The organism is Rhizobium sp. CB3060 (assembly GCF_025200735.1).
In the GTDB taxonomy this organism is placed as follows: Bacteria; Pseudomonadota; Alphaproteobacteria; order Rhizobiales; family Rhizobiaceae; genus Rhizobium.
Map to the genome: position 1 here is coordinate 2,901,876 of NZ_CP104158.1, position 110,625 is coordinate 3,012,500.

91 protein-coding genes, 2 tRNA genes, 2 rRNA genes and 1 pseudogene (2 of these 96 running past the window's edge) are annotated in these 110,625 nt (G+C 60.7%); 33 read left to right on the forward strand and 63 right to left on the reverse strand.

The features are described from left to right. Positions 1-139: the 5' portion of a hypothetical protein gene (locus N2601_RS14050; RefSeq protein WP_245463896.1), read on the reverse strand. Its footprint begins 131 nt before the window's first position; only the first 139 of its 270 coding nucleotides appear in the window; it begins with the start codon at positions 137-139; its stop codon lies off the left edge, out of view. Positions 140-293: 154 nt separating this feature from the next. Here N2601_RS14050 and N2601_RS14055 point away from each other — a divergent pair. Then, a tRNA-Thr gene (locus N2601_RS14055) sits at positions 294-368 on the forward strand. Between the two features lie 135 nt (positions 369-503). Then, positions 504-1,430: a DUF2971 domain-containing protein gene (locus N2601_RS14060; protein ID WP_158704494.1), complete on the forward strand. Its 927-nt coding sequence runs from the start codon at positions 504-506 to the stop codon at positions 1,428-1,430. 53 nt (positions 1,431-1,483) lie between these two features. On the opposite strand, the gene N2601_RS14065 is transcribed toward N2601_RS14060, so the two are convergent. Then, positions 1,484-1,828, reverse strand: coding sequence for a CAP-Gly domain protein (locus N2601_RS14065; RefSeq protein WP_104824394.1), 345 nt, complete (start codon positions 1,826-1,828; stop codon positions 1,484-1,486). A 268-nt stretch (positions 1,829-2,096) separates the two neighbouring features. After that, entirely contained in the window at positions 2,097-2,567 is a 471-nt protein-coding gene (locus tag N2601_RS14070; RefSeq protein WP_104824395.1) for a cupin domain-containing protein, read from the reverse strand. A gap of 251 nt (positions 2,568-2,818) precedes the next feature. Between N2601_RS14070 and N2601_RS14075 the strand changes: the two genes are divergently transcribed. From N2601_RS14075 to N2601_RS14090, 4 genes are all read left to right on the forward strand, one after another. Further along, a complete protein-coding gene (locus N2601_RS14075) occupies positions 2,819-4,012 on the forward strand; it encodes a four-carbon acid sugar kinase family protein (RefSeq protein ID WP_104824396.1) in 1,194 nt (397 codons plus the stop codon). Continuing rightward, positions 4,009-5,025 (forward strand): 4-hydroxythreonine-4-phosphate dehydrogenase PdxA, encoded by a 1,017-nt coding sequence (gene pdxA, locus N2601_RS14080; protein ID WP_104824397.1) that lies wholly within the window; start codon positions 4,009-4,011, stop codon positions 5,023-5,025. The genes N2601_RS14075 and pdxA overlap by 4 nt, the downstream gene beginning before the upstream one ends. Before the next feature lie 206 nt (positions 5,026-5,231). Continuing rightward, a complete protein-coding gene (locus N2601_RS14085) occupies positions 5,232-5,705 on the forward strand; it encodes a VOC family protein (RefSeq protein ID WP_104824398.1) in 474 nt (157 codons plus the stop codon). A gap of 410 nt (positions 5,706-6,115) precedes the next feature. Next, a complete protein-coding gene (locus N2601_RS14090) occupies positions 6,116-6,871 on the forward strand; it encodes a metallophosphoesterase family protein (protein WP_260303155.1) in 756 nt (251 codons plus the stop codon). Between the two features lie 57 nt (positions 6,872-6,928). On the opposite strand, the gene N2601_RS14095 is transcribed toward N2601_RS14090, so the two are convergent. From N2601_RS14095 to N2601_RS14115, 5 genes are all read right to left on the reverse strand, one after another. Beyond that, positions 6,929-10,078 carry an efflux RND transporter permease subunit gene (locus N2601_RS14095; protein WP_199773489.1) on the reverse strand — a complete coding sequence of 1,050 codons (3,150 nt, stop codon included), beginning with the start codon at positions 10,076-10,078 and terminating at the stop codon, positions 6,929-6,931. Between the two features lie 20 nt (positions 10,079-10,098). After that, entirely contained in the window at positions 10,099-11,247 is a 1,149-nt protein-coding gene (locus tag N2601_RS14100) for an efflux RND transporter periplasmic adaptor subunit (protein ID WP_104824400.1), read from the reverse strand. 73 nt (positions 11,248-11,320) lie between these two features. Beyond that, complete coding sequence (locus N2601_RS14105; RefSeq protein WP_104824401.1) at positions 11,321-11,929, reverse strand: TetR family transcriptional regulator; 609 nt, start codon at positions 11,927-11,929, stop codon at positions 11,321-11,323. Positions 11,930-12,061: 132 nt separating this feature from the next. Further along, positions 12,062-12,541, reverse strand: a complete 480-nt coding sequence (locus tag N2601_RS14110; RefSeq protein ID WP_260303156.1) for a hypothetical protein — start codon at positions 12,539-12,541, stop codon at positions 12,062-12,064. Positions 12,542-12,691: 150 nt separating this feature from the next. Continuing rightward, positions 12,692-13,264 (reverse strand): TetR/AcrR family transcriptional regulator, encoded by a 573-nt coding sequence (locus N2601_RS14115; protein ID WP_104825221.1) that lies wholly within the window; start codon positions 13,262-13,264, stop codon positions 12,692-12,694. Positions 13,265-13,389: 125 nt separating this feature from the next. On the opposite strand from N2601_RS14115, the gene N2601_RS14120 reads away from it, so the two are divergent. Further along, positions 13,390-13,740 carry a DoxX family protein gene (locus tag N2601_RS14120; protein WP_104824403.1) on the forward strand — a complete coding sequence of 117 codons (351 nt, stop codon included), beginning with the start codon at positions 13,390-13,392 and terminating at the stop codon, positions 13,738-13,740. A 256-nt stretch (positions 13,741-13,996) separates the two neighbouring features. On the opposite strand, the gene N2601_RS14125 is transcribed toward N2601_RS14120, so the two are convergent. The 4 genes from N2601_RS14125 to N2601_RS14140 form a co-directional block, all read right to left on the reverse strand. Continuing rightward, a complete protein-coding gene (locus tag N2601_RS14125; protein WP_104824404.1) occupies positions 13,997-14,428 on the reverse strand; it encodes an OsmC family protein in 432 nt (143 codons plus the stop codon). 218 nt (positions 14,429-14,646) lie between these two features. Next, a complete protein-coding gene (gene araH / locus N2601_RS14130; protein ID WP_104824405.1) occupies positions 14,647-15,600 on the reverse strand; it encodes an L-arabinose ABC transporter permease AraH in 954 nt (317 codons plus the stop codon). Between the two features lie 17 nt (positions 15,601-15,617). Beyond that, positions 15,618-17,123 carry an L-arabinose ABC transporter ATP-binding protein AraG gene (araG, locus tag N2601_RS14135; RefSeq protein WP_104824406.1) on the reverse strand — a complete coding sequence of 502 codons (1,506 nt, stop codon included), beginning with the start codon at positions 17,121-17,123 and terminating at the stop codon, positions 15,618-15,620. A gap of 69 nt (positions 17,124-17,192) precedes the next feature. After that, complete coding sequence (locus N2601_RS14140) at positions 17,193-18,176, reverse strand: arabinose ABC transporter substrate-binding protein (protein WP_104824407.1); 984 nt, start codon at positions 18,174-18,176, stop codon at positions 17,193-17,195. A 223-nt stretch (positions 18,177-18,399) separates the two neighbouring features. Here N2601_RS14140 and N2601_RS14145 point away from each other — a divergent pair, with 223 nt between their 5' ends. After that, entirely contained in the window at positions 18,400-19,167 is a 768-nt protein-coding gene (locus N2601_RS14145; RefSeq protein WP_245463898.1) for a FadR/GntR family transcriptional regulator, read from the forward strand. A gap of 63 nt (positions 19,168-19,230) precedes the next feature. Then, positions 19,231-20,379, forward strand: a complete 1,149-nt coding sequence (gene dgoD / locus N2601_RS14150; RefSeq protein ID WP_104824409.1) for a galactonate dehydratase — start codon at positions 19,231-19,233, stop codon at positions 20,377-20,379. A gap of 51 nt (positions 20,380-20,430) precedes the next feature. On the opposite strand, the gene N2601_RS14155 is transcribed toward dgoD, so the two are convergent. From N2601_RS14155 to N2601_RS14225, 15 genes are all read right to left on the reverse strand, one after another. Further along, positions 20,431-22,086 carry a GMC family oxidoreductase gene (locus N2601_RS14155; protein ID WP_104824410.1) on the reverse strand — a complete coding sequence of 552 codons (1,656 nt, stop codon included), beginning with the start codon at positions 22,084-22,086 and terminating at the stop codon, positions 20,431-20,433. A gap of 75 nt (positions 22,087-22,161) precedes the next feature. After that, positions 22,162-22,929 (reverse strand): 3-ketoacyl-ACP reductase, encoded by a 768-nt coding sequence (locus N2601_RS14160; protein WP_104824411.1) that lies wholly within the window; start codon positions 22,927-22,929, stop codon positions 22,162-22,164. Further along, the gene (locus N2601_RS14165; protein ID WP_445944961.1) at positions 22,926-24,431 is read right to left on the reverse strand and encodes an FAD-dependent oxidoreductase; all 1,506 of its coding nucleotides are present in this window, start codon (positions 24,429-24,431) and stop codon (positions 22,926-22,928) included. Before N2601_RS14165 ends, N2601_RS14160 begins: the two co-directional genes overlap by 4 nt. 8 nt (positions 24,432-24,439) lie before the next feature. Then, positions 24,440-25,558, reverse strand: coding sequence for an ABC transporter ATP-binding protein (locus tag N2601_RS14170; RefSeq protein ID WP_104824413.1), 1,119 nt, complete (start codon positions 25,556-25,558; stop codon positions 24,440-24,442). Between the two features lie 4 nt (positions 25,559-25,562). Beyond that, entirely contained in the window at positions 25,563-26,444 is an 882-nt protein-coding gene (locus tag N2601_RS14175; RefSeq protein ID WP_104824414.1) for a carbohydrate ABC transporter permease, read from the reverse strand. Continuing rightward, the gene (locus N2601_RS14180; protein ID WP_104824415.1) at positions 26,441-27,322 is read right to left on the reverse strand and encodes a carbohydrate ABC transporter permease; all 882 of its coding nucleotides are present in this window, start codon (positions 27,320-27,322) and stop codon (positions 26,441-26,443) included. Before N2601_RS14180 ends, N2601_RS14175 begins: the two co-directional genes overlap by 4 nt. A 126-nt stretch (positions 27,323-27,448) precedes the next feature. Beyond that, on the reverse strand, positions 27,449-28,699 hold the full coding sequence (locus N2601_RS14185) for an ABC transporter substrate-binding protein (RefSeq protein WP_260303157.1): 1,251 nt from the start codon (positions 28,697-28,699) through the stop codon (positions 27,449-27,451). Between the two features lie 117 nt (positions 28,700-28,816). Continuing rightward, entirely contained in the window at positions 28,817-30,325 is a 1,509-nt protein-coding gene (locus tag N2601_RS14190; RefSeq protein ID WP_260303158.1) for an aldehyde dehydrogenase family protein, read from the reverse strand. After that, entirely contained in the window at positions 30,325-31,098 is a 774-nt protein-coding gene (locus tag N2601_RS14195) for an enoyl-CoA hydratase/isomerase family protein (RefSeq protein ID WP_104824418.1), read from the reverse strand. Before N2601_RS14195 ends, N2601_RS14190 begins: the two co-directional genes overlap by 1 nt. Then, the gene (locus N2601_RS14200) at positions 31,091-32,704 is read right to left on the reverse strand and encodes an acyl CoA:acetate/3-ketoacid CoA transferase (RefSeq protein ID WP_260303159.1); all 1,614 of its coding nucleotides are present in this window, start codon (positions 32,702-32,704) and stop codon (positions 31,091-31,093) included. Before N2601_RS14200 ends, N2601_RS14195 begins: the two co-directional genes overlap by 8 nt. Before the next feature lie 8 nt (positions 32,705-32,712). Continuing rightward, complete coding sequence (locus N2601_RS14205) at positions 32,713-33,720, reverse strand: Gfo/Idh/MocA family protein (protein ID WP_260303160.1); 1,008 nt, start codon at positions 33,718-33,720, stop codon at positions 32,713-32,715. Next, a complete protein-coding gene (locus N2601_RS14210) occupies positions 33,717-34,760 on the reverse strand; it encodes a LacI family DNA-binding transcriptional regulator (protein ID WP_260303161.1) in 1,044 nt (347 codons plus the stop codon). The genes N2601_RS14205 and N2601_RS14210 overlap by 4 nt, the downstream gene beginning before the upstream one ends. A gap of 478 nt (positions 34,761-35,238) precedes the next feature. Then, positions 35,239-35,955, reverse strand: a complete 717-nt coding sequence (locus tag N2601_RS14215) for a Bax inhibitor-1/YccA family protein (RefSeq protein ID WP_104824422.1) — start codon at positions 35,953-35,955, stop codon at positions 35,239-35,241. Between the two features lie 22 nt (positions 35,956-35,977). After that, positions 35,978-36,748 carry an anti-sigma factor family protein gene (locus tag N2601_RS14220; RefSeq protein WP_260303162.1) on the reverse strand — a complete coding sequence of 257 codons (771 nt, stop codon included), beginning with the start codon at positions 36,746-36,748 and terminating at the stop codon, positions 35,978-35,980. Further along, positions 36,735-37,268, reverse strand: coding sequence for a sigma-70 family RNA polymerase sigma factor (locus N2601_RS14225; RefSeq protein WP_260303163.1), 534 nt, complete (start codon positions 37,266-37,268; stop codon positions 36,735-36,737). The genes N2601_RS14220 and N2601_RS14225 overlap by 14 nt, the downstream gene beginning before the upstream one ends. Before the next feature lie 122 nt (positions 37,269-37,390). Between N2601_RS14225 and N2601_RS14230 the strand changes: the two genes are divergently transcribed. Continuing rightward, positions 37,391-37,807 (forward strand): NUDIX hydrolase, encoded by a 417-nt coding sequence (locus tag N2601_RS14230; RefSeq protein ID WP_260303164.1) that lies wholly within the window; start codon positions 37,391-37,393, stop codon positions 37,805-37,807. Between the two features lie 7 nt (positions 37,808-37,814). Here N2601_RS14230 and msrA read toward each other — a convergent pair whose 3' ends face one another. Together msrA and N2601_RS14240 are read right to left on the reverse strand one after the other, a co-directional pair. Continuing rightward, a complete protein-coding gene (gene msrA / locus N2601_RS14235; protein WP_260303165.1) occupies positions 37,815-38,567 on the reverse strand; it encodes a peptide-methionine (S)-S-oxide reductase MsrA in 753 nt (250 codons plus the stop codon). Between the two features lie 156 nt (positions 38,568-38,723). Beyond that, positions 38,724-39,218: a GNAT family N-acetyltransferase gene (locus N2601_RS14240; RefSeq protein ID WP_260303166.1), complete on the reverse strand. Its 495-nt coding sequence runs from the start codon at positions 39,216-39,218 to the stop codon at positions 38,724-38,726. A gap of 90 nt (positions 39,219-39,308) precedes the next feature. On the opposite strand from N2601_RS14240, the gene N2601_RS14245 reads away from it, so the two are divergent. Continuing rightward, on the forward strand, positions 39,309-40,229 hold the full coding sequence (locus N2601_RS14245) for a LysR family transcriptional regulator (RefSeq protein WP_104825224.1): 921 nt from the start codon (positions 39,309-39,311) through the stop codon (positions 40,227-40,229). 36 nt (positions 40,230-40,265) lie between these two features. Here N2601_RS14245 and N2601_RS14250 read toward each other — a convergent pair whose 3' ends face one another. Then, complete coding sequence (locus N2601_RS14250; RefSeq protein WP_104824426.1) at positions 40,266-40,475, reverse strand: SlyX family protein; 210 nt, start codon at positions 40,473-40,475, stop codon at positions 40,266-40,268. Between the two features lie 237 nt (positions 40,476-40,712). Between N2601_RS14250 and N2601_RS14255 the strand changes: the two genes are divergently transcribed. The 5 genes from N2601_RS14255 (at position 40,713) to N2601_RS14275 (ending at position 45,862) form a co-directional block, all read left to right on the forward strand. Beyond that, positions 40,713-41,549, forward strand: a complete 837-nt coding sequence (locus tag N2601_RS14255; RefSeq protein WP_104824427.1) for a metallophosphoesterase family protein — start codon at positions 40,713-40,715, stop codon at positions 41,547-41,549. Beyond that, positions 41,546-42,709 (forward strand): ABC transporter ATP-binding protein, encoded by a 1,164-nt coding sequence (locus N2601_RS14260; RefSeq protein ID WP_104824428.1) that lies wholly within the window; start codon positions 41,546-41,548, stop codon positions 42,707-42,709. Before N2601_RS14255 ends, N2601_RS14260 begins: the two co-directional genes overlap by 4 nt. Beyond that, positions 42,702-43,625: a carbohydrate ABC transporter permease gene (locus N2601_RS14265; protein WP_445944962.1), complete on the forward strand. Its 924-nt coding sequence runs from the start codon at positions 42,702-42,704 to the stop codon at positions 43,623-43,625. Before N2601_RS14260 ends, N2601_RS14265 begins: the two co-directional genes overlap by 8 nt. Beyond that, complete coding sequence (locus N2601_RS14270) at positions 43,622-44,458, forward strand: carbohydrate ABC transporter permease (protein ID WP_104824430.1); 837 nt, start codon at positions 43,622-43,624, stop codon at positions 44,456-44,458. Before N2601_RS14265 ends, N2601_RS14270 begins: the two co-directional genes overlap by 4 nt. A 138-nt stretch (positions 44,459-44,596) precedes the next feature. After that, positions 44,597-45,862, forward strand: a complete 1,266-nt coding sequence (locus tag N2601_RS14275) for an ABC transporter substrate-binding protein (protein WP_104824431.1) — start codon at positions 44,597-44,599, stop codon at positions 45,860-45,862. A 67-nt stretch (positions 45,863-45,929) separates the two neighbouring features. On the opposite strand, the gene N2601_RS14280 is transcribed toward N2601_RS14275, so the two are convergent. Both N2601_RS14280 and N2601_RS14285 read right to left on the reverse strand, forming a co-directional pair. After that, a complete protein-coding gene (locus N2601_RS14280) occupies positions 45,930-46,913 on the reverse strand; it encodes a substrate-binding domain-containing protein (RefSeq protein ID WP_104825225.1) in 984 nt (327 codons plus the stop codon). A 115-nt stretch (positions 46,914-47,028) separates the two neighbouring features. Next, on the reverse strand, positions 47,029-47,931 hold the full coding sequence (locus N2601_RS14285) for a LysR family transcriptional regulator (protein ID WP_104824432.1): 903 nt from the start codon (positions 47,929-47,931) through the stop codon (positions 47,029-47,031). Between the two features lie 136 nt (positions 47,932-48,067). On the opposite strand from N2601_RS14285, the gene N2601_RS14290 reads away from it, so the two are divergent. From N2601_RS14290 to N2601_RS14315, 6 genes and pseudogenes are all read left to right on the forward strand, one after another. Next, the gene (locus tag N2601_RS14290) at positions 48,068-49,240 is read left to right on the forward strand and encodes an HlyD family secretion protein (RefSeq protein ID WP_260303167.1); all 1,173 of its coding nucleotides are present in this window, start codon (positions 48,068-48,070) and stop codon (positions 49,238-49,240) included. A 108-nt stretch (positions 49,241-49,348) separates the two neighbouring features. Continuing rightward, positions 49,349-50,965 (forward strand): MDR family MFS transporter, encoded by a 1,617-nt coding sequence (locus N2601_RS14295; protein WP_104824433.1) that lies wholly within the window; start codon positions 49,349-49,351, stop codon positions 50,963-50,965. A gap of 99 nt (positions 50,966-51,064) precedes the next feature. After that, a complete protein-coding gene (locus N2601_RS14300) occupies positions 51,065-52,357 on the forward strand; it encodes an adenylate/guanylate cyclase domain-containing protein (protein WP_104824434.1) in 1,293 nt (430 codons plus the stop codon). 109 nt (positions 52,358-52,466) lie between these two features. Further along, positions 52,467-52,613 (forward strand): annotated as a pseudogene (locus tag N2601_RS14305) (SDR family NAD(P)-dependent oxidoreductase); the annotation flags it as partial. Positions 52,614-52,901: 288 nt separating this feature from the next. After that, on the forward strand, positions 52,902-53,756 hold the full coding sequence (locus N2601_RS14310; protein WP_245463900.1) for a helix-turn-helix domain-containing protein: 855 nt from the start codon (positions 52,902-52,904) through the stop codon (positions 53,754-53,756). 153 nt (positions 53,757-53,909) lie between these two features. Further along, on the forward strand, positions 53,910-54,830 hold the full coding sequence (locus N2601_RS14315; protein ID WP_104824436.1) for a 3-hydroxyacyl-CoA dehydrogenase: 921 nt from the start codon (positions 53,910-53,912) through the stop codon (positions 54,828-54,830). A gap of 120 nt (positions 54,831-54,950) precedes the next feature. Here the strand turns inward: N2601_RS14315 and N2601_RS14320 are convergent, their stop codons facing one another. From N2601_RS14320 to N2601_RS14330, 3 genes are all read right to left on the reverse strand, one after another. Further along, a complete protein-coding gene (locus N2601_RS14320; protein WP_104824437.1) occupies positions 54,951-56,537 on the reverse strand; it encodes an aldehyde dehydrogenase (NADP(+)) in 1,587 nt (528 codons plus the stop codon). Between the two features lie 159 nt (positions 56,538-56,696). Beyond that, on the reverse strand, positions 56,697-57,473 hold the full coding sequence (locus N2601_RS14325; protein ID WP_104824438.1) for an SDR family oxidoreductase: 777 nt from the start codon (positions 57,471-57,473) through the stop codon (positions 56,697-56,699). A gap of 27 nt (positions 57,474-57,500) precedes the next feature. Beyond that, positions 57,501-58,454, reverse strand: coding sequence for an aldose 1-epimerase (locus N2601_RS14330; RefSeq protein ID WP_311319433.1), 954 nt, complete (start codon positions 58,452-58,454; stop codon positions 57,501-57,503). A gap of 140 nt (positions 58,455-58,594) precedes the next feature. On the opposite strand from N2601_RS14330, the gene N2601_RS14335 reads away from it, so the two are divergent. Continuing rightward, positions 58,595-59,320 carry a FadR/GntR family transcriptional regulator gene (locus N2601_RS14335; RefSeq protein WP_104825227.1) on the forward strand — a complete coding sequence of 242 codons (726 nt, stop codon included), beginning with the start codon at positions 58,595-58,597 and terminating at the stop codon, positions 59,318-59,320. Between the two features lie 69 nt (positions 59,321-59,389). Beyond that, positions 59,390-60,904, forward strand: coding sequence for a mechanosensitive ion channel family protein (locus N2601_RS14340; RefSeq protein ID WP_104824439.1), 1,515 nt, complete (start codon positions 59,390-59,392; stop codon positions 60,902-60,904). A 98-nt stretch (positions 60,905-61,002) separates the two neighbouring features. On the opposite strand, the gene N2601_RS14345 is transcribed toward N2601_RS14340, so the two are convergent. Further along, complete coding sequence (locus N2601_RS14345; protein ID WP_104824440.1) at positions 61,003-62,526, reverse strand: S10 family peptidase; 1,524 nt, start codon at positions 62,524-62,526, stop codon at positions 61,003-61,005. 213 nt (positions 62,527-62,739) lie between these two features. Between N2601_RS14345 and N2601_RS14350 the strand changes: the two genes are divergently transcribed. Further along, entirely contained in the window at positions 62,740-63,471 is a 732-nt protein-coding gene (locus tag N2601_RS14350; RefSeq protein ID WP_104824441.1) for a dienelactone hydrolase family protein, read from the forward strand. 92 nt (positions 63,472-63,563) lie between these two features. Here the strand turns inward: N2601_RS14350 and N2601_RS14355 are convergent, their stop codons facing one another. Together N2601_RS14355 and N2601_RS14360 are read right to left on the reverse strand one after the other, a co-directional pair. Then, positions 63,564-64,250: an isochorismatase family protein gene (locus tag N2601_RS14355; RefSeq protein WP_104824442.1), complete on the reverse strand. Its 687-nt coding sequence runs from the start codon at positions 64,248-64,250 to the stop codon at positions 63,564-63,566. Between the two features lie 152 nt (positions 64,251-64,402). Beyond that, on the reverse strand, positions 64,403-64,885 hold the full coding sequence (locus N2601_RS14360) for a MarR family winged helix-turn-helix transcriptional regulator (RefSeq protein ID WP_104824443.1): 483 nt from the start codon (positions 64,883-64,885) through the stop codon (positions 64,403-64,405). Between the two features lie 76 nt (positions 64,886-64,961). Between N2601_RS14360 and N2601_RS14365 the strand changes: the two genes are divergently transcribed. Continuing rightward, the gene (locus N2601_RS14365; protein ID WP_104824444.1) at positions 64,962-65,822 is read left to right on the forward strand and encodes a haloalkane dehalogenase; all 861 of its coding nucleotides are present in this window, start codon (positions 64,962-64,964) and stop codon (positions 65,820-65,822) included. Between the two features lie 45 nt (positions 65,823-65,867). On the opposite strand, the gene N2601_RS14370 is transcribed toward N2601_RS14365, so the two are convergent. Further along, positions 65,868-66,908 carry an MBL fold metallo-hydrolase gene (locus N2601_RS14370; protein WP_104825228.1) on the reverse strand — a complete coding sequence of 347 codons (1,041 nt, stop codon included), beginning with the start codon at positions 66,906-66,908 and terminating at the stop codon, positions 65,868-65,870. A 643-nt stretch (positions 66,909-67,551) separates the two neighbouring features. Here N2601_RS14370 and N2601_RS14375 point away from each other — a divergent pair. The 5 genes from N2601_RS14375 (at position 67,552) to N2601_RS14395 (ending at position 74,217) form a co-directional block, all read left to right on the forward strand. Next, entirely contained in the window at positions 67,552-67,743 is a 192-nt protein-coding gene (locus N2601_RS14375) for a hypothetical protein (protein WP_104824445.1), read from the forward strand. Between the two features lie 121 nt (positions 67,744-67,864). Further along, positions 67,865-68,995 carry a calcium:proton antiporter gene (locus N2601_RS14380; protein WP_104824446.1) on the forward strand — a complete coding sequence of 377 codons (1,131 nt, stop codon included), beginning with the start codon at positions 67,865-67,867 and terminating at the stop codon, positions 68,993-68,995. Positions 68,996-69,027: 32 nt separating this feature from the next. Beyond that, a complete protein-coding gene (locus N2601_RS14385; RefSeq protein ID WP_104824447.1) occupies positions 69,028-69,585 on the forward strand; it encodes a DedA family protein in 558 nt (185 codons plus the stop codon). 170 nt (positions 69,586-69,755) lie between these two features. Then, a complete protein-coding gene (locus N2601_RS14390) occupies positions 69,756-71,018 on the forward strand; it encodes an efflux RND transporter periplasmic adaptor subunit (protein WP_104824448.1) in 1,263 nt (420 codons plus the stop codon). Positions 71,019-71,058: 40 nt separating this feature from the next. Next, positions 71,059-74,217, forward strand: coding sequence for an efflux RND transporter permease subunit (locus N2601_RS14395; RefSeq protein WP_104824449.1), 3,159 nt, complete (start codon positions 71,059-71,061; stop codon positions 74,215-74,217). Positions 74,218-74,416: 199 nt separating this feature from the next. Here the strand turns inward: N2601_RS14395 and N2601_RS14400 are convergent, their stop codons facing one another. The 20 genes from N2601_RS14400 to N2601_RS14490 all read right to left on the reverse strand — a co-directional run bounded on the left by N2601_RS14400 (position 74,417) and on the right by N2601_RS14490 (position 104,586). Beyond that, entirely contained in the window at positions 74,417-74,746 is a 330-nt protein-coding gene (locus N2601_RS14400; RefSeq protein ID WP_104824450.1) for a hypothetical protein, read from the reverse strand. After that, on the reverse strand, positions 74,743-75,531 hold the full coding sequence (locus tag N2601_RS14405; RefSeq protein WP_104824451.1) for a DUF2092 domain-containing protein: 789 nt from the start codon (positions 75,529-75,531) through the stop codon (positions 74,743-74,745). The genes N2601_RS14400 and N2601_RS14405 overlap by 4 nt, the downstream gene beginning before the upstream one ends. Positions 75,532-75,765: 234 nt before the next feature. Continuing rightward, positions 75,766-76,572: a cysteine rich repeat-containing protein gene (locus tag N2601_RS14410; protein ID WP_245463901.1), complete on the reverse strand. Its 807-nt coding sequence runs from the start codon at positions 76,570-76,572 to the stop codon at positions 75,766-75,768. A gap of 399 nt (positions 76,573-76,971) precedes the next feature. Continuing rightward, positions 76,972-77,796 carry a hypothetical protein gene (locus tag N2601_RS14415; protein ID WP_104824452.1) on the reverse strand — a complete coding sequence of 275 codons (825 nt, stop codon included), beginning with the start codon at positions 77,794-77,796 and terminating at the stop codon, positions 76,972-76,974. A 1,223-nt stretch (positions 77,797-79,019) separates the two neighbouring features. Then, on the reverse strand, positions 79,020-80,345 hold the full coding sequence (locus N2601_RS14420; protein ID WP_199773491.1) for an ATP-binding protein: 1,326 nt from the start codon (positions 80,343-80,345) through the stop codon (positions 79,020-79,022). Positions 80,346-80,371: 26 nt separating this feature from the next. Continuing rightward, entirely contained in the window at positions 80,372-83,722 is a 3,351-nt protein-coding gene (locus N2601_RS14425; protein ID WP_199773492.1) for an eCIS core domain-containing protein, read from the reverse strand. Between the two features lie 14 nt (positions 83,723-83,736). Further along, positions 83,737-85,233 (reverse strand): contractile injection system tape measure protein, encoded by a 1,497-nt coding sequence (locus tag N2601_RS14430; protein ID WP_104824454.1) that lies wholly within the window; start codon positions 85,231-85,233, stop codon positions 83,737-83,739. After that, positions 85,233-89,666 (reverse strand): hypothetical protein, encoded by a 4,434-nt coding sequence (locus tag N2601_RS14435; RefSeq protein ID WP_104824455.1) that lies wholly within the window; start codon positions 89,664-89,666, stop codon positions 85,233-85,235. The genes N2601_RS14430 and N2601_RS14435 overlap by 1 nt, the downstream gene beginning before the upstream one ends. A 22-nt stretch (positions 89,667-89,688) precedes the next feature. After that, entirely contained in the window at positions 89,689-93,402 is a 3,714-nt protein-coding gene (locus tag N2601_RS14440) for a hypothetical protein (RefSeq protein ID WP_104824456.1), read from the reverse strand. Continuing rightward, positions 93,399-97,091 carry a hypothetical protein gene (locus N2601_RS14445; protein ID WP_260303168.1) on the reverse strand — a complete coding sequence of 1,231 codons (3,693 nt, stop codon included), beginning with the start codon at positions 97,089-97,091 and terminating at the stop codon, positions 93,399-93,401. The genes N2601_RS14440 and N2601_RS14445 overlap by 4 nt, the downstream gene beginning before the upstream one ends. Continuing rightward, positions 97,091-97,534, reverse strand: coding sequence for a GPW/gp25 family protein (locus N2601_RS14450; protein WP_104824457.1), 444 nt, complete (start codon positions 97,532-97,534; stop codon positions 97,091-97,093). The genes N2601_RS14445 and N2601_RS14450 overlap by 1 nt, the downstream gene beginning before the upstream one ends. A 4-nt stretch (positions 97,535-97,538) precedes the next feature. After that, positions 97,539-97,805, reverse strand: a complete 267-nt coding sequence (locus N2601_RS14455) for a PAAR domain-containing protein (protein WP_104824458.1) — start codon at positions 97,803-97,805, stop codon at positions 97,539-97,541. 49 nt (positions 97,806-97,854) lie between these two features. After that, a complete protein-coding gene (gene vgrG, locus N2601_RS14460) occupies positions 97,855-99,621 on the reverse strand; it encodes a type VI secretion system tip protein VgrG (protein ID WP_104824459.1) in 1,767 nt (588 codons plus the stop codon). Then, on the reverse strand, positions 99,618-100,328 hold the full coding sequence (locus N2601_RS14465; protein WP_104824460.1) for a LysM peptidoglycan-binding domain-containing protein: 711 nt from the start codon (positions 100,326-100,328) through the stop codon (positions 99,618-99,620). The genes vgrG and N2601_RS14465 overlap by 4 nt, the downstream gene beginning before the upstream one ends. After that, positions 100,328-100,549: a DUF5908 family protein gene (locus N2601_RS34230; protein WP_445944963.1), complete on the reverse strand. Its 222-nt coding sequence runs from the start codon at positions 100,547-100,549 to the stop codon at positions 100,328-100,330. The genes N2601_RS14465 and N2601_RS34230 overlap by 1 nt, the downstream gene beginning before the upstream one ends. 18 nt (positions 100,550-100,567) lie before the next feature. Continuing rightward, positions 100,568-101,014, reverse strand: a complete 447-nt coding sequence (locus N2601_RS14470; RefSeq protein ID WP_104824461.1) for a phage tail protein — start codon at positions 101,012-101,014, stop codon at positions 100,568-100,570. Positions 101,015-101,019: 5 nt separating this feature from the next. Beyond that, the gene (locus N2601_RS14475; RefSeq protein ID WP_104824462.1) at positions 101,020-101,457 is read right to left on the reverse strand and encodes a phage tail protein; all 438 of its coding nucleotides are present in this window, start codon (positions 101,455-101,457) and stop codon (positions 101,020-101,022) included. A gap of 20 nt (positions 101,458-101,477) precedes the next feature. Continuing rightward, positions 101,478-102,908, reverse strand: coding sequence for a phage tail sheath family protein (locus N2601_RS14480; RefSeq protein ID WP_104824463.1), 1,431 nt, complete (start codon positions 102,906-102,908; stop codon positions 101,478-101,480). A gap of 32 nt (positions 102,909-102,940) precedes the next feature. Continuing rightward, on the reverse strand, positions 102,941-103,951 hold the full coding sequence (locus N2601_RS14485) for a hypothetical protein (protein WP_104824464.1): 1,011 nt from the start codon (positions 103,949-103,951) through the stop codon (positions 102,941-102,943). After that, positions 103,948-104,586 carry a DUF4255 domain-containing protein gene (locus N2601_RS14490; protein WP_104824465.1) on the reverse strand — a complete coding sequence of 213 codons (639 nt, stop codon included), beginning with the start codon at positions 104,584-104,586 and terminating at the stop codon, positions 103,948-103,950. Before N2601_RS14490 ends, N2601_RS14485 begins: the two co-directional genes overlap by 4 nt. A 573-nt stretch (positions 104,587-105,159) precedes the next feature. Here N2601_RS14490 and N2601_RS14495 point away from each other — a divergent pair. After that, on the forward strand, positions 105,160-105,438 hold the full coding sequence (locus N2601_RS14495) for a hypothetical protein (RefSeq protein ID WP_104824466.1): 279 nt from the start codon (positions 105,160-105,162) through the stop codon (positions 105,436-105,438). 296 nt (positions 105,439-105,734) lie between these two features. Beyond that, positions 105,735-106,574, forward strand: a complete 840-nt coding sequence (locus N2601_RS14500; RefSeq protein ID WP_104824467.1) for an AfsR/SARP family transcriptional regulator — start codon at positions 105,735-105,737, stop codon at positions 106,572-106,574. A gap of 158 nt (positions 106,575-106,732) precedes the next feature. Here N2601_RS14500 and N2601_RS34235 read toward each other — a convergent pair whose 3' ends face one another. The 4 genes from N2601_RS34235 to N2601_RS14520 form a co-directional block, all read right to left on the reverse strand. After that, positions 106,733-107,002 (reverse strand): hypothetical protein, encoded by a 270-nt coding sequence (locus N2601_RS34235; protein ID WP_158704498.1) that lies wholly within the window; start codon positions 107,000-107,002, stop codon positions 106,733-106,735. 656 nt (positions 107,003-107,658) lie between these two features. Further along, positions 107,659-107,735, reverse strand: a tRNA-Met gene (locus N2601_RS14510). Positions 107,736-108,025: 290 nt separating this feature from the next. Continuing rightward, positions 108,026-108,140 (reverse strand): 5S ribosomal RNA (gene rrf, locus N2601_RS14515). Positions 108,141-108,258: 118 nt separating this feature from the next. Further along, positions 108,259-110,625 (reverse strand): 23S ribosomal RNA (locus tag N2601_RS14520); it runs 526 nt beyond the window's last position.

Here is a 110,625-nt window from a genome sequence, read left to right on the forward strand (position 1 = left end):
GCAGCTTCTGCGCCGCCCGCTCACGCCGCCGCTCCGCCTCGAGGTTAAGCTTCGCGCCTGCGCCTTCCTTCCCCCCGCCGGCCGTCAAACCGCCTTGCGAGAGCTGCTCATCACCGCTTTTCGTCTTATCCGCACCCATGACCTTCCCATAGCCGAAATCCCCCGGCTTCAAAAGACCGACATAATTTTTCCAGCGATCTTTCACCGAACTTGAAATTTGCGGCTTGCACTTACCTCTCACCTATGGCAATAGCCGCCTCGCCCAATACGGCGCACACAACGCGCCACGGTTTGCTGCTATAGCTCAGGGGTAGAGCACTCCCTTGGTAAGGGAGAGGCCGAGAGTTCAAATCTCTCTAGCAGCACCAGTTTTTTCTAGGAAGATGCTCACTCTATTTGGGGACGTGGCTGACCAGATTACTGGTGATCTACATAATTGGAGTCAAGCCCTCCAGGAAGTAAGCGGTCGCACCCTCTCTTAAATTCTTAGGTTGACGCTGGAGATGAACTACGAAAAAGTTTTGGTAATCTCTAAAAACTGGACCAATGACCGTTTGTACTTTTACAAGTACATGACGGCGACCACCGCAAAGATCGTACTCAGGAACCGGACGCTGCGTTGGTCTGCTCCTGCGCTTTTTAATGATCCCTTTGACATTCAGTTCAACATGCAGATTACGGCAGACCTCGCGTCCGTAAAACCGTTGGCTTTAGAACGTCTATGGGATGTCTACCAAGGCCGATTGGAGCCTGATCCCCAAAACCCGGTTGGCAGGCTCTTTAAATTGCTTCGCGATCCTCGCGTGAAATTGAGCAAGGATGAACTGTTTCGTGAGTTCGGTCCCGCCTTTGAGGAGGGTTTTGAGAGAATGCTAAAGGCGTTACCAACGGTGAACGCCAAAGCCGCGAAGCTTCTAGAGGACCTAAAAATCCTTTGCCTGACGGTCAGACCAGACAATAGCCTGATGTGGGCGCACTACGCGGACTCTCATAAGGGCGTGATACTCAGGTTCAGATCAATACCCGCGTTTGACAGTCCATATGGTGCGGCACGGCCTATTGAATATGTCGATCAGGTACCGCCCTTGGTTAGCGAAATCCAACTTGCAGATATTTTCGCAGGCGTGGGAACGCTAGATCGAGCTGGGATACTTGATCGCGCGGTCTACACGAAGTCAACCGAATGGGCTTACGAGGAGGAGTGGCGCTTAAACAGCGGCGGGGGAAGACGTCCGGGAGAACTTTTTGAGGATGTTCCGTTCGGCCGCAATGAACTTGATGGTCTAATATTTGGTCTTCGTACGTCCGCAGACGATAGGGCAGAACTTACCGCCCTATCGTCCAACTACCCCAATGTGGAATTGCTGGTTGCGAGCAGGTCTGAAAATGCGTTTGGGTTGGTCATTCGCGCACCAGAGGACCTTGGGTAGCCCCAACCCGAAATGAACAGGTTTCGAACTCACTGTTGGATTGCAAGCCCCCCTCAAACCTTCTCCCTCTTCTTAACCCTCCCCTTCTCCACCGGCGCATCCGGCGTCGGCGCCAGCAGTTTCCGGAGCGAGGCAATCTTGTCCTTCACCAGCGGGCGGAAGCGGGTGGCGCGGTAGGGCATGTCGGCGGCGCCGTAGCCTTCGGGGCCGTCGTCGTTGCCGCGATGGATCTCTTCGAGCTTCACGCCGATGAAGGTGCCGTCGACATAATGGGTGTATTCGCCGACCCAGCGGATCGTGTAGATCGTTCCCTTGCGGATCAACTGGTCGATGCTGACATGCTTGAACGTGTCATTGATGCAGACGACCTTCTGGCCCACATGGAAATCGTAGCTCACTCTGCTCTCCTTGGATCGACAGGGACCACCGTGCCCTATCGCCGGGACGCCAGCATAGCCGCATATCAGCGTGAGAGTAAACGTGGCGAATGCCGCAACCCGGATCTGCGGCGCCGCAAACAGCGATGGAGCGAACGTCGACAAGCCTCGGTGAAGGCCGAAGATTGCGCCGTTCATTGCCTAATGGCTACCGGCGCGCGGACCGATTCGTTGGTGTGACATCCGCCCTACTCCGCGATAGGGCAGCAACCTTCAAGCTTCCAACCAGCTATTGCGACTTTTGAGGATCGTCCGCCGGATTGATATATTTGATCCCCCAGGGGCCATTGGTAGTGATCTGGAGGACAGTCTCCTCGTTGAAGTAAACGAAATGCGCCGTGCCGGGCGGCAACGCGAAGAAACTGCCCGCAGGCAGTGGCTTGGTGGCGCTCCGATCGGCGGTCTTGCCCATTCCAAAATTGATCGTCCCCGATATTATCGTGACAACCTCATCGCCAGGATGCGTGTGCGGTGGGATCGCATAGCCGGCTGGCACTTTGAGCCGCAGGGCAAATAAGCCTTTCTTCATGGGATCGCCGAACAAGACCGCCGCTTGTGCTCCGGCAGGAAGCACTTTGGGGGCTGGGCCCCACTTGACTTCATTGGGAACCACCAGTGTGTGTGCCTGCTCTGCCCAGGCAAAGGAAGCGATTCCGCAAAATCCGATCCAGCCGATTGCAAGTATCGACGCGATTTTCATGACAACCTCCCTGTGTCGCCGGGCCTTCCGCCTCGGCTGCACGCTGGGGCAGGCTCGCGAACAGTTCAGAATAAATCCGCCTACCATTCCGAGCAAGGTTTCCCCGGGTCATCCAATCGGATTACGGGCCCTTTCGACTTGACAACTCCCCCACAATTTAAAGACTGCACCCACCCAAATCGGCACACTGGAACGTCATTTCCATGCTTATCTCCACCGCATCCCGAGCCCTTCGGAGGCAATGATCGCTCATGCCCACCCTCCGCCTCATCGCTGACGATCTGACCGGCGCGCTCGACACGGCTGTGGAATTCGTCGGCGTCTATGGGCCGATCGAGGTGCAGCGCGAAGATGCGCTTCCGGCAAGCCTGCCGGATTGCCTTGCGATCGACAGCGGCACGCGCGAGAAATCGGCGGCCGAAGCGGCGGCCATCGTCGGCGGCATCGCGCCGCTGCTGGAGGGCGCCGATCTTGCCTTCAAGAAGGTGGATAGCCTGTTTCGCGGCCCTTGGGCGGCGGAACTGGCGGCCTGCTTTCGGCTCGGCCACTGGCGGCATTGCATTCTGGCGCCGGCCTTTCCGCATCACGGGCGGCACACGCGCGGCGGGCGGCAGGTGCTGTTTGCCGGGAAGGACGCCTGGCGCGATATCAGCGGCGATCTCGTCGCTCATTTGAGAGCGGAGGGGTTGCCGGCCTTCAACACGGCGCTCAGTCACCACCAGGTCGATGCCGGAGACCCCATTCCGGACGGCATCCATGTTTTCGACGCCCATTCGGATGACGACCTCGACGCCGTCATCGCATGGGTATCATCTGAGCTACAGGGACCGGTCCTTTGGAGCGGCACCGGTGGGCTGGCGCGCGCCCTGGCGCGCAATATCGATTTGGCAACGCATCACCGCCCTCCTCCCGAAAAGGACGCGAGCGAAGAGCGGCCCGCGCCCACTGTCCCCGTTTCGCGCAGGCTGCAAAGACCGGTGCTCGGCCTGTTCGGCTCCGATCAGCCGATCACGCTGGCGCAACTCCAGGCCTGCGGCCCCAATTGGCTGAAGCTCGCGGAAGGCGCCAGCGCCGATGCGGTCGACAGACAAATCCAGCAAAGCGGCGTCGCCATGGTCAGTCTCGATCTGCCGACCGGGCTCGAACGCGACGATGCGGCAAGGCGGATTGAGGCCACTTTCGGCGGCATAGCCAACGCATTGCCGGCGCCGGCCGCATTGATTGTCGCCGGCGGCGAAACCTTGCGGAACCTTTGCGCGGCGCTCGACGTCACCGCCCTCAGCATCACCGGCCAGGCCGCACCCGGCCTGCCCCGCTCCACGATTGTCGGCGGCCCTTGGCAGGGAACCACGGTCATCTCCAAGTCCGGCGCATTCGGAGGCCCCACCCTATGGCGCGATCTCTTGAGTGAAAACGCGCTGATTGCCGGAGGAGAAGAACCATGAGGCGGCACCTGGCAATCACCATGGGCGACCCCGCCGGCATCGGCCCGGAAATTATCGTCAAGGCCGCAGCCCGGTTGAAAGGCAGGCTCGATGAAGGTAAGCTTAAACTTACAATAATGGGCAGCGGCCCGGCCCTGCGGCTCGCCGAACGGCAGCTCGGCCTCGATATAGAGATTCCGGAAGCCCGGATGGAAGACGACTGGCCGAACCTCTGCTTCATTCAGGCCGATATGGAGGGCGAACCGATTCTGCCGGGCCGGCTCTCTGCCGATGGCGGCCGCATGGCTTTCAAGGCGATCGAGAAGGGCGTTCAGCTCGCCATGACCGGCAAGGTCGGCGGCATCGTCACTGCACCGCTCAACAAGGAAGCGCTGAACAAGGCCGGCTTCCATTATGCCGGCCATACCGAGCTGCTCGCCGAACTCACCGGCGCCCGCGGCTCAGTGATGATGCTGGCCCATGGCAATATGCGCGTCAGCCACGTCACCACCCATGTCGCGCTGGAGGATGTGCCGAAGCGCGTGACGCCCGAGCGGCTGCGCCTTGTCATCGACCTGACCGACAAGGCACTCAAGCAGCTAGGCATCGCCAAGCCGAAAATTGCCGTGGCGGCGCTCAATCCACATGCCGGCGAAGGCGGCCTCTTCGGCCGGCAGGATATCGACATTTCCGCGCCGACGATCGCAAAGGCTGTCGAAGATGGGCTGGATATCGTCGGCCCGGTCCCCGGCGATACCGTCTTCGTCAAGCTGCGCGCCGGCCAATATGACGCCGTCGTCGCCATGTATCACGATCAGGGGCATATCCCCGTTAAGCTGCTGGGCTTCGAGATCGACCCGGCGACGGGGAAATGGATGGACCTCTCCGGCGTCAACATCACCCTCGGCTTGCCGATCGTCCGCACCTCCGTCGACCACGGCACGGCCTTCGACATCGCCGGCAAGGGGATCGCCAATGAGCGCAGCCTGATCGAAGCGATCGAGTTTGCGGAGCGGTTGGCAGCCAATCGATGAGATTGTCAGGCACGCTCTCCGATGCCGCAACGTCGTGCCTGTGCCCCTCACTCTAGCCCTATCCCCGCAAGCGGGGCGAGGGGATGACAATCAGCTAGCCTCTCGCTGGAAATTAAAGTCCCTCATAAAAATCTTTCCTCCCTTGTCGGCATTTCCCCTTTCCATCCGTCCTCTGGTCAACCCAACCCGAAAGAGGAGAAACGCCGTTGTCCAAGATTGCTCCATGCCTGTGGTTCGAGCGCGAGGCCGAGGAAGCCGCGACATTCTATGTCTCGCTATTTCCGGATTCACGCATCGATCACGTGCAGAAGAACCTAGTCGATACGCCGGCCGGCAAGGCCGACAGCGTGCTGGTCGTCGACTTTACGCTGGCGGGACAGCGCTTCATGGCGCTGAACGGTGGCATACGCTTCGAATATACCCATGCGATCTCGCTGGCGGTGGATTGCAAGGATCAGGCAGAGGTCGACTGGCTGTGGGACGGTCTTGCCGACGGCGGCGAAATCGAGCAATGCGGCTGGCTGAAGGACCGCTATGGCGTCTCCTGGCAGATCGTGCCGAGCGTGCTCAGTAAACTTCTGTCCGATCCCGATCCCGTCAAGGCCGCGCGCGTCATGCAGGCATTGATGCAAATGGTGAAGCTCGATATTGCCGGCCTGCAGAAGGCCTATGAGGGCTAGTCGGCAAAGTCTCCAACTTGGAGTTCCCGGTCGCCGCCCATGGCTGCGCCCGGGAGAAATCGGCTGCCGTCAGGCGTTCGATGGCGTGCAACTGGATGCAGTTCGGCACCGCTATGGCGCCATCGGCGAACAAACATTCATCCGTCGCAAAACGCTCCAACGCCAAGAATCGCGTTGGTCGCGCCAGGGCATGACTACTCGTATCGCCTTGTTTTTCTTAACCTTGACGTAAGTCCTGCCCTCCGGCGCGTCTTGCACCTGGCCATCCATTGGACTAGCGTTGCGCTACCGCCCTAAAATGGCGGGATTCTTGAAATATTTTCAAAAGATTATGCCGTCGTGTTTGGTGTAGGCGGATGTCCATGACCGGACTAATCGATCAACTTTTCGGCAGGAGAGCGGCGAAGTCCATGGAACCGCGATCCCGCATTGATCTGACAGCGGAAGGCTACACCGCCATCTATGCGCTGAGCGACATTCATGGCTGCTACGACGCGTTGATCGAAGCGGAAAGGCATATCGTTGCGGATGCCGTCACGATCCCCGGCCGGAAACTCCTAATGTTCCTCGGCGATTATGTCGATCGTGGTCCGCGATCGAACGACGTGCTGCAGCATCTGTGCGAGCCGCCACCTGTGGGCTTTGACCGCTATATCCTTTGCGGCAATCACGACGATGTCTTCCTGAAATTCCTGGACGATCCGCGCGCCAACAGCCATTGGCTCGAGTTCGGCGCCGTACAGACACTCGCCTCCTATGGCGTCGACGTGGAATATCTGCTGCTCGAAGAAGGCAGGAGCATCGAAGAACTCTGCGAAACCGTTCTTCAGGCCATGCCGCCGGCGCATGTCGAATTGCTGCGCTCCCTGCCGATCGCCATCATCATCGGTCCCCTCCTTTTCGTCCATGCCGGCATCCGGCCTGCCATACCGCTGGAACAGCAGACCGACGAAGACCTGATCTGGATCCGCGACCCCTTCCTCTCCGAAGGTCCGCAATTGCCGGTGCTGGTGGTGCATGGCCATACGCCGACCGCGCGGCCCGACTTTGGCAATCATCGCATTGGCATCGACACGGCCGCCGCCATGGGCGGAAGCCTGACGGTGCTCAAGATCGCGGCGGGCGAATGCTCGATCCTCACACAGACCTTCGAGCCACGCCGCTGAAAATAAAAAAGGGCCCCGGCACAAGCCGGGGCCCCTTTCACGCTCTGCCCGCGCTTTTTATTCCGCTGCCATAGCTGGTGGTAGATGATGTACGGCGTCGTTGCTCTCCTGCTCTTCGACGGGCTGCTGTCCTTTCTTCTTCGGCTCGCGGCCGAAAAAGAGCGCATAGCCCGCCGGCAGCACGAAGATGGTCAGCACTGTGGCAACCAGGATGCCGCCCATCATGGCGTAGGCAAGTGGACCCCAGAAAACGCCGCGCGAGATCGGGATCAGCGCCAGAACCGCCGTCAACGCCGTCAGCATGATCGGCCGGAAACGGCGGACGGCCGAGCCAATGATCGCTTCCTTCCGGTCCATGCCCGCCGCGATGTCCTGATCGATCTGGTCGACGAGGATGATCGAATTGCGGATGATGATACCAAGCAGCGCGATGACGCCAAGGATCGCCACGAAGCCGAAGGGCGCGCCGCTGATCAGCAGGGCACCGGCTGCACCGATGATGCCGAGCGGACCGGTGGAGAGCACCAGCATCGCCTTGCCGAAGTGCTGGAGCTGCGCCATCAGCAGCACGACGATGATGACCAGCATGATCGGTGCCTTGGCGGCGATCGAGGCCTGGCTTTCGGCGCTGTCTTCGGCACCGCCCTGAATCTCGATCTTGTAGCCCGCCGGCAGGCTGTTTCTGAGATCGGCCATGTCGTTGTAGAGTTTGGCCGTCACGTCGTTCGACTGAACATTGTCGGGAAGCGTCGCCCTAACCGTGATCGTCGGCAGGCGGTCGCGGCGCCACTCGATGCTCTGCTCCATGACGGGCACGACCTTTGCGACCTGCGACAACGGCACGAAACCGCCGGAGTCGGTCGGGATATAGATGGAATTGACCGAAGTCAGCAGATGGCGGCTTGCCTCTGGCTCCCGTGCAACGATGCCGACGGTCTCCTCGCCCTCACGATAATTGTCGAGGGTGACGCCGGACATCGAGGCCTGCAGCATCTGGCGGATACGCTGCGAGGTGACGCCGAGTGCACGGGCGCGGTCCTGATCGATCACCAGCTTCATGGCCGGCACCGGCTCCAGCCAGTCGTCATGGATAGCGCCGAGCAGCGGGTTCTGCGCGAAGCGCGCTTTTACATCATCGGCGATATGGCGAACCTCCTGCCGGTCCGGACCCATGACACGCAACTGCACCGGCCAGCCGGTCGGCGGACCGAGGAACAGGCGGTCCACCTTGGCGCGGACCGAGGGGAAGTCGGCGGCAAGCATGCTGCGCAGCTTGACGATCAATCGCTCGCGCGCCGGCTCGTCCTTGGCCATGACCAGCAACTGGGCATAGTTCGGGTTGGTGAGCTGCTGATCGAGCGGCAGGAAGAAGCGCGGGGCACCTTCGCCGACATAGGTGGCGATGAACCGCTTGTCGGGATCATCGGCCATGCGGGCCTGCAACCTCTGCGCCTGGCGTTCGACTTCCTTGATGCTGGTGCCTTCCGGCAGCCAGAGATCGACCAGAATTTCCGGACGCGAAGACTGCGGGAAGAAGTTCTGCGGAATGAACTGGAACGACCACAAGCTGCCGACGAAAGCGGCGAGCGTCAGAAGCAGCACGATGACGCGATGGCGCACGGCCCAGCTCACCGACGACCGCAGGCGGCGGTAGAAGCGCGTATCGAAGACGTCGTGATGCTCGCCGGCATGATGCCGCTGCTTCAGGATCATATAGCCGAGCCAGGGCGTGAAGTAGACCGCCACGAACCAGGAAATCACCAGCGCGATACCGACGACATAGAAGAGCGTGCGAACGTATTCACCGGCCGTCGACGCGGCGAAGCCGACTGGGATGAAGCCCGCCGTGGTGATCAGCGTACCCGTCAGCATCGGAAAGGCGGTCGAGGAATAGGCAAAGCTTGCCGCATCGAGCTTGACCAGCCCCTCCTCCAGCTTGCGTTCCATCAATTCGACCACGATCATCGCGTCGTCGACGAGGAGACCGAGCGCGATGATGAGGGCGCCGAGCGAGATACGCTGCAGGTCGATGCCGAGCTCGTACATGAGCGCGAAGGTCGCAGCCAGCACCAGCGGAATGGCGATGGCGATCACCAGGCCGGAGCGCCAGCCGATCGACAGGAAGGAGACGATCAGCACGATCACCAGCGCTTCGCCGAGCGCATGCATGAACTCGCTGATGGCGTCCGTCACCACTTCCGGCTGGTTGGAGATCTGGTCGACCTGCACGCCGACCGGCAGCGATGCCTCGAAACGCTTGTAGGTCTCTTCCACCGCCTTGCCGACGTCGGTCACCTTGTTGCCATTGGCCATGACGACGCCGAGCTGGACGCTCTCGTGACCGTTATAGAGGAACTTGGCCGTGTAAGGATCCTGTAGCCCGGCGCTGACCGTCGCTATATCGCCGAGACGCGTCACCTGGCCGCCGGCGGTCAGCCGGAGATTCTTGATATCCTCGATCTTGTTGACGTCCCCCTCGACCGAGATGCGAACCGAGCGCGTGCTGGTATCGACGGTGCCGGCCGGATCGACATTGTTCTGGCCGACGATCGCGTTCTGCAGGGCGGTCAGCGTCAGGCCGCGCTCGGCCAGCACCTTGGAGGAGACATCGATATAGATCTGCTCGGGCTGATCGCCGATGATCACAGCCTTCTCGACGCCGGGCGTCTCGAGCAGCATATCACGGGCTTGGATCGCGAATTTCTTCAACTCAGGATAGCTGTAGCCGGCACCGCTGATCGAATGCAGGGTGATGAAGGTATCGCCGAACTCATCGTTGAAATAGGGGCCGAGCAGGCCGGAGGGCAGCGTGTTGGCGATATCGCCGACCTTCTTGCGCACCTGATAGAAGGCGTCCTTCACCTGTTCGGTGTTCGTGTCGCCCTTGATCTGGACGGTGGTGATGGCAAAGCCGGCGCGGGTATAGGATTTGACCCAATCGAGATGCGGGGTTTCCTGCAGCTTGCGCTCGATCTTGTTGACCACCTGGTCTTCCATGTCCTGCAGCGAGGCGCCAGGCCAGATGGTCTGCACGACCATGACGCGGAAGGTGAAATCCGGATCTTCCTTCTGGCCCATGTGCGTGAGCCCAAGCGCGCCGGCGATGATGATCAGCGCGAACAGGAAGCGCGCGATGCTCGGATGGCCGATCGCCCAACGCGACAGGTTGAAGCGCTTCTTTTCGTCGGAGGTGCTGTTGATAATCATTGTCCCGCCCCTCGATCCTTTCAGCGCACGATATCGGCAGCCGCGGCGCTGCCATGTGTCTCAGCCGAAGCCTGCTGCCCGGTCGGCACCTTGACCTTCATGTTCTCGCTCATGAATTGCGTGCCGGCGGCAACGACGACGTCACCGGCCTTGAGGCCATCGGCGACACGCACGCCATCATCGGCAAAGTCGGCAACCTTGACGCTGCGGGAGTGCACGGTGCCGGCACTGCGGTCGACCAACCAGACGATCTGCTGACCGTCCTTCTCCGCAAGCGCGCTCAGCGGAATGGAGACGAAAGGCCGGGTATTGTCGGCCAGCGCCTCGATGGTCGCGGTCATGCCGAGCAGCACGCGCGGATCGTTGGGCAGGCTGACGCGGACCGCAAAGGTACGCGACTGCGCGTCGGCGCTTCCGGATACCTCACGCACCTTGCCGTCCAGCACCAGCGCGTCATCGGACCAGAAGCGCGCCTTGACGTCCTTACCGACCTTGAATTGCGCAATATCCATTTCCGGGACAGCGATCTGCGCTTCCTTCTCACCGTCGACGGCAACGGTGATGACGGGCGTGCCGGAGCCGACCACCTGACCGACATCGGCATTGATGGTCGTCACGATGCCGTTCATGTCCGAAGTCAGATCGGTATAGGCGACCTGGTTCTTCGCTTCCGCCAAGGCCGACACGGCTGAATCCCGCGTCGATACGGCCTGGTCATAGGAAAGCTCGGCCTGTTCGAGCTGCGATTTCGGCGAAACGTTCTTGTCGAAGAGCTGCTGCGCGCGATTGCGGGCGAGCTCCGTGGTCTGCACCTGCTTCTCGGCCGCATCGAGATCGGCCTGGGAGCGGCGCACGGCTAAAGCGTAATCGGTGGAGTCGATGCGGGCGAGCACGTCGCCGGGCTTGACCTTCTCGCCGATATCCACCTTGCGCTCGACGATCTTGCCGTTGACCCGGAAGCCGAGGTTCATATCCGTCCGCGCCTTGACCGCACCGGAATAGTCGAGCTTGCGCGTCGTATCCGCCTGGGCGATCTCGACCACTTTCACCGGCCGGATCACCTCCGCAGTCTCTTCTTTCTTCTCGTTGCAGCCCGAAAGCGTGAGCGCAACGGCAGCAAAGACGGCAGCGCCGGCAGCGGATCGTATGTTGGTCGTCAGCGAAACCATGTCGCTCTCCTTGATCAAACGGCTTTAGTCAAATGCAATGCAAAGGCGCGTGGATCATCCAATGCGCGTACTACTATTTCTTTAGCGCTCTGATAGCAAATTCGATAAGATCGTCCGGTTCCGCCCGGTTCGTCTTCGCAAGACATTGCGCGACCATTTGCGGGTGGCACAAAATGATTGTCGCCGCGCCGAAGCATTTCGAGGCGGCGACTGGATCCTGTTCGAAAAACTCGCCGGCGGCGATGCCTTCGGCAATGATTTCAGCCATGAGGTCATGGATCCGGTCAATGTGCTTTTCGATGACATGCCAATCGCGCTCGATGGCGACGACGACCATCTCATGCACCTTCTGTTCGTCGAGCATCGTCTCGAGCGTCAACTTGTATTGGGCATGGACATAAGTGCGCAGCCGCTCGGAAGCGCTGATCGGCATGTGACGGATGTCGTAGGCCATCTTGTAGCTCAGCGCGAGCATGCGGCCGCACAGGGCCTGGTGGATTTCCGTCTTGGACGCGAAGAACCGATAGATATTCGCGGTCGACATACCGAGATCACGGGCGATATCGGCAACCGTCGTCTTGCTGTAGCCGTAGTGGCGAAACAGTTTTTCGGCGGAATCGAGAATCCGCGTTACGTTCTCCTGACGTGCAAGATCGGCGCTAACCGCAGAAGGATCGAGCATTGGGTTGCTTCCGATTTACGAGTGACGATTTTTAATTTTCGTCACTCGTAAATCATCAAGGCTCAAATGTCAAGAAGCCGCTCCGCGAAACGAGGCGGTTGAGACGCTGTCGATGGAGTCAGATTGCGATAATTAGATACGCAGAAGCGACGGCTGGAAACGGCGGACGCTGAGGAAGCCGACGATCAGGAACGCGAGCAGCAATACGGTCTGTACGGCGAGGATCGGCGGCTCGTTCCCCATGGGTGCCAGCGTATTGAGCAATGGAATTTTCTGGAAGGACTGAACGATCAGCACAACACAATTGAGATAGAGCATCAGCAGGCTGCCGACGATGAAAACAAGCCGCCAGATACCGGCCATCCGCTGCCTGTAGCGGGCGATTGCCGTCGGAATGAAAAGCAGAACGGTGATGATGCCGAATACGATGCCGGGCGTAATGCCGTTGAAAGGAAAGAGGAATCCGGTCAAACTCGTGAGCAGAATGGTGACCATGTAGACAAACGTGGAGCGCTCATGGCGCTTCACGGAAATCAATCCCTCTGCGACGACGATGCCGGCAGCGATGGCGATCAGGCTGATAATGACGTGAATCAACGTGAGTCCGGACATTCTGCAATCCCCTTTTCGCAATGCATTTTCCGTGAAAAGGATAGTCCGGGCCCTGGATGCGGGATTGTACATTTACGGCGGAATATGAGCGCACTATCCCGCATTTTCCAAGCCTCTTATGCGGGATCAGATTAATCGCAGGGCCCGCTCTCAGAGTTGACTTGTCACCATCTGCATGATGAGCGTGATACGTTGAGCCCGGAAAGCGGGTCTTATCCTGCCGTGACGTTCAAGCTCCGCCAGACCGTGAAGTGCCGCCCAAAAAGTTTCGGTAGCCGTATCCACATCCCGGGAGAACGGCGCGATCACCGTCGCCATGGCTCCGAAACCATCGCGAAGTTGAGCTGGCGTGTCGGATCTGGCGAAGCGGAGGCCAGTCGGCAGAACGAACATCGCCTCGTACATCGCAGGGCGAGCGAAAGCGAAATCGAGATAGGCGACTGCGATGTCTTCCACTCGCTCCTTTGATGTGGATGATGGCCGGATCGCGGCGCCGAGCATCGCAGCCAATTCGCCGAAGCCTTCGAGCGCGACCGCTCCGACGATCTGGTCGCGATTTTCAAAATGCGAATAGAGAACTGGCTGACTGTATTCTATCTCCTCGGCGAGGCGCCGGATCGTGACGGAAGCCCAGCCGTCGCGTTCCGCGATCGTCCTCGCAGCGACGACGATCCTCCGTTCACGTTCGGCCCGTTCTCGAGTCTTGCGTTCGCTGATACCCACCCGTGCCTCAATCTTCATGCGCGCGATTTTCCTGATGCAAAACTATCAAAAGGAACATTGATTGACAAACTAGCAGTGCTAGATTAAATGACGTCGCTATACAGAAGAGATCAACGGGTGTTCCAATGAACATTTTCACAGGCGCAACATCGCTCGATACAATCCTCGTCTGGCTGGCCGCCGGGGCGTTTCTCGTCGGCGCTATCGTCAATGCGAGTGGACATCCGAAAATCCGCGCGGGTTTCGTGCGACTTGGATTTCCTTTCTGGTGGTGCTGGGTCACAGCCGCCTTCGAGCTTGCAACGGCGGTGCTCTTGATAACAGCTGGCACCCGATATATCGGGGCGGCGTTGGGCGCTTGCATTATGCTCGCCGCGATCGCTGCCATTGTCCGTATCCGGAACTATCGAGAGCTCCCGCCACCTTTCGTGTTCCTGTTGCTGCTGGCACTGGCAAGTGTCAGCGGTCAAGTCTGAATATCTCGCTGCAACGAAACCTGACGATGCAAACAGGATGGGATCGTACATCGCGCCGATGGCGCAAAGCGATGCCGACGCAGCCCAGGGCGAAATGTCGATCGGCGACCTGCAAACTGCTCGCGCTCACGGCGAGTACGTAGCATGAGTTGCGCTGCGGTTCGCATCGGCTCATGCCGTCCGATGCCGTGCCCTAACGCCTGGCATGTAAAAAGCGCCGCACCATCGGCACGGCGCTCTCCATCGAAAGGACTGCTCAGGCGGCGTGCACTTCCAGAGAGATCGGAACGGAAGCAAGCGCCTTGGAAACCGGGCAACCGGCCTTGGCCTTGTTGGCGAGTTCGGTGAATGTGGCTTCGTCGGCGCCGGGGACTTTGCCGGTCAGCGTCAGGTGAATGGCGGTGATGGCAAAGCCGCCTTCGACGCTTTCAAGCGTGACCTTGGCGGTCGTTTCCATGCTTTCGGCGGTGAAACCGGCTTCATTGAGGATCAGCGACAGAGCCATGGTGAAGCAGCCGGCATGGGCCGCACCGATCAGCTCTTCCGGATTAGTGCCGGGAACGCCTTCGAAGCGGCTGGCAAAACCGTAGGGATAGTGATTGAGCGCACCGCTCTGGGTCGAAATCTGACCCTTGCCGTCCTTCAGACCGCCGGACCACTGGGCCGAACCTGTACGATTGATCTGCATGCCGTCCTCCTAGTCGTTGATTGAACGCCGGGAAAGAGCCCCTTGCCCTCCCCGCAATGGCCGTAGGAGGCAGCACCAGAGCGACCTGCGTTCGCTGGAACGCATAGTCGCTTGAAAGCGGGATGCTCTGGGCTGCCTCAATCGACAATATAATGCTCTATCCGCCGAAGACGACAGCGCTGTAACAATTAACCTCTGGGGCTCTGGTCAACCCTTGGCTATCCCCTCGCACGTCCCGCCGCGGCCGAGCGAATATTGTCCAGCGTCACCGCGATCAGCAGGATCGAGCCAAGGACGAGATATTGATAGAAGGCCGGAATATTGAGGAGATTCATGACGTTCTGGGCAATGCCCATGATCAGCACGCCGACGATGACGCCGCTCATCGAGGCCCGGCCGCCCGCGAGCGAGACGCCGCCGAGCACGCAGGCCGAGATGACCAGCAGCTCCAAGCCGATCGCCGCATTCGGCTGCCCGGAGGTGATGCGCGAGGACAGGAGGATGCCGGCGATGGCGCAGATGAAGCCCTGCAGCGTGAAGATCCAGATCCGCATCGTGGCGACGTTCACGCCCGCCAGCCGCGAGGCCTCCGGATTGCCGCCGATCGCCAGCGTATTCTTGCCGAAGGTGGTGCGATTCAGCACGAAGCCGAATAGGAGGAACAGGATCACCATGATCCAGATCGGCGTCGGAATGCCAAGAAAGGTCGAGAGTGCCAGTTGATAGAAATTCGGGTCGTTGATGCCGACCGCGCGGCCGTCCGAGGCGATCAGCGCCAGACCACGGACGATCTGCATAGTGGCAAGCGTCGCGATCAGCGCATTGATGCGCAGCTTGGCGATGAGCGCACCGTTGACGAGACCGACGATCGCGCCGCAGACGAGCGCCGCCAGCAGGCCGAGAATGATGGAGCCTGTGACGTTCGAGGCCATGACCGCGATCATGCCGCAGAAGGCGACGGTCGAGCCGACGGAAAGATCGAAATCGCGTGAGGCCAGGCAAAACATCATGGTGCAGGCAACGATGCCGATCGTGACAACCGATTGCAGCAGGCCGATCATGTTGCGCTCGGTCAGGAAATTCGGAACCGTCAGCGACACGATGACGAAGGCCACCGCGAAGATGACGACGAGGCCCTGTTCGCCGAGAAGGATTTTTTTCAAGGAAGACATCGTCACGATTTCCCTAGTCAGAATGTGCTTGCGGCGTTTTTGTCCGGCAATGCGGCGGTGAGGATCTGGTGCTCGTTGAAATTCGCCCGCGTCACATAGGCAGCGACCTTGCCGCCGCACATCACCATGATCCGGTCTGAAATGCCCATGACCTCCGGCAGTTCGCTGGAGATGACGACGATCGCCATGCCGCCGGCTGCCAATTCATAAAGGATTTCATAGATTTCCGATTTTGCTCCGACATCGATGCCGCGCGTCGGCTCATCGATGACCAGCACCTTGACGCCCTGTTCGGACAGCCAGCGGCCGAGAATAACCTTCTGCTGATTGCCGCCGGAAAGATTGATGATGTCCTGCTTGCGCGACGGCGTGCGCACGCGCAGCCTGGCGATGAACTGATCGGCAAGGGCCGCTTCCTTGCGCGGGCTCAATAGGCCCAACGGCGAAAAATGCCGCCGCGAGGAAATGGCGATATTCTCCTGGATCGAACGGCCCTGGATGATCCCATCGAGCTTGCGGTCCTCCGGGCAGAGCACCATGCCGGCATGGATCGCTGCCTTGGGATTGTTCGGAGCGACCGTGACGCCATCGATAGTGACCGTGCCCTGGTGACGATGATCGGCACCAAACAACAGCCGGGCCATCTCACTGCGGCCGGCGCCGATCAGGCCAAAGAAGCCAAGGATTTCGCCCCTGCGGACGGAGAAATTGATCGGCGTCGGAAGTCTCGACCCTGAGAGCCCTTTGACCTCCAGCCGGACAGGCCCGAGCTGCCGCCCGCGCCAGCCCCAGATATTGCTGATCTCGCGGCCGACCATTTCGGCAATGATCTGCTCGCGCGTTACTTTCCTGATGTCAGGATGGTGTGCCGCGAGCTTACCGTCGCGCAACACCGTCAGGCCATCGCAGAGCCGGAATATCTCGTCCAGCCGATGCGAGACGTAGAGGATGACGGTGCCGTTCGATTTCAGCCGCTCGATCAGCGAAAACAGAATCTCGCTCTCGCGCGACGACAGCGACGACGTCGGCTCGTCCAGTGCGATGACACGGGCATCGACCATGACGGCCTTGGCGATTTCCACCATCTGCCGCGCGCCGATCGACAGCGACGACACCTTGGCGGCCGGATCGACATCGATGCCGATCTCCTGGAGCTTGGCGCGCACGGTATCGACGAGCGTCTTGCTATTGATGATGCCGGCTTTCGCCGGAAAGCGGCCGAGCCACAGGTTTTCGGCGACCGTCAGTTCCGGCACCAGTTGCAATTCCTGATGGATGACGGTGACGCCGGCGTGAAAAGCATCCCGCACCGAATGATAGTGCTGCTCCTGGCCGTCGATGGATATCGTACCCGCATCCGCCGCCTGATCGCCGGAAAGAATGCGGATCAGCGTCGACTTTCCGGCGCCGTTTTCGCCCATCAGCCCATGCACGGCGCCTTTGACGACCGGAAAGGTGATGTTCGACAGCGCCTGAACGCCGGGATAGCTCTTCGAAATACCGTTGAATTCGAGAAAGGCCATGTTTCTCTCGCTGGTAAAAGAGCCCGGCGGCAAAACTGCCACCGGGCCGCGATCATCCGGAGAGGACGATCATTCGATACCGAGATCCTTGCGGACCTTCTGATAATCGCCGCGCAGCGCCAGCGAACCGGAGGTCAGCGTCAGCTTCGGCGGTTCCTTGCTGTTGGCGATCCAGTCGTACATATCGATCGCGGTTTCGTAGCCGTGACGCTTCGGCGATATGATGACGGTGCCGAAGAAGCCCGTCGGCTGCGGCTTCTTGAATTCGTTGATTGCCGAATCCGCGCCGCCGATGCCAACACCGACGACGTTGGCGGCGGGAATGCCGACCGATTCCGTCGCGCGGACAGCGCCGAGCACGGCTTCGTCGTTGAGGCCGAAGGCCACCCAGTATTTCACGTCGGCATGCTTGTTGAGCACGGTGGTCGCAGCATTGAGCGCTGCTTCCGTGTCGGTTTTGGCCTGTGGCGCGTCATAGATGTTCGCGGCCGGGAAACCGGCACCCTTCAGCACCGAAATAGCGCCTTCGACGCGGTCGACAGCGGTCGGAAGCTGGTCGTAGGAAACGCGGATCGCGCCGACATTCTTCATGTCCCAGCCGCGCTTCTTGATTTCATCGACAATCGCCTGGCCGACGCTCTCGCCGATCTTGGTGGCGGAAATGCCCATATGCGGCACGTCTTCCAGCGGCTTGCCGTCGGCGCCGACCAGACGGTCGTCAACCGTCATCAGCTTGAGCTGGTTGGCCGCCGCCTTGGCGACGATGCCAGGGCCGAGCTTCACATCGGGCGTGCAGATGATGAAGCCCTCCGCACCCTGGGCGCCGAGATTGTCGATCGCAGCCTGAACCTTTTCGCCATCCTGCGCGCCGATCTTGACGAGCGTGAAGCCCTTCTCCTTGGCGGCGATGTCGGCGAACTTCCATTCGTCCTGAAACCAGGGTTCTTCCGGTTGCTTGACCACGAAGCCGATTTTCACGTCTGCCGCCAAGGCGGAGGTGGCTGCGATGACCGCAACCGTACCAGCCAGAATAGCTGCTTTGAAAAAGCGCATGACTCTCTCCCAAAATTCGAAATGAAGCACACTGCCCTCCCTGGCAGTGCTTCTTGAATTATGATAAATCATCATACCAGTCAATTGCCAATGTATGATGATTATAATAGTGTGACTTTTGGCAAGGATGGCCCGCCAAACGCGCCGACGCTTATCGCCATGCGGAATAAATTCCGCTAAGCAGAGGCTCGGCCGCGCGGGAGAACGGCTGCGGAGAAGGCAATTGGATTCGTTTGAACAGCAAGAGCAAAGGCTGAACGGAGCGGCGGAGCGCCGTCCGCGCGTGCGCAAGAACGTCACGGCGGCGATCGCCGAGGACATCTGTTCCGAACGCTATCCTTCCGGCTCGCCCCTGCCGCGCGAAAACGATCTCTGCGATCTCTACGGCGTCAGCCGCACCGTCATCCGTGAATCCCTGAAGATCCTCGAATCGAAAGGGCTCGTGCGCGGCAAGCCGCGCATTGGCACCACCGTCTGCGATAAGGACGACTGGAATATCCTTGATCAGGACGTGCTAGAGTGGATGGGTCCTTATATCGCCGAATTCGATATTCTCGGCTGCATTCTCGAGGCGCGGCGTACCATCGAGCCGGTGGCCGCCGAATATGCCGCCGAGCGCGCCACCGCCCAGGAGATAGCCGATCTCGAAAAAGCCTGGCGGCAGATGCGCGATTCCGGCGATGATCCCGAACGCTTCACCGAAGCCGACGTGATGTTCCATACGGTGCTTTTGAGCGCCAGCCACAACCAGGTGTTCCGCCGCCTGTCGAGCGCCATCCATGCCGGGCTGAAATATGCATTGCATGCTTCGAATGTCGCGGTGGACAGCCGTGATGAGGCGATCGCCGTCCATGGCGATCTGGTGGAGGCGCTGCGCCTGCGCAACCGCACCTCTGCGCGCGACTGCGCCCATCGCATGCTCGATCTTGCCACCCGCGACCTTGCCGCCGCCGAAAAAGCGATCGGGCGGGTGGAGAAAAACAAGACCTGAAATCCCGAAATCCGCGGCCTGGCGCCGCTGATATGATCCAAAAGCCGAAACGGAAGCGTTCCCATGAAAATCACCAAATTGACCACCTATATCGTGCCGCCGCGCTGGATGTTCCTGAAGATCGAAACAGACGAGGGCATCACGGGCTGGGGCGAGCCAGTGGTCGAAGGCCGGGCTTTGACCGTCCAGGCCGCCGTGCACGAACTGGAAGACTATCTGATCGGCAAGGACCCCTTCCTGATCGAAGATCACTGGAACGTCATGTACCGCGCCGGCTTCTATCGCGGCGGCGCCATCCACATGTCGGCGCTTGCCGGCATCGACCAGGCGCTCTGGGACATCAAGGGCAAGGCGCTTGGCCAGCCGATCCATTCGCTGCTGGGTGGCCAGGTGCGCGACAAGATCAAGGTCTATTCCTGGATCGGCGGCGACCGCCCTTCCGACGTCGCCAACAACGCCAAGGACGTCGTCGCCCGCGGTTTCAAGGCGATCAAGCTCAACGGCTGCGAGGAAATGCAGATCGTCGACACCTACGACAAGGTGGAGAAGGCTGTTGAGACCATCGCCACCATTCGTGAGGCGATCGGCCCCTATATCGGCATCGGCGTCGATTTCCACGGCCGCGTCCATCGCCCGATGGCCAAGGTTCTCGCCAAGGAACTCGAGCCCTACAAACTGCTCTTCATTGAAGAACCCGTGCTCTCCGAAAATCGTGAAGCCCTGAAGGAAATCGCCAATCATTGCTCGACGCCAATCGCGCTCGGCGAGCGGCTCTATTCGCGCTGGGACTTCAAGTCGGTCCTGTCGGACGGCTATGTCGACATCCTGCAGCCTGACCTTTCCCATGCCGGCGGCATCACCGAATGCCGCAAGATCGCGGCGATGGCCGAAGCCTATGACGTGGCGCTGGCACCGCATTGCCCGCTCGGCCCGATCGCGCTTGCCGCCTGCCTGCAGGTCGACGCCGTCAGCTACAATGCCTTCATCCAGGAACAGAGCCTCGGCATCCACTACAACAAGGGCAACGACATCCTCGACTACATCTCCAATAAGGAAGTCTTCCACTATGCCGACGGCTTCGTCAGCATCCCGCAAGGCCCCGGCCTCGGCATCGAAGTGGACGAAGCCTACGTCATCGAGCGCGCCAAGGAAGGCCATCGCTGGCGCAACCCGGTTTGGCGCCATGAAGACGGCAGCGTAGCCGAGTGGTAAGAGCTCTCCTCCCGTAAACGAAACGCCCCGAACTTCGGGGCGTTTTGCTTTTTAACGAACATCCGCCCGCGCGCGCGGCCGCGTGTCATTGCGCTCCCAGGAGAAAATCGCCGGCGGTAGCGGATCCCGATCGCGGATGATATCCGCGCCTTTCTCGCCGATCATGATCGTCGGGCCGTTGGTGTTGCAGGAGGGCACGCGCGGCATGATGGAGCTGTCGCAGACGCGCAGGCCCTCGAGCCCTCGCACCTTCAGCTCGAGATCGACGACCGCCATGGCGTCCGTGCCCATCTTGCAGGTGCCGACGGGATGATGGTCGGTCTTGGCGTTGGCGCAGCCATAGTCGAACAATTGCGCCTCCGTTGTCAGATTGCCACCCGGCAGCCGCTCAGCCAGCACAAAGGGCTTCAGCGCATCCTGGCTCATGATGTCGCGGGCGATCCGTAGGCCTTCGAGCGACATCTTCATATCGTGCGGATCGCTCCAATAGTTCGGATCGATCAGCGGCGCGGCGGATGGGTCGGATGAAGAGAGCCGCACCGTGCCGCGCGAGCGCGGGTGCAGATAGGCGGAATTTAAAGTTACGCCGGCATTCTTCAGCCGTGCGACGCCCGCCTCGATGCCGGAGCCGAGGCCGAGATGGAACTGGATATCCGGCGAGCGGGCATCGGGATCAGCATACCAGAAGCCGCCGGTCTCGAAGAGCGACGAGGCGACGGGACCGGAGCGGAACAGCAGATATTGCAGCCCGGCCCAGAGCGTACGATGCAGCTTGGCGACATTGTCGTAGGTGTGGTCGCCGGTGCATTCCGAGATGACGAAAAGATCAAGATGGTCCTGCAGATTGCCGCCGACACCCGGCAGGTCGTGCGTGACCGGCACACCGACCGAGGTCAGATGGTCGGCCGGGCCGATCCCGGATTGCAAGAGCAGCTTCGGCGAGCCGATGGCGCCGGAGGAGATCAGCACTTCCCGGTCCGCCCGAATGATCTCGACACCCTTGTCTGTCACCACCTCGACGCCGACGGCGCGGCGGCCTTCGAGAATGATGCGCGCCACCCGCGCACCGGTACGGATGGTCAGGTTCTTTCGATCTTTGATCGGCGATAGGTAGGCCAGCGAAGCCGACGAGCGGCGGCGGTTGCGCTGCGTCAACTGATAGAAGCCGACACCCGCCTGCTGTCTGCCGTTGAAATCGTGATTATAGGGGATGCCGAGTTCCTGACCGGCGCGGATATAGGCATCGCAGATCGGCAGCGCCGATACCGGCATGGAAACGCCGAGCGGGCCGCCATAGGAATGATAGTCATCGGCAAAGCGCTGATTGTCCTCGGCGCGTTTGAAGTAAGGCAGCACGCTGCGATAGTCCCAGCCCTCGCAGCCATCCTCGCGTGCCCAGAGATCGTAGTCGACAGCGTTGCCGCGCGTGTAAAGCTGCGCATTGATCGAGGAGCCGCCGCCGATCACCTTCGCCTGCGTATAGCGCAGCACGCGGCCCTTCATATGCCTCTGCGGCACCGTCTTCCAGCCCCAGCTCGCCACCCCCTTGGTCATCTTGGCGAAGCCGGCCGGCATGTGGAACAACGGATTCCAATCACCGCCGCCAGCCTCCAGCAACAGGACTTTCACCATGGGGTCCTCGCTCAGACGGTTGGCGAGTACGCAGCCCGCCGGTCCGGCGCCGGTGATGATGTAGTCGTAGCTCATTCCAGTCCTCAAATTTATCATGTTCCCGGCACGAGATCGCATTTCCCTCCTCCCGATGGGGCAAGGGTAAATCCTTCACAGTCGCCCGATCCCCAGCCCACCATCCGCAGGGATCACCGATCCCGTGGCAAAACCGAAGCCCCCTTTGGCCAGCGCCGCAACGATGCTGCCGACATCGCCCGTCTCGCCCCAGCGCTTCATCGGCACCAGGCCGCCATCGATCAATGCGTCGTATTTCTCCGAAACTTGCGCCGTCATGTCGGTGCGGATGATGCCGGGCCGCACCTCGAAGACGGCAATGCCGGTCTCCGCCAGCCGCAGCGCCAACCCCTGCGAGAAGGCCGAGAGACCGGCCTTGCTGATGCAATAATCTAGCCTCTCAGGCGAACTCAGCGCTGCCGAGACCGAGGTGATGTTGATCACCGAACGCGGCAGCGACGTCTTCGCCGCGAGCATCGAACGAACGATCGCCTGGGTAAAAAACACCGTGCCGCGCAGATTGACGTCGATGATCCGGTCGAAATTTTCTGGCGCCAAATCAAGGAAATCGCCGCGCACGACGGGGCCAATGCCGGCATTATTGACCAGGCAATCGATCTCGCCCAAAGCCGCCCGGATCGCCTCGACGGTTCCCATGTGTCCCGAGAGAGCGGCAAGATCAGACTGCAGATAGATTGCCCGCCCGCCATTCCCCTTCAATTCCGCAAGTTCCGCCAACGGCGGCTCTACCTCGACACCGGTGATCGCCAGATCGAAACCGCTTCTCGCCAGCGCCCGCGCAATACCGAAACCGATCCCCTTGCGGCCTCCGGTGACGACGGCGATCGGACGCCTTGCCTTCATGACCGCAGCTCCTCCCGCACGATATGGTCGGCCACGCGCAGCGCTTGCGCGGCCACGGTCAGCGCCGGATTCACCGCCGCCGAAGTCGGCAGGAAGCTGGCGTCGACCACGAAAAGATTGGGGTGATCGAAGGCGCGGCAGAAGACATCGAGCGGCGCGCTCGAGCCGTCATTGCCGATCTTGACCGTGCCGCATTGATGCGACGGTGTGCGCTTGTCGAAGGGACGTGACAGCACGATCGGGAAGCCGGCCTTACGCAGCACGCTCTTCAGCTTCTTCACCAGATCGAGATGCGCCTGCCAATTGGTGCGCACCCACTGCAGCACGATGCGGTCGCCGTCGACCGTGATCCGGCTTTCCGGCGACGGAAGATCCTCGCTCATGGCATAGAAATCGATGGCATGGGCGGAAAGCCTGTTCAGAAGCCATTCCGGCACAGTCGGCATATTCGCCTTGAGGATCGTGCCGGAAACGCGTCCCAAAAGCTGAACATTGCCGAGCGGCGGCCCGCCTTCGCCATCCGAGAGATAGAAGTCGTTGAAGCCGAAAGTCTTCTGATAGACCGAATCATTCCGATACCAGGGCGAAATCGCCAGCACGGCAGAGGAATTATGGTTCATGAAATTGCGGCCGACCTGATCGGAGCGATTGGCAAGCCCGCGCGGATTCGCATCGTCAGCCGATCTCAGCAGCAGCACCGCCGACTGCACCGCCCCGGCCGCAAGGATGACCAGCTTCGGTCGTACGACATGCGCCTCTCCATAGGCGGAATAATGCACCGCGGCGATCATCCGCCCATCGCCGGCAGCCTGGAGCCGCGTGACGCGCGCGCCGGTCTTCAGCTTGACGTTCGGATATTGCAGAGCCTTGGCAAGCGCCACCGTCTCGGCATCCATCTTGCCGTCGGCACTATGCGGATGCGCATCCCAGGGCGTACGGCCCTTGACAAGCCACTTGTCGATATCGACGCCCAACGGCAGCGAATGCGGATGCATGCCACTGTCCTTCAGTCGCTTGCGGACACTGGCGATTGCCGGCTCGTCGGGTACCGGTGGAAATGGATAGGGTTGCGAATGCGGCGGTTCCCAGGGATCGTCGCCGAGGCTGCCGCGCACCTGATAGAGCTGCTCCGCCTCGCTATACCAGGGCTCCAGCTCCTCATACGGAAAGGGCCAGGCCGGCGACACGCCGTCCAGATGCCGCATCTCCTCAAAATCCTCGCGTCGGTAGCGGATCAGCACCGCGCCGTAGAATTTCGAATTGCCGCCGACATTGTAGTAGTTGCCGGGATTGAACCCCTTGCCGTCTTTCTCGTACCAGGTCTCCTTCGGGCGGAAATGGCCGCGCAGGAAGATCGCCCGCTGGTCGCGGGTTTCCGGTCGGTCCTCCAGCCGTTCGCCGGTCTCCAGGATCAATATGTTGGCGCCCGAGGCGGCAAGGCCGGAAGCGACAGTGGAGCCACCGATCCCCGAACCGATGATGACGATATCCGGTTCTGCCATGCTGCCGCTCACGCTATCCGAACCTGGCTCTGCGGATCGAAGAACACCGCCTTGTCGAGATTGAAGGCAAGCCGTGTCGTCTGCCCGGGGGCAATGCGGGCATCGGCGCGCAGCCGCGCCACGACGGATTTGCCGCCGAGGCGGACGATCGCAAACGTATCCGAACCGGCCGGCTCGACCACCTCGATCAGGCAGTCTCCTTCGGCGAGCGAATGGGCATTGCGGTCCGCACCGTCGAGGTCGGTCAGCGCCTCCGGCCGAATGCCGAAGATCACGTCCTTGCCGGCATGGGCGCCGAGTCCGGCGCCGCTCCCGTTGACAGGCAGCTTCAGGGGGGCCGCGCCATTCGGTCGGTCGAGCGAGACCTGCAATCCCGTCGGCCCGCTCTCCACCGTCGCGGTCAGCAGGTTCATGGCGGGCGAGCCCATGAAGTCCGCAACGAAGGTATTGGCAGGGTGATTGTAGATTTCCGCCGGCGTTCCGAATTGCTGCAGAACACCGTCCTTAAGGACGGCGATCTTCGTGGCCAGCGTCATTGCCTCGATCTGATCATGGGTGACGTAGACGATCGTCGTCTTCATGCGCTGATGCAGGCGCTTGATCTCGGTGCGCATGTCGACGCGCAGCTTGGCATCGAGGTTGGAGAGCGGCTCGTCGAACAGGAAGACCTGCGGATCGCGCACCAACGCCCGGCCCATGGCGACGCGCTGGCGCTGGCCGCCGGAAAGCTGGCTCGGCTTGCGGTCGAGCAGATGGCCGATCTGCAGCATGTCGGCCACTTGCTTGATCGCCTTGTCGCGTTCCTCCTTCGGAACTTTGCGGATTTCCATGCCGAAGGCGATGTTGCCGGCAACCGTCATGTTCGGATAGAGCGCATAGGACTGGAACACCATGGCGATATCACGTTGCGACGGCGCCAGGCCGTTGACCGAGCGGCCGGCAATGGCAATGTCGCCCGAGGTGATCGGCTCCAGCCCGGCAATGGTGTTGAGCAGGGTGGACTTGCCGCAGCCGGACGGGCCGACGAGCACGAGAAATCCGCCCTTTTCGATTTCGATATTGATGTCCTTCAGGATTTCGAGCGATCCATAGGACTTGCGCAGATTGGTGATTTTCAGGAAGGACATGGTCTTATCCCTTGACGGCGCCGGACATCAGGCCGCGGACGAAAAATCGGCCGGAGACGATGTAGACGATGAGGGTTGGCAGGGCAGCGAGGATCGCGCCGGCGAAGTGGACATTGTATTCCTTGACGCCCGTCGACGAGCTGACGAGGTTGTTGAGCGCGACCGTCATCGGCGTCGAACTGACGCCCGAAAAGGACGCGCCGAACAGGAAGTCGTTCCAGATATTGGTGAACTGCCAGATGACCGAGACGACGATGATCGGCCCCGAAGACGGCAGCAGGATGCGCCGGAAAATCTGGAAGAAGCTCGCCCCGTCGATCTGCGCGGCGCGGACCAGCTCGGTCGGAAAGGCCTCGTAATAATTGCGGAAATAAAGCGTGGTGAAGCCGAGGCCGTAGACTATGTGGACGAGGATCAGCCCCCATATGGTCCCGGCGATGCCGAAGAAACCGAGGATGCGCGCCATCGGGATCAGCACGATCTGGAACGGGATGAAGCAGGAGAGCAGCAGCATACCGAAGAAGATTTCCGCGCCGCGGAAACGCCACTTCGTCAGCACATAGCCGTTCAGCGCGCCGACCATGGTGGAGATGGCGACGGCAGGAACGACCATCAGGATCGAGTTGATAAAAAAGGGCCTGAGCCCCGTCGGCTGCACGCCGATCTGCGCCGTCGACCAGGCCGATATCCAGGGCTCGATCGTCCAGGTCTTCGGCAGGTTCAGCATGCCGCCCTGGCGAATCTCTTCAAGCGGCTTGAAGGAATTGACCAGCATCACATAGAGCGGCAGCAGGTAATAGACGGCAAACAGGATCAGCGCCGCATAGATCAGCCCACGGGTCAGCTTGCCGTGCGAGATGGCGTTTTGCGGATTGGGGTTGCTCATGCGCGTTTCCCTCCGCCGATTTCCGAATAGAGATAGGGGATGATGATGGCAAAGATCATCGCCAGCATGATGATCGCCGACGAGGCGCCGATGCCCATCAGATTGCGGGTGAAAGTGTAGGAATACATGAAGGTAGCCGGCAGTTCGGTCGCCTGCCCCGGCCCGCCGCCAGTCAGCGCCACGATCAGGTCATAGGCCTTGATCGCGAGGTGGGCGAGCACGACGAAGGCCGAGAGGAACACAGGCCGCATCAATGGAATGATGATGCGGCGATAGGTGGTGACCGCCGACGCGCCGTCGATCTGCGCCGCCTTGATGATCTCGTTGTCGACGCCGCGAAGGCCGGCAAGGAACATCGCCATGACGAAGCCCGAAGACTGCCAGACGGCGGCGATGACGACGCAATAGATCGCCATTTTCGAATCCTTGATCCAGGTGAAGGAAAAACTCTCCCAGCCCCAGAGATGCATGGTGTTCTCAAGGCCGATGCCAGGATCGAGAAACCATTTCCACGCCGTTCCCGTGACGATGAAGGACAGCGCCATCGGATAGAGATAGATCGGCCTCAGCAGCCCTTCGGCACGGATTTTCTGGTCGAGCAGGATAGCAAGGGCGAGGCCGAGCGCCGAGCAGATGGCGATATAGAGGGAAGCGAAGATGCCGAGATTGGTGATCGCACGCCACCAGTGCGGCAACGCCCAAAGCCTATCATAGTTGGTGAAACCAATAAGGTTATAGGAAGGCAGCATCTTGCTGTCGGTCAGCGACAGATAGCCGGTATAGGCGATAAAGCCATATACGAAGATCAGAATGACGACGAAGCTCGGGGCCAGCACCAGCTTGGGCAATAGCACCTGCATTCGACTGCGACTGTTCATGGTCGAACACCTAGTTTGATTATCTGCGTACGGAGCAAGTGAAGCCCTCGCCCGAACCCTCTCCCCGCGAGCGGGGAGAGGGTGGCCGACAGGCCGGATGAGGGGCACTCCTTGCTCCGAACTACCTTACTTCGCCGCCGCAACCGCCGAGACGAGTTCCTTGACCGCGTCATCCGACGACAGATCGCCGTTGAATTCGCGGGTTACGACGTCGTAGATCGCGTTCTTGACCGCCGCCGGATTGGCGTGGCCATGGGCCATGGAGCCCATCAGCGTGCCGTTCTTGTTGGCTTCGGCCAGATCCTTGATCGCCTTCTTGCCGCAATCATCGAAGGCGGTATCCGGAACGTCGGTGCGGGCCGGAACCGAGCCCTTGACGACATTAAAAGCCGACTGGAAGGTCGGGCTTTCGATCGAGGACGCCATTTGCATCTGCGCCGGGATCTTGTCGGCGGAGACCTTGAACATCGCGAATTGGTCGGAGTTGAAGGTCACCGAGCCCTGCGTTCCCGGGAAGCGGATGCAGACGAAATCCTTACCCGGCACCTTCTTCGCCTTCAGGAATTCGCCCTTGGCCCAGTCGCCCATGAACTGCAGGCCGGCCTTGCCTTCGATGACCATGCCGGAGGCAAGATTCCAGTCGCGGCCGGAGAAGTTGTCATCGACATAGGAGCGCAACTTCGTCATGCGGTCGAAGGCTTCCTTCATCTTCGGGCTGCCGAGCGTATCGGGATCGAGATCGATGAAGGCCTTCTTGTAGAAGTCGTTGCCAAACGAGAGCACGACGGCGTCGAAGATCGTCGCATCCTGCCACGGCTGGCCGCCATGGGCGATCGGCGTGATGCCTTGCTTCTTGAAATTGTCGAGCAGCGCGATCAGCTCGTCCCAGTTCGCCGGCACCTTGCCGCCGGCCTTGTCCAGCGCTTCCTTGTTGATCCACACCCAGTTGGTGGAGTGGACGTTTACGGGAGCGGCGATCCAATGGCCGTCATATTTGGAGAATTTCTGCAGGGCGGTGGGGACCACCTTGTCCCAGCCTTCCTTATTGGCGACCGCATCGAGATTGCCGAGCGAACCTTCCTTGGCCCAGTCGAGAATGTCGAAGCCGAGCATCTGCACGGCGGTCGGCGGGTTGCCACCCGTGACGCGGGCGCGCAGAACGGTCATGGCCTCGCTGCCGCCACCGCCGGCAACCGGCATGTCGACCCAGCCTATGCCCTTCGATTCCAGATCCTTCTTCAGGACTTCCAGCGCCGACGCCTCGCCGCCCGAGGTCCACCAATGCAGGACTTCAACGCTTTCAGTCGCATGCACTACGGTCACGGTGCCCGTCATAAGAAGGGCGGCCGCAGCCACAGATGTCATCAATTTACGCATATTTTCCTCCCGGTTTTAACAGTTGCGCAGCAAGACCTCCTCCCGCTGCCTCCTCCCTGTTCCGCGCTCTTCGCGAGGAACAAATCCACCACGGCCTCCCAGCCATGGGCATTCATCTCACCTCGGCATCCACCAGCCGGTGCGCCGGCCGATATGCATGTTGAGCGTTTTTGTCTCGGTATAATCTTCCACCGCATGCCGGCCGAGCTCGCGCCCAAGTCCCGATTGGCGATAGCCGCCGAAGGGCAGTTCCGCCGCACCATCCATGAAGGTGTTCATCCAGATCGTGCCGGCCCGCACCCGTCGCCCGATCGTCAGGCACGTGTCGAAATCGCGGCTCCAGACGCCGGCGGAAAGGCCGTAATCGATGGAATTGGCGATGCGGATCGCATCTTCGGTCGTCTCGAACGTCAGCACGGAAAGGACAGGCCCGAATACCTCCTCCTTCGCCACCGCCATCTCCGGTTTAACGTCTGCGAGAATGGTCGGCGCCATGTACTGGCCGAAGCCGAAATCGATCTGGCTGCCGCCATGCGCCACGGTCGCGCCGCTCTTTGCCGCGCCGGAAACATAGCCCTGGATCTTCTGCAAATGTTGCGGCGTGATGATCGCGCCCACTTGCGTGGAAGGGTCGAGCGGATCGCCGACCCTCACCTTTTCCGACAGGCTGGCGATACGCGCCGTGACATCCTTGGCAATATCGCGATGGATGATCAGTCGCGAGCCGGCATTGCAGCATTCGCCGGCGTTGAAATAGGCGCCGAACACCGCGGCATCGACGAACTCATCGAGATTCGCGTCGGGAAAGACGATCTGCGGGTTCTTGCCGCCGAGTTCGAGCGAAACCTTCTTCAGCGTCTGCGCCGCACTCGCCATGGTCAGCCGCCCAACGCCGGTCGAACCGGTGAAGGAGATCATGTCGACATCCGGATGGCTGGTCATCGGCGCACCGACATCGGCGCCCGTGCCAACGAGGATATTAACGACGCCGGCCGGCACGCCGGCTTCCATCAGGATTTCGCCGAGCACCAGAGTCGAGCCAGACGTCAACTCGGACGGTTTGACCACCGCCGTGCAGCCGGCGGCAAGCGCAAATGGTAACTTCTGACTTACGATAAGGAACGGGAAATTCCAGGGCGTGATGATCGAGATGACCCCGATCGCTTCACGCAACACGACGCCCATCGTGCCATCGCCAAGCGTGTTGTAGCTCTCGCCGTGCAGGTCGCGTGCAAGGGCGGCCGCATAGCGCCAGATATCGGCGGAACCGGCAATCTCGCCGCGCACCTGCGTGATCGGCTTGCCGGCCTCGATCGCGTCGAGATAGGCGAGCTCCTCGGCCCGCGCCGAGATCATATCGGCAGCCTTCAGCAGGATATTGGAGCGTTCCGCCGCCGTCATGCGCGGCCAGGGACCGTGGTCGAATGCCTTGCGCGCGGCCGCGATAGCCAGATGCGCATCGTCCTTGGTCGCGGATTTATAGCGGCTGACGGTGACGCCATGGCTCGGCGCCACGCGCTCGATCGTGCCGGTCTCGATGCCTTCGACCCATTTGCCGTCGATCAGCATCTTGAATTCGCGCACTTTTACATCGGGAAGCGCCTGTGGCTTCACAAGAACCGTCATCACCATTCCCCCTTGAACTCGGCGGCGCGTTTGCCGGCAAAGGCCGCAACGCCCTCCTTGAGGTCACCGGTTTTGGCGACCAGGATCGATCCCAACGCCTCGACGGCGGACCCATTGTCCTCGCCATTAGCCGACGCGATCATCAGCTTCGCGATCTCCAGTGCCGCCGGTCCGCGCGTGGCAATCCGCGCTGCGTAATCCCTGGCGGCGGCAAGCACCGTTCCCGTTTCGACAACGGCGTCCACAAGACCGTAGGCGCGGGCTTCCTCGGCGGAAAACATCTCTCCGCCCAGCACCATACGCCGCACGATCTGCGCGCCAAACCGTTTGGTAAGCCGCTGCGTACCGGACCAGCCCGGAACCATACCAAGGCTGGTTTCCGGCAGGCCGATCCTGATCTGGCTTTCCGCAATGCGGATATCGGCCGCAGCCGCCAGTTCCAGCCCGCCGCCGAGCGCATGACCATTCAATGCGGCGATCACCGGCATGCGGAGCGTCGCCAGCCGCTCGAAAACACGATGGCCGAAGCGCACCCAGGCATGGCCGAACTCGTTGGCCGCCATACCGCCCCAGGCCTTGATATCGCCGCCGGCCGAAAAGGCCTTGCCTTCGCCGATAAGGATCGCGACGCGGACGGAACTATCCGCCTCCACATCGTCGCAGGCAGCGGCCAGCGCCTTCAGCATGTCGATGTCGAAGGCGTTGAGCTTTTCCGGCCGCGAGACGGTAATCGTCGCGACGGAACCTTCTACAGAAACCTTGACCTCACCCATGGCGCGCTCCTTCCAGAACACGCTTGGCCTTGGCGGGCAGCGTCAGACCGATAGGCGCGTCTTGGAACAAAGCTGCATCCATCACCTTCAGCCGGTCGGAGACGAGCAGCGGGAATTCCGACTGATCGAGAATATGCGCCTCCAAATCGACGCCGGGCGCGATCTCCGTCAGCAACAAACCGTCCGGCGTCAGCTTCATCACGCAGCGCTCGGTGACATAGGTGATATCCTGCCCCTGTGTGATGCCGCGGGGGCCGGAGAAGGTAACGTGCTCGACCGCGTTCACCAGCTTCTTCAGCTTGCCTTCCTTCTCGATGACAAGCCGGCCATCCTCAACACCAAGCTTCGCGCCAGCATTGAACATGCCGGAGAAGACGATCTTCTTCGCCCGCGCGGTGATATCGACGAAGCCGCCGGCGCCGGCCGTCACATGCGGCCGGAAGCTGAGGCGGGAGACATTGACTGAACCGTCGCGGCCGATCTCCAGGAAGGAGAGAAGCGAAGCGTCGAAACCGGCGCCCTGGAAATAGGTGAACTGATAGGGCGACGGCATGAAGGCGTCGGCGTTCGACGCGCAGCCGAAAGCGAAATCGAGTAGCGGCACTCCCCCCACAGCCCCTTGCTCGATCACCCAGGTGACCGCGCCATGCAGCCCCTCTTCCATCAGGATACGCGGCACATTGGCCGAAATGCCGAAACCGAGATTGACGGCGCTGCCGGATTGCAGCTCCTGCGCTACCCGCCGGGCAATGACCTTCTGGATATTGAATTCCGGCACCCGGAAGCTGTCGAGCGGCCGAAAGATTTCGCCCGAGATCGCCGGATCGTAAAGCGTCTGCGTCGTCTGTTTCTGATCCGGATCGACGACGATATAGTCGACCAGAACACCGGGGATGCGCACGTCATGCGGTTTCAGCGAGCCTTCCTTGGCAAGGCGCTTGACCTGGGCAATGACGATTCCCCCATTGTTGCGGGCGGCGAGCGCCTGGTCGAGACCGCCGAGATAGGCGCCCTCATGCTCATAGGTGAGATTGCCGCGCTCGTCGGCAGTCGTCGCCCGGATGATTGCCACCTGCGGCGCGATCGCCTTGAAATAAAGCCAGTCTTCCCCTTCGAACAGGATACGCTTCACCACCGGCTCGGCCCCGGCGGCCGCATTCATAGCGCAGCCCTCGCGGTTCGGGTCGACGAACGTATCGAGACCGACCTTGGTCAACACGCCGGGACGCTTGGCGGCGGCCTCGCGATGCATGTCGAAGAGGATGCCGGACGGAATATTATAAGCCGCGACATCGTTGTTGCCGATCATCTGCCAGATCAGCGGCGGTTCGGAACTCGACGGGCCGGACGGATAGGAGCCGCCGATGATCGTCTTCAGCAGACCTTTCCTGGCAATATGATCGACGCCCTTGATGCCGCTCATATCACCGGCGGCGATCGGATGCAGCGTCGTCAGGTCACGCGGATGGCCGGTCGCGTCGAAACGCTCGCCGATCGCCTTCAGCATCAGGTCCGGGCAGCCGAGACCGCTTGAGGAAGAGACGGAGACGATGGCGCCATCGGGGATCAGGGCAGCCGCCTCGGCGGGGGTGATATGCTTGTTCATCGCGACGCTCAAAGTCCTGGATCAATCTTGGCGGCTTCGCGGGTGGCAGCCGATTTGACGACGGCGAGACCCGTTGCCAGCGACCACACACCGTCCTCGCCGGTCGCCGACGGCTTTCCCCTGCCCTCGATCGCGCCATGAAAGGCGGCAAGCGCCGTCTCATAGAGATTGTGGTGATGGAGCGGCAGCTCGTTTTGGCCATCGCGGTCGCGCAGGTAGACATGACCGACAGGCTGCTGCGTCATGACATTGCGGCCGATCAGCGAGCCGTCGGTGCCGTGCACCTCGAAGCCGGTCTCGGCATATTTTGTGGTAAAACCGTCGTGGAACTGCGCAATGACGCCGGACCTGAACCGCAGAGCCCCCATGACGGCATCCTCAAGCCCCGCCTTGCCCATGCCACCGCTCTGGCCAAGGGCGATCGCTTCCACCGGATCGTCGTTCAGCACAAAGCGCAGCGTATCGGCATCGTGTACGGTGATATCGAGAATGACGCCGCCGCCCGCCTGCGGCTTGTCCACCCGCCAACCCTGCAGATGCGGCGGCAGATAGACGGCGTGAAAAACGCGGGCGCTCAGCGGCTTGCCGATCTTGCCGGCGGCGATTGCATCCCGCATCGCGCGGAGGCTGGCGGCATTGCGCAGATGATGGTTGGTGCCCATGATCACGCCAGCGCCCTTCGCGGTCTGCACCATGAGGCGCGCGTCTTCCAGCGTCAGCGCCAGCGGCTTTTCACAGAGCACATGCTTGCCGGCCTTGACTGCCGCCAGGGTCTGGTCGCGATGCAATTCGTTGGTCGTCGAGATGTAGACGGCATCGACATCGGGATCTGTGACGAGATCGGCGACATCCGTCACCGATTTGGCAATACCATTCTCAGCCGCATAGGCGCGGCCGCGCTCCGCGTCCCTGCTCATCACCGAGACGACGTCGCCGCCGGTTGCGCGTATTGCGCCGATCATCCATTCGCGGGCGATTGTGCTTGCACCGATCAAGCCCCATTTTACATTGGTCATGACACGGCCCTCCTTGCCGCTGGGTCCAGCCCGGTTCCGCAGCTTTGACGCACCACCAGCCGAACGGCGCTGACGATCGCCTCCGCCTCCACCTTGCCGGAATTGATCTGCTTCAAGAGCAACTGTGCGGCGCGCCGGCCCATGCCCTGCGGATCGACGGAAACCGTCGTCAGCGCCGGCACTGCACTTTCGGCCTCGATCACGTCATCGAAGCCGACCACCGCAAAATCGACGCCCGGCTCCAGCCGCCGCGCCCTCAGACCGTCGCAGACGCCGAAGGCGACCGCATCGTTGAAACACACCGCCGCCGTCGGCTTATGGGCCAGCAGCATGGCGCGGCCGACCGCTTCGACCCCGCCGGCGCGCGACGGCGCGGTCGCAACGACGAGATCGTCGTCAAATGCGATCTCCGCCTTGGCGAGCGCATCACGATAGCCGTCGAGCCGTTCGGCAAAGACGGCGGTGTCGGCAAAGCCGCCCATGAAGGCGATGCGGCGGTGGCCGAGACCGGCCAGATGCTCGACCGCCGCCGATGCGCCGGCAAAATTGTCCGACACCAGTGACGAGACCTTTGCGCCGGGAATATTGCGCACGACGATCACCACCGGAATGCCGGCATTGGTCAGCGATTTGAAGTCGGCCGCTTCCGTGCCGCGCGCGGGCGAGACGATCAGGCCGGAAATGCCGTGCTCGCGCATCGAAGCGACGACCTCCCGCTGCCGGTCTATGCTCTCGCCGGTATTGGACAGGAACTGCACATAGCCGGCCGACTGCACGACCATATCGACGCCAACGGCGAGCTCCGCAAAGAAGCTGTTGGTGAGGTCGTTGACGACAATGCCGACGATCTTCGACTTCGATTGCCGCAGATTGGCGGCACCGCGATTGTAGACGTATCCGAGCTCGCGGATCACCGCATTCACCTTGGCCCGCGTCGCCTCGTTGACCAGCGGGCTGCCCTGCAGAACGAGCGACACAGTCGATTTCGACACGCCGGCGGCGTGCGCAATATCGATGACCGTGACACGTGCCTTGCTCATGAAGCTCCACCAAATCCCTTGCTCTTTGTTGTGGGATAATTATTTGGAACGTTCCAAATTTTGTCAATGGGTAAATGGAAAGGTTTGACGAGAATGCTTAGAAGGCTGCGCGAAAACGCACAATTCGCGGACGTTTTCGGGAGAAAAATAAATCACGCGCCGAAGCCTCGTCTCCGAGAATATCCTCACAGAAACTTGGAACGATCTAAATTATTGCGCTTCGACCGGGCAGCGGAAAGAGAAAACGCCCGGCAACCGAACAGGTTACCGGGCGTCCAATGGAAACGAAAATATGCGAGCTGGACGAGCGCGCCGCTTCCCGATCCCCAAAAAAAGTGCGCCCGCGGTATCGGCGCAGATACCGCAGGCGCGTTATGCGTCCCTTGAAACCCCCAGGGAGACGCAATCCTGAAGCATGATCCCGAAAAGTGTGAAACGGTTTTCGGACAAGATCATGCTTGAGCAAAAAAGTTCGAAATCACTCCCGCTCGCCGGTGAAATTCAGCAGGAGCTGGAAGATGTTGACGAAGTTCAGGTAGAGCGACAGCGCACCGAAGACGGCGAGCTTCTGTGACGATTCCTGATCGTAGTTCTCGGCATATTGTTCCTTGATATTCTGCGTATCCCAAGCGGTCAGGCCGACGAAGACGACGATACCGATGACCGAGATCGCGAACTGCAGCGCGCTCGAACCCAGGAAGATGTTCACGACGCTGGCGATGATCACACCGAAGAGGCCCATCATCAGGAACGAGCCGATGTTGGAAAGATCACGCTTGGTCGTATAGCCATAGAGGCTGGTCGCGCCGAACATGGTCGCGGCGATGAAGAAGGTCCGCGCAATGCTGGTGCCGGTGAACACCAGGAAGATCGAAGCGAGCGACAGGCCCATGACGGCGCAGAAGGCCCAGAACATCGTCTGCGCCGTGCTAGCCGACATCGATTGGATGCGGAACGAGAAGAACAGCACGAAGGCGAGCGGCGCCAGCATGACGACCCACTTCAGCGGCGTCTGGAAGATTGGCACATAGAGCGCCGGCGTCGTGCCGACGATCAGCGCGACGATGCCGGTCACCACAAGGCCGATACCCATGTAGTTGTAGACGCGCAGCATATGCTTGCGCAGACCTTCGTCGAAGAGCGCCTGCGAGCCGGCGGCGGCTCCATAGCCGTATCGCGGATTGGTCGGGTTCATGGTCGTTCTCCTTTGATTCAAACTAGTACAGACTGCGGGCCAGCTTTGCGGCCTCGCCATCGAGCTCGGCCGCCTTGCCGTTGCCGATCAGCGCGTAAGCGACCTCACCGATCTGCCAATAGGCAGCCTGGACGTCGTCACGCTTCACATGGCTCACCTTCTGGACGGCGAAATTGCCGGGACGGACGGCAAACAGCGACAATTGACCGCCTTCGCCGGCATTGATTGTCATTTCAACGCTCGGACCGAAATCGGAGGGATAGATTTGCGCATCGGTGACGCGCCAACCCTGCGGCAGCTCCGGCAGGACGATTGCTGTCGATGCGCGGATTTCGTCCGGATTATAGGCCGCATGCGGCGGCTGCGACGTCATCGCTTCGCGCAGGGCCGTCGCCCGGTAGGCTTGCACCGCACCATCGACGAAAGCGGGCGCCGGAACGGAAGCGTTGACTTCGCTCGCGCTGAAAGCGCCGAAGGATGTATGCGCGACCCAGCCGGCCGCCATCAGCATCACGACGGCGGCAACTCGCTGGAACGAGCTCAGAACCCGGCCATAAGCCAGCCCGCGCTCCAGCCGCCGTGCGGCTTCGCGCGTTTCCGCCTTTGCTGCCAGTCCTTCGCCCGCGAGCGCCATGCGCAGCTCGCCGCGAATGCTCATATCGGCCATGACCTTGGCGGCGATCGCGGGATGTTCCGAAAGATAGGATTCCACCTCGACACGGCGCGCGACGGTCAGCTCACCGTCGACATAAGCATCGAGATCAGCGTCGATGACGGGATCAATTGTCTTCATTGCCGCCTCCGATAAGTCGAAGATGCGAAACCGCGGGTGTATTCTCGAAATTCCTCAGGCTGGCGCGGGCGCGGGCGATGCGCGACATCAGCGTGCCGACGGGAATGCCGAGCGCAGATGCCGCCTCCTGATAGGAAAGATCTTCGATCGCCACGAGATGCAGCGCTTCGCGCTGCTCTTCCGGCAGGTTGAAGAAGGCGTTACGCACCTGTTTCAGGCGCACGGCATGATCCTGCGAGGCCGGAAGTGCCTGGTCGAATTCAACAGCCGCCTCTTCATGGCGGCGATTGAGCGAGCGCGTCTGGCGCAAGCGGTCGATATGGGCATTGTGCAGGATCGAGAGCAGCCAGGTGCGCAGGTTCGCGCCGCGCCTGAAGGACGACTTTCGCTCATACGCCCTGACCAGGGCATCATGCACCAGGTCTTCCGCCTCATCCGCATTGCGGACCAGCGAACGGGCGTAGCGTCTCAGCGAACCGAGCTGCCCCAAAACATCGAATGTGCGTCCTTTGCGTTCCATACCCCAATATACGGAAGCCGAGACCATCTTATTCCACGGGCGGACAAATATTTTTTCCAAGCGGCTGCGGCAGCCGGCATTGTTGGATATATCGGGGCGCGGAAACAACAGAGGACGACTTGATGAAGAGCATCCGCATTGCAGCCGCCTTGATCCTGCGAGGCAACGGCGACACCTTACTGGTCCGCAAGCGGGGAACGTCAGCCTTCATGCAGCCGGGCGGCAAAATCGAAGCCAGTGAAACCGCCGCGGCCGCACTTATCCGCGAACTGAATGAGGAAATCGGCCTGCGATTGACTGCGACACAGCTAAGTCCTTTCGGCAGCTTCGAAGCTGAGGCCGCCAACGAGCCGGATCATCACGTGATGGCCGAGGTGTATCGCCTCGATATCGGCGATGATCGCATTCAGCCCGCCGCCGAGATCGAAGAAATACGGTGGATATCTCCAGCCAATCCGGGCGATATCCCTTTGGCACCCCTCACGGAACACCACATCCTGCCCGCTCACCGGCATCTGCTTTCCGCCGGCATGGACTAGAACCGGGTTAATTCCCCGACGCGTTCGCTTCGACCAAAACCGGATCGGCGCGATAGTCTTTCGGGAAAATGCGCTGCAGATTCTTGATCTTCGGCAGGTCGTTGATGACGATATAGGGATAGTTGGGATGGGTCGTCAGGAAGTCCTGATGATAATCCTCGGCGGCATAGAATTGCCGTGCCGGCTCGATCTTGGTGACAATGGCCCCTTCGAAAACCTTGGCGTGATTGAGCTGGTCGATATAGGCCTTGGCGACGTTGGCCTGCTCGGCATTGGTGGGGAAGATCGCCGAACGATACTGCGTGCCGCTGTCCGGCCCCTGATAGTTGAGCTCCGTCGGATCATGGGCGACAGAGAAGTAGATTTGCAGCAGATGCCCGTAACTGATCTTGTGCGGATCGAAAACGATGCGCACGGATTCGGCATGTCCGGTATCGCCGGTGCCCACCATCTCATAGTGAGCCGCGTCCTTGTTGCCGCCGGTATAACCCGACGTGGCGCTGATGACGCCGTTGACATGCTGGAACACGCCCTGCACGCCCCAGAAACAACCGCCCGCAAGAACCGCGGTCTCCGTGCCGGCGGAGCCCGGCTTTTCGTCCAGGGCCGGCGCCGGAATGACGCGAGCGTCTTCGGCCGAGGCGCTGGTAACGAATTGCAACGCAACGCCCGCAAGCAAGATCGCACCGGCGGCAAAGGCGGCCGGACGGGCAACACGCGGCAGAAGCCTGCGGATCATATCTTTCGATGCACCGTTCATGATGATCTCCTCTCGGCAGCGATTATAAAATCTCTCGTCGCTAGGGGATACGGGAGGATAGGGCATTTTGTTACACACGGGCGCGTGAAACACCGAAACGTGATGGCGCGTCACGGCCGGAATGGCAGACAAACGAATTGGAAGTCGGGAATGATCTCAGAGATCCATCATCATCTCGTGCCACGCCTTCCCGCCATGGTCGGATGCGGATGGCTTTATGTAGCGATATCCCATCTTCTCGTAGAGCGCGACGTGGTGGTCCCTGCACATGAGATGGATCGTCTTCTTGCCCATCTCGGTCATCCGGCGGATGAACTCGGTCATCAGGAGCTTGGAATAGCCTTTGCCTTGCTCGGCGGGATCGACGACGACCGACATGATGACGACGTTTGGCGCAGCCGGATCGTGACCAATCAGTTCCTTGAATTCCTCGTCCGACATCACGACGTCAAATGCGCATCCGCTGTTGATGAAACCGACAATCCGGCCCTCCGCCTCAAGGATCAGAAAGCCCTCCGGATACTCCGCTATGCGCGTTGCGATCTTTTCCAACGTCGCTGCCTCATCGCCCTCATAGGCGGAGGTCTCGATGTTGAAACAATAAGCTGCATCGCCCGGTACGGGTTGGCGGAAGGTGAGCTGCATGATCATGGATATCTCTTCAAGGTTCGTATTTCCAAGCCGATATAGCGCATTCCGGAAATGATTGTGCTGCATTGATTTCAGCTTAAAATGCACAGTATGCATTCGATCCTACGCCGCCTTGATCTCAACCTACTTGTTGTCTTCGATGCCATATACCGGCACCGAAGCATCCTCGCCGCCTCGAATGAACTGGGGATGAGCCCATCGGCCTGCAGCCATGCCATCGCGCGGCTACGCGATGCTCTCTCCGACGAGCTGTTCGTTCGCTACGGCAATGCCATGCAACCAACTGCGCAGGCGATGGAGATCTCGGCTGGTGTTGAAGAGGCGCTTCGAATCCTTGGAGACCAACTGGCCGCTGCGCAGCCCTTCCAGCCGGCGACCAGTCGCCTCGCCTTCACCTTCGCCGCGACAGATTTCACCGCGTTCGCAGTGCTGCCATCCTTGATCTCTCGCTTGGAGAAGGAAGCTCCTCACCTCCGGATCAAGGTCATCCATTCCGGGCACGAACAATCGCTCGATGATTTGGCAGCTGGGAAAGTGCACTTCGCCCTCGGTTTTACGGAGGGCTCTGCCGCCACCTATGAAGGCGTCGAGGGGTTCAACTGCTTCTCCGACGAGTATATCGTTGCTGCGCGGCAGAACCACCCTCGGATCAGCGACACTCTCACCTTGGACCAGTATCTGCGCGAGCGGCATGTCGCCGTGCTTCCGTGGAGCGACGCGGGAAGCGTCGTCAGCGGGTCGCTATCCAAAGCAGGTTATCGTCGGGACGTGGCGGTCGAGCTTCCGAGTGTGATGGCTGCTCCATTCGTCGTAGCCACGTCGGATTTTCTAATCACGATACCAAGGCGAGCGGCGGAGGGACTGGCAAAGGCAGTTCCTCTTTCGCTGTATCCTGCGCCATTCAAACTTCCGATGTACACGCTTCGGGTCTTCTATCATTCCCGGCATGCCAGTGCACCGGCGCATCGCTGGATGCAGGATCAGTTACGACAAGCCTTCTCCAGCGCCTGAAAATGACGGATGACATTGGCCTGCCGATGGAACCGCTCAATAATGCGGCGGCTTGGTGATGGCCGGCGCATCCAGCGTCTGTTCTTCCAGCGTCAGGAAGCGCTCAGTCAGCCGGTCGAGCTTCTGCCGCGTCTGCTCGATCACTTTCCACTGCTCCGCCACCTGATCGGACAGTTCCTCGATTGTCTTGGCCTGATGGGCCACCTGTTCTTCGAGCGCGGTGATGCGGCTTTGTTCGTCTGACATTTCTGTTCCCCTTCGGCAGCGATCTATAGCACTCGGATCGCGAGCGTATAGAGTCTCAATGCGGCATAGGACAGGCATAGGCGCCTTTTGACGATGATGTGACAAAACTGAAAAACAGGTGAAAAGACCCGTTACCTAACTGACATCAGGGCCTTCTAAACAGGACGGCAGGAAGCGCCGGTTCTGAAGGAACTCCCTTGGCAAGCGCTCTCTTTCTAAGATTTTCGGAGAAGCGCCTTGAAGATCATTCAGATCACCGACACGCATTTGAGCCCCAACAAGCCGCATTTCAACGGCAATTGGGAGCCGCTGGCGAAATGGATCGAGGCGTGCGGCGCCGATCTCATCATCCATACCGGCGACCTCAGCGTCGACGGCGCCGACAAGGATGAAGATCTTATCTTTTCCATGGACATGATGCGGCAAGTCTCCGTGCCGATGCTTATCGTGCCCGGCAACCACGATGTCGGTCACCTGCCGGGCTCCTATCAGCCTGTCAATCCGGAGCGGCTCGCGCGCTGGCGTCGGCTCGTCGGCCCGGATTATTGGGCGGAAGACGTCTATAATTGGCGGCTGATCGGCCTCAACAGCCTGCTTATGGGCTTCGAGGATGCCGAAGAGCAGAAGCAGTTCGACTGGCTGCAGGACATGCTCGAAAGCCGTGGCGACCGCCGCGTTGCCCTCTTCGCGCACAAGCCGCTGTTCGTCGATGCGCCAGATGAGGGTGATACCGGCTATTGGAGCGTGCGCCCGGCGCAGCGCCGCCGGCTTTATGATCTAATCGCGGCCCATGATGTCGCCCTCTTCGGCAGCGGCCATCTGCATTGGAGCTGGGAAGGCCGCTTCAACGACACGAATCTCGTCTGGGCACCGCCCGGCGCCTTCATCCTCGACAAGATGGAACGCGAAATGCCCGGCGAACGGCTGATCGGCGCTGCGATCCATCAGCTTGGCGAGACGGTATCCACCGAGCTCGTCGCCGTGCCCGGCATGACCGCCTACTTCCTCGATGACGTCGTCATGGAAGTCTATCCGCAGGCGGCACCCAAGGCACAGAAGGAGCCGACCGAATGAGCGCCCTCTCGCTTGCCGGCATCACCAAATCTTTCGGCGGCAACGCCATCCTGAAGGGCGTCAGCCTTAAGGTCGAGCCGGGCGAGTTCATCGCCCTCGTCGGCCCGTCCGGCTGCGGCAAGAGCACGCTGCTGCGCATTCTTGCGGGGCTCGATCACGCCGACAGCGGCGAAATCATCCTTGGCGGCAGCGACGTTTCCGGCGTTGCGGCGGCGGATCGCAACATCGCCATGGTCTTTCAGTCCTACGCGCTCTATCCGCACCTGACCGCCTCGGAAAACATCGCCGTGCCGCTCGCCATGCGCCGCCTGTCGCGCGTCCAGCGCCTGCCCTTCATCGGCACGCTGATCCCCGGTCAAAAGAATATCCGCTCCGGCATCATCCGCGATGTCCGCGAGATGGCGACGTCCCTGAAGATCGACCATCTGCTCGACCGCAAGCCCGGCCAGATGTCCGGCGGCCAGCGCCAGCGCGTGGCGCTCGCCCGCGCCATGGTGCGCCGCCCCGCGGTCTTCCTGATGGATGAGCCACTTTCCAATCTCGACGCCAACCTGCGCGTCCATGCCCGCGGTGAAATCGTCGACCTGCATCGCCGCGCCGGCGTGCCGACCGTCTATGTCACCCACGACCAGGCCGAGGCGCTCTCCATGGCCGATCGCGTCGCCGTGATGATCGGCGGTCAATTGCTGCAATTGGCAGCGCCGCAGACGATCTACGACGATCCGGCCCATGTCGAAGTTGCCCGCTTCGTCGGCCAGCCGCGTATCAATCTCCTGCCGGCGCGGGTCGAAAACGGCACCGTCGCCTTCGGCGGCATCCGGCTGGCGCTGGAAGACGGCAGCGTTGCCGGCAACAATGTCACGCTCGGCATTCGGCCGGAATTCGTGCGCCTCAGCCAGGGCCGTCAGGATGCGCTCGCCGCTCACATTGAGCGCATGGAATTCCTCGGCTCCGAGGTGATCCTCTATGCCAAGCTCGACGCCATCGGCGAAACCATGGTCGTCAAGCTTGCCCCGGCCGAAGTTGCCGGTCTTTCCGCCGGCGTGCCGGTTGCACTGAGCCTGTCGGCGGAACAGGCAACGGTCTTCGCCGAAGATGGCCGCCGTCTGCGCGCGAGACCCTTGACTGTCGACGCTAGCCGGGAGAAGGCCCATGGCTAGCATCGCCGCCACGTCCCTGCCGATGCAGTCGGTGGCGGCACGCGAGCGCAGCGAAGCCCGCACGGCCCTGCTGCTGGCGCTGCCCGCCATCATCCTGATCGTGCTCTTCATTCTCCTGCCGATCGTCGCCGTCGTCTTCCTCGGCTTCACCGATTTCCAGCTTGGCGACAAAAGCTTCCGCTTCGTCGCCTTCGAGAATTTCGCACATCTTCTCAGGGATCGCACATTCCAGAAATCCCTATGGAACACGGCGGTCTATACGGCGATCGTCGCGCCCTTCTCGATCGTTCTCGGCCTCGGCGTGGCACTGTTGATCGAGAGCGAAGGCATCGGCCGCAGCTTCTTCCGAACGGCCTATTTCCTGCCCGTCGCCTCGCTGATCGTCGCGATGGCAACCGTCTGGCAATATCTCTTCCATCCGACCATCGGCCCGATCAATGCGCTTCTTGCCGAAATCGGCCTGCGCGGCCCGAATTGGCTCGGCTCGTCGGCAACGGCGCTCTACAGCCTGTCGATCATCGGCGTCTGGCAGTCGGTCGGTTTCAACATGGTGCTGTTCCTCGCCGGCCTCACCGCCATTCCGCGCGAGCTCTACGCCGCCGCCGAAGTCGACGGCGCGAAATCGGCGTGGGATCGCTTCTGGCTCGTCACCTGGCCGATGCTCGGACCGACGACACTGTTCGTCACTACGATCAGCATCATCAACGCCGTCAAGGTCTTCGATACCGTCAAGACGCTGACCGATGGCGGCCCGAACCATGCCTCGGAAGTGCTGCTCTTCACCATCTACCAGGAAGGCTTCGTCTATCTCCGGGTCGGTTACGCCTCCGCGATGACGACCGTCTTTCTCGCCATCCTCGTGGTGCTGACCTTCCTGCAATATCGCGTCCAAGACCGGCAGGTGCATTACACATGACCTCGACAGGCTTCACTCCCGGCCGCATCCTGCGCCTCGCCGTGCTGATCTTCGGCTCGCTCGTCTTCCTCGCGCCCTACATCTTCATGATCTCGACCGCCGGCAAGGCACAGGACGATATCTTCACCTCCGCTCTGAAGCTCATTCCAACGCATTTCTTCTACGTCGAGAACATCACGCATGCGCTGGCCAAGGTGCCGATGGGCACGCTGCTGCTCAACGGCGTCCTCGTCTGCGGCCTGATCTTCTTCTTTCAGGTGCTGATCGCCATTCCCTGCGCTTACGCCATGGCGAAGCTGAAATTTCCGGCCGCACGCTCGATGATGGTATTGGTCATGCTTGGCCTGCTGATCCCGATCCATGCAACGGCGCTGCCGCTCTATGTCGGCTTCAACAGCCTGTCGCTGCTGAACAGCTATACCGCTCTCGTCGCGCCCTTCTCGATCTCGGTCTTCGCGATCTTCATGTTCCTGCAGTTCTTCCGGGCCATGCCCGACGACCTGATCCATGCCGCTCGCCTCGACGGCATGTCGGAACTCGGCATCGTCGCCCGCGTCATCGTGCCGAATGCCTGGCCGGCCGTCACCGCCTTCGCGATCTTCTCGGTCGTCGCACACTGGAACGACCTCTACTGGCCGCTGATCGTCGTCAGCAAGCAGGACTACGCCACGCCGCCGCTGGGCCTCATGTATTTCCGCGCCGCCGAGGCAGGCGACGATTACGGCGCGCTGATGGCCGCCACGCTGATTATCACCCTTCCCCTCGTCGGCGCATTCCTGCTCGCGCAGAAACGCTTCGTCGAGGGCATCACCATGACCGGTCTCAAAGGCTGACTGGTTCCCTAGAGCGGATGATTTTAGATCGCATCGATCTAAAATCTGAATCCGCTCTAGAATCAAAGAAGTAGAGCATGATGTCGTCCGAAAACCGCTTACACTTTTCGGCATCATGCTCGAACAGGAGAACGAGCGATGAAGCATATCACCCAGATTCTCGCCGCCGCGGCCATTTCGATGGTCGTGACGGTCCCGGCCTATGCCGAGACGACCTTGACGGTTCATTACCCCATGCCCGGCTTCTTCAAGAACGTGATGGACACGATCTCGAAGAAGTTCATGGAGGAAAACCCCGACATCAAGATCCAGTTCGCTGCTCCTTCGGCCACCTATGAAGAAGGGATTCAGACCATCCTGCGCCAGGCCGGCACGAGCGAGATGCCCGATGTCACCTTCATCGGCCTCAACCGCCTGCGCATGATGGACGAGCGCAAGGTCGCCGTCGATCTCGGCCCCCTCGTCAAGAAAGAGGGCAACATGGCCGAACAGGGCTTCTCGGACACGATCCTGAAGCTCGCCCAGGTCAAGGGCAAGCAGGTCGGCCTCGCCTTCGCAACGTCGAACCCGATCATGTACTACAACGCCGACCTGGTGAAGGCTGCCGGTGGCAATCCGGACAACCCGCCGAAGACCTGGGATGAAGTCATCGCGCTTGCCGGCAAGATCAAGGCGCTCGGCAACGGCGTCGACGGCATGGACTTCCGCTGGCAGGGCGACGACTGGATGTTCTCCGCCCTCCTCTTCGGCGCCGGCGGCAAGATGCTGAGCGACGACGAAACCAAGGTTGCCTTCAATGGTCCGGAAGGACAGAAGGCCGTCGATCTGATCGCGCGCTTCGTCAAGGAAGGCGGCATGCCGGTCTTCACCAAGCCTGCCGGCGAACAAGCCTTCGCTGCCGGCAAGGTCGGCTTCGAATTCCAGACGACCGGTGCTCTCGTCAACACCATCAAGAATGTCGGCGCCAAGTTCGACCTGCGCACCGCCAAGATCCCACTGATCGACCCGGTCAACGGCCGCCTGCCGACCGGCGGCAACGCCGTCGTCATCCTGACCCATGACCCCGTCAAGGAAGAAGCTGCCTGGAAGTTCGCCAAGTTCGCGGCCGGCCCCTATGGCGCCTCGGTCGTCGTTCCCGGCACCGGCTATGTTCCGAACAACGAACTCGCCGCCAAGTCGCCAGATTACCTTGGCGACTTCTACAAGAAGAACCCGCTGTTCCAGGCAGGCCTCAGCCAGATGTCGGTCATGATCCCCTGGTATGCCTTCCCGGGCGCCAACGGCGTCAAGGTCACGCAGACGATCGTCGACAACCTGTCGCGCATCGTCGACGACTCGGCCACGTCGAAGGAAGCGCTTGATGACGCTGCTTCCGATGTCGAAGGCATGCTGCCGCGTAGCTGAATTTCGATCTGATCGCAAAAGCCGCGCCGCTTCTCTTCGGAGAGGCGGCGTTTTTATTTGCGGCATGCTACGGAATGGCGTTGAGATCGCGGACCGTTCCACCGGGTCGTAACCGATAAGCCACGGTCAGGTGGCGCGGCGGCGCGGCATTCTCCGCCATGTCGAGCAGCAAAGAGGCTGCTGCGGCTCCCATCGTTCCGTCCGGAATTTCGACCGTCGTCAGGGAAACCTCTCCTAGAAAGCCGAGGGAAATTCCGTCGAAGCCAGCGACCGACACATCGCGCGGGATGGAAAGGCCTTGGCGTCGAAGTGCACCCATGACACCGAGCGCCAGAAGATCGTTCGACGCGATGATTGCCGTCGGGCCAAACCGCGAAACCGCATCCGAAAGATCGAGCTGTTCCAGGCTGTTCACGAAGGAAATCTCCAGGGCATCCAGGGGCTGCTGCCGCGCCGCCTCCATCGCCCTGACATAGCCGAGATAGCGCAGCCTCGCCCGATCCGATGCCGAAAAATGGCCTGATATGAACAGGATGCGGCGGTGCCCCTTGTGCAGGAGGTGCTCGGTCAGGTCCCGGCCCGCACCGAAATTATCGGTCGCAACGGCGGCGGTAAAGCGGGCGGTCGGCGGATTGCCGAGCAGCACGGTCGGCGGCAGGGCGGATGACAGGACGAGGCTGCGTTCGGGATCGCAGAGCGTGAGGATGAGACCGGTCGGCTGCTGCTGGAGAAGCGATGCGACGGCATCGGCTTCTTGTGCCGGATCATAATTCGATTGCGCGATCAGCACGCTATGCCCGGCATGCAAAGCCCTGTTCTGGATGCTCGAAAGCGATGCCGCAAAGACGGGATTGGTGATGCTGGGGATGAGCACGCCGATCGCCGGCCGGCCATTGCCGCTGCGGCTGCCGGGGCGATAGCCAAGCTCCGCCGCCGCGCGCCGCACGCGCCGGACCATTTCGTCGCTGACCGGGCCGTTGCGATTCATCACCCGGCTGGCGGTCGCAACCGAACAACCGGCGCGAAAAGCGACTTGCTGGAGCGTCGACATGATCTCACGCACCTCCGGCTTCACCTCCGGCAGCATCGAGAATAGCATCGGCCTACGGGAGTAGCCGGCTATTATCCGAGGTCCGTGACAGTTATTTGAAGGATTTTTATCTCCCTCAGCTCATCCATTTCCGATGTTCGACAAAGCGCTCCGCGACGAGATCGATGAAGATCCGCGTTTTTGTCGGCAGGTAAGTGCGGTTTGGATAGATGGCGTTGATTGAGAATTCCGCCGGCTTGTAGTCCGGCAGCATCCGCACCAGCGCGCCGGAGGCCAGATCGTCCATGATGAGAAAGCTGGGTGCCAGGAATACCCCCTGTCCGTTCAGCGCCATATAGCGCAGGGTCTCGGCACTGGTGGTCACGATATTGCCGCCGACCTTCACATCAACCTGTTTCTCGGTCTCGGTGAAAAAACGCCAGTCGTCGCCATAGGGGTAATAGGAGTAGCGCAGGCAATTGTGGCTCGCGAGATCGGCGGGTTCCGTCACGGCGGGATGCGTCCGGGGATAATCCGGTGAGCAGACCAGCACATGCCGCCAGGGCGTCAATCGCCGTGCCACCAGGCTGGAATCGGGCGGCATCGTCGTGCGGATGGCAAGGTCATAGCCCTCCTCGATCAGGTCGATCATCCGCTCGCCGATGCTCAGGTCGACCGTCACGGAAGGGTATAGGCTCAGATACTCGCTGATGACGGGGGACAGGAAGCGGGTAATATGCGTGCTGGTATAGAGTTTCAGCGTGCCGCGCGGCGTCGAGGTTGCGGCACCCGCGGCACTGTCGGCCTCCTCCAGATCGGCGAGAATCTGGCTCGACCGCTCGTAATAGAGCTTGCCGGTTTCGGTGAGACTGACTTTGCGCGTCGTGCGGTTCAGCAGCCGGACGCCGAGCCGATCCTCCAATGATTGTATATGGTTGCCGACCATGGTGACCGACATGTTAAGGCGCCGCGCGGCTGCCGAAAACCCACCGCATTCCACCACGCGACCAAACACCTGGAGGCTCGTCAGCCTGTCCATATCGACCCTCGATTATCCGCTCTGAGTTGATGATCCTTCCCGATTTAAGCACATTATCACGCGACGCGTCAGGGCGCATTCTCCAGCCATCGAAACACCGGCCTTCGCACAGAGGTCGAGATCATGGAGAGAAACAATGGTTGAGTTGCCTCGCAAGGAGCAGTTCCAGACCGTCCTGGAAGCAGATGTCAAAACCCCCGCCGTCGCCGAGGCGCCGGCCACTGGAACTCCCGCAGCTGAAACTCCGAAGTCCAAATCGGGCGGCAAGATAGTCAAGCGCACGATCATCGCCGCCGCATTGCTGGCCGGCGCCGCCTTCACCGGCGACTATGGCTATCATTACTGGACGACGGGCCGCTTCATCGAATCGACCGACGACGCCTATGTGAAGGCCGACTACACCACCATCGCTCCGAAGATTTCCGGGTATATCGCCGAGGTGCTGGTCAACGACAACGATCACGTCAAGGCCGGCCAGGTGCTGGCGCGCGTCGACAACCGCGACTATCGCGCAGCGCTGACCCAGGCTCAGGCCGACGTCAAGGCCGCCGGGGCCGCCATCACCAATCTCGACGCGCAGATCGCCCTGCAGCAATCCGTCATCGACCAGGCCAAGGCTACCATCGTTGCCTCCCAGGCTTCATTGACCTTCGCCGAAGCCGATGCCCAGCGCTCGCAAAACCTGATCCGCAACGGCGCGGGTACGACCCAGCGCGCCGAGCAGAGCCAGTCTGCCCGAGACCAGGCCGCAGCCAACCTTCAGCGCGACCAGGCCGCCCTCGTCGCCGAGCAGAAGAAGATTGCGGTGCTTCAGACCCAGCATGATCAGGCCGTCGCCCAGCGCGATCGAAGCGCCGCAGCCGCCCATCAGGCCGAGCTCAATCTTTCCTATACCGAGATCGTCGCTCCCGTGGACGGCACCGTCGGCGCCCGCACGCTGCGTGTCGGTCAGTTCGTCACCGCGGGCACGCAGTTGATGGCGGTCGTGCCGCTCAACGCGGTCTATGTGGTCGCCAATTTCAAGGAAACGCAACTGACCTACGTCCGCCCCGGCCAGCCGGTCGAAATCAAGGTCGACAGCTTCCCGGATGCCGCCATTAAAGGCCATGTAGACAGCGTATCGCCGGCAAGCGGCCTCGAATTCTCGCTGCTGCCTCCGGACAACGCGACCGGCAACTTCACCAAGATCGTCCAGCGCATTCCCGTGAAGATCACGCTCGACGATGCAAGCCTTGCCGGCCTGCTGCGCTCCGGCATGTCGGTCGAACCCGACATCGACACCAAGGCGGCCGTACAGGGCCGACACTGAGGCGAGGGATTATCCAGCCAGACTGGATGATCCTTCCCTTCCTTCCTCGATTATCACTCGGACCTCCCCGTGAGACTGTCTCTCTCAAAGAGCCAGAGGAGAAACGTCATGGCTACGCTTCAGATCGCCACAAACAGCAATTCCTCCGCAAAGCCCGTCCCCACAGCAGGCGGTGCTGCCACCATGAGCCCGCTGAAGATGTGGACCGCCGTCATCGGCTCCACGCTCGGCGCCTTCATGGCGGTGCTGAACATCCAGATCGTCAACGCTTCGCTCGCCGACATCCAGGGAGCGATCGGCGCCGGCACGGACGACGGAGGCTGGATTTCGACGTCCTACCTGATTGCCGAGATCGTCGTCATTCCCCTGACCGGTTGGCTCGCCCGCGTCTTCTCGGTGCGCACCTATCTGCTGGTCAACGCCGTCCTTTTCCTCGTCTTCTCGGTTGCCTGTGCCTTCGCCGCCAATTTGCAGCAGATGATCATCCTGCGCGCCATTCAGGGCTTCTCCGGCGGCGTGCTGATCCCGATGGCCTTCACCATCATCATCACCCTTCTGCCCAAGGCCAAACAACCGATCGGGCTTGCCCTCTTCGCGCTGTCGGCCACCTTCGCGCCGGCCATCGGCCCGACCATCGGCGGCTATCTCACCGAAAACTGGGGCTGGGAGTATATCTTTTACGTCAACCTCGTCCCCGGCGCGATCATGGTCGGCATGCTCTGGGCCTCGCTCGACCGTGCACCGATGAACCTCGGCCTGCTCGCCAAGGGCGACTGGCCCGGCATCGTCACCATGGCGATCGGCCTCGCCTCGCTGCAGACCGTGTTGGAAGAAGGCAACAAGGATGATTGGTTCGGCTCGCCCTTCATCGTTCGCCTGTCGGTCATCGCCGCCGTCTCGCTGACCCTTTTCCTGATCATCGAACTGCGCGCCGCCCATCCGCTCCTCAACCTGCGCCTGCTGGTACGCCGCAATTTCGGCTTCGGCATCGTCGCCAACTTCCTGCTCGGCATCGCGCTCTACGGCTCCGTCTTCATCCTGCCGATCTATCTGACCCGCATTCAGGGCTACAATTCCGAGCAGATCGGCATGGTGCTCGCCTGGACCGGTATTCCGCAGCTCCTCCTGATCCCGCTGGTCCCGCGCCTGATGAAGCGCATCGACCTGCGCATCATGATCGTCGTCGGCTTCGCCCTCTTCGCCACCTCGAACTTCATGAACATCTACATGACCGCGGACTATGCCAGCGACCAGCTTTTCTGGCCGAACATCGTCCGCGCCATCGGCCAGGCCCTCGTCTTCACGCCGCTGTCGGCCATCGCCACCTCGGGCATCGAAAAGGAAAATGCCGGTTCCGCCTCCTCGCTCTTCAACATGATGCGCAATCTCGGCGGCGCGGTCGGCATCGCCATGCTGCAGACCTTCGCCCAGAAGCGTGAACAGTTCCATTCGAACATCCTGACGGACTCGGTCACGGTTTTCGACGAAGCCACCCGCGCCCGCATCGCACGACTGACCGCCTATTTCATGAACCATGGCGTCTCGGACGTTGCCACCGCCCAGCACAAGGCCATCGTCGCCGTCGCCCTGCGCCTGCGGCAACAGGCCAATATCATGGCCTACAGCGACACCTTCTACCTGCTCGGCATCGCGCTCGTCGCCGCGCTCATCGCCAGCCTTTTACTCAAGAAACCCGGCCATATCGAAGGCGGTGGCGCTCACTAGAGCAATTCCAGGAAAAGTGCGCAGCGGTTTTCCGTCCGGAATTGCGAAAAAACAAAAAGACGGAGCGCCGCTCCCTCCCTCGCCTCAGGAGACACGATCATGACCACCGTCAAAACCCGCCAGTCAGTACCTTCATTGTCTGATCTTCTCGATATCGAATATCCCGTCTCCGAGCGGGGCGCCATCAGCCCGGCCGCGATCCTCGCTCTCATCGAATGGCTCTCAAGCGACGAGGCCCATGCGCTGGATGAGGCCGGCCTGACCTTCGGCCTTGGCCGCCGCCTGAGAAGCCTCGGCCTTCCGGTCGACCGGCTGAGCTTGCACCTCATGACCCTGCATCCGGAAATCATGGGCCGCTCTGTCGCCTGGTCGCCGAACGAACCCGTACAGATCCGTGACCGCGAGCACGGAGCCATCACCCAGATATTCCTGCACAGTGCTTTGTGGAAGGCCATGAACACCCGCGATATCGTCATCGCCGGCCGGGGCGACGATCACGATCAATGGGAACAGCTCGACACATTCGCCGGCCGTGGTCTGGTCGAACTGATGATCGTTCCGCTCTGCAATGCCGACGGCCCGGTCAGCGCCGCCTCTTTCGCCACCAAACGTCCGGGCGGTTTCACATCCCCAGAACGGCAAGTGATCGAACGCATCATGCCGTCGCTGCGCAATGCCTGCGAGCTCCGGACGCTGCGGCAGGTTGAGCTCAGCCTGCTCGATATCTATATCGGTCCGATGACGGCGCAGCGCATCCTCGCCGGCCACATCCGCAAGGGCGAGATCGAGACCATGGAGGCCGCACTCATGCTCTGCGATCTGCGCGGCTTTACCGAGCTTTCCAACCGCCTGCCCGGCGAACGCGTGATGGAGCTGCTGAACGTCTATTTCGACGCCGTCGTGCCGGCAATCGCTCGCGAAGGCGGCGAAGTCCTGAAATTCATGGGCGATGCCGTTCTCGCCGTTTTCCCCGGCTATGACGCAACCCGCTCCAGCGATGCCGCGCTCGCCGCCGCCAAAGCCATCCTCGCCCGCCTCGAAACGCTGTCTTTCCCCGATGCCCGCCTGCAAGCCGGCATCGCGCTGCACTACGGCGAAGTCAGCTACGGCAATATCGGCTCCGGCCGCCGCCTGGATTTCACCGTCATCGGCCCCGACGTCAATCTCGTCAGCAGGATACAGGGCGTATGCAGCGATAGCGGCCAGCCGCTACTAATGTCGCAGGATTTTGCGAAGAAGCTCAGCGATCAACAGAGCATCTCGATCGGCAGCCGAGCACTCAAGGGATTCGAAGAAGAGATCGAGCTGTTTGCGCCGGATTTAATCTCGCCCGCCAAGGGCGAGATTGGCTCCGCATTTGCCGCCATCATCACCAATACTGACCTATCCTAGAGCGCTACATGCTGCGCATTCCGCCGGATCGCCTGCGGCGGCTGCCCCGTCTCCGAGCGGAAAGCGCGGCTTCGGCAAGCTGTTCCACGGACAGAGGCGTGCGCAGATTGCGCTTGCCGGTTTTGACCAGGGCGAATTTGCGACCGTGCCTGCCCTTCCCGAGATCGCACAATGGAATGCCTACGAAAACGCTCGCCAGGCCATGATGCCCAATCTGTCGCGTACCAAACCGGCAGACCGCTACAAGATCGCCTAAGCGACTGAAAAACCTCGCACTACGAAGCCAAGCGTGCCAGCATCCCCTTACGTGAGGCGCTGGCATCGGCGCTATATTAGCAATTGTATATTTACATCACATCTGGACTCAATTTGCTGCTTTCGCTCCATACTATCTAGGATAGTGCTCCAAAAATTGGTAATCGTCACTGGCATCGGTCTCGGAGGGGCCGGCTGTTGTGAGGCTTGGGGCGTAGCAACGATGCATCATGGTGCGGGGTCCGAAGACTATTTCAGGCTGAGCGCGCCAGCGTGTGCGCTGGAAGCCGTGCTATGCAAAAACGGAATTACTCTGGACTGTCCCGAGACGGCTGGCGGCCGTGCCGATGAAGCCGGTTTCGTGCTTGGCTTGCAGCGTCAGGAGCCGGCGCTGGACCGGGTGAAGCTCGGCGAATACTTCGTTCCGGTCATTCCCTTCCCGCAGGGTACGATCGGGCTCGCCAGCCTGATCCTCGATCCGCCCGGTAAGATGCGACGCGAGGAAACCACCAATATCTATCTATCGCGCCGAACCTTCGACCAGATCGCCGACACGCTCGGCACCGAGCGCATCGTCGAACTTCCGCTCGCGCCGGGCATTGCCACCGGCGACACCGTTATCGAAAACCTGTTTTCCTGCCTGATCCCGGCCCTCGAACAGCCGGACCGGACGAGCGCATTGTTCATCGATCACGTCGGCAAGGCCTTCAATGCCCATATCGCCCAGCGCTACGGTCGCATGCAGATGGCGCGACCCGCCGTGATCGGCGGCCTGACGCCCTGGCAGTTGCGCCGCGCCCGCGACACGATCAATGCCCGGCTGGATCAGGATGTGTCTCTGGCCCAGCTTGCCAGCGACTGCGGCCTCTCCACCAGTCATTTCGCCCGCGCTTTCGCCCGCAGCACCGGCATCCCGCCGCATCGCTGGGTGATGCAGCGCCGTGTCGATCGCGCCAAGGAACTGATGCGAACGGGAATGCCGCTGGCCGAAATCGCGCTGATGTGCGGTTTTTCGGATCAAAGCCACCTCACACGCGTCTTTTCGCATTCCGTTGGCCTCACGCCGGGGCGATGGCGGGAATCGCAGATATCAGCCGCTTTCGATATGGCCCCGATCGCGTTGAGAGAAGCCGACCCCTGCTGATCATCAGCAATCTGCGACATCTAGGCCCTTGATCTTTGCTGCACCGCAGCAGATCGTCGACAGGCACCCAAACAGACGAAAATGCTGTCATCAAGCAATGTCATCATCGTCTCGCAACCATCAGCAGATCCGACCCTTTGAAAGGATGCTCTCATGTCTGAAGCAGAAGCACGGACGCCTGCCGCTTCCTCCGGAAAGGCCGAACGGCTCTTTTTCCTCGATATCAATGACGGACGAATTCTCTCCTCCGCCATTGACGGAACCGATCTCAAGCTGATCATCCAACGCCCGGGCCGCAGCCCGGACGGCGTTCTTGTCGACAGCGAAAACGGCTGGCTCTACTGGACGGAAATGGGCACCGACTACAATGCCCATGACGGCTCGATCGAGCGCATCGACCTCGACGGCAGCAATCACGTGACGCTGATTGCGCCGGGCGGCACGCTGGTAACGCCGAAGCAGATCCAGATCGATCGCGAGGGTGGCAAGCTCTATTGGTGCGACCGCGAGGGCATGCGGGTGATGCGCGCCAATATCGACGGCTCGGACATCGAAACCCTTGTCCAGAACGGCGACGGCCCCGCCGACAGTGCTGATATTGAGCGCTGGTGCGTCGGCCTCGCCCTCGACCTGCCGCGCGGGCAGGTATACTGGACGCAGAAGGGACCGCCGGATGCCGGTCTCGGACGCATCTTCCGCGCCGGCATCAATATTCCTGAGGGCGAGACGGCAACGAGCCGCAGCGATATCGAGACCTTGCTCGACAAGCTGCCGGAACCGATCGACCTCGAACTCGATCTCGCTACGCGCACTATCTACTGGACCGACCGAGGCAATCTTCCGCGCGGCAATACCGTCAACCGCGCCAACATGGACAAGGTCGCCGCCACATCTGAAGTCGTCCTCGAAGGCCTGGACGAAGGCATCGGCCTGTCGCTCGACCTACCGAACAACCGCATGTTCTTCACCGACATCGGCGGCAATCTCTATTCGGCAAGCCTGGATGGTTCGGGTGAGCGCGAGTTGCTGCACCACGCCGGCTCGTTCACCGGGATTGTTTACGCGGTGGTTTGAGTTTCAACTGGTTTTGGGTCCGAGGATTGCCCCTCACCCCAGCCTTCTCCCCGCAAGCGGGGAGAAGGTGGCCGCCCTTCGATAAAAACTCAGGAGGCCGGATGAGGGGCTTCTCAGCACTCAATTACCGCCGCGAACGCCATCCAGCAGGTGCGGCAGGCTTTTCACGCCTTCATTCCGCAGCTCCACCGGCAACAAGCCTTCCGGCAGGTCCTGATAGGATACCGGGCGCAGGAAGCGGCGGATGGCGAGCGTGCCGACCGAGGTCGTGCGGCTATCCGAGGTCGCCGGGAATGGGCCGCCATGCACCATGGCATGGCTGACTTCGACGCCGGTCGGCCAGCCATTGGCGAGGATGCGCCCGACTTTGCGCTCCAGCACCGGCAGCAGCTTGGCGGCGATGGCATAGTCGTCGGCATCGACCTGCAGCGTCGCGGTCAACTGGCCTTCGAGCTTTTCGGCAATCGCAATCATCTGGTCGATGTCCTTGCAGCGGACCAGCAGGCCGCTGGCGCCAAAGACTTCATGGCCAAGCCGGTCGTCGGCCAGGAAATGCTCGACATCCGTTTCGAAAAAGGCACCAGGGCTGCGGTTGACGCCTTCTGCCGGAGCGCCGCGCGCGACGGTCTTCACGGCCTCATGGCCGGCAAGTGCTGCAACACCATTGTCGAAAGCGGCATGAATGCCAGGCGTCAGCATCGGCGCCGGGGCCGAACCGGTGAGTGCTGCACTTGCCGTGGCGATGAAGCGATCGAGATCGGGACCGTCAATGGCAAACAGCAGACCCGGATTGGTGCAGAATTGACCGGCTCCAAGCGTCAGCGAACCGATGAACGCATTGCCGATCGCCTCCGCACGGGCTGCAAGAGCTGCCGGGAACAGGAAGACGGGGTTGACGCTGCTCATTTCGGCGTAAACCGGGATCGGCTCGGGCCGAGCCGCCGCGATTGCGCCAAGCGCCACACCGCCGCCGCGCGAGCCGGTGAAGCCGACCGCCTTGATATGCGGATGGCGGACCAGTGCCGCGCCGGTCTCGTTCGCGCCGGTCAGGAGCGAGAAGGTGCCTTCCGGTAGACCGCAGGCAACGACGGCGGCGCGGATGGCGCGACCAACCAGTTCGCCGGTGCCCGGATGGGCAAGATGGCCCTTGACGACGACAGGACAACCGGCCGCCAGCGCCGAAGCGGTATCACCACCGGCAACCGAGAAGGCGAGCGGGAAATTGCTGGCGCCGAAGACGGCGACGGGGCCGAGCGGAATCTGACGCAGGCGCAGATCCGGACGCGGCAGCGGCTTGCGTTCCGGCAACGCCGGATCGACACGCAGATCGAGCCATTCGCCCGAACGAACCACTTGCGCGAACAGCCGGAGCTGGCCGACGGTGCGGGCGCGCTCGCCCTGCAGGCGGGCAGCCGGCAGGCCGGTTTCTTCGGTGGCGCGCTCGATCAGCGCATCGCCGATCTCCATGATATTGGTCGCGATCGTTTCCAGGAAGGTCGCGCGGGCCTCAAGGCTGGTAGCACGATAGGTATCGAATGCCCGGCCTGCCAGCTCGCAGGCGCGGGCGACGTCCGCCTCGCTGGCGATTGCGAAGGCTGGCTCCAGGTTCGCGCCGGTCGCCGGGTTGATGGCGCGCACGGATTTGTTGTCGCCGGTCGAATCCGCGCCGATCAGCAAATCGCCGCTAATCACAAAAGACTGTGTCATGGGTATTCCTTGATGATGCCAGGGCGTTGGGAGGTGCGCCCCTCAGAAGCAGATAGCAAGATGAAATGACAGATGTAAGATGATAATCGTCATCTAAATATCAAGCTTTGTCCCAGGAGATGAGACGGCTGCGACCTTATGCACCGCAGCGTTTCGAAATCAAGGATGCTGCTGCACGCTGAGGCCACCGTCGATGGTCAGGCAGGTGGCATTCATGAAGGGACACTCGTCGGAAATCATGAAGACGGCGGCGAGCGCAATCTCCTCCGGTGTTGCGATCCGTCCGCCCGGATGCAGCCGCATCGTCTCCGCCTTGGCGGATTCGGGATCGGCAAAGCTGTTCCAATAGTCGATGACCTTCTGGGTCGCGACGTAGCCGGGCGCCAACGCGTTCACTCGGACACCCTTGGCCGCATATTCGAGCCCCAGCGATTTCGTCATGCCGAGCAGGGCATGCTTGGCGAGCGGATAGGGAAAAGTATGCGGGATAATGGTGAAGGCATGGGTGGAGGCAATGTTGAGGATCGCGCCGCCGCCCTCGGCGATGATGCCGGGCAACACCGCCTTGCAGCAATTCCAGGCACCCTTGAGATTGATGTCGAAGCAGCGCTGCCACTCTGCATCGGTCGTCGCCAGCGGTTCGGCAAAGACATTCACGCCGGCATTGTTGATCAACGCATTGAGCCGGCCGATCTCTCTGCCCGCCTGCGCAACGACAGCCTCGATCTTCGCGGCATCGGTAATGTCGGCCGCGGCATGGCCGAGCACTGCACCCGCGGCCTTCAGCGCTTCCGCCTCGCGAGCCAGCAATGCGCCATCCATATCGATAAGGAACAGGCCCGCGCCTTCCGCGGCACAAGCCTTGGCGATCGCCAGGCCGATGCCCTGTGCAGCGCCGGTGATCAGGATGCGCTTGCCGGAAAGTCGATTGGTCATGAGTGTCCTTCCTCGAACTGGGAACCGCTAGGCGATCGCTTCCGGACGTACCTGCAGGCTCACGGACATCGCCTCGCCCGGCTCCAACACGGTGAGATCGCCGAGGTCCGGCAGATTATGCCCGTTTGCCAGATGCGACATCGGTTCGAAACAGAAATAGTCGCGCTGAAAACCCGGATCAAAGCCGGCATCCGAAATGAAAATAAAATAATGCCTAAGTTGCTGATCCGCCATCAAATGCAGCCGCGTATCGTGTTCGGGCCAAACGATCTCCGCCACGCCATCCCACCCTTCGAAGCCGTTGTTGACCCAGCGATACGGCAATCCGCGCCCCGTCGCGAAATTCAGGTCGCCGGGAATATCAGCCGCCTCTCCCGGTAGCCAGCCCTCCACTTCCGTCCAGAACCGCCGCGCCGGCGCCTTCAGCGTCGTTGCCGATGTTATTGGGAAGTAGGGATGCCAACCCAGGCCGAAGGGAAGTGCCTCCGGTCCAAGGTTCCTGACGTGAAGATGCATGTCGAAACATCCGTCATGAATGGCGAAACGCTGCCGCGCCTCATAGGCATAGGGCGTACCATGGCCTGCATGCGAGAAGCCGATTTCCGCCTCGCTGCCGCTTTGGCTTAAAACAGCCCATTCCGACTGCCAGCCCTCGCCATGCAGATAATGAGGATCCCAAGGCGTATTGGGCTCGAAGACATAGTCCTTACCCCGGAAGGTAAAGCGATTGCCCTTCACCCTGTTGCCGAAGGGAACGAGCGGATAGCAACCGGAGGAGCGCGCATCGGCCTCATCCGAAGGCGCTTCACGCAGCAAAGGCAGACGCGCACCGTTCCTCTCCCACCAAAGGCCGAGCACGATGCCGCCGCGCGTGGAAAGCCGTGCGGTCAAGCCGCTATCCGTGAGCCCCACCACCGTCATCTGCAGCCTTTGTCCCCCGCGTGCATCGATGAACCCGGCATGGACGGTAGATTTCATCATATTTATTGTCAACATTGGTAGGATTTATATACAGTCTGCTTGGGATGGCCGCGCTCGGTGATTGCGGGAGGCGCAGAATGGGGAACAATCGGAGAGACGGTGCCGGCAGCGGCAAGACGGGGCGCAAATTGACCGCGGCTATGCCCGGGCTTTCGGAGGGCGGCAAGCGCGGCGTGCGCGAAGCGCTGCTGCAAAGCTTCATCGACAGGATCATCTCCGGCGAAATGGCCGAAGGGTCCACGCTGCCGAACGAAGCGGAACTGACCGAGCAATTCGGCGTCAGCCGCACCAGCCTGCGCGAAGCCATGCAATATCTAGCCGCCCTCGGCATGATCCGTTCGCGCACGCGAGCCGGCACCACCGTGCTTCCGCGGGAGAACTGGAACTATCTCGATCCGCTCGTGCTCGACGCCACCTTGCGGCTCGGCAATGACGACCGTTTTCACGCCTCGCTGATCGAGGCCCGTCAATTGCTGGAACCGGCCGCCGCTGCGCAGGCCGCCGCCAACGCCAATGCTCACCATCTCTTCCGCATATCGAAAGCTTTCGAGGAGATGGTGGAGGCCAATGCCCGCGACAACGAGGCCTGGAGCCGCGCGGATCTTGAATTTCATACCGCGATCATCCGCGCCAGCGGCAATTGGGTCTATCTGCAATTCGCCACCGCCATCCGCGCCGCACTGCTCGCCAGCTTCCGCCTGACCAACCGCGCCAGCCCGTCGCATGAACAGGCGATCGCCATGCACCAGGAGGTGCTGGAAGCCATTCGCATGCGCCGCCCGGACGATGCCCGCAGCGCCATGGAGCGCCTGATCGGCGTTGCCCGCAGCGAGATTTCGGATGCGTTGAGGAAAGCACGCGGTTAGCCGTATGGTGTTGCGGCTGAGTTCATGCCAATTTACCGCCCATCCGAAAGACTGAACGCGGTCGTTCTCATGTCCATTGCGCTCCTCGCCGATCCGATCGTCCAGTTCTGCATCTTGGTGGTCATAGGCACATTCATCAGCCGCTGCCTGCTTCGCCACCGGCGCGCCGGGAGGCTGATCGGACAGATCGCGTTTTTCATCAGCCTGACCGCGCTTCTGCTCTATCACGGCATCGTGCCCTACGAGCCGACCCCGCCGCAGGCGCAGGACACGGTGCAGCTTCGTATCTTCACCGGCTTCGCCAAGATCGTCTGGTGGGTCAACGGCGCCTGGGTGCTGGTCGCTTTCGTGCGCCTGTTCCTGATCTTCGAGCGCAAGCCGCGCGAAGCCCGGCTGCTGCAGGACCTAGTCGTTGGCGTCATCTATCTCGGCGCGGCTCTCTCCGTGATCGCCGATGTCTTCAGCGTACCCGTGGGCACACTGATCGCAACTTCCGGCGTCTTCGCCATCATTCTCGGTCTTGCGCTGCAGAGCACGCTGAGCGACGTCTTCTCCGGCATCGCGCTCAATCTCGGCAGGCCCTATTCCGTTGGCGATTGGGTGGTGCTCGACAATGACGTCCAGGGCCGTGTCGTCGAGACCAACTGGCGGGCCACGCATCTGCTGAGCGGCACCAACGACCTCGTCGTCATCCCGAACAGCGCCCTTGCCAAAAGTCGGATCACCAATCTCTCGAGCCCGGACGAAAGCCACGGCGTCACCATCACCGTCCGCGTCCAGCCGACCACGCAGCCGAAAGTCATCGCCGACGTCATGCGCAACGTGCTGATTAGTTGCAACACGATCCAGAAGACGCCCGAGCCCAGCGTGATGATCAATGCGATCGATGGACAGGCGGTCGAATTGCAACTCAATTTCCGTATCCGCGACATATCGCAGATGACGGCCGCCAAGAATGAGATCAACGACCTCATCTATCGCCATTCGAAAGCAGGCGGGCTGAAACTCGCAGGCCCACCCGACGCAGTCACCATGCCGTCGGAAACGCAGGCCGAGACGGGGAGCGCTGCCCAGCATCCAGGCACGCCATGGCGGCTGCTCAACAATATTCCGCTGTTCTCGTCGCTCACCGAGGACGAGAAGGAGCATCTGGCGTCGCATATGCAGCGCCGCACCTACCACAAGGACGCCGTCATCGCCGAACAGGATGCGCGGCTGCGCGCGCTGACCATTGTGCGCTCAGGCGTCATAAGCATCACCCGCAAGGAGGCACAGCGCCAAATCGAATTGACGCGGCTCGCTCCCGGCGATTATTTCGGCGAAGGCGGCCTGCTGATGGGGGCCGGCGAAGTCGGCACCATTCGGGCGCTGACTTTCGTGGTGACCTACGAGATCGACGAGGATTGCCTGGCGCCTCTGCTGCACGACCGGCCCTCCATCGCGGAAGAGCTCGGGGCGATCATGTCGAAGCGCATCGAGGCCGAGCGCCATCTCTTCGGCCCCAGCGACATGTTGGTCAACGGCGCGCCGATCGGTTCTCTAACCTCACGCATCAAACATCTGTTTCAGCTACAGCATGACTAGAGCGGTTGTGCGCTTCCTGAAATCGCTGAACCGCCCTAGTCTTTTGTTTTTACGCAATTCCGGATGGAAAACCGCTGCGCACTTTTCCTGTAATTGCTCTAATTGGACTGCGCCGGAGGTATCGTCGCAGGCTGCGCCGTGAAAAACGCTTTGGCGTCTGCGGTGAATTGTTCGCGCGACGTTGGCCGCGTGTAGAACATATGCCCGCCACGATAGAGCTTCAGCGCCACGCGGTCGGCGAAGGCCGGCGGCAGATGATCGAGCACATATTTGTTGACGCCGAAGGGCACGATGAGGTCGCTATAGCCCTGCGCCACCAGGAGCCGGAAAGATGGGACGAGGGTCAGCATCTCCTTGATGTCATCTGTCCCGCTTGCATGCAGACGCGAGCCGCCATTGCGGTCGCCCCAGTTCCAATGCTCATTCACCGAGCTCGACAGCAGATTGTAGGTCATGTCCGTGCGGAAACCGAGTTCGTCGCGTGCATAGCTGGAGAAAGCGCCGCCATAGGCGCGCACGAAACCGTCGAGGACCGGATCGTCGCTGTGGCCGGCTTCCGATTCCGGATAGGGGTCCGGCGCCAGGAACGAAGCGTCGTAGGAACTGACGATATCGGCGCCGTCACCATCGGAATGTTTCTGATATACCCCGCCGAGAAAGCCCTGGTTCTTGGCCACCACATCTTCGGGAATGCCGGTCAGCTTGGCAACGCGCTCGTAGAAAGCGTGGCCGGCGTCGCCGGTCGGGGGCTTGCCTGCGAGGGTCGGCAGATATTCGTTCAACGCGAATTTTTCGGCGTCCGCTACCCCCTGCTCGTTGAAGGCATTTTTCCGCTCCAACTCGGCAGCGGCTAGCGACGGCAATTCGAGTGCCGCGCCAAGCGCAAGATCATTCGCTCCAAAGACGAGCCGCCCTTCGATCAGCGGAGACAGCATGACGATGCCGGAAATGAGGATGCCCTGATCCTGCCGCAGGCTGGTGGCGACTTTCGCCGCGCGCAGCCCGCCATAGCTTTCGCCGAGAATATATTTCGGCGAGGAAGCGCGCCCATTATGGGCGACATAAAGCGCAACGGCCTTGGCAAGGCTCTCGGCATCCCCGCGCATGTTGTAGAACTCGTTGGCGTCATCCGGCTTGACCGTCCGGCTCCAGCCGGTGCCGATCGGATCGATCAGGACGAGATCGGTAAAATTCAGCCAGCTATGGGGATTGTCGACGAGCTTGGCGTTGGCCCCGTCGCGCCCGCTGGGGCCGAAATCAACAATGCGTGGTCCGACCAATCCGAGACTGAGAAAGGCCGATGCAGCACCCGGGCCGCCGTTGAAGACGAAGGTGACCGGTCTGCCGTCGTCGCGGTTCTTGGCGACATAGGCGGTATAAAAGATCGCCGCGATGCGTTCGCCGTCCTGGCCGAAGAGATCGAGCGTGCCCGCCGTCGCCGTATAGGGAATGCTTTTGCCATCGGCATTCAGCACATGATCGCTGACCGCATCCGGCGGCAACAGCGAGAGAATGCCACCGCCGCCGCCAGAGCGGCCCTGTTCCGGCGGCGCGGCGAAGGCGAGCGTCGAGACGAGGGAAAAGACCAGCGCAAGGCTTGGAACGATCTGGCGAAAAGACATGGGTACGCATCCTCCATCGGCCCCGCGCATCGACGCCGTCGCTTCGAATTCTATTCCACCGACGGCGAAGGCGGGAACTCAAGAGATGTTGATCGCCGATCCGCCTGCCGCATCCCTTTGAAAGGAAAAGGTCATTGAGCGCCTTCCGGCCATTTGCCAAAGTGCCCCAGTCGGGGAAACGAACACTCGAACCAGACCGCAAGGAACTTGATGATGAAACAGGATATCGAAATCAACGCTGCCGATGGCGTCGCGAAAGCCGCCATCTTCCGCCCCGACAACGGCGTCTCCGCCGAGCGCGGCGTCATTTTCTACATGGATGCCATGGGCCCGCGCCAAGCGCTTTACGACATGGCGCAAAGGCTTGCTGATTCCGGCTATACCGTGCTGCTGCCCGACCTGTTCTATCGTTTCGGCGCCTATGGTCCGTTCAACGGCACGTCCTTCGGTGATCCGGCCTCGCGCGAAACAATCATGGGGATGGTGCGCGGCACGACGCAGGAGATGACCAAGCGCGACAGCGCCGCCTTTCTCGATGCGTTGATGGCAGCCGGCGCCACCGGACCGGTCGGCACCGTCGGCTATTGCATGGGCGGCGCCCGTGCGCTGACCGCAGCGGCCGCCTATTCTAACCGCATCGCCGCCGCCGCCACCTTCCACGGCGGCAATCTTGCCAGCGACGCGGAAGACAGCCCGCATCGTCTGGCCGCCGACATCAAGGCCCGCGTCTATATCGGCGTTGCTGGCGTCGACAACAGCTTCCCGCCGGAGCAATCCGCCCGCCTCGCCGAAGCGCTCCGCATAGGCGGGGTCGACCATATGATCGAGAACTATGTCGGCATGGCCCATGGCTGGACGGTGCCGGACCACGGTGTCCACGACGAGACCGGCGCCGAACGGCATTGGAAGCGCCTGTTGAACCTCTTTGCCGAGGCTTTGAACTAAAGACGCTGCAATGCAAAGGCACCCCGCTTCAGTCCCATCCGAAGCGGGGTGTTAGTTTGGGGTCTGTGGACCGGAATTGATCGGCCTACGTCTCAGAACTTGATCATGTCGATCTTGGTGAGCGTCGTCTTCTGCGAAACGCCGGGCGCATTGACCATGTGCCAGGCGACATATTGCTCGCCGTAGAGCGTGGTGGACGACATGCCGTCGACGGGAAGGATGATGTTCATGCCGTTCAGCGCCGCATCGGTTGCCGTATCGAGAACCGCGCCTTCGGAAGCCGTGCCGGTGACGATCACGGTCTTGATGCCCTTGTCGGCGAGGATGTTGCGGAGATTGGTGCCGATGAACTTGTCGGGGCCGGACTTGACGATCGGGTCGCTTGCCAGCGGCGCAAGATCCGTGGCGATATCCTGAGGTTCGCCCACGCCGGCCAAGCTATAGACGACGAACACACGCTTGGCGCGGGCCTCGTCGAGCATCGCCTTCACCTTCGGCACGGAGGCGAGGCAACGCGGTTTGGTGTTCTTGTTGCACGGCCCCTTGGTCGGGTCCTGCGCGCCATTGAAATCGAGGATCAACAGCGCCGTCGTCTTCGGATCCACCGTCACCGGCTTCAATTCCGGCGCTTCCGGCGGCTTTACCTTCTGCCAGTCGTCGATAATGGTCTGGGCGGACGCCGGCATCGCGCCGACGGGACCGATCGCCGCGCTCAAAGCAGCGAAGCCGACACCGAAAGCGAAGGCTGCCTTTTGCACCATGCTGCGGATATGTCTCATGAAATCGCTCTCCTGAACCCCATGGGTTCCATTGGCCGGACGCTGCAACCTAGATAGGTCAAACCTCGGAGATTGATAACGAAACTCTTTGTGATCCCGGCGTTACCGAACAGAAGATTAGAGACTTTGGGAACGCGGTTGAGACGACCGATTTAGGAGTCGGCCTGTTCCTCCGGCCCGATGGCGGTGTCGTCGCCGCTCTGCAGCTTGCCGAGCAGTCTTTGCAAGGCATGCTTGATTTGTTCGATCTCTTCCGACCCGGCGATCTCCGCCCAGCGTTCGTCGACCAGACGGCCCGTGGCCATGGCGATCGGCCGCACGCCCTTGCCGCGTTCGGTGAGGAAGACCAGCCGCCCACGCCGGTCGTTGGGATCCGGGCGGCGCTCGACATAACCCAGCCGTTCGAGCTCTTCGACCGCTTGCGTCATCGTCTGCTTACGCACGTGGGCGAGCTTGGTGAGTTCACTGACCTGGATGCCCTCCGGCCGGGCAAAGGTGAAGACGTTGGCATGTGGTGGGCGGATATCGCTGAATCCGGCTTCGTCCAGCGCAGCTTCGACCGCCTGCGTCCAGTGCTGGTGCACAAGGCGAAGCAAGAGGCCGAGTGGCGGATGGGAGGGAACGCATTTTTCCATAGGATATAGACAGGTACCTGACCATTATGTTAGATAGACAGGTACCTTACCATTTCTTCCAGAAAGAGGATACCCTATGCCCTCCATCGATGTGTTGAATTCGACGATATTCTATGAGGATGCAGGGAGCGGAACCTCTTTCGTCTTTCTCCACGGCAATCCCACCTCGTCGCATCTCTGGCGGCATATCTCTCCTAACATCGGTGAGCCCGCGCGCCGTCTCGCGCCCGATCTCATCGGCATGGGCCGCTCGGGCAAACCCGCTATACCCTACCGCTTCGCCGATCACGCCCGCTATCTCGACGCCTGGTTCGATGCGCTGGAACTCACAGGTGTCGTGCTGGTCGGCCACGACTGGGGCGGCGCGTTGGCCTTCGACTGGGCGGCCCGCAATCCCGAACGGGTGCGCGGCATCGCCTTCATGGAAACCATCGTCCGACCGATGAACTGGGATGATCTACCGAACGCACGCCCGCGTTATGAGGCGTTGCGCTCGACAGGCACCGGTGAGGCCAAGGTTCTCGACGAGAATTTCTTCATCGAGCAGGCGCTGCGGGCCACCATCCTCAACGGATTGAGCGACGAGGATCATGCCGTCTATCGCGCACCCTACCCCACTCGCGAAAGCCGCCGCCCCCTGCTCGAATGGCCCCGCGCGATGCCGATTGCAGGTGAGCCGGTCGATGTCGTCGCCCGGATCGAAGCCTACGACGCCTGGCTGGCGGTGAGCGCGGATGTCCCAAAGCTGCTTCTGACTTTCGACGGTCCGGCGGAGACCCTGTTGATCGGCGAGAGGATGACGGACTGGTGCCGGGCGAACATCGCCAATCTGGATATCGAAAAATGCGGCCCGGCCCGCCATGTCGCGCCGGAGGATCAACCCGAGGCAATTGCAGCCGCAATCTCCCGGTGGGCGGATCGGCGGAATCTTCGTTAGAAAGCCGGACGGAGCCGAGTGTAAGATGGTGGCGCCATCGCTGATTTACGGCGTGGCCACCGGCCCGTTCGCCTTTTTCCAGGCCGCGATGCCGCCCTCTATATGACAGGCGGTCGCCAGGCCCGCGTCCTGGGCCGCTTGTACGGCCATCGCCGACCGCTCGCCGAAGGCGCAATAGAATACGATCCGCTTGCCGGTGGCCTCTGCCAACTCATGCAGCATGCCTCCCGCGCTGATGTTTTCCAGCAAATCCGGATAGGGTGCATGCAGCGAGCCCGGGATCGTTCCATGCTTTTCACGCTCGCCCTTCTCGCGCAGGTCGACGATCGCGATGTCGGGACGACCGCGCAGCGCCAATGCTTCCGCCGCCGAAACGGCCCAGCCCTTGCGCGCGATCTCATCCTGATGAAAGCCGACATGAACATTGGCCGGCACAGCCACATCCATCATCTTCGGGTTGGGAAGTTTCAGATTGTTCATGAGGTCGGCATACTCGTCCGCCGACCGGACCTTGAGGCGCGGATTGAACAGCTTCTCCTCGCCGATGGTGGAAACAGTATCGCCCTTATAGTCGTGGGCGGGATAGACCAGCGTTTCGTCCGGCAATTTCAGAAGCTTGTTGAAGATCGAATCGTACTGCTGAAGCGGATTGCCGTTCTGGAAATCGGTGCGTCCGGTGCCGCGAATGAGAAGCGTATCGCCGGTAAACACACGGCCGCCCATGAGGAAGGAATAGGAATCGTCCGTGTGGCCCGGCGTATAAAGTACGTCGAGGCTCAAACCCTCGATCGCGACACGGTCGCCTTCCGTCACCCGCATGGAAACGACGTCGGCAAGGGTCTGCTCGCCCATCACGGTAATGCAATGGGTGCGGTCGCGCAGCGCACCCAATCCGGTGATATGGTCGGCATGCAAATGCGTATCCACGGCCTTGACCAGCTTAAGGTCGAGCTCCTCGACGAGCTGAAGATAGCGGTCAACCTTCTCGAGCACGGGATCGATGATGAGCGCCTCGCCGCCCCGCCGGCTGGCGATGAGATAGGTGTAGGTACCGGACACGCTGTCGAAGAGCTGGCGAAAGATCATCTGCGGCTCCCTTGCGCAAGTCTTGCCCCGGATCAAATCTTTTCCTTGGTATAGTTATTCTACATTTCAATAATTTAGGCAACGGCAAACCATGAGGGAGCTCTTCCCCTTGAATGCGCTGCGCCGATTCTTGGATTTTCTCTCGCAAGAACGCGCTTGACTTAAGAGAAGCCGAGGAAAACTTTGAGTAATATGGCCGGGACGCTCGTCGTTGAAGCGACCGGCACGATCGAATCGTAGCGATCGGCAAAAGAAAACCCCGCCACTTTGGGGGGATGGCGAGGTGCTAAAGAATTATGATGGCAACATCATAATAGTTCCATGCGCCTCTGCAACAAAAAAAGCGCCCACCTGCTAAGCGGTGACAGGCGGGCGTCAAATATTCAACGAATTGAAGTTAAACGATAATTAAATATCGTCAACAGCTAAATAAACTACACCTAAAACTTAACCCCCATCTGACGGCACACAGTATTATCCAACATATGGATGAAACGCATTGTGAACCGCCCAGAAAAAAGCCCCGCCCATCGGATGAGGCGGGGCAAAGCGGGGAAAGCTCCCTCAGATATGAGAAGGGAGCGCAGGCAATAAATCAGGACTATCCGAAGCGCACGAGGTCAGTTCTGACCAATGCGGTACGGTGCTGCAGGAAAAAGCAGATCTGTGGCAATCCAAGCCATACAATCGGGACATCACAGTGCTCCTTGCCCTTTTTGCGGAGAAGACAACTGCGGCGGCCAAGCCTATGTTCGATCACAACGCCGGCCACTTTTCCATCGTCCGGCTCGAACGCGCACTGGCCGATCTCGCCGAAAGCGGCAAACCCGTGTAGAATTTCGAACTCGGGCGATACGGTTCAGGCGGTTTTCGGGCGTCCGACAGCGCGGGTTGGGGGATATGATGACATTGGTTATCGCTTCGCAGCTACAGTTTTCTGCAAGGCCATCATTCCAATGACGGACAGTCTGGCATTTCGTCCTCACGAACTGACCCGCCTTTTCCGCGAGGAATGGTTTCTGGCGATCAGCATCCTGACCAGCCTGTTTATCATTAGCTTCGAAGGCGAGCTGTTTCAGCAATTGTCCAATCCTGTTTGGCTCGCATTCAGTTTCTTTGCACTTTTTGCTGCCGTGCTGGGTTCCGCCCTTTCCGTTGTCCGGCATGCTGACCATCTCGCGGAACGGCTTGGGGAGCCGTACGGCACATTGATCCTGACGCTCGCCATCACCTCGATCGAAGTGATGGCCATTTCCGCCGTCATGATCCACGGCGAGAACAACCCTACCCTCGCCCGTGATACGCTTTTTGCGGTGATCATGATCATCCTCAACGGCATGGTGGGACTATCGTTGCTATTCGGCGGCTGGCGCCGACCGGAGCAGTCCCATAACCTGCAGGGCGCCAACGCCTATCTCGGCCTTATCGTGCCATTGGCGACGCTCAGTCTCGTCATGCCGAGCTTCCTGTACGGTGCCGCCGGCCCGCACCCTTCCATGCCGAGACAGATGGTGCTCGGAATCATTTCCGTCGGCCTCTACAGCGTCTTCCTGATGCTTCAGGCGGGCCGCCATCACCATTTTTTTGCCGACGAGAGCGAGCCGCACGTTAAACCAGACCCTCGCCCTGGCCGAAGGGCGATATGGTTTCACACCGTTTTCCTGTTCGCCTATATGGGGCCGGTGGTGTTCCTGGTCGAAGAACTCGCCAAGCCGATCGACTACGTGATTGAAACATTGCGTGCGCCTGTCGCTTTCGGCGGCGTCGTCATGGCGGTGCTGGTTGCCACGCCGGAAGCCATCAGCGCTGTGCGCGCGGCCGCCGCCAACCACTTGCAGCGTTCGATCAATATCTTCTTGGGTTCGGTTCTCTCAACAATCGGGATAACCGTGCCCGCCATGCTCGTCGTCAGCTATCTCTTTGCACATCCTGTCACGCTGGGACTTGAAGGCGGCGATCTCGTGATGCTCATCCTGACGCTCGCCGTCAGTATCATTACCTTCGCCAGCGGCCGGACCCATGTGATGCAGGGTGCCGTTCACCTTGTCCTTTTCCTGTGTTACGTACTGCTCATCTTTCAGCGGTAAGGTTCACATCGTCCCGGTCCGGAGCCCCCGACATGACCATCGAGCTTCTGATCGCGAGATATGGCCTTCTGGCGGTCTTTCTGGGCGCTGCCATCGAGGGCGAAACCATGGTGATCCTCGGCGGCGTGTTTTCGCATCGTCACCTCATGACCTATTGGAATGCGGCGGCCGCTGCCTGCGCCGGTTCCTTCATCGCCGATCAGACGCTCTTTTTCATCGGCCGCTATGCCCGGCACTATCCGCGCGTCCAGAAAATCATCGAGAAACCGGCGTTCGCACGCGTCACGCAGCTTCTGGAGCGCCATCCCACCGGCTTCATCTTCGCTTTCCGCTTTATCTATGGCTTTCGGGCAATCAGTCCGGTCGCCATCGGGATGTCCGGCGTTTCAGCGATAAAGTTCGTCTTGATCAACGCTGCCGCAGCCCTGGTCTGGGGATCGCTCTTCACCGGGATAGGCTATTTGTTCGGACAGGGTATCGAGCAGACGTTCGGTCATCTGCCGCTCCATCACCACGTCCTGATTGCAGCCGGGATTATTATTGTCCTGCTTCTTGTCATGATGACATTCCGAAAAAGCCGGCCTGCGTAGTCACGTCAGCCTTCGCCGGGGCGGCGCATATGAATTGCAGGCACGGGACTATTGCAATTTTTAGCAATGGCGCTTCATAGTGTCACATGCCTTAATCCATCGACGCCGCATGGTTGCCGACGAGGCGCGCATGAAGACTGGAACTCGCAGCTTATTGGGGGGTGTCAGGAATGCGTGGGGGATTTTCTCAAGGTCTACAATTTTACATCGTGCTCCTGTGCACGATTTCTCTTCAAGCATGCGACGGAAGCAACAACACCTATGTTGCCCCGCCACCGCCCAAGGTGCGCATAGCGTTACCTTTGCAGCACACCGTCACCCGATATTTCGAGCTCACGGGCAACACCGCGGCGATCAATTCCGTCGACATAGAGGCCCGCGTACAGGGCCTCATCGAGTCGATCGACTATCGGGATGGTATGCCGGTCAAGAAGGATACACAGCTCTTCGGCATCCAAAGCAACACGTACGAAGCCCAGGTCGATCAGGCGCAGGCGACACTCGCCTCCGCTCAGGCATCGCAGGTCGGCGCCGATCAGGAATATCAGCGGCAGCTCAATCTGAGCAAGCAGAAGGTTACGACCCAGACGGCCGTCGACAGCGCCAAGGCGACGCTTGATCAGGCGAACGCGACCATCCTAAATGCCCAGGCCAGTCTCGAGCTTGCGAAGATCAATCTCGGATATACGAAGGTGTTGGCGCCCTTTGACGGCACCGTAACCGCCCATCTCGTCGATGTCGGCGCTCTCGTCGGCGTATCCGGCCCGACCAAGCTGGCGACTATCGTCCAGACGGATCCGCTCTACGTCAATTTCAATGTCAGCGAGCCGCAGGTGCTGATGATCAAGCAGGAGATGGCAAAGCAAGGACACACGTTCCGGCAAACCGATCTTCCGACCATTCCCTTTGAAATCGGCCTGCAGGATGCGACCGACTATCCCTTCAAGGGTCATCTCGACTACGCCTCGCCGCAGGTCGATGCATCAACCGGAACACTGTCCGTGCGAGGCATCGTCGACAACAAGGAGCACGCGCTTCTGCCGGGTCTTTTCGTACGTGTGCGCGTGCCTGTCGGGCATGAGGACAAGGCGCTGCTGGTGCGCGACGATGCCATCGGCACCAACCAGCAGGGCAGCTACGTGCTGGTCATCGGAAAAGATGACGCCGTTGAGCAGAAGCTGGTGAAAACCGGCCAGCGCGAAGGGGCTCTGCGCGTCATCGAATCCGGGCTCGACGCCAACGATTGGGTAGTGACGGAAGGCATTCAACAGGCCATCCCCGGCAGCAAGGTCGCGCCGGAGAAAGTCGCGCTGGACGCCGCCGCGACGGCTAGCGCGTCGAACAATGTTGCGCCCGCAATCGATTCAACCAAACCCGATGCACCTAAGTCTGATGCGGCCAAGTCTGATACGGCCAAATCCGACACGCCATGAACTTGCTTTCGTTCCCACGCCAAGATCCGAGGAGGACAGCATGATCTCGCGCTTCTTCATCGAGCGGCCGGTGCTCGCGAATGTTCTGGCGCTTGTCTTCGTCCTCATCGGCGCGGTCGCGCTCTTCCAATTGCCGGTCGCGCAATATCCGAATGTTGTCCCGCCGACGGTACAGGTGACGACGCGTTATCCCGGCGCGAGCGCGAAAACCCTCATCGACACAGTTGCATTGCCGATCGAACAGCAGGTCAACGGCGTGCAGAACATGCTCTACATGCAGTCGACGAGCGCCAGCGACGGCACCTATTCCCTGACGGTGACCTTCGCGATCGGCACCAATCCTGATCAGGCGCAGGTCCTCGTGCAGAACCGTGTCGCCATCGCCATGCCGTCGCTGCCGCAGGCCGTTCAGGAGCAGGGCGTCACGACACAGAAGAAATCGACGTCTATCCTCGAATTTGTCACCCTCACCTCGCCGGACAGCCGGTATGACAGCCTTTTCCTGTCCAATTACGCCGTCATCAACCTGCAGAACGAATTGGCCCGCCTGCCCGGTGTCGGCAATGTCTCGGTATTTGGCGCCGGCCAGTATGCCATGCGCATCTGGATGGATCCGGACCTGCTGCAGGCGCGCGGTCTGACGCCGCAGGACATCATCAATGTCGTACAACAGCAGAGCCAGGAAGTAACGGCCGGTCAGGTGGGCATGCCGCCCGTGCCGCCCGGCCAGAATTTCCAGTATACGCTCAACGTCAGCGGGCGGCTGAACGACGCCGTCGACTTTGAGAACATCATCGTCAAGGTCGATCAGCAGAATGGCGGACGCATCACGCGCATTCGCGACATCGGCCGCGTCGAGCTCGGCGCCCAGACTTACAGCCAGTCCTTCATGCAGAACGGGCGGCCTGCAACCGGCATCGGCATTTTCCAATTGCCGGAAGCCAACGCCATTACCGTCGCGACGGACGTCGCCGCGAAGATGGCGCAACTCTCGAAGAGCTTCCCGCCGGGCCTTGCGTACCAGGTTCCGTTCGACACGACCAAATTCGTGACGGCGTCGATCGACGAGGTCTACGTGACGCTGGTGGAGGCCGGCGTCCTGGTGCTCATCGTGATTCTCGTCTTTCTGCAGGATTGGCGCGCAATGCTCGTGCCGGCGACGACCGTTCCGGTGACGATCATCGGCGCCTTCGCAGCGATGGCGGCGCTCGGTTTCACCGTCAATCTCTCGACGCTGTTTGCCATCGTTCTTGCCATCGGCATCGTCGTCGACGACGCCATCGTCATCGTAGAGGGTGTCACCCGTCACGTCGAGGCAGGAATGCCGGGCAGACTGGCCGCCGAAAAGGCGATGGACGAGCTGTTCGGTCCCGTCATCGGCATCACGCTCGTCCTGATGGCGGTGTTCATCCCGGCAGCCTTCCTCCCCGGTCTGACGGGACAGCTCTACAAGCAATTCGCACTCGTCATTGCGGCGACCGCATTGATCAGCGCCATCAACGCCATGACGCTCAAGCCGACGCAATGTGCACTCTGGCTGCGCCCGCCGGTACCGCCTGAGAGACGCAACTTCTTCTATCGCGGCTTCAATAAGGTCTACGACAGGGCGGAGCATGCCTATGCCAGGCTTATCGGCGGCATGGTTCATCATAGTGGCATCGCGGTCCTAGTTGCCTTGGCATTGATCGGCGTCGCCGTGTGGGGGCTGACACGCCTGCCGACCGCCTTCCTGCCGGTAGAGGATCAGGGCTATGTGCTGGTCAACGCCCAGCTTCCAGATGGCGCCTCCAAGGAGCGGACCGATGCGGTCATGGAACAGGTCGGCAAGATTGCGCAACAGACGCCCGGCGTCGACCAGGTGCTGACCATCAGCGGCATCTCCGTCCTCGACAATAACGCCAGCCTGCCGAATGCCGGCGTCGCTTATGTCGTGCTCAAGGATTGGGGTATCCGCGGCAAGGAAAAGGGACAGGACCTGCTGTCGATCTACGAACATTTGAACGGCGCCCTGCGGGATATATTGGCGGCAAAGACGCTGGTGATCGTGCCTCCACCGATCCAGGGCATCGGCAATGCCAATGGCTTTACCATGCAGGTCGAGATCAGGAACGGGAATTTCGATTATCCGCTGCTGCAGGGTCTGGCCGACACCATCGTCAAGAACGGCAATGCGCAGTCGGCGCTGCAGCGGCTGAGCACATCCTTCCGCGCCGACGTTCCCCAGCTCTCCGTTTCCGTCGACCGCATCAAGGCGGAGACGCTCGGCGTGACCGTCGGACAGGTCTTCTCGGCGCTTTCGGGCTACGTGGGATCAAGCTACGTGACGCAGTTCAACAAATTCGGGCGAACCTTCCAGGTCTACGTGCAGGCATCGCCCGATTTTCGGATTCGCCCCGACGACATCCGCAACCTGAAGGTCAAGGCCGGCGACGGCACCATGGTGCCGCTCGGCACGGTGGTCGATATCACCAGCGAGCAAGGCCCATCCCTCATCAGCCTCTATAACCTCTATCCGACCGCCACGATCGTCGGCGGAGCTTCCAGAGGCTTCAGTTCCGGGCAGGCACTCGATGTCATGGAACAGATAGCCGACCGCACGCTGTCACCCGGAACGGGCTTCGAATGGACGGCTCTGTCCTATCAGGAAAAGATTGTCGGCGGTCAGATCTATTTCATCTTCGCCCTTGCCATGCTTCTCGTCTATTTCGTGCTCGCCGGCCAATATGAAAGCTGGATCCTGCCCTTGGCCGTATTGCTGGCGGTGCCGCTCGCCCTGCTTGGAACGGTGGGAGCGCTAAGCGCTGTGGGCGTCGCCAATAATCTCTACACCCAGATCGGGCTTATCCTGCTGATCGCGCTTGCCTCGAAAAACGCTATTCTCATTGTCGAATACGCGCGGGAGAAACGGGAACAAGGCATGGAAATTCTCGACGCCGCGGTCGAGGCGGCGCGCCTGCGCTTCAGGCCGATCCTGATGACATCCTTCGCCTTTATCCTCGGTGTCGTGCCGCTCGTGCTGGCGACGGGAGCCGGCGCATCCGCCCGCAAGTCGATCGGCATATCCGTCTTCAGCGGGATGATCGCCTCGACTTGCCTCGCCGTACTCTTCGTTCCCTCGTTCTACGTCGTGTTGCAACGCATCGAGGAATATAGAAAACGCCGAACGGTCGCGCAGCCGGTTTCGCAAGCCGCGGACTAAAGCGCATCGCGATCTCTGGGATTCGCTCCTTGCGCTTTAGGTCTTTGATTGTGCGCATGTCGTTATCGCAAAACCGCCGCACACTTTGCGCGACATGCTTTAAGAGCAAGTATGGCGCCCAAGCCATATTCGAGGGCGCCATCCGATCTAAACTCACTTCCTTGCCACGGACGACCAGTTGGCGCGCGGGATTTTGCCCCTATTGCACGACGACCCTGACATAGACGTTGCCGCTCTTGGCATAGTAGCCGGATCCGCAGCGATAGTAATAGCCGCCATAATAGGCCCCATAGACGCAGCCCGCCGGTAGAACGGCGATACCAGCCGTCGTTCCCACGACCACGCGGCGCGTCGTTCTGCGGGCGACGCCCGCATAGGAAAGCGGGGTCAGGGGCCGGCCGATGATGGCACCGGCCGGCGTGGCGAAATCTATCGACAGCGGTATCACCCCGCCCGGCTCGACATTGACATCGGCGAAAAGGAAAGCGCCGGCCAAACCTGCGGCCACCAATAATCTCGGATATCTCATTTGCCTTCTCCCGCATCGGTAGGCGCGGGAAGCTCATCGAGCGACTGGAGTTCGCTAAGATCGACCTTCTTCGCGCTGGTCGGAATATCGATATTGTAGGAAACCTTGGCCACATCGGCGCCGCTCTTGAAGTCGCTGATCTCCAACGTGTATTGCGGTGCCTGACCGACATGCTTGCTGGTGATGACGTAGCGCCGCGGTATCGGTTGCGCTCCGGCCTGTATCCAGATCTGCCAGTCGATTTCAGGCGTGCGGAAGGTGAGATATTCACATTCGACGCCGTCGACGAAAGCGCTGGAAATATGTTTGGCGACAGTCACATCCGACATCATCAGATCGTAGACATTCGTCGACAGCAGGTCTGCACCCGGCGCCTCGACACCGGCACCCACCAGCCGCTCAAGCAGCTCGTCCACAGACCCCTTGGCGTCGATCTTGGCATAGGCGTCGAGGTTCTTGCCATGGACGGTCAGGGTCGAGCCATCGAAGCTCACATCCACATCGGCAAACCCGCCTGTCCTTGTGATCCTGAGCTTGTCGGGACGCGTGAGGCTGGCCGTGCCGGAACTGACGAATTGCAGCTTCTCGAAATCCGGTGTCACTGCCTCGAGCGCGGATTGATAGTGAAACGACATCGTCTTCTGCGCCGCCAGATAATCAGACATGGCTTTCAGAATATCCTTCGCATCATCCGCCAACGCCGCCGTGGGGAAGACGCAGCAGACGCCGACAGAACCGAAAATCAGCAGTCGTTTGAATGTCTGAACGTACGAAATCGATGACATGGCAACACCTTTCGTTCGGGCCATCGTTGATCCACCGAATGTGCAGGCTGCCGGTTGCGGCAGGCCCGTATCGCTCAAGTTCCATGAAATGTCGGTCTTCGACCTCTGAAGACCATGGACCGCGGCTGTTCCGCTGCCCGCCCGCCACAGAATCCGCTCTTTTGATCCCAAACATCCTCTCCGCCTGAAGATGAATTCACCTCAAGCGGGACGCTCTAAGAGAGAGGCAGCATCCTATAACCCGCTGATCAATACCTTCTGGCACGTGGGAGACAGCCGTTGCATGTTGTTCCGCAGGCATGCAATGCCTCTGCCTCCGCCGAGCGGCACGGAACGGCAAAAGGCGCGGAAATCCGGGCCGCACGTCCGACGCAGGACGATCAATTCTTCGCGCGGCGTGAAAGATGGCATTGGCATGCCCGCACCGGGCATCGCCGCCGCGCCGCCGCCTGCTGCCGGCGCCTGGGCGCCACCGGCAGGCGCCGAAGCGCCTCCTCCCAAAGCCGCAACCGCCTGCTGGCAGGATGGGGAAAGAGTCGCACTGTGCTGGCGCAGACAGGCTAGCGCCTGGGAGCCACCCGGCGTCACACCCGAACATTGGGCCATGAAATCGGAACGACAGGCCGATTTGACCGCATTGCGCTGTGCCTGCGTCGGCTGGGACGTTTGCGTTCCGGTCGTCGCTGCGCCGGATTGTGCCGGCGCCGTTGCCGGCGTCTCGGCGGGCGCAACGGCACTAGACTTCTTTTTGGTCGTGTCCACCGCCGATACGGCACTCCGGCAGGCGGGAGAGAGCGTCGCGCTATGCTGTTGCAGGCAGGTCAGCGCTTCGATGCCGCCCGGCGTCACGCCTGAACATTGCGCTATGAAATCGGAGCGGCAGGCCGATTTGATGGCATTGCGTTGCGCATCGGTCGGCTGTTGCGCATGAACCGCGCCGGCAGCAACGCAGAACACGAAAGCGCAAGACGCGACATATGCCGACAGGCGATATTGCCATCCACGCGGGACGGCCGCGAGAAAAGACGCAGATTTGCCCATTGTTTCCCCCACAAAAGAAAAACTTTCGCGTTTGTCGCAGAAACCTGTGGCCGAAGTAACAAGATCGAAAAAGAGATGAAACGGAAGCTACGTGCGGCCGATATGCGGAGGCATCGCGACTACTCCTAAGTTACCATACCAGAGATGTTCGCGAAGAGGTAGTCTAGCAACCCATAATCCTTTGGCGGTAGCTTCGTCCCTTGTTCAAGGAAAGCTTCGAAAGCTATGACAGTTCTTCCCGCTTGCGCCGGCATCAACGGGTTGATGGATAGTCTAGAAACGCCGCAACCCTAAACAAAGGCCGCCCTGCCCCAGCAACCGAGCAGTTGATAGTCATTCGCAAGTATTTTCGGGCAGTTCAGTAGACGAAGCATCTTCAGTGTTCTTGGGAACGGTTGATTACCTCCACCAGTCTTCCCGCCTTCGCCATGTCAAATCGCTCTTGCGACTTTTGCCTGCCGCTTTCCTGTCGCCCTTCAGATGATCCATGTAGCCACCAAGGACACTGTTGATGAAAACATGAGATTTTGCGCGGTTCGAACCCAGCAGCTTAAATCTTGCTTCCCTGTCCTGCTCCATTTGTTGAGCGATCTTCCAAAAGATAAAGCTATCGTGGCTTTCCTTCATCGCCAGAAAATACCCTGATGTATAGATGCGTTCGAAGCGGTCCGCGAAGGTCAATATTTCCCGATGATGCAGGTTGTAACCCACCCAGCCGCATTCGGGATACATTCGACGATTTAAGTAAGCGGCGAGTTGGTCCCCTCTCGGTGCAATTCTGTCGACCAGGCTGCGCGGAACATCCCTATGGGTAACCGTATCCGCATCGAGCCATATCAACTGGTCGGCCGTCGTCCGGTATCGCCGGATCGCATCGGTGACAGCGAAAACCTTGTTGGAAAAGCGTACGGCATCCCACCGGTAATCACGTTGCAAACTGGACCTGGATAAACAAATTCCGTTGGCTAGCGGATTGTCGGCGAAGGCCTGGCGAAATTCGAGCAGGCGCGGGAGAGCTTCACCGTGGTCCAAGATCTGAAGCCTGCGATCTTTCTCCTCAACATCGACGTCCTCTGCGTAGACCAAAAGCCCGATGTCCTCCGGCCAGTGCTTGAGAAAGGTCTCGATGCATCTTTTCCCATAGTCGCGGTAACCCTTCTCGTGAAAAGTTGTCACAACAACATGCCTTAGCTGTTCTTGCCGCCACGGATTTGGGAAAAACATCGGCAATCAGGCTCCGTAACGAATGTTTTTGTCAGTCAGAATTGACTAAAGCGGTGTGAGCGGTGCCCGCTCTGAAAAGAGCCTCGATATCTAGACGATTGCCGACAGTCGGGGATGTCCGAATGTTTCCGCGCAATGACATTTGTGAGAAATCTTGTTTCCAGATCTGGCGATGTGCACCAGGTGAACGACGGCTTCGGCCGGATGCCATGGCGCCGGGCACGGATGCTAGCCCTTCCATCCGGCTCACAACTTTCCTGAACAATGACAAGCCCTCGGCCATCGACGAACGGCGGCGCTCTCGACCTGAAAGCACCTCTGTCTTGGGATTGTGACGGATGAGGTTGTCTGGTTCCCGTCGAGACATCAAGCGAGAAGCTGGTCGAAGCCGCGCAAAAGGAACATCGCTGGGCGCTTGCTCCCGAGGGCCGTGCATGGTTGCGATCCTGCACTTGCCAACAAGCTTGCCCCTATTGTTTGGCCACGCTCGCAAGCCGTGGTGTCTATAAAGCTCCTGCCGGGACGGCAAAACCGCTCAGCTTGGTCAGCCGGCGGCGGCGGCGCCACGATCGCGTAGTGCAGCTTGAGTTTTAGCGGCAGCGCTAGGAATGTTATGTGGGAAGTTGGTTGCGGGGGCACGCAACCAACGATTCCTGCGATTGGTCGAAAGGCCTATCCCAAGGCCAGCGGCTTAGGCTCGTATGCCCAGTTCAAATCCCTCGCGTCCCGCCCGCCGATTGTACGCTATGTGACCTTGTCGACGTGCCGCAGCGTGGTTGCGGGAGCCTCATTGCGCAGAGACTGTATGAAGCTGTCGAGCACAAATCCGTTTTGCGCCCCATTTTCGGACAGGTGTCACGTGATCAACCTCGCGATCAATGCAAGCAGTAGGTAATAGATTGCCGGGACACATTCATGCTTTTGTCAGCAAAAGAGTGCCTACAATTCGCGAGTGTTCCTATCTGAAAACCCGCTCTGGCACTCGAGTAAAGGCCGGCTGGAGAAATTTCTGCGAAAATTTAGATCGGGAGAAATTACGATTCCCGTAGTGCGCGCGGAGACCGCGATGCCACATGGTTCGGCACCGCGCGAAGGCGCGCGGCGCAGGGAACGCTTTCCTGATTTCATGCATGTAGCCTTCGCACGTCGTCGAACAACATGACATCGCCCTGACAACACTATCGCTGCAACTGTCTTACGGCTCAGATAAATGTCCCCACGTCCTAGAGGATCCTACCTTCCTTAACAAACTCGCGCTGGATCGCGGCCTCGAGCCCTTTCAGGTCCATCCGCAGCAACTGTTTGGCGAGCAGGTCGATGGCGCAGAACTGGGTGACGTTGAGGATGCCAGCGCCGGAGAGTTCGTGGCGCGCAGCGATGTAGTGCCAATCGATGTCGTCGGCGATGGCGATCTGCGAGGGAAAGGTCTTCAGCCAGATCTCGTAACGCTCTTCGGGGCGCGGCATCGGGAACTGAATGATGGTCTGCAGCCGGCGCACGAAGGCATCGTCGATATTGGCGCGCTGGTTGGAAGCGAGGATGACCACTCCGTTGTAGGCCTCGATCCGCTGCAACAGGAACGCCACTTCCTGGTTCGCATACTTGTCGTGTGCGTCGCGGATATCGGTGCGCTTACCGAACAGCGCGTCGGCCTCGTCGAAGAACAGGATCCAGTTCTTGTTCTCCGCCTTGTCGAACAGGCGGGAGAGGTTCTTCTCGGTCTCGCCGATGTATTTCGACACGACACGCGACAGATCGATGCGGAACACGTCCTTGCCGGAGTGCTTTCCAAGCAGCATCGCCGTCATCGTCTTGCCAGTGCCCGGCGGCCCGTAGAACAGCGCCCGATAGCCGGGCTTGAGCTTCTTACCCATGCCCCAGTCGTTGAGCAGCGTATCATTGTGCTTGATCCAGCTCTCAATCTCGCGGATCTGCGACAGCGTGCCCTGATGGAGGACGAGATCCTCCCAATCCATCTTCGTCTCGATATATTCGGCCGGGAAATCGGCACCGAAGGAGGGCCGCGTGACCTGGCCGATGGTAATCTCTTCGACGATTTCGGGATCGACAATGAGCCTGCCGCTCATCACGGGTTCGCCTTCGCGCACCGGCTCGAGCCAGAGGATGCGCTTACGGGCAAACCAGTGGTCGCTAGATAGCATGCGCTGGACGGCGAGGCGCCTTTCAAGGTTCTCTCCCGCCAGGACAAAGAGCGCTGTCTCGCCGGTCGGAAGAATGCCGCGATGGCTGGTGCCCTTTACTCCGCCGAACTCCGGAAACTCACCGCCATCGGGCAAGTGCGCGGCGATGAGTTTACTAAGTAGCGCAGGAGCAAGGTGAGGGACCAGCGCGAGAATGAGGAGGCAGAACTCTTCGGGCATGGGTTGGTGGCGACGAATGAACCAAGCCAGCCAGGAGCCGTCATCGTGATAGTCCAACGCATTCGCGTCAAAAATTGGAGCCGCGCCAAAGTGCACGTCTAGTGCTCCGGCGACAACTTCTGCGAGCCAGCCAAGTGCCGATTGCAGATTGGAAGCATTGCTATCCAAGTAGCATCTCCTCATGCATGGGTGAACTATTCGCCAGTACCCCGGAAGTTGACACCGATGTCCTTGGTGTAGGTTTCGCCGCGGCTTCCAAGGCTCAGGTTCAAAGCGTAGGACATGACCTGGTATGTCCCTGCGCTGCTGTTCCACGCTTCGCGGGGCGCTTGACCGGTCTGATTTCCCGAGCCGTTCGTCCAATGGTCTGCAATGGGAGGAAAATGATCTGCCGAGGCCTCGCGGACAGGGACGAGCGCGCGGCCGGATGCCGGGTCTTTTTTCACGAACCCCTTGCCCGCCTCCCGTGCAGGGTCTCCCTCGCTCAGGAATTCGTTGCTGTTGTTCGGATTGCGCAGCGCCGGCAGTTTTTGCTTCACGATGGAATCGCGCATCGACTGGGAGTCCCTGTAGAAGTTCGGACGAATAAATGCACTGCCGCGCTCGCCCGGCCGTAGCTCGAACTTGCCACCGCCGGCCGGAACGGCATGCTTCGAACCGTGGACGAAGTTGGTGCGCTGCCAACCCGCGGCCCCCTCGTTGCGGTACGACTGTTTCTTGACGTTACCGTCCGTCGTGACCGTGGTGAATTGGACCGGAACCTCGACTCCGCCGCGCCGAGCCAGAACACTTGCGCTCGCCGTGACCTGTTCGAATGCGGCTCCAACCTGAATCCAGGAGTTGACCGGAACGGGTGTGACCGGGCCGAGAGGTTCCAGCTTCACCTGCTTGGGGCTACCGGTTTCTTCTTGGCTGGCCGACGCAGTAAAGTGGATGGTCTCGCTCTGTTCCTGTTTTGAGTCGACAACCAAGTTGAGCGTCAGCAATTTGTAGCGGCTCTTGATCGGGCCGAGCTGGTTGCGCACGACTGTCTCGTCGAAATCTTCGGGATTCACGAGTTTCTCCGCATCCGCAATGGCGGCCAGCTTGTCCTTCTTCTTCTGCTCCTCCGTCCGTTCGTCCGGCTTGTCCTTGCTTGAGAACAGCCTCGCAAACAGCGCCTTCGCCTTGCCGACGATCCAGCCGATCACGGCGTCGAGCGCCTTGTCGACGGTGGTGCGGACCTTCTGCACCACCCCCATGATCTTGTCGGTGACCTTGCCGAGGCCGAGGAAGCCGGCGAGGAAGCTGATGGCGAGGGACAAAAGGCCAGCGAGCACGCTTTCGACGCGGTTGGCGGCGGCTGTGATGTTGCCGGCCGCGATGGTGACGATCGAGTCGATAAAGGCGGTCACCACCTGGATGATCTTGGAGATCTTCTGTACGAAGACCATGACGGTGTCGTAGATCGAGATGATCGCCGAGATGAAGCCGGCGCCCGGAATGAACATCGCCAGGATCTTCGGGATGGCCTTTTTGACGATCGAGTCGGTAACGAAGGAGATGATGCCACTGGTCACCTGGTCCTTGAGGTCGGTGAGCTTGCCCTTGATCAGTTCCCATGCCGCCCCGACGCCACCGACGACCAGCGCCTTGACCACGTCAAAGGCGAGTTCCAGCCCCTGCATGATCTTTTCGCCGTTGGGGCCGAGCGCCTTGACGATCTTGCCGCGGATCTGCGCCCAGGTGATGCCGAGAACGCTGAGGGCAAACCTGCCGAGTTCGGGCAGGCTCAATGCCTTGGGAATATAGACGCCTTCGAGCGAGCCGGTGAGCCAGTCGATGAGGCCGGCCTTAAGGTGGGTGCCGATGCGGTCGGCGAAGTTGGTGAAGCCGAGTTTTCCGGCGCGCACCAGGTTGCCGAGGAAGGGCATGGGATTTTTGAGGATGCCCTTGAGTGCGGCGCCGGTCCTCCTGATGTAACCCATGAGACCGGGACTGACGACGTCGAAGATGATCTCGAGCAGGTTCCAGATCGTCGTCAGGCCCCAGGTGACGAACTCGACGGCTATGGTGAGGAAAGCCTTGGCGACTTTGCCGAAGGCACCCGCGACGGTGATGATGTCGACAAAGGTCAGGGACGTGAGGATCGCGACGATCCTGCCGGGAACGGCGCGAACCATGCCCATCAGGCCCGATAGCGCGCCCTGGAACCAGGCCCAGGCGCGCGCGATGGCGTTACCCTTCTTGATGTTCTCCCAGATTTCCTCCTGGCCGATCAGCTTCATGAAGCCGCCGAGCAGGTTTTCGGCCGTGCGTGCCACCGGCTCGGCAGTGACCGGATCCTCGCCGAGGACGGCGCATAGCAGGTCATAACCACGAGTGCCCAGGGCCAGCGCGGCAAGGGGTTTGAGGATCGCGTCCTTGACGAGCTTCAGCAGTTCGGTCGCCGTTGAGGTGGCAAAGCTGATCAGCCGGCCGATCGGCTCGGTGAAGATGCGTTTGGCGCGTTCCCACACGCCGCCGAGATCAAAGATGTCGGTCCAACTGAGGGAATCCATGAAGCCACGCAGGGCCGCGATTATGCCGGCACCGATATTGCCCAGCGTGGCGAGCTGCTGTTCGATCCAGGACGCGGCCTTGTTGATGACACCATGATTGTCGAGCGCCTGGGTGATGAAGGCGCCGCCCGGCATCAGCTCGATGAGCGCTCGCAAAAGGTTCGCGGCATTGCGGTCCGCCGAGCGCATATTGACCGGGTTGAAGCCGATGACCAGCGTCAACAACCGGAAGCCGGGAATGGCGTAGGCCCACTCGGCGAACTTGTCCAAGGCGTCCTGGACGCCAAGGCGCTGCACGGCAGGGGTTGTTGCGGCCGTGCTGACCTGGGGGCTGCGCTGAACCGCGTGCCCCTGCTGGATTGTGTGGGTGAGTTCGTGGGCAAGGAGATGCTGCCCGTCGCTCGCCCCCGGCTGGTACTGGTCGCGCGAAAAGAAGATGTGGTTCTGGTAGGTGAAGGCGCGGGCACTGAGCTGATTGCTGAGGCTCGCCGATTCAGCATCGCGATGGATGCGCACATTGGAGAAGTCGGCGCCGAACCGGGGCTCCATGTGGCCGCGCACGTCGGACGAAAGCGGCTCGCCGCCGGTGGTCTTGTTCTGGATGGCAGATTGCACGTAGCCGGCCACGACAGGGGTCGCGCCGCCGCTGCTGCTGGCGCCGGCCGCCGCGTCACGCTGTAGCTTTTTCTCCTCAGCCGGCGCCTTCTGAAGCTTGCCATCGGGCATTCCTGCGGGCTGGAGCTTGTCGTCCTGCCGGCGTTGAAGTTTTTCCGTGGGCGCGGGCATGCGCATGACGCGGTCTGCCGTCCGGTCGGCTTCCTGCTCGAACTTGTCGCCCGGCGTGTTGACCGTTATCTTCGTCTGCACTGCGGGGGCGGAGCTGTGCCGGCCAAGGAAGCCGCCGCTGTCCTTGCGGGCAATGAACGGCTGGCGCGCTGCCTGGCTTACCGAGGCAGAGGTGGTCGAGGATTTCTCGGCACTGGTCTTGATCGCGCTGGGGGACACCGTTCATCGCCCTTTCAACTCATCCATTCCACCAGGAGAGACCTGCTCATCCACGGCAGGCGAACCACGCTGAGGCCCCAGGGCAACTGGCCGAGGAGGATGTCAAAGTCCAGCGCGTCGACCTGCAGCAGAGTATTGTCGCCACGGCGCGAGAGCTTGCCGGGGCGCACCAGAAAGGTGCCGCGCAGAGCGTCAACGGAAGCGTCGCCAAGTGCGCCCCAATGGCAGATCACGGCCTTAAGCAAAGCGCTACACTCGTCTTCCTCCGCGGCGGTCAGTTCGACAGGAGCATCGGTCGGCTCATCGAGCGGCAAGTTGCAGAGGAGCTTTGGCAGGACCAGCGCATATTCGGGGGGCCGTCGTCCGCCGGCGGCGAGGAAATGCAGCAGGCAGAGCGCCCGACCCGGCTGAACGAGGGCGCCGTCCACCGCAATGCCCAATGCCTCGAACAGGCGCGGCAGGAACGGGTGCAGCAGGATCAGCCCGGCGCATTCGACAAAGATGCCCTCTTCGAGTTCGAGCGATGCGCCCGTCTCCTCGCTCGGGCCGTGCATCGGACGCGGTGCCGTGGCTCGCCCCGGCGTTTCATCGGATCGCGTCCGCAGTCCCACGGCGGCGCGCAGGCCGCGGACGACCGATGCCGGGAGCTGCCGCGGCCCGGGTTCTGCCAACGCATCGTGTACCCATTCGGTGACGGCCTCAGTGGCAGCCGGTCCCCTGCCCGATGCCGCCTCGAGAGCGACGACCTGCCACAGCTCTTCGCCGAATTGTCCAACCATGTCGGACGGAGCCGAAACCTCCTGCATCTCGGCGAGGAGGTTGCGGACAAGGGCGACCGCCTCGGGTGCAGCCGTCCGTAACAGGGCATCGAGGAAGGATGGTGAGAACTGCCGCACCAAACGAGCTCGCATGGCGGGCGCCGTGATCGCCGCCAGCAGGGCGCGGCCGGTCCCCGCCATGGGTGCGATACCGTTCCAGGACGCCGTCATCGCCGCCTCGAGCGACTGTCCATTGGGCAACCGAAACCACCATGGCAGCCTGCCGGTCGTGAGGAAGTGGAGGAACGCCCGGTTGAGGAACTGGACACCCGTCCGACGCTCGATCCCGCCGGCAGCGTCCGTGTCGTCGGCGGTTAGGTGCGACCCGCCACCGATGGCGCCGTGGCGGCGCTGCAGTGCGCCGCCACGGCCCGCGGCGCGGTCGTCGATCTCGCGTCTCAGCGCCTCGGTCACCGCGCCAACGAAATCGCGCTCGAAGGTCTCGGCGGAGAACGATCCGGCGTCGATGAGGAGGCTGTCGATCGACCAGTATTCGTCGGGTGGGGCGATGCGATCGAGCGTCTCCCCGAGCGCCGGACCGAGCCAATCGCGACACAGGCCGGCAACCCGGCGTTGGAGCGCAAAGCCATCCGCTTCACTGACCGGAAGGTTTACCTCGACGATCTGGCGCCGGATGACATGGGGCTGCACGGCCGGCCCGGCACGGATCATGGTGCGTGAGGGACCGGCCATCAGCCCACCTCCACGAAGATCGTTTCGGAAACGTTGCAGCCATCCTTGGTGAACGCCGTAACGGTTATGCGCTTCTGACCGGAAGAAAGGAACGTCGTGTCGAACGGGTTGGAGTGGCCGAGTGCCGGGGCTGCGTCCTGGACCTCCCAGAGATAGCTGAGGCCGGGATCAGGGTCCGCGGTGACAGCTGCCCAAAGCGCAGCACCATTCTGCTTGGTCTCGATGGTCAGCCTGATATCGGGCTCGTTGCAGATTGGCGTGGGACCCGAGACCGGGGGGCACTTGTTCCATGTCATCCCCCCGAACGGCGGTATCCTGATCCATTCCGCGCCGTCGACGATGATCTGGGTGCCCCCATCGTTGCTGTAGATGAACAGCTTCTCTTCCCTGATGGTGCTGTCGCCATTGGGATGTCGGTACTCGATGAGGACATTCATCTTGATCTCGAACGGCAGGCACTCGAAGTGGTCGATCCACAGGGTGCCGAGCCGTCCCGGATCAGCGGCTTCATAGGAGGTTTCAAACCATTGGGGGCCGCCGGGCCGCGACAGATCCGGATTGTTGCCCATCAGCTCGTTGATCTGTTTGAGCCACTTCCTGACCGTTCCCGGGAACCTGCCAGTGGTTAGCTGGCCGGGCGTTGCCTGAAGGAGCGGTTCGATTTCGCCGCCCAGGTCGATGGCGTTGCCCGACTCTGTCCAGACCACGAACGAGAGCTTGGTGAGTTCGTAGTTGAGGTATTTCGTTACGGTACCGGGGTCGGGCATCCACAAGCGGTGACCGCGGCGAATGAAGACGCCGCCACAGGGGAGATCGCAGGGTGGCTCGCACTCGTGGATGACGCCCATGCTGTTGGTGCAGGCCCTGTCGTCGCGGACGTCGATGTTGGCCTGCTTGCCGCTGGGTGTCGGATCGGTGGTGAAGGCGCCACCGGCAAAGAGTGTGCCGTTGACGTCGTAGGGTGGAGTTCCTCCGCCGATGTCGACCGTCGCGGTGTAGGTGCCATCGTCGTTGCAGTGGAATTTCGGAGCGCCGATGCTGATCTGGGTAGCGACCGTGACTGACTGGGCGGCGGCTTCGACCCCGGCGCTGTCGCGCAGCTTCAGACTGTGCTGCCCCACCGCGAGGGAGAGCGGACTGCTCAGGGGCTGGTAGGCGGCGTTGTCGACCTTGATTTGGTAGGGCGCCGTGCCGTCCTGCACCGTGATGGTTACCGGGGCCTTGTCGTTCTGCCCTGTGCAGCCAACTGTCGCCGTGAAGGTCGGTGGCGGGACGACGACGCACTCGTGGGTGAACTCTATCCTGGCCGAGCAGCCGCGGCTGTCGACGACCTCTATCTGGACCGTCGAACCGCTCGGCGCCGGCTTGGTGGTGAAGGTGGTGCCGGTGATGAGGTCGCCGTTGATCCGGAACGGAGCGGTACCGCCCTTGATGGCAACGGTGGAGACGAATTGGTCGCCGCTGCAATCAAAGCCGATTTCCTCTAGAACGAGCACGTCAGCGACGGTGATCTCCTGCTCGGTGGCCTCGGTGCCGTCGGCGTCGCGGACCCTGAGCTTGTGCCTGCCGGGCTGCAGCGACAGCGGGTTGATCAACGGGCTGTATTCCCGGTCGTCGACGGCAACGTCATACGGAGCAACCCCGCCCCTGACTTCGATCGAGACGTTGGCAAACCCTTTGGCGCTCGTACATCCGATGCCGATGGTGAAGACGGGCGGCTCCTTGGGGAGGACGTAGTTGACCGCGAGGCCCTCGCTCGACACCCGGTACGGCAGGTAAAAATCAGCGATGACAACGCCGTTCGGCAGGGCGCTGACGGTCTTGGCGATCAGCTGGGTCGATGTGTCGTCGAGGCCAGGGCGCGTACGATAGCCGCCCAACGGGATCTTGCCGGTCAGCGAGCCGATCAGCAGTTCGACATCGGCGTTTCCCACCAGCGCCTGGTTGCTGCCGATGCGGGTAATGGCCTCAAGCAGTTCATCGCTCGGCGGCGTGCCGATGCCTGACGCGCGCTGGCGCGCGACGACCTCGATATCGGTCGGCTGGCCCCGATCGTCGATCGCGGTCAAGCGATCGGGGGCGTCTTCCCTGGTGGTCTCGGCGAAAATCGCCTCCGCCCTGATCCGGATACCCTCTGGTGTGGTGTCACGCCTGTCATCGCCATGATAAACGACGATGAAGGTACCGCCGAACGGCGCTCCCGCCTTGTGCTGAATTCCGGGATGCTCGGCCAGGAAATTGGTGAGGACCTGGCGCTTGCGCAGTTCGGCGATGCGGCGCAGATACTCGTCACGGAGCGAATTGATCGACTCCAGCCTGCCGCCGAACAGGATTGCCTCACAAAGGTCGACGAACTGCTCGATGGGCGCAAAGCTCTGCAGGTCCGATACGGACGCTTGGACCAGCAGAGACCGGTAAAACCGAATCAGTGCCAGCAGGTCCTGGTACCGGTTGAGAAACGTCGGATGGAGCAGCGCTTCAAGACGGTTGGGAAGCACGTCTGCGACCGAACTGACGTAATATATGATTGCCGCAAGAGCGTGCCTCTGGGCCGAGATGTCGGTGGGGCCGAACAAGTCGCGGAAGAGGAGCTGCAGGGCGGCGATCGTGATCCCGCTCTGATCGATCTCCGCGTAGGGACGCGACTGAAAGTACGTGAGGTTTTTCTCGTACCCCGCTCCGATCGTCTTCTTGGTATACTTGAAGGTGGGCACATACCGTTTTAGCAGCGGCAGCTTCGGGAAGTCGGCGGGGCGCTCTTCCTCTACCTCCGGCGTGGGAACTTCGTAGACCTGCCGCGCCGCTTCGGCGAGCGAGGACAGCAGGTCCTCGCGCAGCGCATCGTAGAGCGCTTCCAGATCCTGGAAGATGGCGCCGTTGCTGCCGAGGTCGACCGGCTGGCTTTCGTCATAGGCGCCGGTGTGGAGGGCAATGATGTCGATGGGCAGCCGGTAGTTCGACTTGAGCGCTATCAGCGTGCTCATTACCGGCAGGTAGGGCTTGCCCAGATGCCCTTCGATGCGCAGGAAATTGTAGGGCTCGAGATCGTAGCGCAACGGATCGAGGACGAAATTGGGCGCCACCGGGCTGTACTCGTCGGACCTGTAGCCGAGGTTCTGGTTGGCCCGGTTATGGCCGCTCTTTTCGCCGTTCCACAGGCGGTAGAGCGGCGGCGTGCCGGTCCCGGCGTAGTAGTAGGGGACGGCCCTGGTGGCGAGCGGCCTGTCGCCCAGTGTGCTTGGCGTGATCCTGATCTGCGGATCGAGGCGGCCTTGCGCATCGACGCTCGGCAAGATCGGGGCACTGGTGAAGCACTCCGTCATTTCGACCAGCCGCGCGAAGAGCCGCAGCAACTCCTCGGTTTCGCCAGAGCAATCGCCAACAGCGGGGGAAACGAGGAAGCGTTGGCGATAGTGGCCGGGCTGGCTCGAGGGGTCGGGATTGACGAGCCCAAGCATCAGGTGACGCGGAAACAATCCCTCGGGTGGGCAGCAGGCGCAGATCAATTCGGCACCCTTCCAGCGGAACTCGTCATAAGCGCGGACGAGATCGTCGAACAGATCGACATAGTATTGCAGGAAATGGACCTGCGCCGGATCGGTGAGCGCGACATCGAGGAAGCCGAAGGTCGCTTCGAAGTTGGCAAACGGATCGGTCGGATGGGCTGGCTTGAGCAGCTGCTCGAAGGCGGTGTAGGCAGCGCTCAGCGCGTCGCCCATGGCGCCGGCGAGACCTGTTGACCGGAAGATGCGGAAGAAGGCCTCGTAGACGTCGTTCGAGGTTACGGGGTTCGAGTTGAGCACGTCGAAGCGGCGCAGACGGATGTCGGGCAGGTTCAGCCGATCGGCGAGCGCCTTGTCGATGTCGGTTGAGGTCAGGCCCTCGCCGAGGCCCTCAGCTGCAGCGATGATCGCATCGAGGTTCTTGCGCTCGATCAACAGCCGCCGGACCGTGGCGGTGATTTCCGAGCCCTTGTCGTCGCAACTGTTCGGGCTGCAGTTTCTCAGACCTTCCTTCTTCAACTCGAGGAACAACACGACCGCCTTGTCGGCCAAAAATTTCATCGGGCTATCGAGCAGGGTGGTGTTGGGCTCGCCGGAAGGGAACAACTCCCAGAGCGGATACCCGGCAAACGGTGGATACTTGACGTCGGTCGGGGTGGTATAGGCGCGGTAGGACACCAGTGAGACGTCTTCGGGTTCAACGATGAGGTAGCCCTCGGAGGTGACGCCGCAGCCCCTCGACAGCAGTATGGCGGGACCGGCCCCGGTGTCGAGTTTGATCTCCAACCCGCAGACGATACCGATACCGATTAGGTGCGACCGCGTCAGCCTGGTCTGCTGATCGAGGTAGTAGAACACATCGTTGAGATGTCGGTTGCTCAGCACCTGGTTGGCTTCGAAGACCGGAAAGTGATCAATCAGGACGTCCATGGCGATCCTCACAGTACAGGTTTCAGAGCGTCGTCCGACGCGTGTAGTTTCCCAGGGCGGTGTTATCGAGACGAACCGGGTTGCCGTCGCTGCCGTCGTCGCAATCGTGCAGCGTGGCGCCGGGATAGATGTTGCGCAGGCGGCCGAGGAGCGTGACGACAGCCCAGAGCCAGTAGGAGACGTCGCGGTAGGCGCTGTAGCGACTGTTAAGCAGTTCCTCGATGGCCTCGGCCGTGCCGCTCCTGAAGGTCATGCCCGTCGGGAGATCGGGGCCGGGTGGCGTAAAGGTGCCGAGCGTGTCGAAGGTAGTGCCGGAGGCAATGCTGAATTTCATCCACTCATGGAATGCTGTCCCGTAGGCGGTCACAATGGTCCGGGCCTCCTTGCAGGTCGTCGTCGCGGTAGGCTGGGGACTGGTGAGACCGGCCGCGAGCATGGCCTCGACGCGCTCGACCAGACGCTCGTCGGTCCAGTCGATCTTTGCGTTGGCCTCCAGCCACTGGGACCAAGCCCATTCGAAGCGCTCGAACTGCCAGCCGTTGAGAGCAATCTCGACAAAGTGCGCCGTCATCAGCGTCCTTACCTTTTCCCACAGCGGGGCGAGGATGATGGGCGAGGCGATGGCATCGGGTGCGGGCCCTGTCTGGAACAGCGCGCCAATCATGAGGTTGAGCGCCGCGGCATCGAGGAATACGAACTTCCTGTCGTCGTACCAGTCGACGAAGATCGTGCTGAAGGCGTGGTAGATCGCAGTGGCGGCGGCGCAGGCCTCTTCGTGGCTGGGCGACATGCCGTCCGCTATCTGCCCCTCGGAAACCAGGAGGTCAGCGAGGTCGATGACGATCTCGTCGCAGGGGTCCTCGACGAAGCCGTCACTACCAACCCAGCAGATCTTGGGCAGAAGGTGTGAAGGCGTCTCCTGCCGGATGGTGCGATCGGCGAAACGGCGCAGGTCGAGATTACTGGTGTACTGCCGGGTCCAGCCGGGCATGACGACGGTCAGCCGGAACGAATAGGAATCCTCGTTACCGCAAGTCGCACAGCCGTCGTCGCAGCAGGCAGGGTAGAGCGCATCACCGATGAACTTGGGGCGCAGCAGCAGGTGCTCCACCACAATCAGCCGTTGGTTCGCACTCCATGCCAGCAACTCGCCGCGAATGACCTCGGCCGCGGCAGGCGTGTCGAACTCGTTCGGATGCCGGCCAAGTTCGACCGACGTGGCATCGTGCAGCGCCAGGGCTATGGGGGCCGGCGGCGCAGAGATGACGTAGGCCTGGGGGCGGATCATGAGCTCGATGAGCGCGCGGTAGGCGGCCTGCCTGGCAGCGGTCTCATCGGCCGCGGCGACGGTGACCTGCCCCTTGAACCACAGCCGCTTGTTGCGGTCGACGAGCTCGAAATCGACCGGATAGCCGGCTGCCGAGAGGGCACCGACGGTCAGTACGAAGGTTAGCCCGGGGAAGCCCAGCAGCAGGCTGATGCGTTCCTTGAGACCGGGGTAGTTCTCCGGCGACAGCGGTGCCTTGGTATAGTCGAAGGCGCGGGCGCGATCGCGGCTGATCGCCGGATAGCGCGTCAGGAAGCCGATCTTGTCCTCGATCAGCCGGGCCTGCGCCACCGGCTTGCCGGACGCGTTTGTGAGCAGCAGGGCGTACTCGCTGAACTGCTCGCCGAAGCGGGCAAGCAGATGATCGAGGAAGCGGTTGCGCCGCTCATGATACTCGGGAAGGGTCTCCAGCAGCGGCTGGACGGCCGCCGCCGAGGGTGGCGTCATGCCGGCAATCTCACTGCCGGGCGAACCGAAATCCTTGACGAAATAGGTATGCTTGACGCCCGGATCGAGCGAAAACAGGTCGGCGCCGTGTGCCAGCTGCGTCACCGAATTGCCCAGCAGTTGCTCGAAGACCATCAGATAGGACTTGAGATCGTTTGCCTGCGCGACACGCGCCGGTGGCGCCCTGGACGACAGGCCGGCGGGACTGACGCCATACGTCGCCGGCAGGCTGTACTGCATCGGCGTATAGTCTTCGGCGGCACGCGGCGTCCCCTTCGGGATCACGAGGTTCTTGGCCGTGCTCGGATTCTTCGGCCGCTCGGCGTCGCCACGCAGCTGGAGCAGCGTGTCCATCGCTTCATCCAGCCGGGGCCGCAAGGGCAGACCATTCTTGTAGAACAGGAAGCGTGACTGGTTATGGTAGAGGCGCGGCTGGTGGCGGCTCGCGACGAACAGCAGCCAGGTCGCGCTCAGCTTGTTTGGATCGAACACCGGCTGGCCCTCGACCCAGCTGGGATCGGCCGCGCCCTTGACGGCATTGCCCTCGGAATCGTACTTGGTCAGTCGCAGCTGGTTGACCGCGACCAACCCGGGAATCTCCATCAGCCGGTTGATGATGTCGGAGCCGCGCAGCGTGGTCTTCAGCGCCGCAGCGTCAAGGTCGGCAGCATCTATAAAGCCGTTCTCAAGCGCCGGACCGTTGAAGATATCCTCGATCGCAACGCCGGCGTCGCGCTGCTCCTGCAGGGTGCGGAAGCGGATGGGTGGGCCGAAATATTGCTCGATCTCGAACCAGATTTCGGCCTGCACGCGCTCGATGTCGGCATCGGGCTCAACCTCGATGTCGGCGCACACCGCAACTTCCTCGATGCCGACGGCGGAAATGCTGCAATAGTCTTCGTCGAGATTGCGGTGCGACTGGAGGACCCTGCGGGCGTCCGCCACCGCATCGCCTGCCGCCTTAGCTTTCTTGCGATAGCGCGCAATGAAACCCTGGTCCGTATTGTCGCCGAACAAGGTCTTCCAGCCGGCGAGTTTTGCAGCGGACCTGACCGTCGTGTCGGCGAAGACCCGCAGCGCAGCGTGGTCAATGACGATCGAGGTCGCAAGCGCCGGATCCGCCGGATCGGGGCTCGGAATATCAATCCGGAAGCTGAGGAAGAAGATGCCGCGCCAATGCTCGCGGATATAGGCGCTGCGCTGGTCGTCGTTCTTGGTGGCGTCAGTGAGGAGATTGTAGGTCTTGGTGGCGCTCAGCCAGGTCAGAGTCACCGTGAAACTCTCATCGCCGTTGACGAAGCGCCGCCACGGTTCGCCGCCGAGCAGCGACATGTCGGGGAAGCGCAGTTCCATGGCGACCGGGTGTGGGCGCTGATCTGCCTCGCGATGCACTGTGTTGGAAACGATCATCCGATCGTTCAGGTCACCGAGCTCGGGATCGTCCTCGAGTTCGAGGAGCGTCTCGTAGAGCCCTCGTGCCCAAGCTTCCCGCGGCGCCGGGGTGACATCGGCGGGCGCGCTGAAGGAGAGCTTGAGCTCGTCGTTCTCGCACCAGGCGAAGTAGCTCGCCTCGCAGGCGCAAGCCTTGCAGGTCAGCCAGGCATTGCGGACCTTGGGCCGATCGATCAACAGGCGGCGGAAATCGTCCGGAGTGGTCGGGTTAACGGTGAGGATATCGCGGGCGGTGAAGAACGGCTGGTTGGGATAGGGATCCGCCGGGCTGGCGGTGTCGCTGCGTGTGAGGAGGTCTGCGATATCCCAGTCGATCCGGTAGCCGATATCGGTGATGGCGTAGCACAACGACTCGAGGATGGTGATGCCGGGATCGTGGATATTGTAGTCGGTCCAGTGGGCGCTGCCGGCACTGGCGATGTAACCGACGCCTTCGCGGCGCAGCGCATCGAAGTCCTGCGCGGGAGCCAGTGCGGGTTCCTTGGTCAATGTCGGTGACTGGGCGTTCATGCCTCGCACCCGCAATCTTCGAGGAGTTGCCTGTCGCGGTCGGCACTGATGATGGAGATGTCGTGCTTGCTCGCCGGCGCCGAGACGAGGATCGAAATGGCCCTTGACCCCTCGACCTCGTCCAGATCGACGGTGCCGCGGTGCCCGCCGATATCGTGGAACAACTGGAAGTCGGAGATGTAGTCGACATAGGGCTGCTCTTCGACAAAGTCGATCAGCACCGATTTGTAGACCTTGCCGCCGAAGGTCGGCGCACCGCCACCGGCAAAGGCCCAGGGCGAGAGGAAGCGCGTGATCGCCTGCCGCAGCTGTTGCCGGTAATAGGTTTCGTCATGGCCATCGTGCAGCCTGAGGCCGAAGCCGACACGTACCTCCTCGAACTCCGGATTCCTGACATGCAACCGCGCAAAGCAGCTGGTGCGCCTGTTGAGGAAGGCCTCAATCTCCTGCAGCACGCCGAGGCTGGTGTAGGGCTTCAGCGGATCACGCTGCTGCTGGGCTTGCAGGTTTGGAACCGTGACGATGGTGACGTGGCCAGGCGCCAGCTCACGATAGATGCCGGTGCCGGCCTCGTTGGGCTCGTACTGGGTGTGGTTGAGGCACCTGGCCTTGAAGACCTGCGGGAATGCCTGGAGGATCAGGTGCTCGTAGTCCCACAGGGCGAGGGCACGATCCTTGTGGCGCAGGCGTTCGCTGATTCGGGTGTAGAATGCCTGCGGCAGTTCGCCACCGCGACCGCCGAACGAGGGGTATGGCTGGCGGATGCCCTTGACCCGGGTGTCGGGCTTTTCGAGCTTGGTAACGGTGCCTGGCGGCAGCGGCGTGGCCGCGAAATCCGGAGCATTGGCGCGATCGGCAAAGACCGCCTCAAGCGCCTGCGCAGCAACGAGACGCAGCATGCAGACGGCGTCGGCGCGTTCGTGCACGGCAGCACGGATCCAGTGCAAGCCGGATGGCATGAGGGTGTTTTCGCTGGTGGCGTCCCGCGGCATGGCAAGCGCGACAATGCCGGAATCCAGCAGCTCATCAGTACCATCGCTGACGTCGGCATCGCTCAATCCCACCCACCGGTTGTTGCGAAGATAAGACCAGTCGATGTGTGGAGCAGGCTTTGGCGCGAGCGGGTTGGCCGTGCCGTCGACAACCTGGAACAACAGCGACAGATTCTGCGGCGGCACGAGGCCGGAAATACCGATGAAGAACTCGGCCTGGCTAGGCAGCACCGTGTTGCTGCGATCAAAGGAAAACTGCGGCAACAGGTGCGGTACCACCCCGCCGCTCAGTTGCGGGTGCTGCTCTGCGGTGCCGAAGGGCGCGAGGTGGAAGAACCGGCCGTTCCGCTCCTCGAATACCCCCTTGGTCGAGTTGAGAGCCAGGCTGGAGCTAGCCGTGTAGTCCATCGAGATGGCACCGGCGATAGGGCCGACAGGCGGGTTGCCAGGCGACACGCCTCCTTTCGGATTCTTCAGGTACGCGATGAGCGCGGCCTGGTACTCGGCCATGCCGAAGCCTTGCTCCAGCACGATGCGGACGAAGCCATGACGGGACTGGGTGCTGTAGTGCTCGTTGGGGGTGAAATCTGGCGCGTCGAGTACAGGCTTGGCGAGGTCTTCGCCGAGCGTGAAGGTGATGGACTTATCCTTTTCCTTCACCTCGACGGCGGTAGACGGGGTGATCCACAGGGCCTCGCTCAGGTAGGTGGCGAGCACTGGAGGCAGGCCGTCACTCAAGAACTCGCCCGTGATGGCCACCGGATTGAGGTGGACCGCGACCAGTTTGGGATCGAGGCCCTTTTCGTACGCCTCCCTTGAAAACACCTTGGGGGGCGCCAACCAGTCGATGTGGATTGATGCCGCCTCAAGACTTTTCTGGAATACCTCCTTGGAGCCGACAACGAAACCATTGCCGGCCACTGGCTGGGCGCCGAAGGGCTGGAAGGGCTTTGACGGATCGACCGGGCCGAAATCGTTGGAGATTGCCAGCGACTTGAGGCCGGTGACAACGACCTTCAGCTGCACGTCGCCGACCACCACATCGCGGAGCATGCCGTAGGCAAAGGCGCGTTCGTCGTCCTGCCGAAGCTTGACCAGCAGCATCGGCAGGTTGGTAGCGAACGTATAGCCGGGCAACTTGGGGGCGCCGTGAATGGCCGCGGAAAATGGCACGACAGCGGGATCGGCGCCGGTAAGCGTGAGTTCCAGCTTAAGCCTGTCGGCAGCAACGGCGACGAAGCTGGATGCAGGTTTTTCCAGCCAGCCCTTCTCGGTGGTGAGGAAGCAGCGGATGTCGCCGGTCAAATCGAGGCCTGCGCCGCCAGTGTAGCTGTCGACCGCGAAGCTCAGTTCGAGCCTGCGCGTTCCCTCCGCCGCAAGAAGGTAGTGCGAGGCGACGGCGAAGCCGATGTCGGCCTTCGGCATCCGGATCTGCTCGAGTGCACCATCGGCATAGCTCTTGTTGAAGAACGGGTGCCAAGACTGATCTGCCGATGTCAGCGGTGCGCCAAGGCCATTGTCGGAGTTGGCGACCGGCGTGGCAAAGATACGGCCCTCGGCCGCGTTGCTCGAGCCGACCGGCTCGCCGCGGTGGAGATAGACGGTGCGCTGTTCTTCGACCCTGGCCTGATTGGCAACGAGACTGCCGAGACTGGCGAAGAACGCGTCCTTGCCGGCCGAATCCTTGCCGGCGCGGAAGTTTTCGTCGGGCCGGAATTCGCGGCTCGGCACGTGCCTTGCGAGTTCGGCGAGGAGATGTACATGGCTGGGTTCGGCCGGCTTCTCCCTGAGCCCGAGGATAGTGCGATAGTAGAAATCGAGATGGCGCTGCGTCAGCGTGTTGGCCGCTGTCCGCGCGTGTTCGAGGAGTTGCAGGAATGCCAGGTAGAGGGCGTAATGCGGCTCGTGCTGGTCCCAATCGGTCAACGAGTGCGCGAGCGCCTGGCTGGCGTCGGCAGTGACGCGTGCGAGGACCTTGAGGAACTCGTCGAAGACCGAGCGGAACAGGGTGTGTGTGGCACAATGATTGATGCGCACGAACACGGTGCCGGAGGCATCGCCATAGACCGAAGCATCCGCCGGGGGATCAATGTCGCCCCAGTCCGCCGAGAGGCCGGAAGCGAGAACCTTGGCAAACTTGACTGCCGGCCGGCGCAGGATCGTCACATCCGGCGCCGCCTCCGCATTGACGAGGTTCTCGTTCAGGCCGGCCTTGTAGTAGGCGACCAGCCGGTTGAACGCCGTCGCAAGTTGCATACGGATGAGGTTTTGCAGGGTCGAGCGGAGGGGGATTTCGACTGGCAGGCGATCCTTGAGGTCATCAAGCGCCTGCGCCAGAGTGCCGATGGTCGAGTAGAGATAGCCCAGATGATTTCGCAAAGCGGCCTGTCGGCCCTTGTTGTCCATGTTGTCAAGGTAGGCGAACCAGGAGCGGATGCTGGACTTGTACTCCTCGACGTCCTCGACGGCGGCGACCGCGAGCGTCGCCGACAGGCCGTTGCTGAAGAACGCGCTCCAGTAACCCGGCGGGTCAAGAAGGTTGGCATAGCCTTGCGCAAAGACGATGTCATGCGACACCGATCGCCCGCTGAGCGGCGCGAAGGCGGGATCGAGCGCGCCTGACTGGCGCCCATCCTGGCTGGTGCCCTCGCGCACGAGCTTCAGTGGATCAATGTTGTGTGCGCAATCGTTCGACATCAGTCGTTGTCCGGAATGAGGTTGACGGTTGTCGTGAGGTTGATGTCGGTGCCCTCGTTCTTGTAGAAGGGGTAGACGAAGTTGAAGCGCGAGTTGGTAGACTTGATCCGATAGACCAGCTCGATGCGCACGACCCCTTCCAGCTCGAGGCTGTCGTCGAGTTGCACGCTTTCGAGCTTCACGCGCGACTCGTAGTAGAGGATCGCCGACTCCACCTTGTCGGCCATCAGGGTCTTCATCCGGGTGTCGAGAGTTTCGAACAGAAGCTCGCTCAGATTGCATCCATAGAGCGGCTGCAGGACGCGTTCGCCGGGTGTGGTGCTGAGCAGTATTTCGAGGCTCGAGGCGACGTCGGCCTCCTCTTCAAGCATCGCAACACCTGCGGCAACCCGCGTGAAGTCCGGAGGAAACGACCAGCCTCGGCCAAGGAAATCGCGGTCCATCGCCTCACCCGCCGATCATCACGGTGAACGGACCAGGCCCGACGACTGCACCGCCACCGGCAGTCGCATCCCCGATGCGCGCCGCCGGCAAGCCGCCGATCAGCACCGTCATCGAACTCATCACGACCGCGTCGGCACCGCAGCTGTCGCCGAGCCGCGCAGCCGGCAGGCCGCCAATCAACACGGTCGGCGCACCGGGAGGAATGATCGGCATCGGAACGCCGACCGTAGCGGTACTGACGATGATGTCGCTAACGCGTGCTGCGAACATGGTCCGCCTCCTCTTTCTTGTCCATGGGGCGTCCTCTCCGGGACCGCCCTCAGTTGATCTGCACCATCCCGCCCTTGATCACCGTCATGGCGTCGCCGCTAATCTTGGTCTGAGCCCCGGACATCTCGGCCGTGGCCGTGCCCGACGCCTTGAAAGCGCTCTTGGCGCTGAATTCGGTATTCATCCCCGAGAGCTTCACGTCCTTGCCGGCCTTGAGAACCAGGTCCTTGTCGGTCTCGATGGTGATGCCGCTGTCATCTAGGGTGATCTTGTTGCCGTTCTGGTCCTTGAGGACGATGCCCCTGGCATCCTCGGAGAGTGCGAAGCTGTTGCCCGCCGGAGTCTCGAGAGCGATGATCTTCTTGTCGTCGTCGAAGGTGAGCTTCAGCTTCTCGCGACTGACGTAGCCCTTGTGGTGGTTGGTGTCCTTTGCCGGCTCGGGAGCGGCTTTGGCGCTGCTGTGGCACATGCCGAGGATGACGGGGTCGCGGGGATCGTCGTTGAGGAACCCGACCACCACCTCGTCGTCGATCTCGGGCCGGAAGAAGGTGCCGCGCTTCTCGCCGGCGTCAAGCGTTGCCAGGCGGGCCCAGATGCCTTCGTCGTTGCTGCCGACCAGCGGCAGCCGGCACTTGATACGATCCTCGCCTTCTGGATCGTTCTCAAGCGCCGTGACGACGCCGATCTGCAGTCCGCTAGCGTTTGGCAGCAGGCCCGCCGCCGGTAGGGGCCGCAGGTTGTGGGTCTCGGCGAACAGCTCGGGATTCAACCCGAACTGCACGTCGGTTTCCCAGTTGCCGGCAGAGACGCTATGGCGCACGCCGGAGACGTAGAGCTTGCCTTCGAATCGTTCTCCGATACCGGTGATCTCGACGATCTTGCCGGGGAGCACGTCGGCGAAGCCCTGGCAGCGCGCCCTGCCGCGCAGCCGCGCAAGACGCATGCGCAGGAGCCGCGCATCGACCCAGGTCTGGAGCTGGGCCGGGTCGATCGCCCCACCATGCCTGATCTCGTCGATAGTGTCGCCCAGCACCTTGGCGAGATCGGCCGCCGCGATGTTGCCGGCCGCCGGCGTCGAAGGCTCGTTGCCGTCGGCTTCGACCAGCGCCTGATCCGCGGCGCTCCAGGCACTGGCCTTGATCCCCTTGCTTTGCCAGCGCGCGTCGATCTCGGCATCGAGTTCGAGCACGGTGGAGCCGTAGCTGATCTGCAGCACGGGCGATCCGTCGGCGGCGGGAATGGCGACCCTGACCTTGTCGTCCTCGACCATCACCACCTGACCATTTGCCTCGGCACGGCAGAGCAGAAAGTCCCAGTCGGTGGCGTCGTACTGCACCACCTGCCCGAGCGTTGCGGAGGTCGCCTCGACGTCCTTGGCGAGCCCATGCGCATCGAGGACTTCCCCCATGATGTCGCTGTCCGTCTTGTCGACGAAATATCGGCTCTTGTGGCCCGAGCTTGCCTTCACGACGTCGGCGAAGCACTCGACGCTGAGCACGTTGCCGGATTTCCGTACCTTGATGCGCTGCTTGATGATGGTGCCCTTGAACACGGTCTGGTTCTGTGCGCGGTAGCCGAGCTGGATCTCGATCGCCTTGCCTGGCAGGAAATACTCCGCGTTGCTGGCCGCAAAGGTTGCCTTGGCGGCTTCGCCGTCTTCGATTTGAATCGAGGCGGACGGGATGCGATTGAGCTCACGATTGACCGTCACCGAGAGGATGTGAAACCAGCTCGGTATCTCCTTGCCGCCGACCACTAGGGCAATCGTGCAGACGTCCGGCGTGCTCGGCGTCGGGATGGTCGTGGCGATATTCATGGCGCGGTCCCGAGCTTGGCAATGGGCGGAAATCTGAGAGTGGTGCCGGGTTTGAGTGTACGGAAATTGTCGAGGCCGTTCTTTGCCGCCACCTCAAGATAGCGTCGGGAATCGCCATAAATCCGGAAGCAGAGCAGCGGCAGGGTGTCACCCAGCTTGACGACACGGACATGGGTGAGATCCGACGACTGCTTGTCTTCCTTGGCGGCCCGTTTCTCCTCCTCGATGCTGCTCTTGAAGGTAACCTTGGCGAGGGCGCGGATCGGCGTGCCGCTGCTGTTGAACAGCTTGTAAATGATATCGACCGCCGTCACGCGGCCCTTGAAGATCGAATTCTCTCCCCACACCAGCTTGAAATGGCGCGGTTCGTGGGCATCGCCCTTGTAGTCGATGACGACTTCCTTGAAGCGCTGGAGATCCTCGGAAACCGATTCGCGGGGCTCGCCGTCAATGACACCGGTATTGTCGAACAGGAACTCGAACGACATTTCGGCGGGCTCGGTATATTCGTATTTGAGCTGCTTGCCGCTAGTGCCCTGCCCCTGCCCGCCTTCGCCAAATTTCAGCTTATAGGCCAGGGTGTAGGTTTCGGGATTGATAAGCGCCTCGAACGCCTCGTCGGCTTCGGCAACGCCGCCGCTCTCGGCCTTCTTTGAATCCGAGAAGGCAAGGATAAGCATCTTGCCGTGCTTGCCTGATTGAGCCATCACCGATCTCGCTTCGACTGCATGATCTGGAGCACCTGCTCAACGCATTCCGCAACGATCGCGTCCTTGTCGGCTGCACTACCGCCCGGACTCGAAGCGGCCTGCGGCTGGCGGGGGGGGCCCGCGTCAACCGCTACGCGGATGTGCAATTCCTTGATCTCTACCGGCATATCGACTCCCCCTAACAGATGCTGTTCTGCACTACGGAGCGCGCCACCCATGACGGCGGCAGCAAGGGACTACTGAAGGCTGAAGTAGCGGTAGGTCAGCTCCATCGTTTCGACGACCACGCTGCTCTCGTTGGCGTTGAAATCACTGACCAGCCACTTCTTCGGTATGGCGTGCGCGACGTTCCAGACGCGCAGCGGATCGCCGGCCTCGTTCATCAGGATCACGTTGAGGTCAGCCGGCGAAAACTCCCGGTCGCGAAAGGCAGCCAGGAACCACTTGATGACGCTCGAGTTCACCAGCATGCCGCGCTTCAACACCATGTCAGCATATTTCGTGCGAACCGGCAGCTTGTGCTCGAAGCGGTTCTCGCCCCCCTCCTTGAAGCTCTCATAGTCATATTCGACCGACAGGCCGGACACGGTCTGAAAGCGGGCGTCGTCCGCGGGCGGCCGACCGGAGCCAAGCAGAAACTCAACCTTGTAATAGAAGCCCCATGGTGGGTAGTAGCCGGGCATGACATCTACACCTTCATCTGCTTCAGGCCCTCATGGGCAATCTCGATGCTCTCCACCGCGATTTCGTTGGCGTCGGACTTGAGGTCCGGCGCCGTGACCTTCACGGCGAAGCAGCGTGTCGCCGACCATGCGGCAACCGGGTCGTGCTTTTCGTTGAGCAAGCGGATGACCACGTCGCGGCGGCCGCCGACCCGGTCATTGGCGACATCGTCGAACCAGGTGTTGTAATCAAAATCTCCCTCGAACTTGCCGCGCTTGAGAGTGATATTGTTGTTCTTCACAAGACCCGGCATTGCGATCTTGTTGAAGTCCTTGCTGTCGCTGTGACGGTATTCGATCTTTTCGCGCTCTATCACCAGTCCAGTGACTTCGGTGAAGCTGATCTTCGCCCCACCCCAGTCGACCTGAAAGTGAAATCGCGGCAGCGGATATTCTTGAGCCATCAGAACCTCCTATGGGCCGGTCAAGACACGGCCAGCTTGTGCGAGAACCGCAAGATGATGAATTCGGCCGGGCGAACCGCCGCCAGACCAATCTCGACGATCATGCGGCCTTCGAGGATGTCGAGTGCGGTCATGGTCTTGCCGAGGCCGACCGAAACGTAAAAGGCGTGCTCGGGCTTCACGCCCTGCAGTGCGCCCTGCCGCCATAGCGTCGTGAGGAAGTTCTCGATCATGCCCTGCACCTTGACCCAGGTGTTGGCATCGTTGCTCTCGAAGACGAACTGCATCGTCGACTTCTTGACCGATTCCTCGATGAAGATGAAAAGCCGGCGCACATTGATGTAGCGCCACTCGTTGTCGTTGCCGGCGAGCGTGCGCGCGCCCCAGACCAGTGTACCCTGGCCGATGAACGGACGAACCGCGTTTACCGACTTACCGCCGACAGGATCGACGTTCATCTGATCCTGCTCGATATTGGTGAACTGGATGACCGGCCTGACGACTGTCGCGACGCTGACATTTGCGGGCGCCTTCCAGACGCCGCGGCTGCTGTCGACAGCGGCATAGATGCCCGCCATCGCCGGAGACGGCGGCAACTTGCAGGGCAGATCGATAATGGCGGCCTTCGACAACTCATAGGCGGCATTGTCGGTCGCCGACAGCGTATTGAGCTTGACCCCCGCGGCGGCGGCGCCGTCAGTCGTGATTATGACGTCGATGCTACCCTCTTCGAAATCGAAGTTCAGCGTGGTCTCGAGGTTAGGCGCGTAGGCGGCGCCATACTTCAGATTATTGGCGCCAACGCCGTTGTCTCGGAACTCCTTGATTGCCGTGATGAGATTGGCGTTCGGGTTCGATAGGGATTGGTCATCGCCGTGGACGTCCATGATCACGAAGCGGTCCATCAATTCGGCACACTGTGCCAGCGCGGCATCCTGGAGGGTCTTGAAGTCGCCGATCGAAAGACTTTGCGCTTCCGGAATGACGATCAGTGTAGGCTCGTCCTCCTTCTCCACGGCAGCTAGCCCTGCGGCCAACTCCGCTTCGACGGGTGCTGAAGCCATGGCTTTATAGGTGCCCACTGAGATGATGTAGCAAGGTCCGCCACCATTGGCGAAGTAGAGCTGAAGGCTATAATAGAGTATATGCTTGGAGCGCGCGCCTTCCCCTAGGCTGGCCACCGCCTTCTGGAAAGTGATCAGCCCCGCGCTCTTTGTCTGGGTGACCGCGACCGTGATGGCGGTTTCTTTCTGCGGTCCACCGAAATAGGTTTCGTAGTCGACCAGGGACGAGATGCGTGTCGGCTTGAGTTTCAGATCGAGTACGCCGTCGATAGCCTTCTCCGTGTAGCCGATGAATGCCGGGATCGCCGTCTCGACGGGCGCCACGGACGGCGGAAACTTCGCTATTTCCTCGATGTAAACACCGGGTGTCTTGTAAGCGATCGCCATGGGGTTTCCTTTCACCGAAACGAGTTGAATTCCTAGACGTAGATATCGGAGACCAGCCGCGTGATCTTTGTGCCGCTCTGCTCGGCCCTGACCGTGCCGGACGGCTTTTGCCTGGTTCCCGCATTGCCGAAATGCGTCAGCGGCAACGCGTCCGGTTCGACTGTGATGGAGTCGTCCTTTTTTTTGCGATAGCTCCAGAACGTCGCGCGGTTCTTGAAGCGCACCTGATAGACCGGCGGTGTGACCTTCGGTGCACCGTTGCCATCGACGAAACTGAAGGCGCCGTTGTCGGCGCGCACGGCACCGAGGCGGATGAGCAAAAAGACGTCGTCCGGAACGTCATCCAACAGCGCCACGCCGCGGGCAGGCGCGCCGCTAATTCCGGCCGGCGCAACGATCGGCGGTGCGTCCGCCTGGTTTACATAGAGCGGCAGACCGGTCAGCGTGCCCAACTGTTGCTTGGTGGCGCCGGGATTGTCGCTGGTGAGCTGCATCAGCTTCGTGCCGGACTTGACCAGCGCTTCGACCCGATCCGTCGCGTCCGGCGCCGGAGTTTCTCGCGAAAGAAACAGGGTTGCATTGACGCCACTGCCCCTCATTGCCCCGGTCAGGTTGGAAAGAACCGAGACATTCTCCTTGAACCGGTATGTCGCACGGTCCGGGGTATTGTCGGTCGGATCGGAGAGTTCATAGATCTTTCGGGGGAGGAGGGTGAGGGCCGTGTAGTCGAAGAAATCGCTGTCGATCACCGACACGGCGAAGCTCAACGCGGTTGTCTGATCGATTGCCGCCGCCTTCGGCGCTGCGACGACGAAGCCGAGGGAAGTCGGCCTGAAGATGCAGCCGAGGCCCCTCAACAGGTTGCCGGTTGATTGCGTCGGCCTGATTTCGAGGAACGAGCGCACGTCGTAGGCAAGAAGGCGTGCTTGCCAGCCGACCGCCGGTAAATTGTCAAAGATGCGGGCGCCCTCATCCAGCCAGTAGTGATGCAGCAGCCTCACTTCGAACAGACGGCGATATGCGGTCGTGGCGCGCTCAGTCATCGGCCGGGAACCGCGTTCCGCTGACCGAAATCGGTGACGACGTCGGTGATCAGCCCCGCTTCGCTCTGAACCGCCTGGAACTTCAGCTCAAGCAGCCGCAGCGTGTACAGCGCGAAAGGATACTGCTTGCCGCCGAGTGTCCCCCAGAGGTGGTTCACCTCCTCCATCGTGGGTGAATAAAGATCGAAGATCAGCTTGAAGGCTTCCAGGTGATCCAGCGGTTTGCCGATTAGATTTTTCGTGAGGGAATCCGGCGCGACTGAATTCTGATCAAATACGTTGTTGAACTGGAAGAACCGGATCGCACGGGAAAGCATCAGCAATGCGTTTTCGTACTTGCTATGCGTGGCGACGACTAGGATGTGGAAGTTCAGAAAGATCGGAGGGTTCTGATAGACGACGCGCAGGGCCGTGTCGTTGCGGGCGTAGTGCGGGCCGTTCTTCAGCGCCTTTTCTTCACGAAGGTTGACCATTGAGAAGCCAAGAACGTCGCGTGGCACGCCCCCTGCGTTTGCACCGTTGCCCACACCCTCGGCGATGTTGGCAAGGCAAACCTGAGGCGCGACCGCCTCGTAGGCATCGGTCAGATGCTTCTCGAGCTCGTTAATGACGATCGTCAGGGCATGCGACAGCATTGCGCTAATCCTGTGAGGCAAGCGTTCGTTTCATCTGTCCGAAGATTGCTGGATGCAGCGCGGACGCTTCGGTATCGCATCTCCAGGAAATTCGGAAGCTGAACCGGATGTTGAGGGATGCCCGCCTCAGCATCATCACTGCGTCCTCACCGCACCATCACGACAGTGGGCAACCAGATCCATGCGCCGAACTGGGCCGGAGGTCTTCGCATTCAAGATTGATCCGCCTAATGGATCACTGAGCCGAAGAGCCGACGCCACCGGTCGGGGATAGAAGGGCAGACAGCATTCACTTCGCGTGTCGAAACGCCTTCAGGACCACGAACTCTTTGATGGCCGGCCGGATCGGCTCGCAGAATGCAACCGAGGCCAGAGCGAACAAAACCTCTTACGTGCCTGAACCCGCAACCAGGCAACGGCCCCGAAGCGCGGGAAAAGCAGCGGCGCAAGCCTATCACGACACATTCGCTTCAACTGGCGCTTCAACTGGTCCGCCCGATCCAGCGCGGGCGATACATTCCCGTGATCCGCCAGCGTCTCGATGGATAGTCTGTACTCACTGCACAACGAGAAATGAGTGACAGTTCCACAGTTGGATTGCGGCACTATAGCCTCATGATTGAGGAACGTACCAACAAGGACCAGGCGCAAATTGGCGACCGCCATCTGTTCAGGATTGTCGCATGGATTGAGCAGGTATCGCCTCCCCGTTGGCGTGGTTGGGTATGGCACATAGATCCCCACGCCCAGCCAATCATGAGGCAAAGCGCCTTCGATGATATCGAAAGCGCTTTCGACATCATCCGAGAGCAGCTCGGCGCCCAATCGTTGCCCGGTAATGACGATGAGTAAGCAGGCCTGCCCCCAGCTGTCGCGTCTATTCAAGGCTGCTCAAGCGCGACGAACACCATCGAGCTGATTTTTGGCCGGCTGCCGGCAAGGTGACCGGCAGTGGTGATGCGATGGTGATTGCAACGTGACCGAGCTAAATGATAACTGCGCGCTGTAGAAAAAAATGCAGCAGTAAGGTACAAAGGCCTGTGCGCCAAAGTATAGGAGCCGGCCGGGTAACCCTTCCCTGCAGGTGAAGCAGACTTTCAATCAACATTAAATAGTGGATCATCCAAGCAACGAAGGCGGCCAAAGCCATGCTCAACGTAATCATGCTGGGTGGCATATCCTTTGTGGTAAACGGTACTCGCATTAGAAATGAGCTCGGGCAGAGTGGGCGGCGCCTGGCCTGCTACCTTCTGACATTTCCGGGCCGGGCTCATCGACGCGAAAAGCTAGCGGACTTGTTCTGGGAGAATTTGGAGCCGGACAATGCTCGCGCGGCCCTCAATACAGCTATATGGCGTTTGCGCAAGCTGCTCGAAACGAGCGGGAGTGCACGTGTGGCACGTCAGCTTATTACGACCTCAGATGAGGTGATTTTAGAATCCTGCGAATCCATCTCCGTCGATCTTCACAGCTTCTTGGAACGGATAAGGAAATCCAGGGAACTGGCGACCGTTGGCAATGCAGCGGCAACCAGTTTCGCGCTGCAATCAGCAGTGGACGAATATGGTGGGCCATTTCTCGATGGGGAAGACCACGATTGGATCGTGCTGGAACGTGAACGGTTGCAGTGCCTCTATATGCGTGCGCTTGTAGACTTGATGAACAATGCAGCGCGCGACAAACGTTATGAAGATGCTCTTGACTATGGCCGGAGGATACTTGGTCATGACTCGCTGAGGGAGAATGTACATCGGAGCATGATGTTGCTGCTCGTCATGAACGGTCAGCGCGCCGAAGCCATACACCACTACGCACGGTGCAAAAGCCTGCTTTTTCAGGAGTTGAAGATTGAGCCGATGCCGCAGACGATGCAGCTTGCGGAGTTGATCCGCAGCTCTGGCATTGATGCTAGTTTGGCTGAATTGGCTGAGACCCAATTCGTCGATTCCGCTCGCTTGAGAAAGGTTGGCGACGCATCGCACTTTTAGCAGACCGTTGATCGCCAGAGATCAGCGCTTGTTGTTGGCATTGGTTTGGATTGGCTTTATCGCGAACCCTGCCTCTCCAACAGCTCCGGCCGACTGAGCTCGACGACAATCTCGAAGGTCGTCTCTGAGCTCGAATTGAAGCCTTCACAATAACCATTCTACCAAGGATTGCCTGGCATGATGTAGACCGTCTTTGCTCCGACGAGCGCAATCCGTCTCTTCAATGCCTTGGCGATGAATTCCGAATATAGGACGTTGTCGGAACGAATATGCGCCGGGAAGCCCTGAAGGATGAAGAGATCGGGCAGGACGGCGTATGTGAAAAGTGATGTACAAGCCCCATCAGAACTAAAATCTTCATCGTCTTGGTCGCGAACACCTGAAGCGGGCGCGATTGCAACCATGTTGGAATGGCAGGCAAGCTTCACATATGGACAGCCGTAGGATTGGCAAAGCCATCAACCCTCGTGACCCTGGACGCCCAAGCTCGACGCGAGATGCCGCGTTGCTCGTAACGAAAACAGGCCGTCCGAATAACGGTCCGCCAACTCCTCAAAGGCGTCCCCGCTCTTGCTAGCATCGAAACCCAGCGCTCGAGACCATCGACGACTTCATCGCACAGCCGATCATTCGGGACTTCATCAGATGGTGGTGATTGGCAAGACACCACCAAGCCGCTCATTTGCCCCGGCTCGCGGCTACAACGGCATGAGGCATCGGGAATGCGGCGATATCCGTGTAACACCCACGCCGGCGTCGCGCAGCTCCACAAGACGCGCGATCCCACGCGCTGTCAGTAGAGCGTGGCCGATTTGGCGTTGAGAGAGATTCGGGCATTGATACGATAGCTCGGAACTAAGGAAGCCTTATCCCAGGATTCGTATCAAATTCCGACGATAAGGGAAGCCATGGCAAGCGGCAACTTTTCATCGAGCGCCTCTACCATACATTCAATGCGGCGGCTGGAGTCTATACGGCCAGTCGAAGCTAGCAGGTTGACCTTTACTGGGTATGAAGCGGATTTGAACCCATTGATATCCATCGCATCGGATCGTAATTTTTGTGCTTATGGCGTGCTGTAGCGTGGTTGCGGGGGCAGGATTTGAACCTGCGGCCTTCAGGTTATGAGCCTGACGAGCTACCGGGCTGCTCCACCCCGCGCTATCCGAGCAAACCGCGTTGCGGTTTGTCCGCCCTGAGCGAACCGTTGGGGTTCGTCGGAGCTTGAGCAAGCCGCGTTGCGGCTTGCGTGATCCGGGCAAATCCGAAGGATTTGTCCCGTGTTCCCGTGGCACCTTATTTCGGAGCCGGGCGTATAACTGTATGCCTTTAGAAGCGACAAAGGCCGCTTTTGAGCGGCCTATTGTAACACGGCTTAGCCGTTTTTGTGTCGAGAAGATTTAAATCATCGGACAAACCCAGATGGGTTTATCCGGCGTTGCGTTTTGCAGACCTGGCAGCGACCTACTCTCCCGCGTCTTGAGACGAAGTACCATGGGCGCAGGGGCGTTTCACGGCCGTGTTCGGAAAGGGAACGGGTGCAGCCACCCCGCCATAACCACCAGGTCAGCGAAGCGCAACGTTTGAGAAGCTGGTGAAGAGAGGATGGAGGCAATAGCCTTCATGTCTCTTGTCTTTTTTTGAACACGTCAGATGCATCGTGTGATGAACACGAGCAATGGGAACGATCAAGCCAATCGAGCTATTAGTACCGGTAAGCTTCATGCGTTGCCGCACTTCCACACCCGGCCTATCAACGTGGTCGTCTACCACGGCTCTGATAGGGAACACTCGTTTTCAGGTGGGTTTCCCGCTTAGATGCCTTCAGCGGTTATCCCTTCCATATATAGCTACCCTGCTATGCCCTTGGCAGGACAACAGGTCCACCAGAGATATGTCCATCCCGGTCCTCTCGTACTAGGGACAGATCCTGTCAATATTCCTACACCCACGGCAGATAGGGACCGAACTGTCTCACGACGTTCTGAACCCAGCTCACGTACCGCTTTAATTGGCGAACAGCCAAACCCTTGGGACCTGCTCCAGCCCCAGGATGCGATGAGCCGACATCGAGGTGCCAAACAACCCCGTCGATATGGACTCTTGGGGGTCATCAGCCTGTTATCCCCGGCGTACCTTTTATCCGTTGAGCGATGGCCCTTCCACGCGGGACCACCGGATCACTATGACCGACTTTCGTCTCTGCTCGACTTGTCAGTCTCGCAGTCAGGCGGGCTTATGCCATTGCACTCGACGACCGATTTCCGACCGGTCTGAGCCCACCATCGCGCGCCTCCGTTACTCTTTCGGAGGCGACCGCCCCAGTCAAACTACCCACCATACACTGTCCCGGATCCGGATGACGGACCGCGGTTAGACATCCATGACGATAAGGGTGGTATTTCAAGGATGGCTCCACAAGAACTGGCGTCCCTGCTTCAAAGCCTACCACCTATCCTACACATGCCGACACGAATGCCAGTGTAAAGCTATAGTAAAGGTGCACGGGGTCTTTCCGTCTGACCGCAGGAACCCCGCATCTTCACGGGGAATTCAATTTCACTGAGTCTATGTTGGAGACAGCGGGAAGTCGTTACGCCATTCGTGCAGGTCGGAACTTACCCGACAAGGAATTTCGCTACCTTAGGACCGTTATAGTTACGGTAGCCGTTTACTGGGGCTTCGATTCAGAGCTTGCACCCCTCCTCTTAACCTTCCAGCACCGGGCAGGCGTCAGACCCTATACGTCGTCTTGCGACTTCGCAGAGCCCTGTGTTTTTGGTAAACAGTCGCTACCCCCTGGTCTGTGCCACCCTCACATGCTTGCGCACATAAGGGTCACGCTTCTTCCGAAGTTACGCGTGCAATTTGCCGAGTTCCTTCAACATAGTTCTCTCAAGCGCCTTGGTATACTCTACCTGACCACCTGTGTCGGTTTCGGGTACGGTCTATACGGTGGAGCTATTTCCTGGAACCGCGTCCCTGCAAGATCAATCCAATAAGACCTTACAAGTTAAGCAATCCGTCACTACCACCAGGCCCACGAATATTAACGTGGTTCCCATCGACTACGCGTGTCCGCCTCGTCTTAGGGGCCGGCTAACCCTGCTCAGATTAACTTTAAGCAGGAACCCTTGGTCTTTCGGCGAGAGGGTCTCTCACCCTCTTTATCGTTACTCATGTCAACATTCGCACTTCCGATACCTCCAGGATGCCTCACGGCTGTCCCTTCACAGGCTTACGGAACGCTCCGCTACCACTCCTCAAAGAGGAATCCTCAGCTTCGGTGCATGGCTTTAGCCCCGTTACATTTTCGGCGCAAAGACCCTTGACTAGACCAGTGAGCTGTTACGCTTTCTTTAAATGATGGCTGCTTCTAAGCCAACATCCTGGTTGTTTTGGGATCCTCACATCCTTTCCCACTTAGCCATGACTTGGGGACCTTAGCTGGAGGTTAGGGTTGTTGCCCTTTTCACGACGGACGTTAGCACCCGCCGTGTGTCTGCCGAGTAGTACTTCCCGGTATTCGGAGTTTGGTTAGGATCAGTAAGACGGTGAGTCCCCATAGCCCATCCAGTGCTCTACCCCCGGGAGTATTCGCTCGACGCTCTACCTAAATAGATTTCGCGGAGAACCAGCTATTTCCGAGTTTGATTGGCCTTTCACCCCTAGCCACAAGTCATCCCAATCTATTGCAACAGATGCGGGTTCGGTCCTCCAGTTGGTGTTACCCAACCTTCAACCTGCTCATGGCTAGATCACTCGGTTTCGGGTCTAATGCAACAAACTATATCGCCCTATTCAGACTCGCTTTCGCTTCGCCTACACCTACCGGCTTAAGCTTGCTTGTTACACTAAGTCGTTGACCCATTATACAAAAGGTACGCCGTCACCCTTGCGGGCTCCGACTGTTTGTAGGCATCCAGTTTCAGGTTCTATTTCACTCCCCTTGTCGGGGTGCTTTTCACCTTTCCCTCACGGTACTGGTTCGCTATCGGTCATGCACGAGTACTTAGGCTTGGAGAGTGGTCTCCCCATGTTCAGACAGGAT

What these genes read in the sequence shown, in the direction of transcription:
- N2601_RS14060 (WP_158704494.1), top strand. Translation starts at nt 504, where the DNA reads ATGAACTACGAAAAAGTTTTGGTAATCTCTAAAAACTGGACCAATGAC.
- N2601_RS14070 (WP_104824395.1), bottom strand. Translation starts at nt 2,567, where the DNA reads ATGAAAATCGCGTCGATACTTGCAATCGGCTGGATCGGATTTTGCGGA.
- N2601_RS14075 (WP_104824396.1), top strand. Translation starts at nt 2,819, where the DNA reads ATGCCCACCCTCCGCCTCATCGCTGACGATCTGACCGGCGCGCTCGAC.
- pdxA (WP_104824397.1), top strand. Translation starts at nt 4,009, where the DNA reads ATGAGGCGGCACCTGGCAATCACCATGGGCGACCCCGCCGGCATCGGC.
- N2601_RS14090 (WP_260303155.1), top strand. Translation starts at nt 6,116, where the DNA reads ATGGAACCGCGATCCCGCATTGATCTGACAGCGGAAGGCTACACCGCC.
- N2601_RS14095 (WP_199773489.1), bottom strand. Translation starts at nt 10,078, where the DNA reads ATGATTATCAACAGCACCTCCGACGAAAAGAAGCGCTTCAACCTGTCG.
- N2601_RS14100 (WP_104824400.1), bottom strand. Translation starts at nt 11,247, where the DNA reads ATGGTTTCGCTGACGACCAACATACGATCCGCTGCCGGCGCTGCCGTC.
- N2601_RS14105 (WP_104824401.1), bottom strand. Translation starts at nt 11,929, where the DNA reads ATGCTCGATCCTTCTGCGGTTAGCGCCGATCTTGCACGTCAGGAGAAC.
- N2601_RS14110 (WP_260303156.1), bottom strand. Translation starts at nt 12,541, where the DNA reads ATGTCCGGACTCACGTTGATTCACGTCATTATCAGCCTGATCGCCATC.
- N2601_RS14120 (WP_104824403.1), top strand. Translation starts at nt 13,390, where the DNA reads ATGAACATTTTCACAGGCGCAACATCGCTCGATACAATCCTCGTCTGG.
- N2601_RS14125 (WP_104824404.1), bottom strand. Translation starts at nt 14,428, where the DNA reads ATGCAGATCAATCGTACAGGTTCGGCCCAGTGGTCCGGCGGTCTGAAG.
- araH (WP_104824405.1), bottom strand. Translation starts at nt 15,600, where the DNA reads ATGTCTTCCTTGAAAAAAATCCTTCTCGGCGAACAGGGCCTCGTCGTC.
- araG (WP_104824406.1), bottom strand. Translation starts at nt 17,123, where the DNA reads ATGGCCTTTCTCGAATTCAACGGTATTTCGAAGAGCTATCCCGGCGTT.
- N2601_RS14140 (WP_104824407.1), bottom strand. Translation starts at nt 18,176, where the DNA reads ATGCGCTTTTTCAAAGCAGCTATTCTGGCTGGTACGGTTGCGGTCATC.
- dgoD (WP_104824409.1), top strand. Translation starts at nt 19,231, where the DNA reads ATGAAAATCACCAAATTGACCACCTATATCGTGCCGCCGCGCTGGATG.
- N2601_RS14155 (WP_104824410.1), bottom strand. Translation starts at nt 22,086, where the DNA reads ATGAGCTACGACTACATCATCACCGGCGCCGGACCGGCGGGCTGCGTA.
- N2601_RS14160 (WP_104824411.1), bottom strand. Translation starts at nt 22,929, where the DNA reads ATGAAGGCAAGGCGTCCGATCGCCGTCGTCACCGGAGGCCGCAAGGGG.
- N2601_RS14165 (WP_445944961.1), bottom strand. Translation starts at nt 24,431, where the DNA reads ATGGCAGAACCGGATATCGTCATCATCGGTTCGGGGATCGGTGGCTCC.
- N2601_RS14170 (WP_104824413.1), bottom strand. Translation starts at nt 25,558, where the DNA reads ATGTCCTTCCTGAAAATCACCAATCTGCGCAAGTCCTATGGATCGCTC.
- N2601_RS14175 (WP_104824414.1), bottom strand. Translation starts at nt 26,444, where the DNA reads ATGAGCAACCCCAATCCGCAAAACGCCATCTCGCACGGCAAGCTGACC.
- N2601_RS14180 (WP_104824415.1), bottom strand. Translation starts at nt 27,322, where the DNA reads ATGAACAGTCGCAGTCGAATGCAGGTGCTATTGCCCAAGCTGGTGCTG.
- N2601_RS14185 (WP_260303157.1), bottom strand. Translation starts at nt 28,699, where the DNA reads ATGCGTAAATTGATGACATCTGTGGCTGCGGCCGCCCTTCTTATGACG.
- N2601_RS14190 (WP_260303158.1), bottom strand. Translation starts at nt 30,325, where the DNA reads ATGACGGTTCTTGTGAAGCCACAGGCGCTTCCCGATGTAAAAGTGCGC.
- N2601_RS14195 (WP_104824418.1), bottom strand. Translation starts at nt 31,098, where the DNA reads ATGGGTGAGGTCAAGGTTTCTGTAGAAGGTTCCGTCGCGACGATTACC.
- N2601_RS14200 (WP_260303159.1), bottom strand. Translation starts at nt 32,704, where the DNA reads ATGAACAAGCATATCACCCCCGCCGAGGCGGCTGCCCTGATCCCCGAT.
- N2601_RS14205 (WP_260303160.1), bottom strand. Translation starts at nt 33,720, where the DNA reads ATGACCAATGTAAAATGGGGCTTGATCGGTGCAAGCACAATCGCCCGC.
- N2601_RS14210 (WP_260303161.1), bottom strand. Translation starts at nt 34,760, where the DNA reads ATGAGCAAGGCACGTGTCACGGTCATCGATATTGCGCACGCCGCCGGC.
- N2601_RS14215 (WP_104824422.1), bottom strand. Translation starts at nt 35,955, where the DNA reads ATGAACCCGACCAATCCGCGATACGGCTATGGAGCCGCCGCCGGCTCG.
- N2601_RS14220 (WP_260303162.1), bottom strand. Translation starts at nt 36,748, where the DNA reads ATGAAGACAATTGATCCCGTCATCGACGCTGATCTCGATGCTTATGTC.
- N2601_RS14225 (WP_260303163.1), bottom strand. Translation starts at nt 37,268, where the DNA reads ATGGAACGCAAAGGACGCACATTCGATGTTTTGGGGCAGCTCGGTTCG.
- N2601_RS14230 (WP_260303164.1), top strand. Translation starts at nt 37,391, where the DNA reads ATGAAGAGCATCCGCATTGCAGCCGCCTTGATCCTGCGAGGCAACGGC.
- msrA (WP_260303165.1), bottom strand. Translation starts at nt 38,567, where the DNA reads ATGAACGGTGCATCGAAAGATATGATCCGCAGGCTTCTGCCGCGTGTT.
- N2601_RS14240 (WP_260303166.1), bottom strand. Translation starts at nt 39,218, where the DNA reads ATGATCATGCAGCTCACCTTCCGCCAACCCGTACCGGGCGATGCAGCT.
- N2601_RS14245 (WP_104825224.1), top strand. Translation starts at nt 39,309, where the DNA reads ATGCATTCGATCCTACGCCGCCTTGATCTCAACCTACTTGTTGTCTTC.
- N2601_RS14250 (WP_104824426.1), bottom strand. Translation starts at nt 40,475, where the DNA reads ATGTCAGACGAACAAAGCCGCATCACCGCGCTCGAAGAACAGGTGGCC.
- N2601_RS14260 (WP_104824428.1), top strand. Translation starts at nt 41,546, where the DNA reads ATGAGCGCCCTCTCGCTTGCCGGCATCACCAAATCTTTCGGCGGCAAC.
- N2601_RS14265 (WP_445944962.1), top strand. Translation starts at nt 42,702, where the DNA reads ATGGCTAGCATCGCCGCCACGTCCCTGCCGATGCAGTCGGTGGCGGCA.
- N2601_RS14270 (WP_104824430.1), top strand. Translation starts at nt 43,622, where the DNA reads ATGACCTCGACAGGCTTCACTCCCGGCCGCATCCTGCGCCTCGCCGTG.
- N2601_RS14275 (WP_104824431.1), top strand. Translation starts at nt 44,597, where the DNA reads ATGAAGCATATCACCCAGATTCTCGCCGCCGCGGCCATTTCGATGGTC.
- N2601_RS14280 (WP_104825225.1), bottom strand. Translation starts at nt 46,913, where the DNA reads ATGTCGACGCTCCAGCAAGTCGCTTTTCGCGCCGGTTGTTCGGTTGCG.
- N2601_RS14285 (WP_104824432.1), bottom strand. Translation starts at nt 47,931, where the DNA reads ATGGACAGGCTGACGAGCCTCCAGGTGTTTGGTCGCGTGGTGGAATGC.
- N2601_RS14290 (WP_260303167.1), top strand. Translation starts at nt 48,068, where the DNA reads ATGGTTGAGTTGCCTCGCAAGGAGCAGTTCCAGACCGTCCTGGAAGCA.
- N2601_RS14295 (WP_104824433.1), top strand. Translation starts at nt 49,349, where the DNA reads ATGGCTACGCTTCAGATCGCCACAAACAGCAATTCCTCCGCAAAGCCC.
- N2601_RS14300 (WP_104824434.1), top strand. Translation starts at nt 51,065, where the DNA reads ATGACCACCGTCAAAACCCGCCAGTCAGTACCTTCATTGTCTGATCTT.
- N2601_RS14315 (WP_104824436.1), top strand. Translation starts at nt 53,910, where the DNA reads ATGTCTGAAGCAGAAGCACGGACGCCTGCCGCTTCCTCCGGAAAGGCC.
- N2601_RS14320 (WP_104824437.1), bottom strand. Translation starts at nt 56,537, where the DNA reads ATGACACAGTCTTTTGTGATTAGCGGCGATTTGCTGATCGGCGCGGAT.
- N2601_RS14325 (WP_104824438.1), bottom strand. Translation starts at nt 57,473, where the DNA reads ATGACCAATCGACTTTCCGGCAAGCGCATCCTGATCACCGGCGCTGCA.
- N2601_RS14330 (WP_311319433.1), bottom strand. Translation starts at nt 58,454, where the DNA reads ATGATGAAATCTACCGTCCATGCCGGGTTCATCGATGCACGCGGGGGA.
- N2601_RS14335 (WP_104825227.1), top strand. Translation starts at nt 58,595, where the DNA reads ATGCCCGGGCTTTCGGAGGGCGGCAAGCGCGGCGTGCGCGAAGCGCTG.
- N2601_RS14340 (WP_104824439.1), top strand. Translation starts at nt 59,390, where the DNA reads ATGTCCATTGCGCTCCTCGCCGATCCGATCGTCCAGTTCTGCATCTTG.
- N2601_RS14345 (WP_104824440.1), bottom strand. Translation starts at nt 62,526, where the DNA reads ATGTCTTTTCGCCAGATCGTTCCAAGCCTTGCGCTGGTCTTTTCCCTC.
- N2601_RS14350 (WP_104824441.1), top strand. Translation starts at nt 62,740, where the DNA reads ATGAAACAGGATATCGAAATCAACGCTGCCGATGGCGTCGCGAAAGCC.
- N2601_RS14355 (WP_104824442.1), bottom strand. Translation starts at nt 64,250, where the DNA reads ATGAGACATATCCGCAGCATGGTGCAAAAGGCAGCCTTCGCTTTCGGT.
- N2601_RS14360 (WP_104824443.1), bottom strand. Translation starts at nt 64,885, where the DNA reads ATGGAAAAATGCGTTCCCTCCCATCCGCCACTCGGCCTCTTGCTTCGC.
- N2601_RS14365 (WP_104824444.1), top strand. Translation starts at nt 64,962, where the DNA reads ATGCCCTCCATCGATGTGTTGAATTCGACGATATTCTATGAGGATGCA.
- N2601_RS14370 (WP_104825228.1), bottom strand. Translation starts at nt 66,908, where the DNA reads ATGATCTTTCGCCAGCTCTTCGACAGCGTGTCCGGTACCTACACCTAT.
- N2601_RS14380 (WP_104824446.1), top strand. Translation starts at nt 67,865, where the DNA reads ATGACGGACAGTCTGGCATTTCGTCCTCACGAACTGACCCGCCTTTTC.
- N2601_RS14385 (WP_104824447.1), top strand. Translation starts at nt 69,028, where the DNA reads ATGACCATCGAGCTTCTGATCGCGAGATATGGCCTTCTGGCGGTCTTT.
- N2601_RS14390 (WP_104824448.1), top strand. Translation starts at nt 69,756, where the DNA reads ATGCGTGGGGGATTTTCTCAAGGTCTACAATTTTACATCGTGCTCCTG.
- N2601_RS14395 (WP_104824449.1), top strand. Translation starts at nt 71,059, where the DNA reads ATGATCTCGCGCTTCTTCATCGAGCGGCCGGTGCTCGCGAATGTTCTG.
- N2601_RS14400 (WP_104824450.1), bottom strand. Translation starts at nt 74,746, where the DNA reads ATGAGATATCCGAGATTATTGGTGGCCGCAGGTTTGGCCGGCGCTTTC.
- N2601_RS14405 (WP_104824451.1), bottom strand. Translation starts at nt 75,531, where the DNA reads ATGTCATCGATTTCGTACGTTCAGACATTCAAACGACTGCTGATTTTC.
- N2601_RS14410 (WP_245463901.1), bottom strand. Translation starts at nt 76,572, where the DNA reads ATGGGCAAATCTGCGTCTTTTCTCGCGGCCGTCCCGCGTGGATGGCAA.
- N2601_RS14415 (WP_104824452.1), bottom strand. Translation starts at nt 77,796, where the DNA reads ATGTTTTTCCCAAATCCGTGGCGGCAAGAACAGCTAAGGCATGTTGTT.
- N2601_RS14430 (WP_104824454.1), bottom strand. Translation starts at nt 85,233, where the DNA reads ATGGCCGGTCCCTCACGCACCATGATCCGTGCCGGGCCGGCCGTGCAG.
- N2601_RS14435 (WP_104824455.1), bottom strand. Translation starts at nt 89,666, where the DNA reads ATGGACGTCCTGATTGATCACTTTCCGGTCTTCGAAGCCAACCAGGTG.
- N2601_RS14440 (WP_104824456.1), bottom strand. Translation starts at nt 93,402, where the DNA reads ATGAACGCCCAGTCACCGACATTGACCAAGGAACCCGCACTGGCTCCC.
- N2601_RS14445 (WP_260303168.1), bottom strand. Translation starts at nt 97,091, where the DNA reads ATGTCGAACGATTGCGCACACAACATTGATCCACTGAAGCTCGTGCGC.
- N2601_RS14450 (WP_104824457.1), bottom strand. Translation starts at nt 97,534, where the DNA reads ATGGACCGCGATTTCCTTGGCCGAGGCTGGTCGTTTCCTCCGGACTTC.
- N2601_RS14455 (WP_104824458.1), bottom strand. Translation starts at nt 97,805, where the DNA reads ATGTTCGCAGCACGCGTTAGCGACATCATCGTCAGTACCGCTACGGTC.
- vgrG (WP_104824459.1), bottom strand. Translation starts at nt 99,621, where the DNA reads ATGAATATCGCCACGACCATCCCGACGCCGAGCACGCCGGACGTCTGC.
- N2601_RS14465 (WP_104824460.1), bottom strand. Translation starts at nt 100,328, where the DNA reads ATGGCTCAATCAGGCAAGCACGGCAAGATGCTTATCCTTGCCTTCTCG.
- N2601_RS34230 (WP_445944963.1), bottom strand. Translation starts at nt 100,549, where the DNA reads ATGGGTGGCGCGCTCCGTAGTGCAGAACAGCATCTGTTAGGGGGAGTC.
- N2601_RS14470 (WP_104824461.1), bottom strand. Translation starts at nt 101,014, where the DNA reads ATGCCCGGCTACTACCCACCATGGGGCTTCTATTACAAGGTTGAGTTT.
- N2601_RS14475 (WP_104824462.1), bottom strand. Translation starts at nt 101,457, where the DNA reads ATGGCTCAAGAATATCCGCTGCCGCGATTTCACTTTCAGGTCGACTGG.
- N2601_RS14480 (WP_104824463.1), bottom strand. Translation starts at nt 102,908, where the DNA reads ATGGCGATCGCTTACAAGACACCCGGTGTTTACATCGAGGAAATAGCG.
- N2601_RS14485 (WP_104824464.1), bottom strand. Translation starts at nt 103,951, where the DNA reads ATGACTGAGCGCGCCACGACCGCATATCGCCGTCTGTTCGAAGTGAGG.
- N2601_RS14490 (WP_104824465.1), bottom strand. Translation starts at nt 104,586, where the DNA reads ATGCTGTCGCATGCCCTGACGATCGTCATTAACGAGCTCGAGAAGCAT.
- N2601_RS14495 (WP_104824466.1), top strand. Translation starts at nt 105,160, where the DNA reads ATGAGTGACAGTTCCACAGTTGGATTGCGGCACTATAGCCTCATGATT.
- N2601_RS14500 (WP_104824467.1), top strand. Translation starts at nt 105,735, where the DNA reads ATGCTCAACGTAATCATGCTGGGTGGCATATCCTTTGTGGTAAACGGT.